A 97243-nucleotide genomic window follows, 5' to 3' on the forward strand; every position below is an offset into this window, starting at 1 on the left:
GGGGCTGAACCAATATGCCAGCACCTGCTCGTCATCGAGGTCACGAGGCATGGCGTAGGTTTCGCCGGCCCGGAGGACCGGCGCAACGATGGCGAGGACCGCCGAACGGTCACCCTCAACGGCCGGGCGAATCTGCATTGGTTATTTCTCGTCCAGAGGCGGGGTGCGCAGCTGGCCGGGCGGCGCCATTTCGGGAACAACGGGGTGGTTAGCCACGCTCGGGCGATGGCTGAGTTCGAAACGCCACGCGGCAACGCCAAAGAGCACCAAGGCTACGAGCACGGCGATGCCGCTGGCGACGAACGGAGCGCCGGGGAAGTAGTGTCCGGATTCCGGTGCGCTCGTGTAGTAGGAAAATATCTGTGTGGCGGCCAGAGGACCGATAATCGTGGCGAGGGAGCTGGCGGCATTGACCGCACCTTGTAGTTCACCCTGGGAGTTATCTGGCACCTGCCGCGACAGCACGCCGTTAATGGCAGGTGGGGCCAGCCCGCTGATCGTTCCGACGGCGATGAACAGATAGAGCTGATAGACATCGGCTGAAAAGGCGATGCCGGCAAAGGCCGTTGCTGCTGCCAATAGCCCGATAATACCGACCGCAGGTTCACCGATGCGTTTCGACAGAGGCGCTGCCAGGACAGCCTGGCTGATAGCGAAACCGACCCCGAATGCGCCCAGCGTGCGGCCGATAGAGGACGATGTGAAGTTGAACATATCCACAGCGTAATAGGGGAACACATTTGGCAGCGCCTGAGTGGTCAGCTGCAAGAAGAAGAGCACGGCGAGTAGCCAGAGTACGGCCGGGTATTTACGAAGGGCGGCAACCGCGCCGAAGGGGTTGGCGCGGCGGATGTCGAACTTGCGGCGCGAAGCCTTGGGCAGGCTTTCGGGGAGGACCAGCAGGCCGAACAGGAAATTGGCAAAGGCCAAGCCCGCTGCAGCGTAGAAAGGAACGCGGGGCCCGATTTCACCCAATTCGCCGCCAATCACCGGGCCGATAATAAAGCCGAGGCCGAATGCCGCACCGATCAAGCCGAAGCGCTGGGTGCGTTTATGGGGCGGAGTGATGTCGGCCATATAGGCGGTTGCCGTGGCAAGCGCCGCTCCAGCGATGCCGGCAATGATCCGGCCGATAAACAAATACCAGACGAAGGGCGCGATGCTCATCATCAGGTAATCGAAGGTGAGGCCGAGCAGGGAACACAGCAAGACTGGTCGGCGCCCGTAGCGGTCGGACAGATTGCCGAGCACGGGCGAAAACACGAACTGCATAAACGCATAAGCGAACACAAGATAGCCGCCGATGACCGCCGCCTGCGCGACACCGCCGCCTGTCAGTTCCTCAAGCAGCTCGGGCAGCACGGGCACGATGATGCCGACGCCGATCATATCTAGAAGGATAGTTACGAGGATGCAGGTAAGGGTCAGGCGGGAGCGGATCGCGGTTTGCATGAGCGGGCGCTCCCATTGAAATTACTGTCGAAACGGCTTGCAGTTGACACAGGCAGGCTCCCCAACGCAAGGGCATGAGGGCAGATCAGAAGCGAACATCCCGCCTCTTGATCCGCAATAGAGCGTTATCTGGGGCGAGGCTGTGGCGCATCGGTGTCGAAACCATAAAGCCAGGCCAAGCGCCTGAGGTGGCCGCGGCGACCCTGCAGGGTGATGCCGAGGTTGCGGGCGCTGGAGAATGGCCAGGGCAGGTGAAAGATGCGGCCGTTTTTGCGTGACAGCTTGGCTACCCTTTTTACCCGGGGCTGGCGGAGTGCCGCGTAACGCATGAAAGCTTCGGCCGGATCATTGGTCTCCATGAGCAGAGGCGCCAGCGAGGCAGCGTCTTCAATCGCCATGGCTGCGCCCTGCGCCTGGAACGGCACCATGGCGTGCGCGGCATCACCCAACAGCGCGATTGGCCCCCGGTGCCAAGTGTCGGTCGAGACGGTGTAAAGGGGCCACGCAGTCCATTGATCACCCGCCAAATCCAAGATCGCTCGCAGCCGCGGGCTACGAGATGGCTTGAAGGCCAATGTTGGATGCTGCGCAGTTTTGTCGTCCCTGTGTTCGGTGAAGAGCGCCAGGTTGACGAGGTTTCGATGAGGCAGGGGATAGCACACCAGGTGCAGGTGAGGGCCGAACATTACGGACACCCGATCAAGCGCTATCTGCCCGTGCAGCGCATCGAGCGGGAGCAGCGTGCGCCAAGCAATCCGACCCGAATATGTCGCGGCGGGACCGCCCAGCAATTGGGTGCGGGTGCGGGAGTGTACGCCGTCCGCGCCAATCAGCGCGGCGCCGCGCAAGGTGCGGTTTTGGCCGCCCGCTTCCTCGATCGTGAGGGAGACGCCGGCCTCGGTGGTCTGGGCGTTCCAATTGCCCACGCCAAACATCACGTCGATATTGGCGAAGCGCCGCGAGGCCTCATAGAGCGTTTCGGCGAGATCGGCGCGGTGCATCACCGTATAGGCCGCACCAAACCGCTCGAGCATCAAGGGGCCGAGTTCCATCGTAACGAGCGGGTCAGGACGGCCGAACGGATAAACGTCAATACCGGCCGGCTCGAAGCCGCGAGCGTTGATCAGCTCGCCGACACCGAGCCGGTCGAGCACACGTCGGGCATTGGGGCTGATTTGGAGCCCAGCGCCGAACTCAGACAGCCGAGGGCTCCGCTCCAGTATAACGACGTGAGCGCCGAACTTAGCGAGCGCGAGAGCCAGGGTCAGGCCGCCGATGCCGGCGCCGGCAATAAAGAATGTGCGGCCAGAAGCTGGCATGATCCGTAACGTGCCGATGCCTCAGATCACATCGGCCCGGTAAACGGCAGTGGGAGGGATGGCAGTGCCGGCGGGCAGAGTCGGGCTGAACACATAATGGGTAGAGCAATAGGGGCAGACAACGTCATCGTCCTTGCCCATATCCAGGTAGATGTGGGGGTGGTCAAAGGGAGGCAACGCGCCGATGCACTGGAACTCCTTGGCACCTATCTCAATCTGGGCAAGGCCATCAGTGTTGTGGAAATGAGGCGTGGTGCCGTGTGCCATGGTCAGACCCGGAGTGATTGGAGTGGCCGGACCATAGTGCAAGGCAAGCAACAAGAAAAGGGCGGTGGCAGCGCCGGTAAGGGCTTGCTTTGTTCTGCCGTTGCCGCAAAACCGGGCGGTGACCAGCTCAAGGGGACGCGAACTTGCCGCACTTTGAATCGGATGGCCTGAGCCTTGCCTATGCCAGCTATGGGGAGGGGCCGCCCATATTGTGCATCCATGGCTTTGCCTCAAGCGGCAAGGTGAACTGGGTGGATACGGGCTGGGTCGAGACGCTGACGGCGGCTGGGTACCGGGCCATTACGCTCGATAACCGCGGCCATGGCCAGTCTGATCGGCCCCACGATCCAGAGTTCTATTATCCCACCGCGATGGTGCGCGACGCCGTGGCGCTGCTTGACCATCTCGCGATCGGACAAGCGGCCGTTCTGGGCTATTCAATGGGCGCACGCGTGGCGGCGTTCATGGCGTTCGAACATGAGGAGCGGGTTGCCGCTTTGGTGCTCGGGGGCATGGGGATGAACCTGATCAACGGGCTGACCGATAGCAGTGACATCATCGCGGGCCTGACAGCGCCGAGCCTTACCGGGCTGACGCATCCGACTGCGCGCCAGTTCCGCATCTTTGCCGACCACACCAAGTCGGATCGCGAGGCATTGGCCGCCTGCATGGAAACCTCGCGGCAACCGATGGCGCGTGCCGATGTGCGACGCATCACTGTTCCCGTGCTGGTTGCGGTTGGTGAGGCGGACGAAATGGCCGGCTCCCCCGAGGATCTGGCGGGGCTGCTGCCGCAAGGGGAAGCTTTCGTGATTCCCCGACGCGACCATATGCGAGCGACGGGTGACACCAAGTTCAAGGCCGCCGCGCTAGAATTTCTGGGGAGGACTTTCCCGGCTCAGCGAGGTTCGTGAACCAAAAGCGCGGCTGGGGCTTTGTCTTGTAGAATGAAATGGCCTATATCGGCACTTCCCGATGAACGGAGCTGCGGCCGTGACCAGCAACGCCAAGAAGTCTGCTGACCTGCAAATCGTCGATCCCGTTTGGGAAGCGGTGCGCGCCGGTGCCCGGCAGATTGCAGCCAATGAACCCTCGCTGGCAAACCTGGCGCTCTCCGCTGTGCTCAACCACGATAGCTTCGAGCAGGCGCTGGCGCATCGGCTGGCGGCGCGGCTCGACCATGATGATGTTTCGGCCGACCTGATCCGGCAGGCCTTTGGCGAAGTTCTGGCTGACCATCCTGAAATAGGACAAGCGGCGCGCGTGGACCTTGCCGCCACGCTCGAGCGCGATCCAGCCTGCCATCGGGCGGTGGAGCCCCTATTGTTCTTCAAGGGCTACCAAGCGATTCAGACCCATCGCTTTGCCCATGCGATGTTCGAATCCGGGCGGCGCGATTTCGCGCTTTATCTGCAGAGCCGGGCGAGCCAGGTGTTCCAGGTGGACATCAACCCAGCCGTGGTGATTGGGCAGGGGATTATGCTGGACCACGGTACGGGCCTCGTGATCGGGGAGACCGCGGTCATCGGCGACAATGTCTCAATGCTGCAGAACGTGACGCTGGGCGGCACGGGCAAGTCGGACCAAGACCGACACCCCAAGATTGGCAATGGTGTGCTGATTGGCGCCGGCGCCAAGGTGTTGGGCAATATCAAGATCGGCGATTGTTCGCGAATCGGCGCCGGATCTGTGGTGCTCAAGGAAGTGCCGCCGCGCGTCACCGTGGCCGGAGTGCCGGCAAAGATCATTGGAGAAGCGGGGTGCGCTCAGCCGGCGCTGGTGATGGATCAGGTGGTGCTGGTCCACGACCTCAACGCCTGAGTGGCGATTGTTACCGCTAAAATGCCACCAGGCGGGGTTGTGCGCGTTTGTCTCCTGACTAGATTGCGGCCAACACCAATCAGCAGGACACCACGCCCGTGAACCATCCCGAGATCATCAAGCTGCAGAAGTTCCTGCAAACCAAGTTCGGCAACAAGAATATCGACGTGCGCCCGCGTCCCAAGCTCAACGACTCCGTTGAGGTGTTTATCGGCGATGAGTCGATCGGGCTGATCCATGCCGACGACGAAGACGGCGACAAATCCTATATCTTCAACATGTCGATCCTCGATATCGACCTGGATGAAGTGAACTAGGTTTTTTAGCCGTTCTGCCAGGCGCCGATCGGCTCGAGCCAGCGCCGCATTTCCGCATCGAACAGGCGCCACGATCCAAGGATCGTGGCGTCAAATGCATAGACGGCAGCGATGCCGGACCCGAGATAAACCGTGCGCAGGCAGCGGGGCGGTGTACCCGCTTCCACCGGCTCGGCGCATTTGGCGACGAATGGGTTGGGCGAGAGCGCGTCATACCAGACGCTTTCCCCCATATAGCCCTGACCCATCCCCAGGGGCTTGCCGACAAGACCCGGAACCCCCGCTAGTGTGTCATCCCCGAACTGGTGCAGATAGACTGCGTCCAGCAAGGTGCTGCTGGTGCGAGCGCGACTGCGGGGCACCAGAGAAATATCGACGGGCAAGGCTTTGCCCGCGCCTAGGGGCGCAAACATCACCCGCAGATCGATCTGGTCGGTAAAGCTACCGTGAACCGGCTCCCCGTAACGGAACCATGACGCCGGTATGGTGAGTTCACGTCCTGAAATGGTCTGACGAATCGTATTCCCGTCAGCAAGGTTCGGCTGGGCAGGTGCAGAAGCCCTGGTGAAGCCGTCGAGCAGATAGGCCGCCCCTACCGCCAGCAACAAGACCAGAACCGCGATCCCGGCAAGATTATAGGCCACCGAGGGGGCCTGGGACATGGCGGTCGAGGCTGAGCGTGTTTGCATGTGGACAGCATTAACCAGGCGTTAAGGATCGGGGTGACAGCGCATTGGACGCGCAATATGCTTAATGGAAGGTTAATGGCCGGGGCTTGGCCCGGTCCGGGCGGGACACGAAACATGTCGAGTGAATTGCTGCTGGCAGGGTTCATAATTGGGGTGGGGCTGTGCGTGGCCGGCGCCGGTACCCACCTTTATCAATGGCTGGCGCGGGAGCAGGCGCTGCTTCGCGTCGATGGCCCAACATTGCCGGTGTCGCTGGGACATCTGGTGATGAGCTTTGTGTGCGGCCCCTATATCATGTTGCAGATGGGCCTTGAGCGCGACAGCGGCCATATCTCTGTCGGCTCGGCGCTGGTAGGGGCGATGGTTGCCTTTGGTTGGGCGTTCGTGACGGGGTTGTTGTTCATGAGCATCTACGTCGCCGTCCGGTTCTGACGGGACAAGTAGATTGAATCACGATGGCCCGCTTCACGGCTGAAGCGGGCCATTTTTGTTGCCTGTTGTCAGGGCTAGTTGACGGCGGCGATGATCATTTCGCGGCTGTCGATCATGTCCACCCACTGACCCGGATTGTCCTGCGCCTGACGCTTGATGAACTGATAGGGCGTTTCGCTCCACAGCCGCACATCGCCGTCCTGATTGTCCAGCACAAGGTCACCGCGATCGGTGCGGACGGTGAGAACGGCATGGCCGTTGCCATTGGCTTCCCGAACCACAGTGATCAGCAGCGTGCTGGCGGGCCAGCCGGCCTTGATCAGGTCGCGGCGCTTGGCGAGGGCGAAGTCTTCGCAGTCACCATAGCCATTGGGGTAGGTCCAGAATTCGCTGACTTGGTAAAGGATCTCGTCGGTGACCGGAACAATCGTGGTGTTGATGTTGGTGTTCACATCGAGCAGCTGCTGCCAGCGGGCCGGGGTCAACGGCATTGCAGCGACCACTTCGGTGTTGGGCCTGCACTCCGCCGGGCGTGAGGCGCAAAACTCGGCATGGCCGACCGGAATGCTCGTTGGAGCGGTGGCGGTTTGCACATAAGCAACATTGGTGAGATCGAGCGCCTGGGCGGGCACCGCTCCCAGGCCGAAGGCCAGGGTGAGCAAGGCTGAAACTAGAGCCATTTTGGTGCGGTGCATTGCGTGATCTCCTCAATGGAGACCAAACTAGAAGGCGCCGCTTGCACCGGTCCGAAAACTGCCGAGTAGTTTTTATGCGAGTTTTATCGATTGAAGGAGGGGCTGGTTAACCATGAGGGCCTGGTGCTTCGGCCAGGCGGGCCAGCACGGTGGCATAAGCATTGTCGTCCTGCCCGGCCCCGTCGCGGCACTGCTTGGAGCCGATCTGGATGCTGGTGGCCGTCGGCAGACGCGGGCTGCCATAGGTGAAATCGGCTGCACGGCTTTGTCCACCGTGTATCAGCCAGTTCTGGTGATGCACAGCCAGGTTGTGGCCTTCGGCGTCGACCACCACGGCGGTGACGCAGACATAGTCGGTGTCGCGCCGGTCATTGTCGCTCAGCTGCTGGCGCAGATGCAGGGTTTGGCGGTCCCGATCAAGCGTGATGGTGATATCGACCCATTGGTCGCGTTTCCAGTCCCACTTTTCGTGAAAGGGCGGGCAGGCGAGGGTGCCGGTGGGCTGCGGAACGCAGTCGGCCACCTTGATGCTCTGCCAAGCATAGCCGTGCCAATCACCCCGGCCATCGGCAAGGGCGCCGGAGATCAGGATCGTGCTGCCGGTAACAAGCAGGAGGGCAATGGCGGGGGCGAAGCGGGTCATGAGGTCAACATAGCCGCTTTTGGTGGGCAAACCAGCAGCGAGCATTGCTGCGGCAGCGGTGCTTGTTGCTCTGGCGCACGGCAGCGGCTAATCCAAGGCCCGGCGCCAGTGCGCAAAAAGGGGCATGTCCATGAAGTTGGCCTTTGTTATTCCGGCCTATAACGAAGAAGCGCTGATCGGAAAGTGCCTGGAATCGGTCGTGGCGGAGATTGCCCGCTCCGGTGCCGATGCCGAAATCATCGTGGTCAATAATGCCTCGACCGACCGCACGGGCGAGATCGCGCGCAGCTTCCCCACAGTGCGCGTGGTGGACGAGCCCAAGAAGGGTCTTGTCAATGCGCGCGATGCTGGCTTTAACGCCACGAACGCCGAACTGATTGCCAATATCGACAGCGATACGATGGTGCCCGAGGGTTGGATCGATACGGTGCTGCGGGAATTCGGCAAAGACCCCAAGCTCGTCTGTCTCAGCGGGCCCTATATCTATTACGACATGAGCTGGTTCAACCGCGCACTCGTGAATGCCTTTTATGGGCTGACCTACCTCATTTACATCGTTAATCGCTTCATCCTGCGCGTCGGATCGGTGGTGCAGGGCGGCAATTTCGTGTTCAAGCGGGCCGCCTGGGCCCAGGTCGGCGGTTATGACCGCTCGATCCAGTTCTTTGGCGAGGATACCGACGTGGCGGTGCGCTTGTCCAAGGTCGGTGGCGTGAAATGGACTTTCGCCCTCAAGATGAAGACATCGGGCCGGCGGCTGGAAAAGGAAGGCGTGTTCCGCACCGCGGGCACCTATACGCTGAACTTTTTCTGGGTGACCTTCAGGGGCAAGCCGGTGACCAAGGATTACAACGACATTCGCCGCAATTAACTGCCACCGAAGCAGAAATCGGCCTGCGGCTGACAAGGCACTGGCGTTTTGATTTTGGGCGGGACAGTATGGGTTCGGACCCAAGCGAAAGGCGAATGCCATAACCCAGGATCGGACCATCGAAATAGCTGCAGATCCCGCGCCCGACGCGCCGGAACCATTATCTGCAATCCTGCTTGGCATCGCCCAGAATGCGGAACGTGAGCGGATCTCCATCGGGGATCTGCTGCAAGCTCTGCAGCATCGGGCGAGCGGGGCACTGATGTTCCTGTTCGCGGTTCCCAATGCCATCCCGGTGCCTCCCGGTGTCTCCGCGGTGCTCGGGGCTCCGCTGATTTTCCTGGCGTTCCAGCTCATGCTCGGCCAGCGGCCATGGCTGCCGAAGGTGATCACCAACCGCTCCTTGTCCCGCACCGAGTTCGAGAAGGTGGCCAATCTGGCGGCGCCGTGGCTCGGTAAGGCGGAACGCCTGATGCGACCGCGGCTGCAGATGCTGGCCCGGCCGCCGGCGGAATATGTGGTTGGTGCTGTGTGCCTATTGTTGTCCATCATCCTCTTCTTGCCCATCCCACTGGGGAATATGCTGCCGGCTTTCACCATTTGTGTGTTGTCGCTGGGCGTGTTGCAACGGGATGGGGTGTGGATCCTCATCGGCATGCTCTGCGCCGTCGCGGCGGTGGTGATTGTTTGGGGCGTTACGCTGGCACTGCTGTGGAGCGCCTTGTTCGTGCTCGGCCATGTGTTCGGTTTCAGCTTCGGCGCCTGAGGCATCGCTTTGTCGCATGGTTGCAACGCTTGCCCGGCGTGACCATTTCCTCCCTGTTGATCCAGAAAGGGAGAGTCAGCATGAACTCCGAAGACCGCTACGCGATTGACGGCTTGTTCGAGCGCATCGAGCAGGTGGCGCGCAACAGCCCGCCACGGGACCGGGAAGCCGAGATGCTGATCCGGCAGCGGCTGACCGAAGCGCCGGCTTCGCCCTACTACATGGCGCAAACCATCATCGTGCAGGAGCGCGCCCTGGAAGGCGCCCAGGAGCGCATCGAGCAACTGGAAGCTGAATTGGCACAGGCGCAGCGCGGTTCGGGCGGCGGCTTTCTCGGCGGCGTGTTTGGCGACGCAAACCGACCTAGTGGGCAGCAAAACAATCGGCAGGGGCCTTGGGGCCGACGCGACAGTGGCGATTACCAAGAGCGGCGCAGCCCAGGGATGGGCGGGGGCGGCGGCTTTCTGGCCGGCGCCGCGCAAACGGCGCTGGGCATAACCGGTGGCGTTTTGCTGGGCAGTGCGATTGCCGGGATGTTTTCGGGCGATGCTCACGCCGGAGAGCTTAACGCCGATGAGCCGGGCGGGGATAACGGCAGCGAGCAAGATGCTGAGCAGGATTTTGGAGGCGGCGACGACTCCGACTTCGATATTGGCGGCGAATTCTAGGAGTCAGTACTTCTCGTAGAACTCGTTGCCGCCCGCTTCGAGCACATAGTGCATGTTGTTGTAGGGGAAGCGCAGACCGGCGGTGTGGAAGTGCTTGGCGCCCCGCACGCCGGGGTGGCGGGCTCCGCGCATGACCTGGTCGGCCGTTTGGGCGGCCAGGATCGCCCCAGAGTCCGTCATCTTCCGGCTGAGCACCCCGTGGGCGAATTGCTTGGGTTGGCCGACGACGCCACAGACCGATTTGGGATAGCGGGGGTCATTGACCCGGTTCATTACCACGGTACCAACCGCAAGCATGCCTTCAGAGCTCGAGCGGTTGGACTCGAAATACATCGCGCGCATCAGGCATTCTTTTTCGCTGAGCCGGGCAGTGCCGAAGCTCATGCCCAAAAAACTGCAGCCGCCCAGAGTTGAGGCGGCAACGGTTACGGCGACAAGGCGCAGAATGGTTCTGGTGGCAGTGCGCATCGGCGGACTCCGGTGTGGCACAAAAGCATGCCAGACCGAAAATGCCGGAACATATTTAAGGAAAGTCTGCCAGAAACGGTTAATCAGCCGCTAACCAAGCCGAACTCAGCGGCGGCGACGTGCGAAGAGCGATGACAGCAGCACGAAAGTGCCAAGGGCTACGACGAGGGGAATCGGGTCCTTGCTGATGGCCTTGCCGGCATGGCGCGCCTGTCGTCCCAGCAGGTGTGCGGCGGCCGAGCCATGCTCCTGCAAATCCCTGGCCAGCTCGACGGCCTGGTGTTGTGCATCGTGCAGCGCATGGCTGCCGGCCTTGCGGCTGGGGGCGACCCGCTCGGCAAGCTCCTTGCGCAGATGAGCTAGCTGGCGAGCCAGATCTTCGATACGGGAAAGTGCATGCTCGGTAACATTGGCCATGGGGTGACGCTCCGCCCTGGTTTTAACTGATTGCACAACACCGGGGAAAGAATGGGGTTCCGCCAGCGCTTTTTGCAGACCCTGAGGAGGGAACCGCAAGGGCTGCCCTTGGATTGCGTGAGCGGCGTCACGATATGGCGTTTACATCAGAGGAACGCCCCAATGTCCGGCAAGAGCAAGGCTCGCCTGTTTCGCCAGTTCGACAAGTTGGAGCGGCGCGTGCCCAATTTTGCCGCAAGGGCTCTGGAATGGCTTCGACGGCCCGGAGCGCGACTGGTGCGGATCCCCCTTGGGGTGTTGTTGATCCTTGGCGGCGTCTTCAGCTTTCTGCCGGTGCTGGGGGCCTGGATGCTGCCGCTGGGCTTGCTGCTGCTGGCAATCGATTTGCCGTTTTTGCGCGGGCCGGTGAACGCCGTGATTGTGACTGGCACGCGTAAATGGACGACTTGGCGGCGCAAGCGGCGCGACCGCAAGGCGGCGCAGAACCACGAGACCCCGCCCCAATAGTTACCGCCCAGCGTTTGCAGATTTGTAACCTTCGCATCGCAATCTGCGGGACGGGCAGCACTGGAACGCTGCCAGACTGAAGGTCGTGATGCGCAATTCGGAAGCAGTGTTCGAAGCAGCCTGGACAAGACCTGCCAAGGCCCGGCGGCCGGTGGCAAGCGATGCGGTGTTTGCCGAGGATGTCGAGGCGGAAGCCGAGCGCCGCTTGCGCCTGTTGCGGATAGATGAATGGCGCCGGCGGGCATTTGTGACCGGACGGCAGATGCCACCCGAGATCCGGCAGATGGAAGACCAGATCAACCTGGCCACGGCAGCGATCTGCCGGCTGGCGCCGATCCCGGCCGACTATCGGGATGACGTGTATTGGCCCCAGCACTGGCGCTGAAGCCTTCGAGTCCCTTGTTAGGCTGGATCGAGTTCGAGCAGGCTTGACTGCTCGCTGTCGAGTTGTGCCTGGAGGGCTTGGACGAGACCGAAGCGCTCGGCCACATCGGGCGCGTAGCGGATCAAGTCCGGGCGGAGGCGGATCAGCGCCAGGTCCTTGACCTTGGCTTCCAGCATTACGTCAAAGTCGAGTCCGGCCGCCGTGCGCATAAAGGTGGCGAACTCAAAGGGGTTGACGAAATCGGCGTGACCCGTCCAGACCGGCGCGGCATTGACCATGGTGGTTTTCCCCGTTTTCTTGTCCTTGCGCGGCAATTGTCGCATCTCTGTGCGGGTGGAGGAGAAGTGCACCTTTGGGCGCACGCCATCTGGCCAAGTGCGCAGAATGGCAGTAAGCGTTTCGCGCAGGCCGGCATGTTCGGGATTGAGGCACCAGAAATGCTGGTGGTCAAAGATCAGCCGCACGCCGGTATGCTGGTGGATCCATAAGACGTCGGCCGCCGAGAAACGCAGGTCGTCGTGTTCGAGCACGAGGCGGCGCTGCACCGGCTCGGGCAGGCTCTTCCAGGTTTCCACCCAACGGGTGCGGGCGGCCTCCTTGTCGTCGTAAACGCCGCCGACATGGATCACCAGCACGGCCTCGGGGCCAAGCTCCATCGCGTCGAGCATTTCGGCCTGGGAGGTCAGGTCCCAGACGCTTTTGCGCACGAGCTCCGGATCGGGGCTGTTGAGGACCACGAACTGACTGGGATGGAAGGACAGGCGCAGCCCCAGCTGGCGGGCCTTGGCGCCGGTGGCGGCAAGCTCGGCGCGGCTGTCCGCCACCATGGAATGAAAGAGCGGCATGTCGGGGTGGGTGGCATAGGGGGCCAGGTCCGAACTCATGCGGTACATGTGGATGCCGTGACCCACCAGATAATCGAAGATGGCGTCGAGGTACCCCAGCGAGACTTTGAGATGCGGGGCGTTCTGGGCGCGCCGGGCATCGTTGCTCTTAAGATCGGGCTTGCCCATGATCTTGACGGGTACGCCCAAGCGCATCGGGAAATTGTCCATCCGGTACCTCCGCAGAAGGGAATGCCGCGCCCGGCGGCGCGTTCCCTTGACGCATGACAACCATTCACCGGCTGCCTCGTTAAGCTGGCAGGCGAGGGACCAGGCACGATGCCGCAGCAATGGGCGCAGTGGGGAAACGCAGGCGAGCGCTGGGTGCGCGATTTCCTTGGGCTCTACTGGAACGAGTGGACGCTGCTGCAGGCGGTGCTCATCGCCCTGGCTTGGGTGATCGCGAGGTTTGCCGGCGAGGCGCTGGAGCGGCGGCTGGAGCGCTGGGGCCGGAGCATAAAGGGGAACCCCGACTTGCTGCGCCTGGTGATTGCCACGATCCGGCGCTCGCGGTGGGTGGTGTTTGTGGTCGCCCTGTTCGTGATGCGGCTCACCATGATCGCGGCTGATGTTCCAGATGCGCTGCTGGCGAGCGTGCTGCTGCTGTCGGCGGCCTGGCTGGTGCTTTCGGTGCTCACGCGGCTGATCCGCAATCGGAGTTTGGCCCAGGTGGTGGCGGCGATCGGCTGGATCTATGTGGCCGTGCTGGTGCTAGGGATCGGCACGCCCGTGGCTCAAGCGCTCGACCATCTGGCGTTCAGCATCGGCGAGGTGCGCATTTCGGCGCTGCTGGTGATCCGCGCGGCACTGGTGGTCACGGGGGTCGTGTGGCTGGCGCTGTTTATCAGCCATGTGATCGAGGGCCGAATTGCGCGCGCCGATGATATGTCGGCTTCGGGCAAGGTGCTGTTGTCCAAGCTGATCCGCATTGTGCTGGTGATCGGGGCGGGCGCCTTTGCGCTCACAGCGACCGGGGTGGACCTGACGGCCCTGACGGTGATTTCGGGCGCTGTCGGTGTTGGCATCGGCTTTGGCCTGCAGAAGGTCGTGTCCAACTTCATCTCGGGCATCCTGATCCTCCTTGATCGCTCGGTGAAGCCGGGCGACACGATCGAGGTGGGCGAGACCTTTGGCTGGATCACCGAATTGCGGGCGCGCTTTGTGTCGGTGGTGACGCGGGATGGGCGCAAATACCTGATCCCGAACGAGGATTTCATTACCCAGCAGGTGATCAACTGGAGCTATTCGGACCAGAATGTGCGCATCGATGTGGAGTTCGGCGTCAGTTACCAATCCGATCCCCATCATGTCACGGCCGTGGCCATTGCCGCTGCCCGGGGGGTCGAGCGGGTGAGCGCCTTCAAGGAGCCGGTGTGCTGGATGACCGCGTTCGGAGCATCGTCGCTGGACTTCAAATTGCGGTTCTGGATCAACGACCCACAAAACGGGCTGACCAATGTGCGCGGGCAAGTGCTGCTGGCGCTGTGGGACGCGTTCAAGGTTGAAGGGATCGAGATCCCGTTCCCGCAGCATGATGTGCGGTTCAAGACCCCGTTGCGCCTCGAAAAGGAAGTGTAACTCGTGCTCGTATTTCTCGACTTCGAGGCATCATCGCTGGAAAAACAGAGCTATCCAATCGAAGTGGGCTGGGTGCGGGAAGACGGCAGCGGCGAAAGCCTCCTGATCAAACCGGCACCGGGATGGACCGATTGGGATCCGGGTGCCGAGGCTATCCATCATATCACGCGGGAAGAGCTGGTGGATAAGGGTGTTGAGGCGACGGAAGCCTGCGAGCGGGTGCTGCAACTTTGGGATGGCAACCGCGTGTTTGCCAGCGCCCCATCCTGGGATGGGCATTGGCTGAGCATGTTGCTGCGAGCGGCAGGGCATCCACGGCATCTGGTGCGGCTGGAAGCAACGGACCTGGCCTTTGCTGAGGCCGCGGCAAGTCGAGGACTGGGGCCCGATGAGGCACAGGCGGTGATCGAAGCGGCGCGGGCGGAAGCGGACAGTCAGCCAGTGGCCCACCGGGCGCAGGAGGATGCCCGGCGCGAATGGCAGATATGGCGCAAGGTGCTGGGCATGGCCTGAGCGGTTGCGCGAGGGAGTTGGCTGATCAACACTGGCAGCAGACGGCCCGGCAGGATCGGGCAATGCCAAAAATCGGAGGGCCGCCATGCGCATCTATCTTGTTCTCGGACACCCCGACGTGGAGAGTTTCAATGGTGCGCTGGCAGATGCCTACCAGGCGGCGGCAGAGGCCAAGGGGCATGAGGTACGCCGGCACAATCTGGGGGAGCTCAAGTTCGATCCCATTTTGTGGCACGGCTATGAGGTGATCCAGGAGCTCGAGCCTGACCTAAAGGCCGCGCAGGAGAATATCGAATGGTGCGAACGGATCGTGCTGTTTTATCCGGTGTGGTGGGGATCGGTGCCAGCGCTGCTCAAGGGGTTTTTCGACCGAGCGATCCTGCCGGGGCAGGCCTTCAGCTACCACGAGAATGACCCTTTCTGGGACAAGCTGCTGAAGGGGCGCGACGCGCAGCTCTTCACCACTTCGGATGGTCCGACGATCTATCTGCTGCTGGCCTATCGCAACAGCGATGTGGCGACGGTCAAGAACGCGGTGCTGCAGTTTTGTGGGATTCGGCCGGTCAAGGTCACCCGGTTCGGGGGGATCAAGACTTCGAGCGCGGCGCAGCGGGAGAAATATCTCGAGCAGGTGCGCCGCGCCGTTTAGCTCCCTCAGGCCGGCATCGGCTCGAGGTTCCCGGAGGGTTGGCTCGGTCGCGGGAAGGCGAGGGCGACGGCTGCCGCTGCAAGCCCGATCAGGGCGGAGGCGATATAGAGCCAGTGGTAATCGCCGAAGGTATCGAAGATCCAGCCGCCGCCAATGGGCCCGAAGGCCATGCCGATGCTGGAGGTCATGGTGATGCCGCCCAGAACCGTGCCCATGACATGGGCGGGGAAGTAGTCGCGGGCCAGCACGGCATAGAGAGGCATGACGCCGCCATAGGCGAGGCCGAGCACGGCGGCGAGCATGTAGAAATCGGTGATCTGCGTCACATAAATATAGGTGTAGATGCCGGCCGCCTGAAGCAGGAGCCCGCCGATGATGATGCGCTTGACCCCGAGCCGATCGGCGAGGAGGCCAAAGATCAGGCGCCCGAAGAGGCCGGCGAGGCCCTCGACGCTATAGATGCTGGCGGCGGCGAGCGAGGAGGCGCCGCAGAGCATGGCGTAGGAGACGGTGTGGAAGATGGGGCCGGAATGGGCGGCGCAGCAGAGGAAGAAGGTGCCGGCGAGGACGACGAATTGCGGGGTGCGCAGGACGGTGCCGATCGAGCCCTTGGGCGCTGTGCTGGTAGCGTTTTGAGTTGGCTCGGAAGCGGGGGCTTCGGCCGGAGCGCGGCGGATCAGTAGGGCTGTGGGCAGGAGAATGGCCCAGGCAACAATGGCGGTGAGCAGCATGGCCGAGCGCCAGCCATAGGCGGTGATGAGAACGCTGGCGAGCGGGGTGACCACCATGGGCGCCACGCCGCCGCCGATCGACACCAGCGCCACGGCAAGGCCGCGGTTCTGATTGAACCAGCCGATCGTCGTGGCCATGATGGGCGCGAAGAAGGCGCCGATCGAGGCGCCCATGACCCCGCCATAGGCCAGCTGGAAGACCAGAAGATTGGGGGCGCGGCTGGCGACGAGGAGCCCGAAGCCCAAGATGAGCGAAGCCAGGAGTACGACGGGGCGGGCGCCAATGCGATCGGTGATCGTGCCCCAGGCAAAGCCCGCCACGCCCATGACGAGAAAGCCCATGGTCATGGCCAGCGATATGCCGGCGCGGCTCCAGCCGGTGTCGTCGGCCATGGGCTGCAGGTAAACGGGCAGGGCAAACATCGAGCCCGCCGCCACACAGGTGATCACGGCGCCGGCGGCGACGATCACCCAACCATAACCACGCTCCATCGCCTGCTCCTCCAAGCTTGTGCCTGATCATAGACGATTGGGGCCGCGGGGGCGCGACAATGGCGATCAATTTATTTGCGGGGCGGGAATGCGGACGTGCCAAATCTCCGCTCGGCCAAGGGCCAGCGGCTGCGACATGGGGCAAGGATCGCCTCGGTGCCGGTCGTCCGGCAAAAGGGTATAGGTGAAGCAAGCCTTGCCCCATGCTATCCCGGAGACTCTATGGAAAGGACCGTCCTCGGCTTAAGCCCGTGCCGAAAGCAAACCCGGGGGCTCAAATCGGGTCACAGATCATCCTTTAAACCACAGGACATGGAGCGACCCCCATGCCATCCGGCCTCCCCATGCCGACCGTTCGTCGCGACCGCGCAGTTGCGCATGAAGATGGGGCAACAATAACCGAGCTTTTGGCACCGGGGATAAGTTGGTCGGCCGCCTCGCTTGCCGGGAGCCGCCGGGCCTGGCCCCGATCGAGCGAAATGGTCAGCTTGCTTGGAGCAGGCGCTGGGGATCGGCGTGATCGCGGCGGGCCGGGCGCAGGCGCAGTTCACCCTGGAGGGCGTGGCCGAGCTGGCGGGCATGGTAACGCACCACGGCTGGATTGACCTCGAGCAGTTCGGCCAGATCGGCGGTGGTCATGCCCTGCTTGAGGCCCTCGGCGACAATGGCGCGGCCGGCATTGGTGAGGTGACCACCTTCCGTCTTGAACAGGCGCCGGACCTGCTTGAGCCTGGCTGACAGGGCCAGGGTTTCCTCGGCATGGCGCCGAAACGTGGCTTCGTTGAACATCCTTTTAGCTCCGGTTTTCAGCCATTTATATGGTGATGGAGGGCCCGGTTTTGAAGGGTTACAGCCCTTGAGGGGCAGCACGGCCGCGCAGAAAAGTTGAACCCGTTAAGGCGGCGTGGTTTGCTCATGGCTATGTGCAACGACTATGAACAACATGTCAGCCAGGCGGACTATGCGCGGGCGATTGCGGCGCTGGAGGTGGGCGTAGCGGGGGAGCCCGAAGCGGCGCTGATCCGGGCCGATGATATCCGCATCGGCGATGAGGGGCCGGTGCTGCGCGCCGCAGGCAACGGGGTGGAACTGGTGCTGATGCGCTTCGGCTTTCCGCCGCCGCGGCCCAAGGCGGGGCCCGTGTTCAACTTCAAATCCGATGGCCGGCATTTTGCCGATTCCCGGCGCTGCGTCGTGGTGCTGTCCGGGTTCTTTGAATTCACCGGCAGCAAATATCCCAAGACCAAGTACCGCTTTACGCTGCACGACTCGCCTGTGATGGGAATTGCCGGGTTGTGGAGCGAGGCGGAAGACGGGGCGCTGAGCTTTACCATGCTCACCACAGAGCCTGGCCCCGACATAGCACCGATCCATGACCGGCAAATTTGCGTGTTGCGGCCCAAGGACTGGGCAGCCTGGCTGTTCCTGACACGGCCGGAATCGGAACTGCTGGCGCCGTTGCCCGCAGGCTCGCTCCAGGTAGAGGTGGTGCGAAAAGGGGCGGAGTAGCGCCCCGTTCAGACGGGATCGCGGACTATGGCGATATTGAAATAAACATGGCCAAGGGTCTCGTAGAGCCGGATCCACATGGGCGCGAGGCTTTCCATGGCCCGGCAGGCGGTCAAGTCGCCCAGAGCCAGGATGTCGCGCCAGCCGAAATCCTGCAGCAGTTCGGTGACTGCGGCGCGGGCTCCTGCGTCATTGGCCGCAATAAACATAGTGTGGGGCGCCGACAGGCGTTCGGGGGCCCCCATCAGTTGGGCGCTGACGAAGTTGAGCGTCTTGACCACACGGGTGTCGGGCAGCGCCTCCTGCAAGCTTTCGCCCAGCGTATGGGTGAGGGGGCCCGTGATGACGGATTGGAAGTTGCCGATATCGATCAGGAGCTTGCCGGCAAGGGGCAGGGGCGGCAGGATCGCCATGGCGTCTTCGCCGTGAAGGGCATTGACCACCCATTCGCCGTGTGCGGCCGCCTCCGAATGGCTGAGGACGGGGATGCCATCCTGAGCGGCGCGAGGATGGCGCGAACCGAACACGACGTCATGGCCGAGGGATTTGAGCTTGCCAGCAACGGCCGAACCGACCTCACCAGTTCCAAATACGGCGATACGCATGGGCAACCTCCAGGGGGCATGAGCCGGATAGCACCGACAATGGGATCGGCGTGAGCGGTCGGCAAGGGCGATAAACGCGGAGCCGGCGCGATGGGTTCATCGCGGCGCCGGCTCGGGATTAACCGGGCAATCACTATGATTGGCTTGGCGGGCGAGCGAGGATGAGCGTAGTGGTGAGCATCCCTCCTCGAGCGATCGCGCGCCAAAGCGGACCGAGCAGCATGCATTACGATTTCTGTGTGATCGGGGGCGGCATTGTCGGCCTAGCGACGGCCAAGGCGCTGCTGGCTAAGCGGCCAGGCGCTACGCTGGTGTTGCTGGAAAAGGAAGCCAGCCTTGGGCAGCACCAGACAGGTCGCAATTCGGGGGTGATTCATTCGGGCATTTATTATGCGCCGGGGAGCCTCAAGGCCCGGCTGTGCAAGGAGGGTATGGCGCGGACCAAGCAATATTGCCGCGAGCAGGGCATTGCCTTTGAGGAACGCGGAAAGCTGATCGTGGCGACCAATGCGCTTGAGGAGGAGCGGCTGACCAAGCTGCACCAGCGGGCGCAAGAAAACGGGATTGTGGTGGAGCTGCTCGACCGCGCTGGTATTGAGGCGATGGAGCCCAATATCACCGGCTTGGGCGCCTTGCTGGTCAGGAGTTCGGCAATCGTCGACTACAAGCAGATCCTTGCGGCGCTGGCGGCCGAGTTGGCTGAAGGGGGGGCCGAGATCCGGTTATCCACCACGGCGGACTATATTCAGGCGCGTGGCCGCTGGGTGGAGTTGTCAGCGGAAGGCGTGCCGTTCACGGCCGGGCAGTTGGTCGCCTGCGCCGGGCTGCAATCGGACCGAGTGGCGCGGCTCGCCGGCCTGGAGGTAGACTTTGCTATCGTGCCGTTTCGCGGGGAATACTACCGGCTCGCCAGCCAGCGCGACCAGGTGGTCAGGGCCATGATCTATCCAGTGCCCGACCCCGATTTGCCGTTTCTGGGCATTCACCTGACGCCGATGATCGGCGGAGGGGTGAGCGTAGGGCCCAATGCGGTGCTGGGCCTGGCGCGCGAGGGCTACAACAAGGGCGCGGTCTCCCTGCCCGACATCGCGGCAGCGGTGGGGTTTCCGGGGTTCTGGCGCACGATGGGCCGCCATTTTCGGGCGGGCGCCGAGGAAATGGCCAATAGCCTGTTCCGGCGGCGCTATCTGGAGGCGTGCCGCAAGTACTGCCCGTCGCTGACCCTTCAAGACCTGACCCCGATGCCGGCGGGCATCAGGGCGCAGGCGGTGCGGCGCGACGGGACCATGGTGCAGGATTTCCTGCTGCTGCGGGGGGAGCGCATGCTGCATGTGTGCAATGCACCGTCTCCCGCGGCAACATCGGCCTTGCCGATCGGCGAGCACATCGCGCGCGAAGTGCTCGAAGCGGCGAACTAGGCGGTAGGGCTTCTGCTGATCAGTTCGCGGTAAAGCCGTACAGTTTCGTCATCGGGCCCTACACCAAGCTCCTCCCGCAGCCGCTTGCTGCAGTCATTGAAGAGTTGCTTGACGAACGAGAACTGGCCCTTGGCAGCCGCGTCATACATCAAGGCGCGGTGGGCGCCCTCATGATATGGGTCGATCTGCAGCAAGCGGGTGGCACAGGCATGGCGCTCCTGAGCCGTTAGATCGGTGTCGAGCTCGATGGCCTGGGAGACCGCACTGATGAATTCGTAACGCAGGGCAGTTCGCTGAAAGGCCAGCCACTCCTCGAACCCTTCGCCCGCCGAGCGCAGGGATTCCAGCAGTTCCCCCCGATAGATCTCGCACATCCGCACGCAGCCCTTGGAGGTGGGATTGGCGGCGATATCCAAGAATTCGGCCAAGTCGATATAGATGTTCTGGTCCAGATTAAGCCAGGCCATCTGTTGATCGGCAGAAAACAACTCGAAGTTGTTGTCGTCCTGGAACTTGCGGATACGCGCCACCGTTTGGCGGATATCGGCATTGGCCTGTTCGGAGCCATTGTCCGACCAGATCAGATCGCCGATACGCCGTCGCACAACCGGTTTTCCGTGTCCTTCAAGCAGGATGTAGACCAAAATTCGCAGCAAGTTGAACGGTGGATTGATCAACCTGCCCGAAGATTGCACATGGCAATTTCCGAAGGTAAAAATCGACACCTGTGCCGTTCGGCCGTCTATCACATACATGATATCCCCCCCGGGTTCCGGCTTACGATCTGTAGTTTAGCAATTATGACACGCCTAACTCGTCGGCCCTCCTTACGACGGTGATCGTAGCGGATGGGTCGCGGCAACAGTCAGTCTATTATTGTAGTGGTTTGCGCGGATTGACTGGTGTTGCTGTCCGTGGCCGCCTGGACTTCAATTTACTCACGCTAGGGGTTTTTAACGCCCCTTCATAGCGTCCGTACGATAGCGGGCATGGTGCCGGCTGGTGGGGTGTCATAGCCCGGTCGTCGATCAAACGAGCGAAACACAGCCGCTGCCTGGGTGCGGTTATGCACCTTTAGCTTACGGATGATGTTGTGCACGTGCACTTTCACCGTGTGCTCGGACAGCTCCATCTTGGCCGCGATGATCTTGTTCTGATAGCCGTCGGACATCAGCTCAAGCACTTCGGCTTCCCGGTTGGACAGTACCCCAACGGTGTCGCTGCCCGTGGCTCCTTCCGGGCCACTCGAGGGACTGCGGCGGGTCAGAAAGCCCCGCGCGGCTGAGCGAGGGGAGGCGACGCTCGGAAAATACTCGCCACCATTAAGCAGGAGCCAGATTGCAGCTAGCCAGACATTGATCTGGAGGTTGAAGGGCACAAGGCCCTGGATCGCGCGTTCGGCCACAACAGCACGCAGCGCCGGATCCTCGCTCCAGCCATTCTCGACCAAAAGCGCGATGGGCGAGTCCGGGTAGCGCTCGCGGCATTGCGAGATCATGCCCGGTATATTGCGAAAGGCGAGAGCGTCCAGCAGGATCAGCCGCGGCTTGTATGGAACCGTGGCGTCCTCAGGCAGCTGACTCGATAGGGTTACCCCGACGCGCAAGAAGCACTGCTGAGCGGCCTTGAGCAGACTCTGGAATGTCACGCCAGTGTTCGCCAGGATGAGAATTCCGTCTCGGCCCTCTGCATCGCGCGACGGGGTCGTGTGCCAGAAGGCATAGATGCCTTCTTCCTTGTGGTTGATGACTTCCAACATGATTGCCCCAACTGATGATTTTTTAGTCCTATTTAACTTAGGACGCTCCCAAGGAACATACCCGTCGTGACACAGCCGTGACAAAGCTCGCAGCTCAAGCCAGACGAGCGAAAGTATCTCGGCAGTTGATTATTTTGGGTGCGGTAAGGCTAGTAGGCCCAAATAGTAGCCGAAAAACGCTCCGGGGAGTTGCTCTGGGTTCCGGCGGGAGTTCTTCGAAGCGAGTCAAACTGGGTGAGATTTTCTTGTGCACGGGGCGGGGCCGAACTGGCGTTCTTGAACAATCCCTTGCATTTTCAGATAATTAGGCTGGTTCCGTGAAGCGGAGTAGTTTGCTCGGGCAGCCGAGTTCCGGCAACTCCCCAGTGGGCCGTTATCTTGGTAGGCGAGGAGCCATAGGGTTAAAGGCTTGTTACAACCTCCTACTGGGCGGCCGCTTTTCGGCCCGTCTCCCCGTCGCGGTCGGCGAGATTGCGCGCAAGATGCGGCTGAATTGCCACAGGAAAAATATTGGCGACAAGAATCATCATATCTCTGCTTTTCTTGTAAATTGCTTGCTTCCGCTGGATTTGGGCGATCAATGAGCAAGTAAATGATGGATTGAACTCTCTAGAAAGGTCAGGATGACTGACGGACCGCTGCTTCGCATGTGGCGGGGAGTGTCTCAGTTTGGGACGGCATGTGGCGGCCGGCTGCGCGGCTACTGACAGTTGATGCGACGCAGTGTTCGCTCGCGGGTGGTATGGAAGCAGGCCCACTAGTCCACATGTTTTAGCAGACCGGCGCACGGCCGATCCTCTGGGCTAGCGATTGCCGCGACACCACAAGTTCGGGCGATTGCCCATTGGCCTTGGCGGCGGCAATCCTGATGGGACAAGGCAGCATATTTCAGGAACCGTGGTGAGCGATACAAGTGAGGATGATCGGGCGCAAACCCGATATGGAGCGATTCTGAAATCAACCTCCCTCATTGGAGGGTCATCGGTCATCAATATCCTCATGTCCGTAGTGCGTCTCAAAGTGCTTGCTGTGCTTCTGGGCCCTGCAGGCGTGGGGCTGTTCGGGCTGTTCAACGTGATCATTGACCTCGGCTCGAGCATTGCCGGGTTGGGCATCCAGGCCAGCGGGGTGCGGCAGGTGGCACTCGCCAGCGGGACCGGGGACGCACTCAAGGTTGCACGCGTGGCCAAAGTGCTGGCCCGCGCTTCGTTGCTGCTGGGTATACTCGGGATGGTTTTGCTGATCGGTTTTGCGGTTCCGATCGCCACCTTGTCCTTTGGAACGGCGGCGCATGCGGGCGCGGTGATGCTGGTGAGTGTAGCGGTGCTGCTGCGGATCCTCGCGGGCGCACCGATGGCGATCATCCAAGGCAGTCGCCGCATCGGGGATCTAGCGAGGATGACGGTGGTGGGTGCGGTGCTCAACACGGTGGTGGCGGTTCCGCTGGTATATTGGCTCGGGGAGGCCGGCATTGTGCCGTCGCTGATTGCGGTGGCGGCGACCACCTGGATTGCGGCGCTTTGGTATTGCCGCAAAATCACTCTGCCTGAGGTCAGCCTTTCGCTGCCTGAGTTTAGTGCCGAGGCCCAGGGGCTGTTGATGCTGGGCTTTGCCTTCATGGCTAGCGGGTTGCTGATGGCCGGATCGGCCTTTCTTATCCGGATCCTTGTGGTGCAGGAACTGGGCGTGGATGCCGCCGGCAACTACCAGGCGGCCTGGGTGCTGGGTGGCATTTATGTCGGCTTCATCCTTCAGGCGATGGGCACCGACTTTTACCCGCGCCTGTCGGCGGTTGCCGATGACCAGCTCGCCAGCACACGCATGGTCAACGAGCAGGCGCGGGTTAGTCTCCTCCTCGCGGGACCTGGACTGCTGGCAACGCTGGCGCTGGCTCCGCTGGTGATGGCGGTGTTTTACTCGGCAGAATTTGCAGGCGCGGTGCCGTTGCTACGCTGGTTTTGTCTCGGGATGCTGTTGCGCGTGGTAGCCTGGCCGATGGGGTTCATTATCCTCGCCAAGGGCAAGCAGCAGATCTTCTTCTGGACGGAGCTCGCGGCGGCAACGGTGCAGGTCGGGTTGACCTGGCTGTTGCTGGATCTGGTTGGCTTGGCGGGTGCCGGCATCGCCTTTGTTGGGCTTTATCTCTGGCACGGCCTGCTGATCTATGGGTTGGTGCAGGGACTCTACGGCTTTCGCTGGTCGCGCGAGAACCTGGTGCTGGGGGCGGTTTTTGTCGGGCTCACAGGGCTGGTGCTGGCGGCCGTAGAGCTGCTGCCGTTCTGGGCCGGCTTTGCCGTGGCGGTGGTCGCAACGGCTGGGGCCAGTTGGTATGCGCTCAGCCAGTTAATCGCGCTGGTGCCGCAACGCTGGGTTCCCGACTGGCTGCCCCAAGTGGTGCGGCTGGCTCTGGGGATGAAGCCGACGCGGGTCGCGTCGGCTGTTGATGGAGTTTAGGACGCGAGTTCGGGAACCTGCTCGAGAACCTGGGCGAGTTCCGCAACAACGAAGCGAACATCGTCTTCACTCATCTGCGCAAAGAGCGGCAGCATGATCCCGGTGCGCTGGGCCTGCTCGGAGTGCTCGAGCGAGCCGGCCTGCCGATGGAGGTTCTTGCCGGCATAGGCGGGCTCGAGATGGGAGTTCATCACGGCGCGCCGGGCAGAGATGCCGCGATCGAGCAGGGCCTGCATAACAGCCAACTGATCGGCATGGGTGGGCAGGGTGACGCAATAGCTCTGCCAGTTACTGCGCGTCCAGGCTGGTTCAACCGGTGGTTGCAGACCGGGGATGGGCGAGAGCAAGCTTGTGTAGAGAGCCGCAAGACGCCGGCGATCAGCGATGATGCCTGGGAGACGCTCGAGCTGGACGCGGCCAATTGCGGCCTGCAGGTCCGTCATGCGGTAGTTGTATCCGACCTCGGTATAGCTCTCGAAGATCACCTGGCGGGCGCCGTGGCGGACGGTGTCGGGCACCGACATGGCATGTTGGCGCAAATGGCGGAAGGCCCGGTCATAGTCGGGGTTGGCTGTGGTCAACATACCGCCGTCGCCGGTGGTCACCACCTTGCGGGGATGGAAGGAAAAGCAGGCGACGTCGCCATGCGGGCGGCCGATCCGCTCCCAAGATCCGTTCCAGAGGATTTCGCTACCGGTGGCGCAGGCGGCGTCTTCGACCACCTTGAGATTATGCTCACGGGCAATGGCGAGGATCGCAGCGAGATCGCAAGGCATGCCGAGCTGGTGCACGACGAGGATGGCGCGGGTGCGCGGCGTGATGGCGGCGGCGATGCGATCGGGATCGATGTTGAAGGTGCCGGGCGCGATGTCGACAAAGACCGGGGTCGCGCCGCAATAGCGGACGGCGTTGGCGGTGGCGATGAATGAATGGCTGACGGTGATCACCTCGTCGCCGGCGGCGACGCCAACGGCCATGAGCGCCAGGTGCAGCGCCGTGGTGCAGTTGGAGAGGGCACAGGCATGGGGGGCGCCAACATAGGCGGCGAACTCCTGTTCGAACTGGGCGACTTCGGGGCCCTGGGTCACCCAGCCGGACAGGATCACGCGGCGGGCGGCTTCGACCTCGCGTTCATCGAGCACGGGCTTGGCGACGGGAAGCTGGGGGCGAATGGCGGTCATGCTACATCGCTCCTGACAAGGCCGCGGCTCGCCTGCCACCAGGCGACGAGATCGCGCAGGCCTTCCTTCATCGAGATTTCGGCGGTGAAGCCCAGCTCGCGGGCCGCTTTCTCGGTTGAAGCGAGGCGGCGGGCCACGGGATTGACCTTGCGGGCGGGTTCATGGATTGGCGCCAAGGACGAGCCCATGACATCGAGGAGGGTGCGGGCCAGCTCGGCGAGGCTCGTTTCAGTGCCGCTCGCTACGTTGTAGACGGTATCGCTGGCGGGCGCTGCGGCGGCCAGAACATTGGCGCGGGCGATGTCGCGCACATGTACGAAATCCATGGTCTGGGTGCCATCGCCCATGATGATGGGCGGCAGGCCATTGGCGATGCGCTCCATCCAGCGGATCAGCACCTCGGTATAGGCGCCATAGACATCCATGCGCGGGCCGTAGACGTTGAAATAGCGCAGCGCGACATAGGGCAGGCCATACATCTCGTTGAAGCTGCGCAGCAGCGCTTCGTTGTAGGTTTTGGCGGCGCCATAGATGGTGCGGTTGTTGTAGGGGTGGTGCAGCTCGGTGGTGGGGAACTGATCGGCTGCGCCGAGCACCGAGGCGGAGGAGGCGGCGACGACCTTGCTCACCTTGGCGGCGACGGCGGCTTCGAGGACGTTGAAGGTACCGGTCGCCAGCACATCATGGGCGAGCCGCGGGTCTTCGGCGCATTGGGTGATGCGGATGGCGGACTGGTGAAAGAGCGTGTCGATCCCCGCCATGCTGGCATGGACCAGGGCGATGTCGCGGATGTCGCCCTCGATGATCCGGATGGGCGCCTTGGCTTGCGCTGCAGCAAGGTTTTCCATACGGCCGCGCACGAAATTGTCGAGGATGACGATTTCGGCGGGAGATTGGTCGGCGACCAGATCGGCAATATGGGAGCCGATAAGGCCGGCTCCGCCCGTGATCAGTACCCGTTTGCCTTGCATTAGGACGCTCCTTGATTGGGGTTTTGGACGATGTCGTCGTCCTTACGCCAGCGCAGCACGCGGGCGGGGACACCCGCGGCGACCGCATAAGCGGGAATATCGGTGGTCACCACGGCGCCGGCGCCGATGATGGCGCCTTCCCCGATGGTGACGCCGGGCAGGATGGTGGCATTGGTGCCGATATCGGCGCCGGCGCCGATACGCACGGGGCGGATGTCGAGATCGGTGGCGATGATGGGCTCGGAAACGGGCAGGCCGGTGTGCTGGGAGCCCAGCAGCTTGGCGCCGGGGCCCCAGCCGACATAATCGCCGATGACGAGATTGCGAGCGTCGAAATAGGCCTGGGGGCCGATCCAGACCTTGTCGCCAATGATGCAGGTGCCATCGAACCGGCCCTGGATGTAGGCGCCAGCGCCGATGAAGACATTGGCGCCAATCTCGAAGGTCTCGATATGCTTGAAGCCGGCCTGACTGCCGACCTGCAGCCCCGGCCCGCAGCGCCTGGCAGCGCTGCGCCAGACAAATTGGCGCATCAAGGCGTCGAGGTCGCCATCGCCAACGGCGAAGCGGCCATAAAGGTCGCGTACGGCTGAGGCCGGGTAGTGCTGGCGCAGCCAGCCGACCATGCCGTCTTCAAAGGTGGGACCGGGCTCAATCTCGCGGCGGCCATGCACCGAGCGGGCGATGCGCGGGGTATCCACCATTTCAATGGACATAGGCATCCTGACGCACCAGATCGGAGATGATCTCGACTTCCTGGGTGCTGAGTTCGGGGTAGATGGGCAAGGACAGGACGGTGGCGGCGGCCGCCTCGGCCTGGGGGAAGTCGCCGGGCGCGTGGCCCAGATCGACATAGCTGGGCTGCAGATGCACCGGGACGGGGTAGTGGAGCCCGGTCTCGACGCCATCGCGGGCGAGCATTTCGCGCAGGCCATCGCGGTCGCGGGTGCGGATGGCGAAGATGTGCCAGACATGGCGGCGGCCCGGCGCTTCGTAGGGGAGCTCCACTGGGCCGCCGGCCAGCAGCTGCTTGTATTCGCCGGCGCAGGCCCGGCGCGCTTCGGTCCAGTTCTCGAGCTCGCGCAGTTTTACGCGCAGCACCGCGCCCTGAATGGCATCCATGCGGAAGTTGTAGCCTTCGAGCACGTGGTGATAGCGCCGGTCCTGGCCCCAGTCGCGCAGCATCCGGATGAGACGGGCCTGCTGGTCATTGCTGGTGACAACGATGCCGCCTTCGCCGCAGGCGCCCAGGTTCTTGCCGGGATAAAAGCTGAAGCAGCCGGAAAGGCCAAAGCTGCCGGCGCGTTGTCCCTCGGTGGTGGCGCCGTGGGCCTGACAAGCGTCCTCGATGACCGCAAGGCCATGCTTGGCGGCGACCATGCCAATGGCGTCCATATCGGCCATCTGGCCGTAGAGATGGACCGGCATGATCGCGCGGGTGCGGGGCGTAATTGCCCGCTCGATGAGATTGGGATCGATGCAGAAGGTGCGTGGATCGATATCCACAAAGACAGGGCGGGCGCCGATATAGCGGATGGCGGCGGCGGTGGCCACGAAGGTGAACGGCGTGGTGATCACTTCGTCGCCGGCCTTGATGCCGGCGGCCAGCAGCGCCAACTGCAGAGCGCTGGTGCCGGTATTGACCGCGATGGCGTGGCGGGTGCCGCAATAGGCGGCGAACTCTTCCTCGAACGCCTCCACCTCGGCGCCCAGCACATATTGGGTGGAGCGCAGGACGCCAAGAGCGGCGGCTTCGATCTGGGGCTGAATGGCGGCGTATTGCGCGCGCAGGTTGAGAAAGGGGATCATGCCAGCACTCGTTGGGGGGCAAGTTCGATCACAGACCCGCCTTGCGCCATGGAGCGGGTTGCAGCTTCAAGAATGCGGACGACGCGCAGGCCCGCGACGCCATCAGCAGTAGGGCTGGTGCCGCGCTGTACGCAGGCGATGAATTCGGCGAGTTCGGAGCCCAGCGCCTCGGTGATGTCGAGCTTGGGGGCGAACATGTCGCCCGCGCGGTAGCCGATGCGCATCTGCTGCTTTTGCTCGCCGGCGCGAGGGGCCATGGGGTCGAGCGTGATGCCGCTGTCATAGACCTTGATCTTCTCGCTGGGCTCGAGATCGTCGTAGACCACCATCTTGTTGCTGCCGCCCACCAGGGTTCGGCGCACCTTGACCGGGGCCAGCCAGTTGACGTGGATATGGGCCATCAGCGTCGTGTCGAAATGCAGGTTGAGATAGGCCATGTTTTCGGGTGAGCCGGCGATATGGGCGATGCCGGTGGCCGAAACGGCACGGGGATGTACGCCCAGTACGTAATCCATGATCGAGAGATCGTGGACCGCGAGGTCCCAGACCACACTGACGTCGTGCTGAAAGAGGCCCAGGTTCACGCGGACGGAGTCGTAGTAGTAGACCTGGCCCAGATCCTTCTGGATGACTTCGCGGAGCTTCTTGACGGCGCCGGTGTGGATGAAGGTGTGATCGACCGCGACGACGAGGCCGCGCCGGTCGGCTTCCTCGATAAGGCGCTCCGCCTGTTCGGCGGTGGCGGTGATCGGCTTTTCGACAAAGACGCTCTTGCCGGCGCGCAGGGCACGCATGGCCAGATCGAAATGGGTGGAAACGGGGGTGGCGATAGCTACGGCATCCACCTTGGGATCGGAGAGCACATCGTTGAGATCTTCCGTGATGCTGACCGCCGGATAGCGCAGGCGCAGGCGGGCCAGCCTCTCGGTCTGCAGGTCGCATACCCAGCGCAGATCGACACTGGGGATATCCGAGAAGTTGCGAACGAGGTTGGGACCCCAATAGCCATAGCCAATAACGCCGACGCCGATCATTGTTGCAGCCTTCCGGTATCCAGTTGGGCGGGTTGCGCGGAGGCGGCGAGGGGGCGCGCAGGCACGCCCGCCACCACCGCTCCGGCGGGAACATCGCGGGTCACCACGGCGCCGGCGCCGACCATGGCGCCTTCCCCAATGGTGATGCCGGCGAGAATGGTGGCATTGCTGCCGATGGAGGCGTTGCGCCGCACGAAAGTGGGTACGACCGTCCAGTCATCGCCTTCCTGCGGCTCGCCGGTGGCGGTGGTGGCCCGGGGGAAGAGATCATTGGTGAACATCACGCCGTGGCCGATGAACACGCCGTCATCGATGGTGACGCCTTCGCAGAGGAAGCTGTGGCTCGAGATCTTGCAGTTGCGGCCCACGACCGCGTTTTTCTGAATCTCGACAAAAGCGCCGATGCGGGTGCCGGCACCGATGCAGCAGTCGTAAAGATTGACCAGATCGGGTTGTCGGATAATCACCCCGTCTTCGAGCTGGACGCGCGTCAGCATGTGGTTACCCCTGAGATGGCGAGCGGGTGAAGGCAGTGATTGCTGCGCGCAGTGCTCGACTTCCGGCAAAGCTAGCGATCCCTGGGCGAGGGGCAATTTGCTAATCGAGCTAGCGAGTTAGCTGCCTTTCCGGGCAGCGAGCTAAAATCGCTGCCGGGGCTATTGGTCGGCGCGTGCCCCGTAAGCTTAAGGATTTATTGCCGAGGTCCGCACCCGTCCTTTGAGCGGGGCACTCCCGTCGGGATAGTTATGGGTCGCCGTGGAACTCTGCGGTGGACGTGGCAAGCCGCACCTTGTTCGAGATGTGGATGGGAAACGATGGGGAGGTCGCGTCAAACGAGCCGTGGCGGGGCGCGGGGCCGCGGTCCGGCAGGGCCGGGACTGCGCTAAAGCTGGAAGTTCACGTTCTGGTCGAAGGCGTAGCGGCACTTGTTGAGCACGACGCCGAGCATGCGGGTTTGGGCGCGCAGCTCCCGCTCGCATACATCAATGTCATCGACGGTACTGTGGTCGGCGCCAACCACCAGCAGTGCGGCTTCCACTTGGGGCAAGAGCCCCAGGCAGTCATCGCTTTCCAGCATGGAAGGCAGGTTAAAGATGAGCATGTCGGCGCCCAGTCCCTGGCGCAAGCGTTCGAGCATTTGGGCTGCACCGGGGCCGTGCAGCAGTTCGGCTGGGTAACCGGTTGAGTCGGAACTGGCGCCAATTGCCAGATTGTCGCCGACGCGGACCAGGAAGTCTTCGGGCAGGCATTCGCCGCGCAGGAATTCCTCGGTGCTGTAGCGGCTCTTATGGGCAAAGATCTGGGCGATGCCTGGCCGGCGCAGGTCGATATCCACAAGGGCGACGCGGACCTGCTCGTGCTTGGTCAGGCTGATCGCCAGGTTGGCCGCAATGGTCGCCTTGCCGCAGCCAGCATCGGGCGAGGTGATGCCCAGCGTTTTCCAGCCCTGCTCGCGGGCGGCCTTGAGCAGTTTGGTGCGCAAGATGTCAAAGGCGAGAGCAGCCTTGTGCCGGCGCTGGAAGGAAACGATCTTCTGCTTGGTGAGCCAGCGCGGGTCCACTGGCAGGTCGGTCAGTTGCGACCAGGCAAGGGAACCGGCGCCCGTGGGCTTTAGCGGGAAAGTCGTCGCGGCGGCGTGGCGTTCGGCTTCGATGGTCATGGCTGAACTCCCGGCAAGGGTGAGGCAGTCGCGGCCTGGGTCTGGCCAATGATGTTCTTGTGCGGAGAAAGATAGATGCCGGCGACCAGCAGCACCACGGGAATGGTGAGAGTCGCCGCGACGCTCATTGCGAGGCGCCGATGATCAAAAATGCGGCGTTCGATATAGGGAACAGTGATATAGGGGACGATCTGCAAGCGAGATGTGAGCTCGGCTGGACGGCGAATGCGACGGTTGAAGAACTCCGGCACGACCACGGCGACAAGACCGGCCAGCACGCCGACAATGAGGCTGGCGAACAGCAGCATGCGGGTGCCAAATCCTTGGAAGTTACGCGGCGGGACCGCGCTTTCGATCAGGGAAAGCCGTTCGCCCTTTAGCAGCAGCTCGATCTGCTTGCCCGTGGATGCTTCGGCGAGGCGCGCTACAGCCAGGTCGTATTGCGCCTGCAGGTTATGATGATCGCGCAGGAGCGAATTGAGCCGGGTTTCATTGCTCGGGGTGCGGGCGATGGACGCGCTGAGATCGGCGATCTTGCGCTGGACCTGCTCGCGCTCCTGAGCGATGGCGGCGAGCCGGTCGGTGATGTCAGCGATCTGGAACTGGCGCGCGTTGGTGGGGCGGTCGGAGCCGGGTTGAGAGCTGGCTCCGGCAAGATCGCCCTCGATGGCGGCGATACGGCCACGCAGTCCCTTGATGGTCGGGCTGTCTTCGGCAAACAGCGCCTGCTGCTGAACCAGTGATTGGCGCAGCGCCTGGAGGTTCTGCTCTACCGGGGAAGTCGGTAGTACGCCAAGTTCCAGCGGGCGGGATTCGAGGTCTGTGCGCTGCTTGCGCAGCATTGATTCTTCCTGCGCCAAAACCAAAAGGCGTCGCTGCTCAACGGTTTGCTGCTCGCGGCGGAAGTCGAGGCTGTCGGGCAGTGCGTCGATGTGCTCGTTCTTGAAGGCAAGAATCCTGCTGTCCGCTTCGCGCAGGGCTTGATCGAGCCGCGCCGCTTCGCCATCGAAAAAGGTGACGGTGTCGGTGGCGCGACCGGTGCGCAGCTGGATGTCCTTGTCGAGGATCTGGGTCACGAGTGTATTGACGAAGTTCGCGGCGCTATCAGGGTCGCCCGCCTTGAAGGCTATCCGGAATACGGTGGCAACAGCTCCGGTGCCGCTTTCAATATGGGTGGGCGCGATTTCGAGGCGCCGGATCAGATCGTCATAGGTTTCGGCGCGCGACATTGGTGGGCGGCCCTGATAGAGCGCCAGTCGGTCGGCGAGGGCGAGCAGATTGTCGCGCGAAAGCACGTGCTGCTGAATGATCTGGAACTGCTCGGCCGCGCCGGTAGGCACGGTGGACTTGGCGAGTTCTGCCGGGATCTGCGGGGATTCAACAAGAATGCGAGCGGTGGCCTGAAAGACGATGGGGCGCAACACGGTGGCGATCACGCCGGCGCTTGTCGCGATCACCAGGACGATCAGGAAAAGCGGCAAGCGCCGCATAAAGAGGGATAGATAAAATCTGAAGTCGATATTGCTCAGTGCATTCACGTCACTCACCCGACCGGTCTGCAGCGGCGCCTCAGCCAAAATTGTCTGGCGACGAACCTAGAGCGCGACTCATCAGCGGCTCCATCGCCAACACGGGTGAGACCGGGAATAAGATAGGCCGCTGGAGCTAAGCCGCTGTAGCTGGTTCTTTTGCCCCCGCCTCGCGATACGATCAGGCAATGCTGCTGGAGCGGGGCCCACCATGTTGAACTTGCACGATTTCTCGCTGGCGATACGGCGCCGTATGCGCCTGGCGGTGTTGCTGGCGGGCGTTTCGTTCGCCTCCATGGCGATGGCGGCGCCGGCGCCACTTGCCCCGCTGACCAAGCTCAGGATCAGTGTAGTGCAGTTTGTTCCGGCAACGGGCGACTACAAGCGCTGGGACGCAGTGAGCGGAGAGTTCGTGATCGGGCCCGATGGCTCGCTGGCGGTCCCTACGCTGGGGCCCATGGATGTCTCGGGCCTGAGCGCCGAGGATCTTGGCACCCGCATCGGCGAGTTGCTGCAGACCGAGCTGGGGCTGCTCGATGCGCCCAATGCGTCGGTGCAGGTGCTGGAATATCCGCCGGTTTATGTGGTGGGCAATGTCGAAGCGCCGGGCGCATACAGCTATCGCCCCGGCATGACGGTGATCCAGGCCATGGCGTTGGCCGGGGGCGAGCAGCGGATCGAAGGGGCCTCGGGCCTGTCCGAAACCATCAAGCTGCAATGGGACCTTGAGGGTTATAGCCGCGATATCCTGCGCACCACGACGCGGTTGGCGCGGCTCAAGGCCGAATTTGCCCGCGAGCCTGAGATCACGTTTGACCCCACGCTCAACTCTGCCGATCCGGTGGTGGCCGAAATCATGGAACAGGAGCGGCGCATCTTTGATGCGCACACCAACGAGTTATTGCGCCAGCAGATCGGGCTGGAGCAGTTGGCCGTACTCTACAAGGCCGAGATCGATGCGCTGGAACAGAAATCGACGGCCCTCGACGAGCAGATCGTGCGGGCACAAAAACAGGTGGACTCACTAACGGCATTGCTGGCGTCGGGGTCGTCGACCGTGGCGCGCCTGACCGATGCGGAACGGATCCTCGACGATTTGCGCTCGGACAAGCTGGACAATCTGATAGCCACCATGTCGGCGCGGGAAAATCTCAACCGATCCGAGCGGGACTTGGCCAAGCTGCAGGACGAGCAGCAATCCTATGCTGCGGCGCAATTGCAAGAACAGCAGGCGACGCTGGAAAAGCTGATGCTCAACCAAACAGCAACGATGCGCATGCTGCGCCAATCGATGGATTTCGACGCCAACGCCACGCTGGCCCAGACGGCGAAAACGGGGATCAGCTATTCCATATTGCGCCAGGAAGGGGAGCAAACAGTGTCGCTGGACGCCAGTGAAGCCAGCGTGTTGGTGCCGGGAGACCTGGTGCGGGTAGCGCTGGAGGTGCAACTACCGGGACGATCACCAGCGCAGACGCCCGGCGGCACGGCGGCCCCGGTGGACCTCGCCATCATTCCCTAGGAAAGGCGGCAGCCTAGCAACCGGTGCCGCGGAACACGACTTCAACCGTGCGCCAAAGGATGCGGAAATCAGTGCCGACTGAGGCTATTTGCCCGTAGCGCGTGTCGTAATCGGCCCGGGCGGCAAAGGAGCAGTCATTGCGCTCGCTGATCTGCCAAAGGCCGGTCAGTCCCGGCAGCATGTCGAAATAAGCGGTGCCGTGATAAAGTGGGCGTTGGGAGGGCAGCATGGGACGCGGGCCGACAAGGCTCATTTCCCCGATCAGCACATTCCAGAGCTGGGGCAGTTCATCGAGCGAATAGCGGCGGAGGAAGCCGCCAATGGGTGTCAGCCGCGGATCGCGGCGCAGTTTTTGCGTTGCGGCCCATTCGGCGCGTGCTGCTGGATCGCTCTCGAGATGCCGGGCCAGCGCGGCATCGGCATCCACCACCATGGTGCGAAGCTTAACCAGCCGAAACACGCGCCCGTAACGCCCCAGGCGCGGCTGGCGATAAAATGAAGGCCCTCCATCAAGGCGCACCAGCAGGGCAAGCATCGCGATGAGCGGCAGGAACAGTGGCCCGAACACCAGTACCAACACCAGATCGCTTAGGCGCTTGGTCGGTTGATAGAAGCGGCGGGCGAGGGCGAGCCGGCGCTTGCTGGGGGCGACACCGGCACCGGGCTTGGCCGGCTTGCCGACGAAACTGTCAAACATCATAGGCCTCGCTTGTTGCATGGCAGGCGCCAGATGCCGATGTTGGCGAGTGGCGGCAGCCGGGGCAGTTGTTGCCGCCAAAGCTCATGCGGATGCAGTTCCTGCGTGCTGGGACGTTAGGACCTCCCACACGGGGGCAAAACTCGCCGAGGGGATTAAGCTGTCGCAGAGAGGAACCCCAACAAGCTCCGAGCGCCTTAGGTGAAGTCGGCTTCGTATCAATAATTGCGAGGGTTTCCGTAGGTTTAAGTACCCTCAACGAGTTACGGGTGCGGCTCGGCCTAGGCCGTTTCCGCCTGCCGCTGGCGCCCGACCTATCTAATTGATTGCCGCGACATACGGTGGAGGGAGCAAGCGTGATTGCCGATCCGCCCACTAGGTTGATGTGATTATGCCGATCGTGGCAGCCGCGCCCTAGCGTCTTTCCGCGCCCGACCGGGGCGTGGACAAGGACAAGATCATGCCCAAGATACTGGTGGCCTATGGAACCCGACCCGAAGCGATAAAGATGGCGCCGCTGGTGGCGGCGCTGGCGGAGTCGGGGCTGGTCGAGCCGGTGGTTGCGGTAACGGGGCAGCATCGACAGATGCTCGACCAGGTCAATGCCTTGTTCGGCATCGTCCCCAAGCATGATCTCAACATCATCACGGAGCGCCAGTTGCTGACGGGAATCACCTGCCGAGCCCTGGAAGGGGTTTCTGCCATTATTGCCGAGGAGCAACCGGACGCAGTGCTGGTGCAGGGAGATACCACCACCTGCTTTGCCGCTGCGCTTGCGGCATTCTACCAGCGGGTGCCGGTGATCCATCTGGAGGCGGGCCTGCGGACGCACAACAACTATAATCCGTTCCCCGAGGAGGTGAACCGGACCATGGTGTCCCGGATCGCCGAGCTGCATCTGGCACCCACGGCGACATCGCGGCAGAACCTCGTGGCAGAGGCGATTTCGCCAAGCGCGGTCGCCGTGACGGGCAATACGGTGATCGATGCGCTGCTGGAAGTGGCGGCGCTCCAGCTGCCGCCGGCAAATCCAGACCTGCTCAAGCTACAAGGGCGCCGCACCGTGCTCATCACCGCCCATCGGCGCGAGTCCTGGGGGGAACCGATGGCGCAGGCAGCGCGCGCCATGGCCCGCCTCGCGAAGGCGTTCCCCGACATCCAGCTGTTGCTCCCGGTGCATCTGAACCCGGCTGTGCGCGAGATCCTGCTGCCGCATCTGCAGCATCTGGAGAACGTGCTCATCACCGAGCCGCTAGGCTATAGCGACTTCGTGGGCGCGATGCAGGCCTCGGACATTGTGTTGACCGATAGCGGGGGCGTGCAGGAGGAGGCGCCCAGCCTTGGCAAGCCGGTGCTGGTGATGCGGGCAACCACCGAGCGACCTGAAGCTGTGCTGGCAGGAACGGTCAAGCTGGTTGGCACCAATGAGAACCGCATCTTTGACGAGGTGAGCCGGTTGCTCACCGACCGGGCCGCCTATGATGCGATGGCAAAGGCCGTCAACCCTTACGGCGACGGCCATGCCTCAGATCGTTGCGTGAAGGCAATTGCGCATTATTTCGGCCTCGTGGCTGAACGCCCGGTGGATTTCGCGCCCGGCCTCGATGCCGCTCAGGCCCAGGCACCGCGGGTGTCGTAAACCACCTTGCCGTTGTGCCGGTTGTGACGTAGCGCCTTGAAGGCATCGTGCTCGACGAGCAGCACGATGATATCGGCCTCGTCCACCGCCTGCCCGGCGGGCACCAGCCGCAGATTGGCATTGCTGTGCAGTTTGGGTGGGAGATCGCTGACATAGGGATCGGCCACCATGATCTCGACCTCCGGCAGGGCATTGGCGATCAAGCCCACCACATCGATGGCCGGGCTTTCCCTGACGTCATCCACGTTGGCCTTGAAGGTGAGCCCAAGGCAGGCAATGGAGGGCGTGCGGAAGCGCTGCGCCTTGGCGATGACCTGATTGGCGACATGGTGGGGCTTGTGGTCGTTCACTTCGCGCGCCGTGCGGATAAGTCTGGCGGTATCCGGTGCAGCCGCGACGATGAACCAGGGATCAACCGGGATGCAGTGGCCGCCAACACCGGGTCCAGGTGACAGGACATTGACCCGGGGATGCTGGTTGGCGAGGCGAATGACCTCCCACACATCGAGCCGCAGGTGCTCGGTGATCAGGGAGAGCTCATTGGCAAAGGCGATGTTGACGTCGCGGTAGGCGTTTTCCACCAGCTTGGCCATTTCAGCACTGGCGGCGTCGGTGAGGAGGATCTCACCTTGGGAAAAGACCCGGTAGATGCTGGCCGCCTTGATGGCACAAGTGGTGGTTAGTCCGCCAACAACGCGATTATTGGTGATCATCTCGATCATGATGCGGCCCGGCAGCACCCGCTCGGGGCAGTGGGCGACGTAAACATCGGCGCTGCCCCCAACAATATGGGGCATCTTGAGATCGGGCCGGACCGCACCGATCCAACGGCTGACCTGTTCGGTGGTGCCGGGCGGGCTGGTGGATTCGAGCACCACAATATTGCCGGGGCGCAGCTTGAGCGCGACCTGCTCGGCCGCCGCCTGGACATAGGAAAGATCGGCGGTGTGATCGGGGTTGAATGGGGTGGGCACGGCGATGATGAAGGCATCCGCCTCAGGGATCTCGCGCGACATGGACAGGCGACCCATCGCGACCGCGCCGCTTACCGCGACGGCCAGGTCAGGCTCGATAAAGGGGGTTTCACCGCGCGAAATCGCTTCAACGATGCGCGGATTGACGTCCACGCCGACGACCTGGATGCCCCGGGTGGCGAGAACGGTAGCGGTGGGCAGGCCGATATAGCCCATCCCGATTACGGCCAGCGTGCCGCTGAAGACTTCGTTCAACATGAGTTCGATCCTGTGAGCCGCAGACATCAAGCCGGGGTGCGCGGCGGCGGCGCAGCTGGCGGGGTGGGGGAAAGGGCGCCGGCCGGGCGCAAAGCTTCGCGCAGGGTCAGGGCGACAAAGGCGGTGTTGGTGACGAGATAGCGCTTCCACATGCGGCCGGGCTCCTGGAGCAGGCGGTAGGCCCATTCGAGGCCGAGCCGCTGCCAGCTGCGCGGAGCGCGCTTGGTGAGGCCGGCCATTACGTCGAAAGAACCGCCGACCCCGTGCAGGATCGGCACGCCCAGCTCGTGCCGGAAGCGCTTGAGGAAGATTTCCTTGCGCGGCGAGGCCATGCCCAAAAACAGCATATCGGCTCCCGAGGCGCTGATCTGGGCTGCTACATCCTCGACCTGCGCCTCGGCGTAATAGCCATGCTGGCTTCCAGCGATCCGCAACCCTGGCCACCGCGTGGCGATCTGGCGAACGAGGGGGGCGAGTACCTCCGGCTTGGCGCCTAGCAGGTAAACGCTGCGGCTTTCACGGTGGGCCATATCGAGCAACTGTTCGAAGAGATCGATGCCGGCGACGCGCTCGGGCAGGGGCCGGCGCAGCAGCTTGCTGGCCCAGACGACGGACTGGCCATCGGCCAGCACCATGTCGCAATCGAGCACGGCTTCCTGGAGCTGCGGGTCGCGCCGCATGTTGACGATCTTGGCGGCATTGACGACGCCGATCAGCAGGGGCTTGCGGGTGAGCATCGCTTCGCGGCAACGATCCACCGCCTGCTCCATGCACACGGCATCAAGCTGCACGCCAAACAGCAGGCGGCGATCCGGGATGGCTCGCCCCTGTGAGGGGTCATCTGGCCGCCCCTGGGGTGAATGAACTCCCTGTTGCATGGAGGCTCCTCCGGCAGATTTCTTCTGCTGCAGGGAGCCTAGGTGCGTCGCTGACGGGGTCGCAATAAACCCAATTTGCGGGAGTTTAAGCTAGTGGGCTTAGGCGGGGAGCGACCGGACTGAGGGCGGAGGTAGCCGAGCTTGTCGATAGTTCGTTCTCGCTAGCTTTTGGGGGCTCGGGCAGACCGCGCAGTGCAGCGATAACCATAGTTGCTAAGCCTGAGGGCCGACGCGGTTGACGCCGGCCCTCACGGGTTGATGCGGGACTAGAACAGGAAGTCGTTTGCGGTCAGCTGGACGGTGCCGCTGAGTTCGATTTCGAAATCATGCCGTCCATCTCCGTTTACATCGCCCTGGACAACGGTGCGGTTCTGCCCGGGCTCGGTGTGCCAGGCGATTTCCCCGCGTGTGCCGGTGAAGCTGGCGCCATTCCGGGCCAGAAAGGAGAAGCTCTGGATGCCATCGACATTGGGGTCAGCGTCCAGGCTGGACAGGTCGATCGTGTCCCGACCGGCCTCGAAGTCGGTGATGACGTCACGCGAGCCGACATAGGAGCCCGTCTCCGCCGCGGTGCGGAAGACGAAGGTGTCATCTCCTCCGCCCCCAGTCATGGTATCCCAGCCCCAGCCGCCGATAATGGTGTCGGCACCACCCCGAGCATCTATCGTGTCATTGCCGCCGCGCCCGTCGATAGAATTGGCGCCGTCGTCGCCAACCAGATTATCGCTGCGGGAGGTGCCGGAAATAACAGTGGCGGGTGGCACTTCAGGAGCGGGGGAAGGGGTAGTCCCGCTGGCCAGCCCGGCAATATCGCTGGCGCTAAGCTTGACGATGCCGCTGAGCTGGATTTCGAAGTCATGAATACGGTCGCCATTGGTGTCGCCCTGGATCACCGTTCGGTTCGCGCCCGCCTCTGTGTGCCAGGCCAATTCACCGGCACGACCGGTGAAGCTGGCATTGTCCTGGGCGAGCCAGGTGAAGCCCTGCTTGCCCGCCAATTGATTATTGGCGTCAAGGGCTGACAGATCGATCTTGTCCTGCCCCGGAGTGAAGTCGGTGATGACGTCGCGGCTAAAGGCACTGCGGCCCATCTCGGCGACGTTCTTGAAGACGAAGAGATCATTGCCAGCGCCGCCGGTCAGGGTGTCACGGCCCAGACCACCGATGATGGTGTCGTTGCCACCGGCGCCATTGATGACGTCATTGCCGGCCCTGCCATCCAGCACATTGGCAGCGCCATCCCCCGTGAGGGTGTCGGCGGCATCAGTGCCGGTCCCACCGGGCTGCTGGGGCTGAGGATCAGGATCAGGCTGCGGTTGTGGCTGTGGCTGAGGAGCCGGCTCGTTGGGAGCGCCGCCAGAGTCGGGTAGGGGCCAAAGGTCCCCGATCTCGGTATTGCCGGACACTTGGGGGCGGTTCTCAAAGAAGGCGTAGTAGCCCCATTGACCTTCGCCGAGAACGTTGTTGGTGATCTGCACGCCGCTGATCTGTTCGTCGGTGAACCGGCCATCGGAGTAGATGGTGTAGCCACCGCCGGTCAGGTAGTTGTTGTCGATAAGGATATTGCCGACACCGCCAAAGTAGTTGTCGATCATGATCGCGGAGGTTTGGCCGTGATCATTGATGATCGTGTTGTGGCGGATGATGGTCTGCTCGGCTGAACCGCCGCCACCATTGATCTCGATCCCATCGTAGTGAGCGTCGGGACCGCCCTCCAGATCGTGGATGTAGTTGTGCTCGATCACGCTGGGCGAATAAACGTTGATGCCGTTGTCAACTTGGGAAATGTCGTTGTAGCGGAAGGTCCCCGACCCGGAGATCCCGTTGGTGCCGCCCACAATGTCACAGTGCTCGACGGTTACGTCGTTTCGCTGCGAGATGATGCCGTTGTAGCTGTTGCCGACAATGCGGCAGTCTACGATGGTGACGTTCTTTGCTTCGATGGTCAGAGTGCCGCGAATATCGAGCCCACTGATCACCGCGTTGTCCTCGGTGACGGTGAACCCGCCGACCTGTTTAAGATTCACGCCTGACCGAACGCCGGTGCTGTCCGCGTCAGGGAAGCCTTGCAGCGTCCTTGTGAGATCCAAGGGCATGTACGTCTCCTGAATTACCGCACCCCCGTTTGGATGCGCGGTATTAGGTGACGGCGGAATGGGACCAGTTGGTGTTCCCATCGGGATGATCCGCCATAGTGCTGCCACATGCCAAACGCGCCGGCGTCACGTTTTTCCAGGCAATCCGTTGATCGACATTCCGTTTTCTTGAACTGGCGGTGGTCGAAGAGCTGCCCCATTTGGAGCAATACTCCGCCAGGTTCTTGGCGGGAAAGTATATGGATTCAACCCAGATGATGCAGGTATGCAACATCTTCCGTGAGATTTGATGGTGGAAGGGGCTTGTTGATCCTGATTCGTTCTGTTTCTTGCCGAGTACTATCTAAGTACAGGCAAGGATTATGAAAGCTCCAACTCACGTGGTTCGGGAGCTGCCGGGGCAGCATGGGGCTTTCTGACGGCCAAGTCGCCGATCAGGCCACGTGCCAGAGCCGCATTATGGATGGCGATGATGTGGCGAGCTGGCCAGGGACGATGATCGAGAACGGCAGCAGCATCGAACTGGGTGACCTCATAGAGGGCCGCTTCGCGCGGATGGAAGTAGAAGAAGCGGTAACCCCAGCCCGCAAGTTTGGCATATTCTGGCAGCGATGCGAGACCGAGGAGCAGCACCAGAATGTCGGCGCCGCCGCGCCTGAGCAGCGGTTCGGCGCCGGCTAGAACAGCGGTTTCAAAGCCAGCCACGTTGATCTTAAGTAGGGAGAGATGGTCAACGCCGAGGTGCTCGAGCTCTCCCGCGAGGGTGCGCACCTGCACCGTCTCGGTTTGCTCTACGGCCCCCGAATGGCCGGAGCTTTGGGCCAGACGGCTGACCCAGGTGTGGTCAGTGGTTTCGAATACCGCCTCATATTCGGCTTCACCGAGCGCCAGCTGATGGATATGGACGCGGTCAGCGAGCCGATTGCGCTCGATGTTGCGCTGCAGGGTGCGGATATTGGCCCCGCTCGGCTCAAAGGCATGGACGCAAGCAACTGGCAGACAGCCGGCAAATAACGCGAACTGCCCGATAGCGGCGCCGATATCGGCGACGATCCAGTCTGGCCGGGCAATGCGGCGCAGGAATGCGAATTCGGGATCGATCAGGTCACCGAACATGACGAGCGCCGTGGGAACCTGGCTGGGATAATCGAACTCAATGACAGGGCCGGAGGCGAGCTTGATCTGGGCGTGTTGCGGGCGCTGCAGATGGAGAAGGGCGGAACGCACAGCACCCCGAAGCGTGGCCGTGATCCCTACCGAGCGCATGCCCCAGCCAAGCTTGTGGGCGTGCGACCGGGAGCTAGCCAGCATGGATGCAAGGCGGTTGTTTACGTTCACTTTGTTCCTCCGCTTGCTCGAGTTTGTTCAGCGCCGGCAGATGCTAGGCGTCCCAGGTGCGAGCATTCAGGAGGACAAGGCGGCCCGCATTAGCCAATCAAGGCTGTCACGGGAGGAGGGACTGATCCGAAGGATGTAGTTGAGAGCCTCACGCGGTTCTCTAGTCTGCAGCAAGACGGGGGCTGACCGGGACTTGCTGGTAGGGTTGATGGAACAAGTCGCAATTGCCGGGGCCGGGCGAACCGCAAGTGGGCTTCGGTCCACTGCAACCCGAAATCAGGGCGCGCGCATGAGCGCGAGGGAAGCACCCCCGTTGGCAGATCGCGTCAAGGGTCTGAACCCACTGGTTCCGGTGCTGCTATTCTCCTTGTTCGTGCCCTGGCTGTTCCATGTGGGGGCGCTGGTTATCAGCCCTTACCGGCTCCTGCTGCTGCTGACGGCCATTCCTTGTTTGTGGCTGTGGGCGAGCGGCAGGGCGGGGCCGGTACGTCTCCCCGATTTTGCCGTGCTTGGATATGCGCTTTGGGGCGCGATCAGCCTTGGGGTCAATCATGGTGGCGATGTGGGATTCCAGTCCGGAGGCGTGCAAGGCATGGAAACGGTGGGCAGCTATTTCCTTGCCCGAACCCTGATCCGGACTGCCGAGGATTTTCGCCGACTGTGCGCGGTGCTGGTTACGGCCATTCTCCTCCTGCTGCCATTTGCTTTGATTGAAACGGTGACAGGCCAGAACATCCTGTTGCGGACCTTTTCTTCCGTGATGTCGTCGATCAACGAGTTCAGGATGCCGGGGCGGCTGGGGCTGGAGCGGGTGCAGTCGGTTCTGGATCACCCGATCCTTTTTGGTGTCTGCACCGGAAGCGCGCTGGCCCTCAGCTTTACAGTCTTGGGTTACGAGCGGCCGGTTTGGCGCCGCTGGAGCACCGCCTTCCTTGTGGCGCTCACCTCCTTCACCTCGCTCTCAGCCGGGCCGATGAGTGGGCTCGTTGCGCAAATCTTGTTGCTGTTGTGGGGGTGGGTGTTGCGGCCCTTCAAGGCACGCTGGACGATTTTGCTTGTAATGATCGGCCTTGCGCTCCTCGCCATCGAACTTTTCGCCAAGCGGCCGCTGCCCAATGTGCTGCTATCCACCATCGCGCTCGATGGGGAGTCCGCCTATTATCGCGTCCTTATCTGGAATTTCGGCTCGGAATCGGCCCTGAACCATCCCTGGTTCGGCGTCGGCTATGGGATGTGGGACCACCCGTCCTGGATGACGCAGAGCATCGACATGTTCTGGCTCTATCCCGCCATCGTGTTCGGAATCCCCGCCAGCTTGATGATGTTCACGGCTTTCCTGGGCAGCACGATCGGCGTTGGGCGCAAGCGCAATTTGCCGCCAAGGGAGTATTCCTATCGGATGGGCTACCTCATCTGCATGGCCGGGTTCTTTGTGGTCGGGTGGACCGTTCACTACTGGAACGCGACCTATGTCCTGTTCATGTTTTTGATGGGCAGCGGGCTGTGGCTGATGGATGTGCTTGAGGGAAGACGCGTCGAGGCGGTGGCGCCGGCTCGCGAGGGCGGGGCACCGCGTGATCCTCGGCCGGCTCGCCCGTCGATGGTACGAGGCAGCCAACGGGAGCCGCCTCCCCAGCGAGGGGTTGGGAGAGCGTGATGGGTCGTCGCAAATTGTTGCTGGTTGCGCCAACTTGCGATGGCGCGGATGTCGGTGAAGCCTGGGTAGCGTTCCAGTGGGCGTCACGGCTAGCGGAGCGGGCGGAGGTGACGCTTCTGACCTATCACAAGCGCAATGCTCGCCCGGCGGCCGAGCAGTTGCGGGGGCTGCGGGTGATCGAGTGGCCCGAAATGGCCTTGTTCACCCGTGCCGAGCGGCTCAACAGCATGCTCAAGCCGAGTTATGTACCGTTCTATTTTCGCGCGCGCCGCTGGATCAAAACGGCACTAGCACGGGGGGAGCAGTTCGATGTCGCCCATCAGCCAACGCCGGTGGCCATGCGCTATCCGTCGCCGGCGGCGGGGCTGGGCATTCCGCTGGTGATCGGCCCCGTTGGGGGTGCGCTGGCGTCGCCGCCCGGCTTTGCGGAGGAAGAAGGCAGCAATCCCTGGTTCATGCGACTGCGGGGAATGGACCGGTATCGCCTTCAGTTCGATCCGCTGCTGCGCGCCTCTTATGAAAGTGCCGATTGCGTGCTGGGCATTGCACCCTATGTGGGCGAGACGCTGGCGGAGTTGTCGCTGAAGCGGCTCGAGTTCATGAGCGAAACGGCCCTTGAGCAGGTGCCCGAACCAATTGTCCGGACGGACAGGGGGCCCGTCAAACTGCTGTTTGTGGGGCGGCTGGTGCGCACCAAAGGCGTGCGCGACATTGTCCGCGCCATGCAGTTGCTGAGTGACGTTGCGGTGACGCTAGACGTGGTGGGCACCGGCCCCGAGCAGTCGATTTGCGAGGCACTGGCGGGGGAGATGGGTGTGTCCAGCCGCATTACCTTTCATGGCTGGAAGGCCAGGGCCGAGCTCGACGCCTTCTACCGCAATGCTGATCTGTTCGTATTTCCAAGCTATCGCGAACCTGGTGGCAATGTGGCGTGGGAAGCCATGTCCTATTCGCTGCCCTTGATCGTGGTGGACAGAGGAGGACCGGGGAACGCGGTCTCGCCCCAATGTGCGATCCGGCTGCAGGCGAGCACGCCCGAGAGCCTGGCCCGGGAAGTTGCCGCGGCTATTCGGCAGCTGACCGGCGATCCCGAGCAGCGCGCGCGGATGGGGCAGGCGGCCTACCACCAAGTCAAAGCGACCGGCCTGTGGTCCGCCCGTATCGCGCGGATCGAGGCGATCTATGACGAGATCGAGGCCGGGCAGTTAAGCGTGCGGCTGGCCGGTTCCAGCTAGCCGGCCAGGGCGGCACGCAGGGCGGCACGGTGGCCGCGGCCAAGGGGCGTGCGCATGGTGGAGCCCACAATCAGCGCCATCCGGAAGGCCCAAGTGGCCAGCGGACCATGATGGCGGCGGAAGTAGCGGATGCGGTTCGTGGTCATCAGCGCCGAGAGATAGGTGCTCTCATGATAGGCGCCGCCCTTATGGGTGACATGGGCTTGCGCGACATAGGCCGGGGTAAAACCTGCGACCCGGACGCGGCGGAGATAATCGACCTCTTCGCTGTAAAGAAAGAAGGACTCGTCCCATTCACCGACGGCGCGGCGCGCCTCCGCTGAGACCAGCAAGGCGGCGCCGCTGGCCCATTCGATCTCCCCACCGTTTTCGTAAAGGTCCTTGCTGGCGACGATTTCACCCAAGCCCATGCGGGCGGCGACGGCGGTGCCGACCAAAGCGTCGGACCAGGCGGTGATCACCGACGGCTCGCGCCGCAGCGAAGCGGCGAGGGTGCCGTCGTCGTGGAGCAGCTTGGGCACGGCAACCCCAATCCGCGGATCGGCGATACGCTCGAGCAAGAGGCTCAGGGTGCCCGTTTGGAGCCTCGTGTCCGGGTTGAGGATCAGCAGGTGCGCCTCAGGTCCGGCCAGGGCCGCACCGATATTGATGCCGGCCGCATAGCCGCCATTGCGGCGGCTTGGCACGACAATGGCGCCCACAGAATGGGCTTGGGAAATAGCGACGGAGTCATCGTGGGAGTCGTTGTCGATCACAAAGACGTCCAGCCGTGCGACTTCGGTGCGGTGCTGCTGGATCGAGTGGAGCAAGCCGGGCAGGGCATCGGCACTGTTGTAGGCCACTATGATGATGGCCAGCCGCTCGGCCGGTTCAGCGATCGCGTTCAATTCAGTGTCTCCGTAAAGGCATGCCCGGTTTCCCGCGCCATGGACAGCAAGGGTCGGAACTGGTTGTTATCCTTGTTGATCTCCAGCGGTTTTTCACCTCAGCAATCAGGGTGAAGCGGCAACATCGATCCGTGCTTCGATGTAGGCGACGCCGTGGGCTACGCCCAATGGTTTGGGTCAGCTGTCCTTTGGGTAGCCTCCCTTGCGGGGGTGAACTTCTTACTGTCGCCAGCACAGAGCCGTGCGGCCGAGTTGGGTCGTGCCGAAAATCAAGCAGAGCGCATTCATGCCAATCATCTCGGTTATCCTGCCAACCTTCAACCGAGCCCATAGTTTGCCCAGCGCGATGGGTTCAGTTCTGACCCAGTCGTTCCAGGATCTCGAACTCATCGTCGTAGACGACGCCTCTACCCAGGATATCGCGGCGTTGGTGCAGCAGATCGATGACCCACGGGTGCGGCTGGTTCGCCGGCCGGTCAATGGCGGCGCGGCAGCGGCGCGCAATAGCGGGATTGACGAGGCGCGTGGCGCATTCATCGCCTTTCAGGATAGCGATGATCTGTGGCTGCCCGGCAAACTCGAAGCGCAGCTTGTGCTGTTAGCAGGGCTGGGAGGCGAGTTCGGTGCGGTGACCGGGCCCAAGATCTATTATGGACGGGACGACCGGCTCCGATACGGGCCGGGCTATGTTTCGGTGACGCCCTCGCCCAAGGGGCGATTGCCCGCAGTTGGTGACCAGGTGGGCCGCTTGCTCGATGAGAACCGGCTAAGCGTTCAGTGCGCGCTGTTCCGAGCCGACTGCATGCCGCCAGGCCCTTGGTTCGATGAGCGGGCCCGGGCCAATGAGGATTGGGAATTTGCGGTTCGGCTGGCGCAGCACACCAAGATTTTCGAGCATACCGACGCGGCAGTGCTAGGGTTTGTGTCGGGTGACAGCATCTCGATGAACTCGCGCCGCCAGATGCTGGGCGAGTTGCTGATTGCCAAGAACAATAAGCAACTGCTGCAGCGTTATCCGCGGCAAAAGGCTGCCATCATGCGTAACGCTGCCCGCGTCCTGTTCAAGACCGGCAAACCCAGAATGGCGCGGCGCCTGTTGCTGGCCAGCATTGCTCATTATCCGCCCAGCACGATGACGGTTCTTGAAAGCTTGAGCCGGAAACTCCGCGGCGGGGTTACGCTGGCGGGCCAGCGCCTTGGCTTGGTGCAGTCGGGTTAGTCGGCAAGTCGAGGGTCGCCGAAGCCTGCCCCCGGAACTGGACGGAGGTTAGCAGTTGCTGGCGGTGCCTGGACTTGGCCCAGCTGAGCCGGGCGCGCCATTGATAGGGAAGAAGCCGATGCGCGACGAACAGCGCGGTTGTGCGCGTCATGTCGGCCGCAAATTGCCCAAAGCTCGGCTGTGCGACGACGCAATCGGCCATGAGTTGGTGCAGATCGCGCGCGACCTGGGCCAGGCTGAAATTGCGGGTGACAAAGGCTCGGCCGAACGCGCCCAGTTCGGCAAGACGTTCGGGGGCGGCCGCAAGCTCGGCGATATGCCGGGTTAGTTGCGCGCGGCCGGACTGGCCGTCGCCAAGGCCATAGATGCCCATCTGGAGGAAACTCGGTGCCGTTTCGGGCGTGAAAGCGCCGGAGAACCCCTGTTCGCCCACTACGATAACCGGCTTGGCGAAAGCCATGCCACGCAAAGCGGATCCGCCCATGCCGATGACGATGTCAGCCGCAGCATAGGCGGGACGGGGATCGAGCATCGGGCCGATCACATGCGCGGCGGTGCGGCCGAGTTCGCGGTTGACCTCTTCGGATAGCGCTTCGATCTCGGGGCGGGCGGTGCCGTCACCAACGATCACGAAGTGCAGGGGCAGATCGTGACCTAGGCTGCGGACGGCCTCGATCGTATCCCGCAGACTTTCGGCTTTCATCCAGTGCACAAGACGGCTGACGGTGACGAGAACAATGTCGCTCTCCGAGAAGGAGTGGCGTTCGCGAAAGTCCTGGCCTTGCGCGGGGTCGGGCTGGTTGAAGTCGGTATCCACCGGCGGCAAGAGCGGGCTTGCCCGGCGGCCGGACCGCACCGCCTGGGCCACGAGGTCGGGCGTCCCGAAAGTAGTCCGGATGTGCCGGGGGAACTCGTTGTTCACCACCATGGCCATGGAGGTGACCACCATGGGCACCCGCGTCCAAAGGTGGACGGCAAACATCGCTTCCAGGTATTGCGGTGCATCCCAGACATGGATGAGGTCGGGGCGCTCGGCTTGGGCTAGCCGATATAACGCTCGCATCCGCCTAGGGGAATAGCCGGCGCCGGTCGGGGCGGGGATATAGCGAAGCCCCTTGTCCTCGGCGAGCGCGACCATAGGACCGGGCACGGCGAAAAGCACGACATCGTGGCCATGCGCATCGCGCAACTGGGCGGCTAACTCGGTGGCGTTAACCTGGGTGCCGCCGACCTCGAGCTTGTGCGCAAAGACCAGAATCTTCAAGGCGGTGCTCCTGCTAACGGCCCCTCAAGCGGAGCTCGGTCGAACAGCCGATGCTAGGAATAGTGCGGCCGGCGATGCAATCACCGGAACGGGCTAGGAGTAGTGGCGCCGCTCCGAGCGGACCTGCGGGGTGCAACCTGCGTATCTTTCCGGATCAGGCTGCAATGTGAGCTAGGCGCGAGCAATCCTTTGGTTGATTTCGGCTTACGGCTACGCATGCAATTTTCATGGTCTTCAAGCATTTGGCGGGCTGACATGAAATCCTATCGCAGCAACGGCGGCAGCCAGTCGACGGGCCGCTACCAGGGTGCGTCGGGCGGCACCGCGATGTTCAGCAGCCCCGCTCCCCAGTTCAAGGCAGGCGAACGCGCAAGCACCAGCTACCGGGCGGGCAATGCCGCGAGCTCCGTCGGAACTGCCGGGTCCGGCGCGATGCAGTATCGACCGAACAGACTTCAAAACCCCGGCGCAAATACCGACAAGGGAACGTATTTTTCCCAAGCGGGAAAGCCCATTCTGCTGCCAAGTGCCGAGGTGTCCCCGTCCAACTTAGCTCTGTCCGCCCGGGACAGTTCCGCGAGTAAGCCAACACCTATGTTGCCGCCGGCAGCAGTGGCTATGGCTGTAGCCGGCTCGGTGGAACTGCCGACGAGCAGCGCGCCCGATCTTGCCCAGGCAACTGCAGCCAGTGCTAGCTTGGGCCGGGAAGACAAGTCGAGCGCAGCGACACCTGCAGCCCTCAAGGTCAGCGCCGAAACGGCGACTGTTGCAGCGACTCCCACATTGACGCCGGCAGGAGCGGCCAGCCCCGACTGGCGCGGCAGCTGGCTGAACGCTGCTGCGACGACCCCCTGCGGATCCTGTACCGGACGGGCCTGCACCATGTGTTCGGTGCGCACCGGTGGGCCGACGGCCAGCAGTGGGCTGCCGACCGGTTATTCGCCCAATACGCTGATCCTGCTTGAGCCATCCGATGAGATTGCCGCCCCTACGTCGCCGCGGGGATCGCCCGGAACTGGGCTGGATCCGTCGGCGGCTCCTTCCGATCTCCCTGGCGCGCCCCCGCCCAACGCCATTGTGCTGGAAAACCTGGAAGAGGGTACGCCCGAGAGCGAGTGGATGATTGGCAAGGCCGATGCCTCAATCGAGGGTTTTGCGGCGCAGTTCACCAGCAATCATGGTGAAACCGTCGACTTCAAGATCAACACCGATTCGACTGACTATCGCATCGATATCTACCGGCTGGGCTATTATGGCGGGGCGGGTGCCCGGCTGATGGACAGCATCGACCGGGACTTGGCCGCCCCGGTGATGCAGCCGATCCCCTACAAGGATGAGGAAACCAAGCTGGTTGATGCGGGCAACTGGTCAGTATCAGCCTCGTGGGAAATCCCGGACGACGCCGTTTCAGGCGTGTATTTCGCGAAGCTGACGCGGTTTGACGGCTCAGGCGGGGAAAACATGATCCCCTTCATCGTGCGCGATGATGATGCTCCGAGCGACATAACCTTCCAGACTTCAGACACGACCTGGCAGGCCTACAACTGGTGGGGCGGTTACAACCTTTATGGCGGCATTGAAGCGGGCGGCCGGGCGGGTCGGGCGAGTGCGGTCAGCTATAACCGGCCGATTATTTCACGCGATGGTGGTTTCTCGTCCGGCCCGCAGAACTATGTGTTTGGCGCGGAATATGCCGCGATCCGCTTTCTCGAGCAGAACGGCTATGACGTCGATTACATTTCTGGGATCGACACCGCCTCGGACGCAGCCCAACTGCTTAATGGCGAGATCTTCCTCACCGTCGGCCACGACGAATATTGGTCGAGCGAGCAGCGGGCCAATGTCGAGGCGGCACGCGATGCGGGGGTCAATCTGTCGTTCTGGAGCGGCAATGACGTTTATTGGGAGACCCGCTGGGAAAACAGCATCGATGGCACCAATACGCCATACAAGACGCTGGTCTCCTATAAAGAGCGCTGGGACAACGCTAATACGGACGCAGAGGGAACCACGTCCACCTGGCGCGACCCGGTGCTTGGCTCCGGCAAGCCCGAGAACGCGCTAACGGGCACGATCTTCACCGTCGATTCCTATCGGCTGGACGCCATCGACATACCCTATGACATGTCCAACCTGCGCTTTTGGAGCAATACGGAGGTTGCCGATCTGGAGCCGGGCGAGGTTTATACGCTCACCAAGAACCTGCTCGGTTATGAGTGGAATTCCGATCTCGACAACGGTTTCCGGCCGGCGGGCTTGGTGCCGCTGTCATCTACTACTGTGGACGTCGAAAGCCTGCTGCTGGACTATGGCAGTGCTGTTGGCTCGGGAACGGCGTCCCACAGCCTGACCATGTATCGGGCGCCCAGCGGCGCCTTGGTGTTTAGTGCCGGCACGGTTTACTGGTCCTGGGGCCTGGACAGCCACCACGACAACGAAGCGACCCCGACCGATCCCAATGTGCAACAGGCCATGGTCAACCTGTTCGCCGAGATGGGGGTGCAACCGGCCACCCTGATGGAAAGCCTGGTTGCGGCTTCCGAGAGCGAAGATGAACTGGCGCCCACGACAACGTTCACGTCGCCAACGGCAACCGGCCAGCTGACTGCTGCCCAAACAGTGACGATCACCGGCACGGCAACTGATGCCGGCGGGGGGAGTGTGGCCGTGGTCGAGGTTTCGACCAATGGCGGCACCTCGTGGCACCGGGCCAGCGGCACCACAAACTGGACCTATAGCTGGACGCCCATTTCGGGCGGCAACTATACCATCCGCACGCGCGCGGTGGATGACAGCATCAATCTGGAAACGCCGACCGCCGGGGTAACCGTCAATGTCGACCAGGGTGGCACGGGTCACCTGTTCGGGCCCAATGATCTTCCGGCCAACCCGCTCAACCGCGATCCTAACCCGGTCAATGTCGGCGTGCGGTTCAGCGCTGCCACTTCGGGCAGCATAGTGGGGATCCGCTATTACAAGGGCATGGGCAATGCCGGCGAACATATCGGCACTTTGTGGGGTCCCGGCGACGTTCGGTTGGCTAAGGCTACTTTCACGGCGGAGACAGCGAGCGGCTGGCAAACGGTGATCTTCGACTCGCCCGTTTCCATCACGGCGGGGACCACCTATGTGGCGAGCTTGTCCACCCGCGGGGGCTATGCGGCAACCACCAACTATTTTGCCACGCCCAAAACGCGTGGAGGGCTGACATCAACCAGCGGGGTCTTCAGCTACGGCAACTCAGACGTAGCTCCAGTTACGCAGTCCAACACCAATTACTGGGTAGATGTCGTTTATAGCGGTGTTCCCACGCCCAATGATCCGCCCGCGCCACAGAACGACGACGGCTTCCCGGTGCTCCGGGATCGGCCGATTACGTTTCTCGCCTCGACACTGCTGGCGAACGATGCCGACCCCAACAATGATCCACTCACCATTATCGGGGCTGGGGCGGCCTCAGGCGGTTCGGTGGTCTTCGACGCTAACGCGCAGACCCTGACTTTCACCCCCACGCCAGGCTTTGTCGGTGAAGCCTCGTTTGGCTATTCGGTGTCGGATGGGCGCGGTGGCACCGGTTCGGCGCAGGTCAACATGGTGGTGGTGCCGACACTTTCCACCACCTCGCTGTTTGCGCCAGGGGCGGCCCCGGCCGTTGTGAGCGGAACGGACCAGTCAGAGGTCAATCTGGGCATCAAGTTCGTGGCTTCCGCGGCCGGGGCAATCACCGGGATCAAGTACTACAAGAGCGCTACCGATACCGGCACGCATACCGGCACGCTCTGGAGCAGCACCGGCAAGCAACTGGCCACGGCAACCTTTGTGAACGAAACGGCCAGTGGCTGGCAGACGGTGCTCTTCAGCAATCCGGTTCAGATCACCGCCGGCACGACCTATGTCGCCAGCTTTCAAAGCAATGGCGGCTACGCCACGACGTCAAATTACTTCACCGCGCCCCAGAGCAACGGGCCGCTTACGGCGCCAGCAGCAGGCAACGGCGTTTTCACTTACGGGGCCGACAACCTCATGCCGACCAGTAGCTTCAAGGGAACGAACTACTGGGTGGACGTGCTGTTCGAGTCAGCCGTTCAGCTCAACAGGGACCCTGTCCCGGGCGACGATAGCGGCTTCAACACGGTCATCAATACGGCGCTAACGATCAATGCCTCGACCCTCCTCGGCAATGACACCGATCCCGACGGTGACCCGCTGACCGTTACGGGCATCAGCGGGTCCAACAATGGCACGGCCGTGTTCAACGTCCAGACCAACACGATTGTCTTCACCCCCACCAGCGGCTTTTCCGGCGCGGCCTCCTTTAGCTACACGGTAGCGGATGGGGAGGGCGGGACGGCCAGCGCAAGTGTGGCCGTGACCGTCACGCCACCCGTCAATCGTGCTCCCGTGGCCGCCAATGACACGGGGATGGTCACGGGGCAGGGGCAGGTGCTCCAGATCGCCGCCCCGACCCTCCTTGCCAATGACAATGACCCGGACGGAGACCCGCTGACCATCACGGGCGTCAGTGGCGCGGTGAACGGTGCCGTGGGCTTTAATGCCCAGACCAATGTCGTGACCTTCACACCCAATGCTGGGTATGCCGGGCAGGCGAGTTTCAATTATGCAGTCTCGGACGGCCGGGGCGGAACCGCGTCAGCTTCCGTGGGCGTGGCCGTCACCGAGCCAGTGGTGGGCAGCAACGTCTTTGCCGATAACGTCACGCCGGCAACGGTCAGCGTAAATGAGGCGCGATCAGTGGAATTGGGGATGCGGTTCACCGCTGCATCCAGCGGCTTTATTTCGGGGATGCGCTTCTACAAGGGCCCACAGAATACGGGGACCCATACCGGCACTTTATGGTCCAGCACTGGTGCCGTGATGGGCACTGTCGTCTTTGAAAACGAGACGGCATCTGGGTGGCAATCGGCCAGTTTCAGCACGCCCATCGCGATCTCCGCCGGCACCAGCTACATCGTTTCCTATCGCGCACCGAACGGCCATTACTCGGCCAGCCCCGGTTACTTCAACACTGCTACAACAAATGGGCTGCTCACTGCGCCGCAGAGCAGTCCGGGGAGTCTCAACGGGCTGTTCTCCTATGAGAACACAAATACCCCGCCCGACCGTAGCCTGAACGCGACCAATTACTGGGTGGACGTGTTTTATCAGCAGGGCGCCAACACTGCGCCGGTTGCAGTCAACGATGCCGGCCTCACCACGCAGCTCAATGCTGCGATGCAGGTCACGGCCGCGTCCTTGTTGGCCAATGACAGCGATAGCGATGGCGATACGCTCACGATCACCGGCGTGAGCGGCGCCAGCAATGGCACGGTGGTATTTGATCCACAGACCAAGCTGGTCACCTTTACACCAGCAGCGGATTACGCCGGTCCGGCAGGCTTCTCCTATACGGTGGCTGACGGGCGTGGCGGGACGGCTTTGGCCCAGGTGGCGGTGACGGTAGCTCCGGCCGCGACGGGGATCTCGCTGTTCCCCGAAACGGCGACGCCCGTAACGGTGACCGTCAATGATCCTAGTCCGGTTCAACTGGGAATGAAGTTCACCAGTTCGGCGGCTGGCGTGGTGAGCGGGATCAAGTTCTACAAGGGGCCCCAAAATACCGGGCTGCACACGGGCGCGCTTTGGACTGCCGACGGCCAGTCGAAGGGCAGCGTGACCTTCCAGAACGAGACCGCCAGCGGCTGGCAGACAGCCTCCTTTGCCACCCCGATCGCCATTGAGGCGAACACGACCTATGTCGTTTCCTACCACACCAATGGCAACTACTCGGCCACGCCATTTGGCCTCGCCTCCCCGGTAACCTCCGGGCCGCTGACTGCACCGTCAAGCGCCTCCAGCGGCGGCAATGGTCTGTTCGCCTACGGCGGGACCAGCGCCTTCCCCAACGGCAGCTATAACGCCACAAACTACCATGTCGATGTGATCTTCAACGCACTGGCCTCATGAGCCAGAACCAAAGTCAGGGAAGCAGTCATGCAAGGCGAACTCTATGCAGATGCCATCGGGGAGATCACCGTCACGGGGACGGTGGTGCGGATCGATTTGGTCAGCCTTTCCGCAACCATGCGCGATACGGGCGGCCAGCCGATACCAGAACACCGGCAGCGCATCGTCATGTCGCTAGAGGGGTTTGCCAACAGTTTCGAGGTGCTGCAAAACGCCATGAACGGACTGATCGAGGCCGGCGCCATTCGACGCAATGAACCGAGCAATGTCATTCCGGTGAATCCGCCCAGGGCAAACGGCAACAGCCAGCAAAGCGCCTCACCCAATTTCGACTCCTAGCCGGTTCCCGTTGCCATGCAGGCGTTTGTTCAAACTGGCCCGGAATGCCTTGCCGCGGCTTTGCGCCACCATGGCCTCGATGGCAACGGTGGGCGGCTGGTGGCCGAGCATGCGATCGGCGCCGAAGGCATAGGCTTTGACCTGATGCTGCGCATGGCGCGGGAGGCAGGGCTGCGGGCGCGGCGCATCAAGGCCAAGCCCGCCACCATCCTGCGCTTGGGGCAGGCTTATCCGGCGCTGGCTCGGCTCGGGAACGGCAATTGGGTGTCGATCCTGGGGGCCCAGCAGGATGAAACCGGCGCCGTGGTGCTGCGCATATTCGATCCCCTAGCGAATACTCCGGGCGGGATGATCGAGGTTAAGCTCGAGCAGTTCGCCACGCGGTGGAATGGCGAGTTGCTGCTGGTCAAGCGCAGCTATGCCATTGCCGATCCTGAGCAACCCTTTGGCTTTGCGTGGTTCGTGCCTGAAATTTTGCATCAGAAACGGTTGTTCATCGATGTCGCGATCGCCGCCTTGTTTCTTTATGCGCTGGGACTGGCCACGCCGGTCTTTTTCCAGCTCGTGATCGACAAGGTGCTGGTGCACCAGAGCTATTCAACGCTGATCGTGCTCGCCATCGGGATTGGTGTGGCGCTGGTGTTTGAGGCGGTGTTCGTGTTCCTGCGCCGCTACCTGCTGATCTACGCCACCAACCGGATCGATATTCGGGTGGCAACCCGCACCTTCCGGCACCTGCTCGATCTGCCAATCAACTTCTTCGAACGCTCCTCGGCAGGCGTTCTGGTCAAGCACATGCAGCAATCCAGCCGCATTCGGGAATTTCTCACCGGTAGGCTGTTTCTGACCATGCTCGACACGCTGTCGCTGTTCGTCTTCATCCCCGTTCTGCTGATGTATAGCATGCAACTTTCCCTGATCGTGCTCGGATTCAGTGCCCTGATCGCGCTGGTGGTGGCGCTGCTGGTGGCGCCCTTTCGCAAGCGGCTGGCAGCGCTTTACGCCGCGGAGGGTGAACGCCAGGGCCTCTTGGTGGAGACCATGCACGGCATGCGAACTCTCAAGTCCCTCGCCATGGAGCCGCTGCAGCGGCGGGTTTGGGATGACCGGTCAGCCCAGACCATCAACACCCGCTTTAAGGTCGAGACCATCTCGATCTCGGCGCAGGCCGTCACCGGGCTGCTGGAAAAGCTGATGGCGGTCGCGATCATCAGTGTTGGCGCGCTTCTGGTGTTTGATGGCGCGATGAGCGTGGGCGCGCTGATCGCCTTCAACATGCTGGCTGGCCGCGTTTCAGGACCATTGGTGCAGATCGTCACCATGGTGCACGAGTACCAGGAAGTGGCGCTCTCGGTGCGCATGCTGGGCGAGGTGATGAACGAGAAGGTGGAGCGCAGCGGCAGCACGGAAGGACTGCGCCCGCAAATCGAGGGCGCGGTGGAATTCCAGGACGTGTCGTTCCGCTACCGTGACGACGGGCCCTTTGCGCTTAACGAGATCAGCTTTGCCGTGCCGGGCAATACGATCATGGGGGTGGTAGGGCGCAGCGGGGGTGGCAAGAGCACCGTCACCCGACTGATCCAAGGTCTGTATCCGGCTCAGCAAGGGGTGATCCGCATCGGCGGCCATGACTTGCGCGAACTGGACCTCAACCATCTCCGCCGCAGCGTCGGTGTGGTGCTGCAGGACAATTTCCTGTTCCGTGGCACGGTGCGCGACAACATCGCGGCAGCCAAGCCGGATGCGACCTTCGAGGAGGTGGTGGATGCAGCCAGACTCGCAGGCGCCGTCGAGTTCATCGAGCAGCTCTCGCGCGGTTACGACACCTTGATCGAGGAGGGGGCCGAGAATCTATCGGGCGGCCAGCGCCAGCGGCTGTCGATCGCACGAGCCCTCGTCACCAATCCGCGGATCCTGATCCTCGACGAGGCGACCAGCGCGCTGGATCCCGAAAGCGAGGCGATCGTCAAGCAGAGCATCAAGGGCATTGCCGCGGGGCGCACCGTGATCATCGTTTCGCACCGGCTCTCCATGCTCACCGATGCCGACGCCATCCTCGTGATCGACCGCGGGCGGCTGGTGGATGTGGGACCCCATAGCCAATTGGTTTCGCGCTGCACCACCTATCGCCATTTGTGGAACCAGCAGATGAAGCTTGTCGGATGAGTGCCGTTGAAAAGGAACCAGCGCGGCTCAGGCCCACCGGCAGGCCCGAACTCAAACTCGTGGAGCCAGGAACCGCGCCGGCAATCCGCGACTTCCAAACCGACGCGATTGCGCTCGAAGAACGCCGTCCGCCGATCACGGCCCGGCTGACGCTTTACCTCGTCGCCACCGCGATCGGTGCTGGTGTTTTCTGGGCCAGCGTGTCGCGGATCGACCAGATTGTTGTCGCGCCGGGCAAGCTGACCACCAGCCAACCGACCCTGGTAGTGCAGCCCTTTGAAACCTCCATTGTCCAGTCGATTGCGGTCAAGCCCGGCGATGTGGTGCGCAAAGGTCAACTGCTCGCTACCCTTGATCCGACCTTTGCCGATGCCGATGCCAGTCAATTGCAAGCCAAGCTGGCGGGCTTCGTGGCCCAAATCGCCCGCATGGAGGCTGAGCTGTCAGGAGCGGTTTATGCGCCACCGCTCCACGCTTCTCCCGAGGCGCAGATGCAGGCGGAATTGGCCCGGCAGCGGCGGGCCGCCTTCGAAGCCAGGTTGGCCGATTTTGACGCGCAGATTGCCCATGGCGAGGCGCTGATGCAGGCGGCAAAGGCGCAGGAAGCAACGCTGCGCAGGCGCCTGGGCGGTTTGCGCGAAATCCAAGATATGCATTCTACGCTGGCGGATAGCGGGAATGGCTCGCGGCTGGCATTTCTGCAGAGCCGTGATCTCGGGCTGGAGCTCGAAGTAACGCTCACTCAGGTGCAAGGGCAATATGCCGAAGCTCTGCACGGGCTTCAGCAGGTGCAGGCCGAGCGGCAGAACTTCGTCGAGGATTACCGGCGCCAGACCTTGGAAGCGCTGGTTGAGCTCGAGGAGAAGCAGGCGGGAATCAACGAGGAAGTGCGCAAAGTGACCTTACGCGCTGCCATGTCCCATCTGCTGGCGCCAGCGGATGCCGCGGTGCTGGAGGTGGCGCAACGCTCCCAGGCTTCAGTGGTGCAAGCCGCCGAGCCGCTGGTTACCCTGGTGCCGCTCAATGTTGCGCTTGAGGTTGAAGTGGCTGTGCCCAGCAATGACATCGGGCATCTGGCCCTTGGCGATGCGGCACGGATCAAGTTCGATGCCTTCCCCTTCCAGGAACATGGGACAGTTGCGGGCACAGTGACCTCGATCAGCGAAAACTCTTTTGCCAAGCAGCCCGGCGAGGATCCGGCGGGAGGCACGGCGTTTTATCGGGTGCGCATCGGTCTGAGCCAAGAAAAGCTGCGGCAGACGCCGGCCGATTTCCGCTTGCTCCCGGGCATGACGGTTTCAGCCGAGATCCACGCGGGGGAGCGGAGCGTGATCTCCTATTTCCTTTATCCCCTGATGCGCGGCATCGATGAAAGCCTGCATGAACCCTAAGGGTTGGGCGCGTCAGTTCAGGGGTGCAAGTCCTGCACCACCGCCCGCGACCTCCAGGCGTAAAGCAACCAGCCAAATTCATATGGCCGGCATTCGTAATCGATCTTGCCAGGCCGCAGCACTGCGTCGAGGCCAGGTAGGTGCCAACCCTTTTTGAGCGCCGTGGTGCCGGCGGCGATCCGACGGGCCAGTTTAGGGGGCTCGGTCCTGGCGACCTTGCGCCAGATCACGCTGTGCTGTTCCGAGATCATCGGCTGGTCCGTTTCGGGATGATCATCCAGCCAGCCCATGCCCTTGACGATGGCGGCGCGGTGATCCTGTCCGCCGGCATCCAGCAGATCGAGCAGGGCCATTGGGGCCATGGCATGCTGGTGCACACTATACACCGGATAGCCTTCAACCACGCTGCCATCGCGCGTATCGTAGTGCCACCACCATTGGCCAGCGCTCCCTTGCAGCTCGACAATCCTGGCGGCGCAGGCATCAGCGGCCTGTAGAGCGGCTATGTTGTCGTCGGCATAGCCGAGGCGGGCCATGGCCTGGATGGGATAAACCTGATCGGCGAAAGAGCCCACATGGCCACGCACCCAGCCACCGGCCGAGACTGGGGTAACATGGGGAAAAACTCCGCTGGCCGACTGGGCGTCACGCAACATGATCCAGGCCAGATCCTTGACGCGCCTCGTATCTCCCAAGTGCTGGCCAGCAATTGCGGCGGTGAGCGCCCAGGCACATGGCACCAACTCGACGCTCTCGCTTTCAGCAAGGATCTCGACAAGGATATCGTAGAGGTTCCGGGCAAAGATCCCCGCAGTTTCCGCTGCAGCCCACGCAGCCAGTGCGACGGCTCCGGGCTCGCGCGATTGGGCGGCACGGTCAATGCAGGACTGCGCGAGTTCCCTCGCGCTATGCCCATGCAGCACGCCCCGCTGCACCGTTTCGGGCATCCAGGCCAGACCTTGGGCAACATTGATCGTGTAGCGCAGATTGTCGCCCTCGGGGCGGGGTGCGGCAGCTTTCCTGGCGTCGATGCTGCGCATCGTGTGGGGAAACCGCATGTTTGGCAGCGCCATGTGCCGCAGGCCGTCAACCGCCAGGCTGCACAGCCTCGGCAAGCGTTCGCGCGCCTGGGGATATTCTTCTTCGAGCTGTAGAATGCGATCGAACTCAGGTCCTCGCACTCGCTTGGGACTAGGGTTGGAGCCGAAATCCTGCAACATGTTCATACCCTTGATTTCCATGCGCGCGCTTTGCATGGGGTCCGCCAGAATCTGAATCTTGCATGGGGGGTGGTGGTGCGCACTTCGCTCTTATGGTGCAGTTTGAAGAGGGCAGGATCACCCGGGCGGACTAGCGCCCCGCGGTGCTGAGGGAGCTTCGCCCTAGCGATTCCACATGTTCACCATGCTTGCGGCGTTGTCGTTCCAGATCAGGCGCAGCATCCGGCCGGCGCGATAAAGCCGGACCTGGGTCACGCATCTGAGCGCCAGGACACGTTCGCGCAAACTGCCGGCACGATCGGAGCGCCAGATTCGTACCACCTCCAAGGCAGGCGAGGCGGCAATCATGGCACTCTTGGCCAGCCATTTGATCCGACCCTGGGTTCCGCTGGCCGCTTTGAATTCATGGGCCACATGGCGGTCCCAGCGGCGAGCCAGCTCGCTGAAGCACTTGCAGGAGGGGGTATAGACGCGAGCATCCCCGACAAAGGCGATGCCGTGGCCCATGGCGGTGGCGCGCTGACCCCACTCAGTGTCTTCCATGGTGCCGATGCCCCCAAAGAGCCCCACCTTGGGGAATATCTTGGCGCGCACGGCCATATTGCCGGTGGCCGCGAAGCCATGCCGTTCGACATATTCGCGAGCGCGGTAGCTGAAGATATTCTCGTAGGCTTCGATCGCCGTGAGCTGGTCGGGATCGGTCGGCCTGATCCGGATGTCACCCCCCACAATGTCAGTTTCGGGGTGGTGCTGAAACCAGGCTACGATTGCCGCCAGCCAGTTTGGCGCGGCGACGCAGTCCGCATCGATGAAGGCCAGGATCTCACCGGCGGCTTCCGCCACACCCAGATTGCGGGCCGGGCCTGGTCCCGGGATAGGTTGGACCACAAGACGGGCTTGCGGAACGGCAGAGACCGCAGCGCGCGGCAGGTCGCGCGAGCCATTATCGACCACGATGATCTCGAACGAAATGCCCCGGCCTGCCTGCCGGGCCAAGGAATGCAGGCATGCCGGCAGATCGGGTTCGTTGAGATGTGGAATGATGATGCTGACGAGCGGTGGATTAGCCATCTTGATGCCCCCTCACCAAGCGGGGGAAGCGTTGTTGCTTCGCCTCGATTGCCCCTAGGCACTCACTGTGGTCCGACCAGATTTGTGCAGCAATAATCCCATCGCGGGCCTGGCTAACTAAGAAGGCTGGCCTGACGCCCCGATGTGTTCAGATCACAGAAGCGCGAGCCACCGATAGGATTTGGGTCAAATGCGATACTGGGCGGGAGGATCAAGGTCATGCCAATTCGGGACCTCGCAAGGGAGCTCAGTGGCCAAAGCCATAGCGCACCGTTTTGCGTGGTCGGAGCCGGCATTGCGGGATTGCTGCTGGCCACACGACTTGCCCGGCACAACAGGAAAGTTATTGTCGTTGAAAGCGGCACCGTCGCGTTTGATCCCGCTATCCACGAGCTCAACGACATTGATGACGCGGGTGGGGGGTATGGCCGTGCCATGACGGGCCGCTACCGCGGCCTTGGAGGCTCGTCGTCACGCTGGGGCGGGCGGATGATCCCCATTGCGGGGTTCGATCAGGGCGCTCGGGAACATGTCGACCAGCCCGAGTGGCCGGTGGCCCCGCACATCCTGAGACGCTACCAGCAAGAGCTGGAAGCGTTGTTTGGTGTCCGCCACGATTCTTTTGATGAGCTCGATACGAGAGCGCCGGGTTCGGCGGGCCTGCTTATCGATACTGGTGAGGATTTCATGACCCGTTGGGCGAAATGCCCCACGTTCAAGCGCTGCAACATCATCTCGATCCTGGGACGGGAGATCCGATCCAATCCCAACATTACGGTCTGGCTTAACGCGACGGTGTGTGGTTTCGATCTGGATACCGAGGCTGGGAAGCTGCGCGCCATCACCGCCAAGAGCCTTTACGGGCACGAGCTTACCGTGCGCGCCGAGGAATTCGCCATCGCAGCCGGCACTATCGAGTCCACACGACTGCTGCTGCTGCTTGACGCGGCCAGCGGCAATCGCGCCTTCGCGCGGACTGACGCCTTGGGGCGCTACTTCCAGGATCATTTGAAAGCGGAAGTTGCGTTGGTGGATCGCACGCGGGCTGACCTTACCAATCATCTGCTGAGTTGCCGCTTCGTTCGAGGTATCCGCCGCGACTTGCATCTTGAGCTATCCGGCAGCGCCCAGCGCGAAGACCAGGTTTCAAGCGGGTTCATCTATGTCGCCATGGATATGGGCAATAGTGGTATGGCGGCGATCAAGAGCATCGCCAAGGGCGTGCAACGACAGGAAGTGGAACCACGCCAGATCGGCACGGCAGTTCGGGATGTCGGCCTGATCGCCAAAAGCGGGTTCTGGCGCTTCTGGCACAAGCAGCTTTATGTGCCGCCCGCGGTGGATTTGCGCCTCATGGCGCTGGTCGAGCAACTGCCCGACCCCCGGAACCGCATCTCCCTATCGGAGAAAACCGACCAGTTGGGGGTGCGCAAAGCTTTGCTGCACTGGAAGGTGCTACCTAGAGACGAGCGGACCTTCCGCTCGGCCGCGCGCAGGCTCAGGACCTATTGGTCCCGAGCGGGTCTGGATAATCTCTGCCCATTGATCTGGGCTCCTGGCGTCAACAGCCCGGATGGCCAGATCATCGAAACGGTCGAAGCCTGCGCCCACCCGTCTGGCTCGACGCGCATGGGAACCAACCCAGCGACCTCGGTGGTTGGCCCCGATCTTCGCTGCCACCACGTGCCCAATGTTGCGGTCGCCAGCGCCTCGGTGTTTCCAACCGCAGGCAGCGCCAATCCGACCTTCACGATCATGCAGTTGGCGCTATGGCTTGCCGATTCCTACCTGTTGATCGGCGCTTAGATGTGGACGAGAGACGAGGCAGGCCCGGGTGGTTCGGCTTGTCTAACGGATCAGCAGTACCGCGTGAGAGCTTGCTGCGGAGGCTACCCGATCCTCACACAACTGGATCCTTTGTTGGCACGGCGCTGAGGTGCTGGAGCAGGTGGGCGTGGGTTGCAGCGTTCGCAACGATAAGCGCGCCGGTGCGCTCGAATATGTCGGGGCCGCGACCCCACCAGTCGGTGACGACACCACCGGCTTCCTCCACAAGGAGAATACCCGCCGCTGTATCGACAAAGCCGGTTTCCTCGAAATAACCGGTGAGGCGCCCGCACGCCACATAGGCGCAGGAATTGGCCGCGCTGCCGACAACGCGTACGGCGCCGATCTCGGCGCGGATGGCATCGAGCCGCTCGTAGGCCCCAGGGTAAAGCTGCAGCCCTGGGGTGGGCAGGCCGGTGCCGACGCACATAAGGCCTATGTCAGTGGAGCGGCTGACATGGAGGCGTTCGCCATTGAGCCAGGCGCCGCCCCCCGTCGTGGCCGTGAACATCTCGTCCGAAACCGGATTATAGACGAGGCCACAGACGGTCTCGTTGCCCCGCCGCAAGGCGATGGTGATGGTGTAGTGCTGGCCGAAAATGAAGTTGGTGGTGCCATCGATGGGGTCAACCAGCCAGCGGTGCTCGCGGTCCGCGCCTTCGACCGGGGCAAACTCTTCTCCCGTCAGGCTCCAATCAGGATTGATGGCAAAAAGGCGCTTGCGGATCAGTTGCTCGGACTCTCGATCCGCGTCGGAAACGAAGTCACCCGGACCCTTGATGCCGACCTCAAGGTCGCGAAAATTCTTGAAGTGCTCCAGGGTCAAGGCTCCCGCTTCGCGGGCTGTGGCAACCATTTCGTCGAGTATCTTGCTGTAATCCGTGATCATCGTGCGAGAGCCGCGAGCAGCCCCTCCGGGTCGTCGGTTGTGATCTGGTCAGCCTTGAGCTCAAGGAGCTTGTCAACCTGGGCGAGGGTTTCGGGGGTGATCTGGCGAATGGTCCAGGCATCAATCCGGCGCCCCGCGGCGTGGATGGGCGCGATGATGTCAAAGCCCGCGGCTCGCGCGGACAAGACGATTTCATAGGCCAGGTAGATCATCTCGGCTTTCGGAGCGGCCGCGAACGCGTCGGCAATGAAGCTGCAGTAGTCGCCGGTAGCGCGCAGTCGTGCCAGCGACTCCCCGTAGCAGGGGTCGTAGCCGGTGCGGAGACCCGGCGTCGCTTGGGCGAGGACTTCGATCGCCGCCGCGTCGCCCCCCGAAAGGATCAATGAACCAGCTACCGGCGCAACGCCTGCAGCAAAGTTTGCGACTGTCCGCGGATCCAGTGCCCCAAGATCTTCCTTGAAGTCCAGCTGCAGCAAAGCGTCGGGATGGGGAGGATTGCGCTGCAACAGCTGGCAGAGGTCCTCCAGCAGCATCACCCGGTCAGGTAATGGTGTGCCCTGATTGTCCCGCAAGTGCAGACTGCGCAGCATCGCGGTACCGCTTTCGCGCACCCGTCCGGCGCCAGTTGTTTCCGCTTCGAGAGTTGGGTTGTGGAGGATGGCAAAGCCGTGGTCGGCGTGAACGACCAAGTCAACCTCCACGCTGGCGCCCAGCCGCATGGCTTCGAGAATGCGGCGGCGGGTAAACACCGGGTCGGAAACCCGGCGGCGTGCCCTATGCCATTTCAGCCAAGTGCGGTGGCCGTCCCGCTCGATATAGAGTGGATCAGTCATTTCAGCTCCGAAAGACCTGCCGATCGTCGCGATAGGCCATTATGGCCCGCGGCCGGAGATGAGCGCCTTGCCCGGTCTTGAACAGGTCGGGGTGGGACACCATCGCTTTGAGGCGAGTGCCGTCGGGCAGCGCCAGGTCCACCAGGCCGTGGGTGCCAAAATCGGTGACGCGGTGCACCTTGGCTGGAGCATCCTCCGAAGCTTCCAAGTCGAGTGCTTCAGGCCGTACGGCGAGGATTGCCGCACCGTCAGAGATAGGCAGCGGCACTGTCAGACCGGCATGGCTGAAACTGCCGTTGCGCACCTCGCCTTCCACCAGATTCATGGTGCCGATGAAACCAGCGACGAAGGGCGTCTGCGGATCACGATAAACCACATCCGGCCGGTCGATCTGTTCGGTGCGACCATCGCGCATTACGACGATGCGGTCGGCCATGGAGAGCGCCTCGTCCTGGCCGTGGGTGACGAACAGCGTCGTAATTTTGAGGCGCTGCTGGATGTCGCGCACCTCCTCGCGAAGGCGTTCGCGCAAGTGCTGGTCGAGGCTGGCAAAAGGCTCGTCCAGCAGCAGGATCTTGGGTTCAAGTACCAGCGAGCGGGCGAGCGCAACGCGTTGCTGCTGCCCGCCCGAAAGCTTGGCGACATGGCGGCTGCCGTAGCCGGAGAGGCCCACGAGATCGAGCACGGCCTCGACGCGCTGCTTGATCTCATCCGGAGCCACTTTGCGCAGTTTTAGCCCGAAGGCGAGGTTCTTGAACACGTTCATATGGGTCCAAAGCGCGTGGCTCTGGAACACCATGCCGGTAGGGCGCTTTTCGGCGGGCACATGGGTGATGTCTTCGCCATCAATGGTCATGTGGCCGCTGGTGGGGCGCTCGAACCCGCCCACCATGCGCAGCAGGGTGGATTTGCCAGAGCCGGAGGGGCCGAGCAGGCACACAAGTTCGCCATCGGCCACATCAAGCGAGAAGCTGTCCACGGCGCTGACGGCGCCGCCAAAAATTTTGGATACGTCTTTGATCTCGAGAACGGACATCAGTTTTTCCTAGCCGCCGAAGCCGCGGGCGAACGAACCGGAATTGACAACCCGGCGGGCAAACAGCAGGGCAATGAAACTTGGCACCCAAAGCAGCACGGACAGCACCGCGCCGAACTGAATCACGGGCTGGTTGTTGATGAAGGAAATCATCAGCACCGGCAGCGTGCGCACCTGCGGGGCGCCGATCAGCCAGGCGCCTTCGGTTTCATAGAAAGTGCCGACAAAGCTGAGGAGGATTGCCGCTGCGATGGTGGGGCCAGCCTGGGGCAGGGTGATGGACCAGAACACCCGGAATGGCCCGGCACCGACATCGCGCGCCGCTTCTTCCATGCGCCGGTCCACGGATTGGAATGCCGCCACCGGAATCCAGATCATGAACAACAAGGTGCCCACGAGCTGGATCAGCACCACACCCCAAAAGGTGCCGATAAGATTGAGCTGCAGGAAAATGCCGGCAATGGCGACGAGGAGGCCAAATTTGGGGAAGGCGTGGCCCGCGAGGAACGAGAAGAACAGGAGGTCCCGGCCGGGAAACTCCAACCGGGCGAAGGCAAAGGCGGCCGGCAGGCAGATGGCAGCCGAGATCAGCGTGACCGTGGTCGCCAGGGTCAGGCTCATCGTGATGGAGGTCCAGACATCGGCGCGGCCCAAGGTCTGCCCCCAGAAGCGGAGACCGAACTCCTGCGGGATCACCGAAGGATAGCGCCACACATTGGTGAAGGCCCAGGTGCCCACCACGAGCAGCGGGAACACGATAGCTAGCGTTAAAACAACGGCCAGGATGATGCCGGTCCAGTCGACGCGGCGATGCACAAGAGTGGCCATGCTAGGGCGTCCTGTTCTTGGCGACCGAGCGCACATAGAAAAGACCGAACACGATGCAGAACCCGAAGGTCACGACGGCCTGGGTGATGGCACTGGTTGGATCATAAAGGTCGCGGAAGGTGCGCTGCATGAAGGGGCCCATCATTTCGGGCGCCGCTGGGCCCAGGATGTAGGGCAGGGTGAAGGCCGAGAAGATGCCCAGCACGGCAAAGGAGATGGCGACCAGGATGGAATTGGTGATACGCGGCAGAATGATATGCCAGAGAAGCGTGAAGCGGCCGGCGCCGACGTCTCTTGCGGCCTCGATCGATTGGTTGGACACATTACCGAGACCTGAAAGCAGGATCAGAACGGTCAGCGGGATATTGTCCCAGACGAGGCCGATCACGGGTCCCCATGGCGTTAGATAGGGGGAGCGGATCTTGGGCAGGCTAATTGCATTGAGCAGCAAGTCTACGGTGCCATTGGGGCCAAGAACGCGGATCAGGGCGAAGCTCAGGATGATCGAGGGCACGAACATGGGAAAGATGGCGAGGCCCTGCACATAGGCCGCTACCTTGCTGTCGGAAAAACGCAGGTAGAGCGCGATCGGCAGGCAGATGACGAGCAGCAAAATGGCGCAGACGCCAGTGGTCCACAGTGTGACCGAGAGGTTTGATAGGCTGTAGCCGTCTGAAAAAAAGAAGCGGTAGGTCTCAAGCGAGAACTGGGTCCCCTCGGGTGTCCTCAACCATATGGTGGTGATCACGGCCGAGATGATGGGCCAGATCACGAGCCAGAGAACCAGCAGCACCGGCACGGCGACGAGCAGGAGGCCGACCGGCCTCCTGCGTTCTGGCGCAGCGGGCATAACCGGTCGGCCCGCGTCGATTGCGGTCACGAGGCGGGGTCCACGTTTGGCGCCACCGTGCGATACCAGCCATCATTGATAGCAACTTCCCAGGGGCCGCTAGGGAAAACCGGGATGGAGCTGGGAATGATGTCGGCGAAGCGCTCGCGCAGATCAGACGCCACATAGTCCCAAGATACGCCGGGAAAGCCGCCGAGTTCGGTCAGAACTGCCGACTGGATTTCTTCGCTAAGAACGAAATCAGCCAGCTTGATCGCCGCATCCTTGTTGACGCCATTGGAGAGAATGGTGATGCGCGAGAAGCCGCCGGGCAGTCCAAGATCCTGCAACTGCACCAGGCCCGTGGTTTCTGGGAGGACCCCTTGTTCGATGGCCTTGAGCACCTGATCGGACCACGCCGGGATCATGGTTACGGCAGCCTGCCCGAGCAACTGCAGCGATTGGGTATTGCCGGATGTATACGCACCCTGGTCGAACAGCGAGGGGGAAATATCCTTGAGGATTTCCCATGCCCCGGGCAGCATGGCCGCGGTGTTTTCGGGCGTGGCATTATCGACCGTAAACTTGCTGAGATCCTGGCCATTGGCCTCGAGCACAGCCCGTCGCACGAAATTGAGACCCGAACCGCCCTTGTTGGGGCGATTATAGATGAACTGGCCTGGATTGGCTTTGATCCAAGCCATCAGGTCCGGCCAGGTCTTGGGCGCATTGGCGGGATCAAGCTTGGTGGTGTCGTATGCCAGCAGCACCTGCGAGCCGCGGTAGGGCAAATTGGTGGGGATGTCGATGCCGAGCGGATTAAGCTTGGAGTAGTTGGACAGCCCCGCCTGCTCGAAGTCGACCCACAGACCTTGTTCCAGGGCGCCGACCGGTTGCCGCGAGTCGAAGCCTTCGAAGAAATCTGCCTGGGGATCGGCGTTCGAGCTCATGGCAGCGAGGCCGCGCTCGGCGATGGACTGGAGGCCCGCATTGTCCCCGCCGTCCACCAGGTTGAGCGTGGTGCCCGGATTGGCCGCTTCGAAAGCGGGCTTCACTACATTGGTCCAGAAGTCGAGAATGTTCTGATCCGAGCTCGTGTACCAGTCGATGGTGCCTTCGGCGGCGAAGGACATGCGGGGCAGGACGGCCATTCCGGCTGCGGCGCCGGCAGCTGAGATCATGAAGGTGCGGCGTTTCATTGTGCTTCTCCCATGAGGCGATCCGGGGCGGATCGCCGCGCTTTCCGTACCGATCGCGGAGGCGGATGGCGGCTCTTGGCCAAACAACGAACCGGATCGGCGCCGACTCGTTCGCCCCATGGGCTCCTCCCGCGCATGCGCATCGACGAGGCCGACCCAATCTGGTGCTGGGTTTTGCCGGCCGGCGAGACATATGCTGGGCCAAGACAACACCGAAATACGACTGCACACAAGTGCAGCAGCGAACATTTTTCGTCGGTGTGTCTAGCGCGGTTGCATAACGCTTTAATGACAAACATGCGCGTTGCGCACGTGTGCAAGGATGCGGCTATGGCGCGCCCGGACGAACTGAGCGGCGCCAGATCGGCATCGGCTCGATCACCCTTCGCGTCGAGTCCGCATTGTCGGGCTGCTGCAGCAGTGCCACGACTTCATCGGCGATCACCTCGAGCGGCTGGGAGAAGGTGGTCAGGTTGTAGGATGCCCAACCGGCCTGCTCGATATCGTCGAAACCGATGACACACAGGTCTTGCGGAATGCGCAAGGCAAATTCCTGGCGCGCGGCGTCCATGAACCCCAGCGCAAAGAGGTCGGTTACGCAAAAAACGCCGTCCGGAGCCTGGGAGCGGCCAAACAGCCGCCGGGCTGCCAGCTGTCCTTCGGCGTAGCTGGAAGGGCCGACCTCGGTGGCGGTTACGGCCATGCCGGCAGCTGTCGCGGCCGCAACAAATGCACGCTGCCGTTCCACCAGACTCGCCGTGCGGGTGTTGGAGGTGACAACCGCAAGGCGCAGGCAGCCCGCGCGCTGCAGCAGGTACTGCGCCTCGGCGCCCGCCATGGCGTTGTCGACGCCCAGATTGGAGCTACCAACCAGCCGCTCGTCGCGGTTGATCAGAATCACCTGCTGGCCGTTGGCAAGGCAAGTCTCGATCAGGCTCGCGGGGGGCGTGCCGGATAGCACCACCGTAGCATCGGCGCGGTAGTTGAGCGTTTGGCGCAAGGCTTGCGCCGCGCTTTCCTGATCGGTTTCGGTGTTGATGATCATGATGATCTTGCCCACCGCCTGCAGCCTGCGGGTCAGCACATCGACGAGGCGGGCGCGGATAGGGGTGGTGAGATTGGCGACGACCAAGCAGACGATATTGCTGTTTTCGCGCAGGCCGCGGGCAAGGTGGTTGACGTGGTAGCCAAGGGCGCTCGCTGCATCGAGCACTTTGCGGCGGGTGGCTTCCGATACGCTGGCGCCGTCGGTGAAGGTGCGCGACACCGCCGAACGGGAGACGCCGGCGCGCTCCGCCACCATCTGGGCTGTGACGAAGGTTCTGGGTCTGTCGCTCATGGTGTGCGCCATCCTGCTCGGGCGGCGCGATTAGCCGGGAGAACACAATCGACGTCAAGATGGCAGGGTGTTCCGCAGTGCTGGGATCGGCGGGCAAGCCGCTCAGAGAGTCAGCACGAAGCGGAAGAGCGCATCGCCTTCCCACCACATGGGGAAATTGGTGCCCCATTTGTTGTTATAGAGATTGACCCGCAGTCCGGTAGAAAAATCTGGCACATCAGGCTGGAACGGCAGGAAGGGCGAGCCGGCCGGGGCGACGAGGGCGGCGTCGAGCAGGTCAAGCGTAAGCTCGCCAATTGCACCCTTGGCCCGAACCGCCTCCACCGCTTGAAGCTGACCGCCGCCCTTGCGGACGACGGCCTTCGAGTCGTGCCAGAGTCCCAGCTTGCGCAGGTACCAGTTGCTGAGGCCTGCAGGGCTGAACTGGAGGAAGCCAGCTTCGGGCATGCGGTTGGCCGGCTTGTTGCGCAAGATGAGGCGGATCTCAACCTGCCGCTCGCCGAGACCATGTAGCCCAATTTCGCACTGACCCGGCGCGCCGAGTTCGGCATGAGCTTGGGGGGGCAGGGTGGCCATGGCCGTGCTGACGCCCGCTACCCCAACCAGGCTTGGGACGAAGCTGGCGGTGCGCGCAGTCCTGGCGGTTTGCAGGCCGGGCTTGTCGTGGTCCAGAATGGCCCAGATTTCGCGATGCTGAAGATAGCTGTCGAGGTGCTCCTGCAACGCCGCCCAGTCATAGCTTTCGTGGCTATAGCCGAGCAGGAGCCCGTTTTGCCCCTCAATGCGTGAGCCAGCGGGCGATAGCAGCGCTCGAATCCCGCCGGTGACTGGATCTAGATCCGCGACCCAGCCGGCATCGCTGATGCGGTCGCCTGTTGCATCTGGCACCGGCGCAGTGACCGGCAATGTTTCTGCTAGTGCCGCTTCGGCGATCTCCCGATCGATGGGCTGGAGCTCTGCCAGTGCGGCATCGAGATAAGCGCGCTGCTCGGCCCAGGATTGCTCGGTATAGCTAAAGCGATAGTCAGTTGAGCGTGCGCGCTCGAAGTCGACCCGATCCCAGGCCGTTTCGTCGCGCAGATAGGTCTTGATGTCGACGCCCCAGGTATGTTCCGCTACCATGGCGATGCCGCGGCCAAAGGCGCGGCGCTCGGTCGTCGGTTCGCCAATCCAGCTGTCATGGAGCCGCTGCAGAGCGCGAAAACGCGCCAGCTTGCGCGGGTCGCTCGCCGTGCCATGGATCCAGCTATCGCCGATCTCCTCGGTGACTACGGGAAAGCTGTCTCGCCGGTCCCACATCAACTCGCCAAAGGCATCCAGGGTCGAGGCGGCAATGGTTGCGCCTGGATTGGCGTGCTGGATGTGGCGGAGCGCTTCTACCGTCTGCGGCACGCTTTGGGGCCCGATATTGTCGGCGGTGTGGGCAAAGCTGAGCCCGACCTCTTCTCCGGCGGGAAAGTCGGTGGCCCCATAGGAGCCTTGATACATCACGACGATTTCCGCGCCGCCAGGGGCGCGCCAGCGGAAAATCGGCGGCACGTCCGGAACCGGGCTCGCGGTATTAACCCCCAGATGCAGGAAGTGCACCCCGGCGGCGGCGAGTAGCGGGACCATACCCAGCGTATGTCCCGGTACATCGGTCATCTTGGCCGCCGTGGTGGTGCGGCCGAAGCGGCGGTCGAGTTCCTCGGAATAGGATAGCCCGGCTTGGAACAAGGCTGGCGACATGAGTTCGGTATGGGTGGTGAAGGGCAGGGCGTGCCAGGTGATCAACCCGCGCCCGATGGCTCGCTCCAAGCGCCTGACACGCTCGGCGTCCTGAGAATGGAGGTGATCCCAGATAAGCCAGGCGCCCGTGGTCCAAATAAATGTGGGATGGACGGGATTTTCGGCAAAAAAGTGCTCGCCCGTCCGGATCGCCTGCGGAATGAACTGCTCATGATATTGCTCGCGAACCCGCGCGGCGTGGTCGGTAAAGCCGATATCGAGATGGGTCTTGAAGATCAGGTGGATATGTTTGGCCATGGAGTTCAACCAACCGTGCCGCGCACGATGAGCCTGGTGTTGAGGGTTTCGTGAAACCCCGCAGCTTCGGGCTCGTTGAGGCGGCGCAGAATCAGACGCACCAGGGCACTGACCCGCTCGTCTAGGTCGAACTTGACCGTGGTCAGGTTGTAGCTTTTCCAATGGGACTGGGCGATGTCGTCAAAGCCTACGACCTTGACGTCCTGAGGCACGCGCAGGCCGAGTTCATGGCGCAGGGCATCGATAACCCCGAAGGCGCCGACATCGTTGGCGGCAAAAATCGCATCCACGCCGTCGCGAACGCGAAAGAAGTTCACCGTGGCCCGGTAGGCGGTGTCATAGCTGTAGTCGCCCTTGATCACGGCTGGTGGAGGCAGGCCGCGTCTCGCCATCACCTGTTCGAGGGTGTGCTGCCGCGACGCGTTGGCACGAGATCCGCGCGCTCCCGACAGATAAGCGATCCGCCGCGCACCATAACCCTGCAGCAGGGCAACCGCCTGATCGATCCCATCCCAGTGCAACACGTTGAGCCGGTCATGCATAGGGCCGCTGCTGGGCTGGTCGGCAGCACCGGGCGCGGGATAGTGCACATAGATGGGCACCGCGCGGCCCATGAACCGGGCCAAGGTGCTCGGCTTGACGTTCTCGACGAAGGCAATCACGGAATCTGGGTTGTGGCCCCGCATCGTGGCCAGTAGCTGCTCGTCCATGGAGTAGTCGGTGCGCGTCTTGAACAGGAGGGTGGCAAAACCCTCGTGCTGCAGCGCGGTGGTCAGCGCGTCAATCTCCTGGCTTTCCCAATAGGCGTAGACGTCGGGCACGATGATGCCGACTAGGTGGGAGCGCCCGCTGACCAGCGCACGGGCAGCTCGGTCGGGAGTGTAGTCCAACTCCTTGGCGATGCGCAGGATCAGTTCGCGCTTGGCGGGCTTGAGCGACGCATGGGGATTAAAGGCGCGGGACACGGCAACCCGCGAAACATTGGCGCGCGCTGCGACCATTTCCGCAGTCGCCCGGCCGCGAAGGGCCCCACCTAATTCGTTCAAACGCGCCTCCCGTCATCTGCCAAAAAGATGAAAGCGTGTACAAACCTCTGGGCGCAGCGGGTCGATCTGTCAAGAATAGCCCATTGAGCACGAGCTGGCTTTTCGTCGATAATCGTCACTGGAACGTCACCAATACATGCCATCTGGGCTGCCGGGCCTCAATGGGGCCGCGAACGGGCTGCGAATCTCCGCATTGACGTTCTGTGATAACGTGTTCATTCTCGCTGGGCTGGTAGAGCACAGGCACTGTCCGACGCCCCGGCCAATATAGGGCTACCGGAGAATTCGGAGCCACCACATGGGAGGTTTTGCAATGAGCAATCGTTGGCGTGCAGTTGCGCTTGGTGTGGCCGGGGCAGCAGCCACGGCTATTCCGGCTTTTGCCGTTGATCTCGATGTCACCTGCCGTTGCGTGATTGGTGGCGTTAACAGCGGCACGGCCGAGTGGATCGAAAACAGCGTCATCCCGGCTTTTGAAGCGGCGCATCCCGACGTCGATGTCCGGCTCAATCAGTTCGGCGGCGAGGACGCGCAGCTCACCCAGCAGCTGGCGCTGGATTTCTCGACCGGCGCAGGTCCCGATGTCTCTGCCTTCGATGGCTTCCTGATCCCCTCCTTTGTGGAAGGCGGCTTGCTCAAGCCATTGAACGCGGTCGCCGGTGAAGCGGTCGATAGTTGGACGGGCTGGGCGGCGCTTTCGGAGGGATCGCGTGCGCTGATGGCATATCAGGGCGATTATTACGGCATCCCGCTGGGGACCGATGTGCGTATGCTTTATACGCGAAAGGATATCCTGAGCGAAGCGGGGATCGATGCAGAGAACTGGCAGCCCGCCTCCTGGGACGACATTCTGGCGGCAGCACGAGCTATCAAGCAGGTCAAGCCGGATAGCTTCCCCATTCAACTCAACGCCGGCGTTGCCATGGGCGAGGCCACCACGATGCAGGGCTATTGGCTGGCGCTGCTCGGCACCGGCGAGGGTGTTACCGACGAGAGCGGCAAGTTCATTGTTGCCAGCCAGGGCATTCTCGATACGCTCAACCTTTACAAGACCATCTATGTCGATGAGCAATTGGGTGATCAGCGCGCCCAACTCCTGGCCGATGGGCGGAACCGCTCCTTTGCCAATTTCCGCGACGGCGTAACGGCGCTGTTGTTTGAGGGCGACTATTTCTATCGCTCCGTGACCCCCGAGGGCTCCGAGTTCGCAGTGCCTGATCGTGATGCCGTCCTCGGGTGGGCCAAGATCCCGGCCAAGGCGCCCGGCGCTGGCATTCGCGGGCAGGATTTTGTCACCATCTCAGGCGGTACCGGGTTTGTCATCAACCCGGCAACTGATGCACCCGCCGAGGCATGGGCGTTCCTGTCGTTCATGAACGAGCCCGAGCAGCTAGCCGCCTTCCAGGCGATACAGCCGCGGATCACCGCGCGTACCGATGTTGAGATTCCCAATAATCCATTCCTGACGGAAACCAGCCAGGCGCTCCTGCCGCTGACCACCGCACGCCCAAACGATCCCAACTACAATGCGGTGTCGGCTGAGATCCAGCGCATGACCGAAGCGGTGGTTTCGGGCGAACTCTCGCCCGAGGATGCAATGGCTCAATACGGGTCGGCGGTCATTGCGATCGTCGGCGAGGAAAACACCGTCAGTCTGCTCTAGCCCTCCCAGGCGCTGGGCGCGCGGGAGCAATCCGGCGCGCCTGCTCTCACACCGTGAGGTGCTTTGCCCGGGCAAAGCCTCGAACCAGCCGGTCAGCGCAACAGGGTTTGTGCCAGCCTCTCATCCTCAGGCCAGAGCGGCCGAGCTCTAGTTTGACTTCTGACTACGCGGGGCCAGCATGACCACCGAGACCACCGCAGCTCCCCGCAAGCGCAAGCCCCGCAATTTCGCCCTTTTGTCGAACTGGGCGGGAGCGGCGTTCCTTACGCCGGCAGGGATCCTGGTGTCGGTGTTCGTGATCGTGCCCTTCTTCTGGGTGATCTTTGTTTCATTCACCAACCGAACGCTCCTGGGGCGCACGGCGCTCAACCCGGAGTTTGTTGGTCTCGGCAACTATCTCACCCTGTTTGATCCGGCGACCTTCTTTCAGCGCGGGCAGTTCGGTTTCTCGCTGATCCTGACGACGCAGTTCGTGCTCGCCTCGGCGCTGCTCGGCCAGGCTTTGCTTGGCCTGCTGCTGGCCTGGCTGATCCAGACCGTGCCGCCCTGGGTCAAGCGCATCACCGAAACCTTCGTCATTGCCGCCTGGATATTGCCCGAGGTTGTCATCGGCTTTGCCTGGTTCGCGTTTCTCGATCGCGACCAGGGCACGCTGAACATGATCCTTGAAGGCGTTGGCCTGCCGCCGGGCGACTTCCTCCTTCAGCAGCCGTTCTGGGTGATCGTTGCCTTCAATACCTGGCGCGGCGCGGCCTTCTCGATGATGCTGTTCAGCTCGGCCTTTTCATCGATCCCGCCCAGCTACTTCCAGGCGGCCGATGTGGCGGGTGCTTCGAGCTGGCAAAAGTTCCGCGATATCGGGCTGCCGCTGATCCGCGGTCATATTGTCACCGATCTCATCCTCATCACCATGTGGACGTTCAATACCTTCACGCCATTTCTGCTCACCAATGGCGGGCCGAGTTATCGGACGGAGCTGGTGTCCATCTACAATTACCGGGTCGCCTTCCAGGACTTCCAGTTCGGCAAGGGTGCGGCCGTCGGCGTGATCATGATGCTGATCAACCTGGCTTTTGCGCTGATCTATCTCAGCATCGGCCGCAAGAAAAAGGTGCGCTGAGCATGGGCCTCACCATTCCCGCCTTTGTCGGTCGCATCGCGTTTTCGGCGTTGGCCGCGCTGATCGGCGTCATCTTCGCGCTGCCGCTACTCTGGTTCCTGTTTGCGCCCTTCAATGCCCGGGCCGAGCTGGGGCTGGCCGTGCCGGCCCCCTGGACACTGTCGAACTTCTTCACGGTGTTCGGCAATTCCTATGCGGTGCAGGCGCTCTGGAACAGTTTCATCCAGGCAGTCGGTGGCGTGATCCTGGTGGGTGCCGCGGCAACGCTTGCCGCTTATGCCCTGAGCCGCTCATCCATCCCGGGCAAGGGCGCTGTCACCTATATTTTGCTCCTGTTCTCCTCGGTGGTGTCGGGATCGGCAGCGATGGTGCCCATCTTCCTCATCATCTCGGCCGCCGGGCTCATGGACACGCATCTGGCTGTCATCCTGACTTTTGCCGGTGGCTTGCTGCCGACCGCGATGTTCATCCTGCGCGACTTCATCGACTCCATCCCCAAGTCCTATGAGGAAAGCGCGATGGTGGCGGGCGCATCCCCCGTGCAGGCCTTTTTCGATGTGGCGCTGCCGGTGATCCGGCCGGGGATTGTGGTCATTGTGGTGTGGAGCTTCGTCAATATCTGGGGCTCGTTTCTGATCCCCTTCATCCTCTTGCGCAGTGACAGCAACATGCCCGCATCGGTCGCGATCTATTCGTTCTATTCGGAGGCCGGCACGCCCATCGTGACGCTGTTGGCGGCCTATTCGCTGATCTACTCGCTGCCGGTGATCGCGCTTTATCTCTTTGTCAGCTGGAGGTTCGGCTTCCGGTTCTTTGGCGGCATCAAGGCTTAGGTTACATGGCATCAGTCCAGTTCAAGAACATCACCAAGCGCTTCGGCGAGTTCAATGCCGTGAGCGATGTCAGCTTCGATATCGGGGATGGCGAGTTCGTCTGCCTGCTCGGGCCGTCCGGCTGCGGTAAAACAACTTCGCTGCGCATGATTGCGGGACTTGAAACCCCGAGCTCCGGCCAGATCCTGATCGGTGGCGAGGAGGTAACGGGCCTCCACCCCAAGGACCGCAACATCGCCATGGTGTTCCAGGACTACGCGCTTTATCCGCATATGAACTTGGCCGACAACATCGCCTATCCACTCAAGGTGCGCGGCGAGTCCGTTGCCAACCGGCACGGGCGCGCCAAGGAAGTGGCCGATGTGCTCAAGATCGGCCAGCTGCTCGACCGGCTGCCGAGCCAGATTTCCGGCGGACAGCAGCAGCGCACTTCGCTCGCGCGGGCGCTGGTGTATCCGGCCAAGGTTTATCTGTTCGACGAGCCGCTTTCCAACCTCGACGCCAAGCTGCGCCTCGAAGCCCGTGGCTTTCTCAATCACCTGCAGCGCGACATGGGCATCACCGCCGTTTACGTGACCCACGACCAGGCCGAGGCCATGGCGCTGGCGACCCGTATCGCGGTGATGGACGCCGGGCGCGTCGTGCAATATGCCCCGCCGATCGAGATCTACCGGCGGCCTGCCACCACTTTCGTGGCCAACTTCGTCGGCAATCCGCCGATGAACCTGATCGAGGTCGAGAGCATGCACGGCGACGGCATGCTGCGCCTCTCGGCCGATGGTCTGACCATCGCGGCCTTGCCGATGAGCGGCGCCATTGGCAAGGCGCTAGCACAGGGGCCCAGGCTCACCCTGGGCATACGCCCCGAACATCTCGGCATTGCAGCTCCCGGCAGCGCCAACACCATCACGGCGCCCTTGTTCGCCAACGAGAATATGGGTCCGGAAAGCCTCGTCACCGTTGATCGCGGGCAAGGGGTGCGTGCCACGGCCCGCATCTTCACCGATGAGCACCTGGACCTCGGTGAGATGGTCACCCTCGGCTTCTCGCTCGAGCATGTGCATTTGTTTGACGGCGCGCAGAACCGTATTCCCGGCTCCGGGGAGGAGCGGGCGTGAGCCAGACCATCACCGCCCGCGTCACCCCGGCCGAGCAGGCTCGGAACCCTTATTTCTACCTGCCCTTCGAAGTCCCAGAGGGAATAACCCGCATCGACGTGACCCTCGCTTACCCCAAGGCCGAGGATTGCGTGATCGATCTCGGCGCCTTTGATCCGCGTGACACCGGCTACCCCACCCAAGAGGGCTTTCGCGGCTGGAGCGGCGGGGCGCGTGAGAGCTTCTTCATCGCCACCGATGATGCGACGCCCGGTTATATCCACGGCGAGATCCAGCCCGGCACCTGGAACATCGTCCTTGGGCTCTACAAGGTTCCGCCCGAAGGTGCGCAGGTCAGCGTCACAATCAGTCTCGATGCTACGCCCCGTAAGCTCGCGCCGCAGCCCGCCCGAACCTTGCCCGTGCGGGAAGGGGCCGGATGGTACAAGGGGGATCTGCATTGCCACACCTTCCATTCCGACGCTCGCGGCGGGCCGGAATTACTCCATGCAGCCGCGCGGCAGGCAGGACTCGATTTCCTGGCGGTCGCCGACCACAACACGATCAGCCAGCGCCGCTATTTTCACCCGCAATCCTCGTCGGACCTCATCTTTGTGCACGCCATGGAGGTGACCACCGCTGTGGGGCACGCCAATGTTTTTGGCGTGGATGAATGGATCGATTTCCGCATGACCGCGCCAGCTGACGCGCATGTGCTGGCTGACCTCGTGCACCGGCGTGGCGGGCTGTTGTCGATCAACCACGACAAGCCCACCATTCCCTGGGACTACGAATTTCCCGCCGCCGATTGCCAGGAAGTGTGGCAATCGACCTGGCTGGCCTGGAACTGGATCGCACTGGAGCGCTACCAGCAGCGGCTCGCCTCCGGCCTCAAGCTGTCGGCTATAGGCGGGTCCGACTTCCACCAGCCGGACCGCCTGCTGCCGGAGGGGCCCCTAGTGCTTGCGCGTCCGACCACGGTGCTTTGGCTGCCCCAACTCAGCGAAGACGCAGTTCTGGCCGCGATGAGGTCGGGCCACGGCTATGTCACTGAAAGCCCGAGCGGCCCGCATCTTGAGATCAGCGCCGGACCGGCCGTGATGGGCGCCACCGCGGCCAGCCTTGCTGCCATCGACGTCCGCGTCAGTGGCGCCGCAGGCGATGAACTGGTGCTGATCGACGCCGCCGGCCCTGTCGCCCGCACCGAGATCACCAGCGACGATTGGCGCACCACTGTCGCACTGTCTGCGCCAAAAAAATTCGTTCGGGCGGAAATCATCGCCGGGGCGAGCCGTGCGGCCCTTGTTGACCAGTTCACCGCCGCGCTCGAGGGCCGCGAACTGCCCTGGCAGCTCAAGGGGGCGGATCTGCTCGATCAACCCATTCGTCGCGCCCTCAGCAATCCAATCTATCTCAGGTCTTGAACACCATGCTTATCGGCAACGCCCCTTGTTCCTGGGGCATCAACTATCCCACGGGCAACCGCTACACGTGGCAGCAATATCTCGATGAAGTGGCAGAGGCTGGCTATGCCGGGACCGAGCTGGGGCCGTTTGGCTTTTTGCCCAAGGACGCCGCCCTGCTCAACGATGAGTTGGCCAAACGCCAGCTGACGCTGATCGGCGCCACCCATGTGCACACTTTTGGCGATGCCACGACTGCTGCGCAGTTCATGTCGACCCTGCGCGAATTGTCGGGCCTGCTTGCCAAGCTTGGCGCGCGGCACCTCGTGATCATGGATGAAAGCAATTGGTATCCTGAAGGGCAGGAGGGTGTGCTTGATGCGCCGGCTTGGCACGGGCTGATTGGCATGGTCCGGGATGCCCAACAGCTGGTCGAGGGTGAGTTCGGCCTCAAGCTCAGCTTTCATCCACATGTCGGCACCGCAGTGGAGCGGGAGGATCAAATCGACCGGCTGCTGCACGACACCGAGATTGACCTTTGCTTCGACACCGGCCATCACGCCTTTTGGGCGCAGGACCCGCTCGCCTATATGGAAAAGGTCTTCCCCCGCATCGCCTATATGCATCTCAAGAACGTCGACCCCGTCGTGCGGGGCTGGATGCTTGCTGGAGAGCTTTCGATCGCGGATTCCTACGGCGCCGGCATCATGTGTCCGCTGCCCGATGGCGTTGTCGATATCGCCGGCGTGATGGCTTTCCTCCAAGCGGGCAATTTCGCCGGACCCGTTGTGGTGGAACAGGATGTTGCCGCTAACGCCGCCGAAACGCCAGTGCAGCTAGCCGCGCGCAATCTTGCGTTTGTGAAAGGAATTGGGGAATGACCACTCCACTCAAGGTCGGGCTGATCGGGTTGGGGGAAGTCGCCCAGCTTATGCACCTGCCGCTCCTCGCCGATGACCAGCGCTTCGCCATCACTGCAATCAGCGATGTTTCGCTGAGCCTGCTCGACTATATTGCCACCCGCTACGGTGTCCCCTCGCGACACAGCACGGCTGACGCGCTGATTGCCGATCCGTCTGTCGATGCCGTATTTATCCTCACGCCCGATCATCTCCATGCCGAGCTGCTGGAAAAATCCATCCGGTCGGGCAAGCATGTCTTTGTGGAAAAGCCGGCCTGCCTGACGCTGGAACAGTTGGAGCCGATCCTGTCGGTGCCGCGCCGCGACGGGCAGATCGTCTTTGTCGGTTACATGCGCCGGTTCTCGCGTCCGTTTCTCGAGCTCAAACGGCGCCGTCCGCCCCTGGCGGCCATCCGGCATGTGCGGGTGCGCGATATCATCCGCGAGGCACCGTTCTTTGTGGGCCAGACCCGCAATGTGTTCCGGCCCAGTGACGTTCCGGCCGAGGTGATCGCGCAAGGTCGGGCCAGCACGCAAGCCATGCTCCGATCGGTTATGGGCGAAGAGTGCCCGCCCGAAACTCTGCGCGCCTATCAGGTGCTGACTGGCCTTTCTTCACACAGCTTTTCCGCCATGCGAGATCTGTTGGGCCCGCCCAAGGGCGTGCGTTATGCCACCCAGCACAACGGCGAGACGGTGATCGCCCTGTTTGACTACGGCCACTTCACCGCGCTTTATGAGGCCGTGATCGATGATGTCTCGCGCTTTGATGCCGGCATTGAAGTGCTGACACGGACCCAGCACTTCAAGCTCAACTACGATACCCCCTATATCCGCAATCTGCCCACCCGGCTGGAGATCACGACCTCCTCGGACACCGAAACAGGCACCGAAATCATCGGCCCCGTTTATGAGGATCCGTTCCGGATCGAGCTCAATGCGTTTCTTGATAGCGTCCGCACCGGCCAGCCGCCGCGGACGGGACTGGAGGATTCGCTCGAAGACCTCAGGCTGTTCCGGGAGGTCGGGCAGCACTTCCGGCGCTAGACGGCGCGGCGGCTTGCCGCCAGCGGCAGCCGCGAGTCGCTGGGTATTTTGGAATGTATGTTCCGCGTTGACAAAGCAGCAGAACCGGGATTTCCTCAACTCAGCCGGATGAATGGGCCACGAAGAGCCCCGGTTGAGGGGGAGTTCCGTTGTGGCGTCCCAGTTCGCAATCAACCACATATTTGTGCCGCAGCCGCGGCTTGGAGACCTTTGGGCCAGTGCCCTGGAGGCGCGGCTCGATGCCTGCCGTTCCCCAGGCGCCTCGCAGTTTCCCATGATGGAGGGGCGGGGCAGTCGAGGGCGTGAACGTCGGAGATTTCAGTTCCCGCCAAGGGACATCCGGAACAAAGGGGCGAGACCGGACGCCTGCTCTGTGGAGGAGACGAGGACATGAACAAGATCGCGCTGGCCGCACTGGCCACGACCATGCTGTCGACCGGCTTTGCCGGTGCTGCCCATGCTGAAACCGTGGGTGTCAGCATGGCGGCCTTTGACGACAATTTCCTGACCGTGCTGCGCAATGGCATGGCTGATTATGCAACGACGCTGGAGGGGGTCGAACTGCAGGTGGAGGACGCCCAGAGCGACGTTTCCAAGCAGATGAGCCAGATCCAGAATTTCATCGCTTCAGGCGTGGACGCCATCATCGTCAATGCGGTGGATACTGATGCGACGGCTCCCATGTCCCAGCTCGCAGTCGATGCCGGCATTCCGCTGGTTTATGTGAACCGGCAGCCGGTAAACCTCGATGCACTGCCCGAGAACCAGGCTTTCGTTGCCTCCAACGAGGTGGATTCGGGGACCCTCGAGACCAAGGAAGTTTGCCGGTTGCTCAAGGAGGCCGGCAAGACGGAGGCCAATGTGGTGGTGATGATGGGCGAGTTGTCCAACCAGGCGGCCCGCCAGCGCACGCAGGATGTGCATGATGTGATTGCCACAGACGAATGCTCGTTCATGACGGTTGTGGAAGAGCAGACTGCCAACTGGTCACGCCAGCAGGGGGCCGATCTCATGACCAACTGGCTTTCGGCCGGCATCCAGTTTGACGCGGTCATCGCAAATAATGACGAGATGGCAATTGGCGCAATCCAGGCCCTCAAGGCCGCGGGTACCGACATGGACGCCATGATCGTGGGCGGGGTGGACGCGACCCAGGATGGTCTGGCCGCCATGGAGGCCGGGGATCTCGATGTCACCGTGTTCCAAAACGCCGCCGGACAGGGCCAGGGGGCGCTCGATGCGGCCCTCGCCTTGGCCCGGGGCGAAGAGGTGGAGCGGGAAGTCTGGATTCCGTTTGAACTCGTGACGCCTGACAATCTGGCCGAGTACCAGAACAAGAACTGATCCTCCTTGGCGCACCGCTTCGGTGCGCCATTAACATCCTTGGTTCGGGATATCATGATGAAACTGAATTCTGTACTTCTGGCGCTGAGCGCGCTGCCTTTGTCTTTGGTGCTACCCGCCCATGCCGAAAATATTGGCGTGTCCATGGCGAGGTTTGATAGCACCTTCTTGACCCTCCTTCGCAACGGCATGGAAGCGCGGGCCGCCGAACTGGGTGACGTCACGCTCCAGGTGGAAGATGCCGTCAATGATCCCAGCACCCAGCTTAACCAGGTTAGCAATTTCATTGCATCGGGGGTTGATGCCATCATCATCGCGGCGGTGGACGCTGAGAGTACGCCGGGCATGAGTGCCCTGGCGGACGCCGCCGGCATCCCCATTGTCTATGCCAACCACCCACCAGCCGACATCGATGCCCTGCCGGAGAAGGGCGCCTTCGTAGGCTCAAATGAGGTGGACTCGGGCACCCTGCAGACCCGCGAAGTGTGCCGGCTCTTGGGGGGCAGCGGCAATGTGCTGATCCTTGTGGGGCCGCTTAATAACCACTCCGCCCTCCAGCGCACTAAGGACCTGCACGACGTCATCGCAACGGACGACTGCAAGGGGATGAGCGTGCTCGAGGAGCAAACCGCCAATTGGGATCGCCTGGAAGCGGCCAATCTGATGACCAACTGGCTATCCTCCTCCATGGAGTTCGATGCGGTTATTGCCAACAATGACGAGATGGCGATCGGCGCGATTCAGGCGCTGAAGTCAGTAGGTCGTGACATGGATGGTGTTGTAGTTGCGGGCGTGGACGCGACGCCAGATGGATTGGCCGCGATGGCGGCGGGTGATCTTGATGTGACCGTGTTCCAGAACGCCCAGGCGCAAGGGGCCGCCTCCGTGGACGCGGCCATTGCCTTGGCACGCGGTGAGGCGACTGAACAGAAAATTTGGGTGCCGTTTGAACTCGTCACGCCCGAAAACATGGCCGAGTACCAGAATAAAAACTAGGCTTAGCTTCCCGTTGGAGGGGAAGCGACCCTGAGCAAGTGAGGCGGGGCGATGGTTAGTCCGCAGACGATGCGCGCCGTTCGCGAGAGCGGGGCGGTGCCCAATTCGCCGTTCCTTCTGGAGATTGCCCATGCCCGCAAGGAGTTCCCGGGCGTGGTGGCGCTGGACGATGTGTCGATGCAACTGCGGCGCGGCACGGTGCATGCGCTGATGGGGGAGAATGGGGCAGGCAAATCAACGCTGATGAAAATCATTGCCGGGATCTACACGCCCGATAGTGGCTCGGTGCGGCTGCGGGGGCAAGAGATCCGGCTCAAGTCCCCGCTCGATGCGCTAGAAAACGGCATTGCCATGATCCATCAGGAACTCAACCTGATGCCCTATATGACGGTGGCCGAAAATATCTGGATCCGGCGCGAGCCGCTCAACCGCTTCGGGCTGGTTGACCATCGCGTACTCAACCGGCGGACGCAGGAGCTGTTTGATCGGCTCCATATCGACATCGACCCAGAAGTGCAGGTTTCGAGTCTCACGGTGGCCAGCCGCCAGATGGTCGAGATCGCCAAGGCAGTCTCCTATGAGAGCGATGTGCTGATCATGGACGAGCCCACTTCGGCCCTGACCGAAACGGAAGTGGCGCATCTGTTTGCGATCATCCGCGACCTGCGCAGCGACGGGAAGGGCATTGTCTACATCACCCACAAGATGAGCGAGCTTTTCGAGATCGCCGATGAGGTCTCGGTGTTCCGGGACGGACGCTATATCGGCACCCATCCTGCGGCAGAGGTCACGCGCGACGAGATCATCCGCATGATGGTGGGCCGCGAGATCACCCAGCTCTTCCCCAAGGAGGAGGTGCCGATCGGGGAGGTGGTGATTTCGGTCAAGGACCTCGCGCTCGAGGGGGTGTTCGCCGACATTTCGTTCGACGTGCATGCCGGGGAAATCCTGGGCATTGCGGGCCTTGTGGGTTCGGGGCGCTCCAATGTCGCCGAAACGATCTTTGGCATCACGCCGGCCACTGCGGGCACGATCGAGGTGCGGGGAGAGCAACTGGACGTCACCTCGCCCACGGTCGCGATCCATCATGGCATGGCGCTGATCACCGAGGATCGCAAGGAGACGGGCTGCCTGCTGATGCTCGACATTCAGGAGAACATGCAGCTGGCAGTGATCCAAGACAGGTTCACCCGCGCAGGCTTTGTGCAGCAGGGGCCGCTCAGCCGCGCCTGCGAGGAGATGAGTGCCAAGTTGCGGATCAAGGCGCCGAGCCTTGAGGAGCGGGTGGAGAATCTGTCGGGCGGCAACCAGCAGAAAGTGCTGATCGGGCGGTGGCTGCTGACCGGACCCAAGATCCTGATCCTCGATGAGCCGACCCGCGGCATCGATGTGGGGGCCAAAGCCGAGATCCATCGGCTCGTGACGCAACTGGCGCGGCAGGGCGTGGCGGTGATCATGATTTCCTCCGAGCTGCCCGAAGTTCTCGGCATGAGCGACCGCATCATGGTGATGCATCAGGGGCGCGTTACGGGGATCCTCGATCGCGCCGAGGCCGATCAGGTCAAGATCATGGACCTCGCTGCACGATGAGTGATTACTGCAACACGGCCGCAGGGAGGGCCTGAGCCATGACCATCACATCCGATACCATGGCCCCGCCGCGCGTCCGCCGGCGCCGCTTGCCAACGGAACTCTCGATCCTGCTGGTTCTTCTGGGCATTGCCCTCACCTTTGAAGCGCTGGGCTGGATATTTATCGGCCAATCCTTCCTGCTCAACCAGCAGCGCCTCACCATCATGATCCTGCAGGTTTCGGTGGTGGGGATCATCGCGGTGGGCGTCACCCAGGTGATTATCACCGGCGGCATCGATCTCAGTTCCGGCTCGGTGGTGGGCATGACGGCGATGATTGCCGCGAGCTTTGCCCAAAGCGCGGATTGGGCGCGGCCGGTTTATCCGGGGCTGGTCAGCCTTCCCGTCGTGGTGCCGATCCTGATCGGGCTGGCGATCGGCACGCTGGCCGGGGTGATCAATGGCTCGCTGATCGCCTTTACCAAGATCCCGCCCTTTATTGCCACGCTTGGTATGATGGTTTCGGCGCGGGGCGTCGCCAAATGGTACACCAAGGGGCAGCCGGTTTCGGGGCTTACGCCAGAGTTCACCTCGATCGGCTTCGGGATCTGGCCGGTGCTGATTTTTTTGGGCGTGGCGCTGATCTTCCACATCGCGCTGCGCTATACGCGCTACGGCAAGTTCACCTATGCCATTGGCGCCAACCCGCAGGCGGCGCGCGTATCCGGCATCAATATCGAGCGCCACCTCATCAAGGTCTATGCCATTGCCGGCATGCTGGCGGGGCTCGCTGGCCTTGTCACCGCGGCCCGGGCGCAAACGGCGCAGTCTGGCATGGGGGTGATGTATGAACTCGATGCCATCGCTGCCGCCGTGATCGGCGGCACGTCGCTGGCGGGCGGGCAGGGGCGGATCACCGGCACGGTGATCGGTACGATTATCCTTGGGACGATGACGTCCGGATTCACCTTTTTGCGCATCGACGCCTACTACCAGGAGATCATCAAGGGCATGATCATCGTTGCGGCCGTGGTGGCCGACCAGTATCGCCAGCGCAAGCGCAAGAAAGTCTAGGATTGGCGCAGCGCGCCAGCTCCACGTCCATCACGATGCCGGCTGGTTTCATCCGGTAGCATCCTGAAATCTCGGCATCGACCGCGGCGCATGGCCGGGTTATGCGCCGAGTAGAGTTGAACCAGCCGCGTCAGGAGCCTGGCGCATATTTTGGAGACTACACATGACGGTTCGTTTCGGCCTTCTGGGTGCTGGCCGCATTGGCAAGGTGCATGCCAAGGCGATCACTGCCAATTCCCAGGCGCAACTGGTGGCGGTGGCCGACGCCTTCCCGCAGGCTGCCGGCGATCTGGCGGGGATTTATGGCGCCGAGATCCGCAGCACTGAGCAGATCCGCGACGCCGCCGATATCGATGCGGTGGTGATCTGCACGCCCACCGACACCCATGCCGATCTGATCGAGCAGTTTGCGCGTGCGGGCAAGGCGATCTTTTGCGAGAAGCCCATCGATCTCGATGTGGCTCGGGTGCGGGCATGCCTTTCCGTGGTGGATGCGGAAGGCGCGACCCTGATGGTGGGCTTCAACCGCAGGTTCGACCCGCACTTCACCGCGGTCAAGGAGGTGATCGACCGGCACGAGATCGGGCAGGTGGAGATGGTCACTATCGTGTCGCGCGATCCCGGGGCGCCGCCGGTCGATTACATCAAGCGCTCTGGCGGCATTTTCCGCGACATGACGATCCATGATTTCGACATGGCGCGGTTCCTGCTGGGCGAAGAGATCGAGAGTGTGACGGCGCAGGCCTCCGTGCTGGTCGATCCGGCTATCGGAGAGGCCGGTGATTTCGACAGCGTTTCGGTGATGCTGCAGACCGCTACGGGCAAGCACGCCACGATCTCCAACTCCCGGCGCGCCACCTATGGCTATGACCAGCGCATCGAGGTGCATGGCTCCAAGGGGTCGGTGGCCGCCGAGAACCAGCGTCCGGTGTCGATCGAGGTCGCCAATGCCTCTGGCTATACCCGCCCGCCGCTGCACGACTTCTTCATGACGCGCTATACTGAAGCCTATGCGCGCGAAATCGAGGCCTTTGTCGATGCGGTGCAAGCCAAGGCGCCCGCATCGCCAAGCGGACTCGATGGGCTGATCGCGCTGGCGCTGGCCGATGCGGCGCTCCGATCCGTGCGGGAGGGCCGCACGGTCAAGCTCACTGAAATTCTGCCCAACAGCTAAGCGCTATTTCAGCAGCCACTCATGGTCGGGCGCATTGTGGAATTTCCAGATGCGCTTGGGCCCGGCCATGACGTTGAGATAATAAAGGTCGTAGCCGGCGGTGGTCGCCACAGGATGGTAGCCGCGCGGCACGAGCGTGACGTCGCCATCCTCGATCACCAGCGCTTCATCAAGGCTGCGATCATCGGTGTAAACCCGCTGCATGGCAAAGCCCTGGGGCGGGTTGAGCCGGTGGAAATAGGTCTCCTCCAGCTGGCTTTCATGAGGGAGATTGTCCGTGTCATGCTTGTGGGGCGGGTAGGACGAGGTGTTGCCCTGAGGGGTGATCACTTCGACCACCAGCAGCGCGTTAGCCGCGCCGTCATCCTCGGGCATGATGTTGTAGACATGCCGGACATTGGCGCCCTTGCCGCGGGTGATGCGGGGATGCCGGCCCGGCTCGATCACCTGGGCGGTGTAGGCGCCGCCGCCGGGGGCCGAGCAGACCGCCAGTTCGAGCGGGGTGGTGGCATCCACCACCCATTCGCTGCCCATCGGCAGGTAAACGGCCCAAGGCGGGCCATCAAAGGGCGACATGCGCTCGCCCAACTCGCCCAGATCGACCCCATCCACCGAAACGCGGGCCTTGCCGCTGACGAAGACGAGGCAGAGTTCGTTGATGCCCGCCTCGCCGCCCGCCACCTGGCCGGACTTGAGCTTGTGGAGGGCGAAACCGACATGGCTCCAGCCCGCCGAAGCGGGGGTTACATCATGCACCAGGCCCGTCTTGGCCATCGGGCGGACGCGTAGACTGCTCTGGCTCATTGCCGGGCTCCTGCTTTGGGAAGGCGTAGAAGTAATTGTAGAGGAAGTAGGCCAAGGCAGCACCGACCAGCACACCCCAGAACGGCTCCTGGTTCCAAAACCATTCCCAGGCGCACCAGATCACCAGAAAGACCGCGACGGCCACGCGGCGCCAGAGGGGCTGGAACCAGGAAATGTCGTTGGATTTAAGCGCCACGCGCGAGCCTCCTGCGGGGGAACTCCCCCCTTTTTCTTACGGGAAAGCCTGCCCGTTGGGAAAGCCTTGTGTTTCCACAGTGTAACCCGCGGCGGTCATGACGCGCATAAGTTCGGCATGACCAATTTGCGCCATCCGCAGTGGCGGGTTTTGGCGCGGGTCCTGCTCGGCTTCGACCACGAACCAGCCTTCATAACCGTAATCAGCCAAGCGCTGCACGATGGCGCCGAAATCGAGCGAGCCATCGCCCGGCACGGTGAAGGCGCCAAGGGCTACGGCATCGAGGAAGGACTGGCGCGAGCGATCAAGCGCCTTGATGACCTCGAGCCGGACATCCTTGACGTGGACATGATTGATGCGGGCGTGGTGGTTGTCGATGGCGCGCAGCACATCGCCGCCGGCAAAGGCCAGATGGCCGGCGTCGAGCAGCAGCGGAATGCCGGGGCCGGAATGGCGCATGAAGGCGTCGAGTTCGGCCTCGGTTTCCACCACCGCGGCCATGTGGTGATGGTAGCTCAGGGGCATGCCCTGATCGGCGCACCACTCGCCAAAGCGGGTGACCCGGGCGGCATAGGCCTTCATCTCATCGTCGGACAGGCGCGGTTTGGTGGCGAGCGGCTTGGAGCGGTCGCCCTGGATGGAGCGCCCGACTTCGCCATAAACAATGCAGGGTGCGCCCACCGCCTTGAAGAGCTCGATCATGGGGGCGATGCGGTCCTGGTTGGCGGCCAGTTCCTCATCCACGAGGGTGCCGGAAAACCATCCGCCGCAGAGCGTGACATCGGCGGCCCGCAGGATGGGCAGCATGGTGGCGGGGTCCTCGGGGAAGCGGCGGCCCTTTTCCATGCCGGTAAAGCCCGCCGAACGCGACTGGCGCAGGCATTCCTCCAGCGACACGTCATCGCTGAGTTCGGCGAGGTCGTCGTTCCACCAGGCGATGGGGGACATGCCAAGCTTGGCTTTCATTTTTCTGCCTTCTTTGCTGCCACGCCTCGTGGTTCGAGGGTCGCTGCGCTCCCGCCTCACCATGAGGGCTACTGGGGCGCTGAGTTGGTACGAGCTTCCGATGGTCCTCGTTGTGGGGGGCGAACTCTTCGCGAGCCTCAAACCACGAGGACGTGGCACCTAGCCGACCTGCTGGGCCTTGAGCGCTGCCACATAGGCTTCGCGAGCGGCGTTGACCTGGGGCCGGCCGCTGACCTCGGGCACGGCGACGTCCCACCAGTGCCCGCCCGCTTCGGTGGCGATCAGCGGATCGGTGTCGATGACGATTACCGTGGTCTGGGTGGAGGTTTCGGTTTCCTGCAGCGCCGCTTCCAACTCGCTGATGGAAGCCACCTTGCGCGAAACGGCCCCCATGGCGGCGGCATGGGCGGCAAAGTCGATACTGGGCAGGGTGGTGTGCTGGGTGTCCTTGAGAAGGTTGTTGAAGTTGGCTCCGCCGGTGGCCATCTGCAGCCGGTTGATACAGCCAAAGCCGGCATTGTCGAGCAGCACGATCGTAAGCTTGGCGCCCAGCATGATGGCACTGACGATCTCGGAATTGAGCATCATATAGCTGCCATCGCCCAGCATGACGACGACGTCATCCTCCGGGCGGGCGAGCTTGACGCCGAGGCCGCCGGCGATTTCGTAGCCCATGGTCGAAAAGCCGTATTCCATGTGGTAGCTGCCGGGGCCTTCGGCTTTCCAAAGCTTGTGCAATTCGCCGGGCAGGCCGCCCGAGGCACAGACCAGGGTGGCGTCGGGGCGGGCCCGCTGGACGGCGCCGATCACCTGGGCGTCGGAGGGCAGTTCGGCATTGGTGGCGGCGGTGACGACGTCGGCTGCGATGAGCCATTCGTCTTTTTCGGCATGGGCCTTGTCGGTCCATTCCGGGTCTGCCTGCCAGCCGGTCAGGGCGGCGTTGAGGGCTTCGAGGCCCGCGCGGGCATCGGCGACGAGGGGCATGGCGGCGTGCTTTTGCGCATCAAAGGGCTGCACATTGAGCCCGATGATCTTGAGATCGGGGTTCTTGAACAGGGCCCAGGAGCCGGTGGTGAAATCCTGCAGCCGCGTGCCGACCGCCAGCACCACATCGGCCTCCTCGGCGAGCTTGTTGGAAGCGGAACTGCCCGTGACGCCGACCGAGCCCATGTTGAGGGGGTGATCGTGGGGGAGGCTCGATTTGCCGGACTGGGTTTCCATTACCGGCACGCCATAGCGTTCGGCAAAGTTGCGCAGAGTGTCGGTGGCCAAGGAATAAAGCGTGCCGCCGCCCGAGATGATCACCGGCTTTTTTGCGTGGAGCAGCGCCGTGGCGGCTTGGGCGAACTCGTCGCCATCGGGCATGATGCGGCGGATGGTCCAGATCTTTTCGGCAAAAAAGCTCTCTGGGTAATCGTAGGCCTCGGCCTGCACATCCTGGCAGAGGCTGAGAGTCACCGGGCCGCATTCGGCCGGATCGGTCAGCACCTGCATGGCGCGGCGCAGGGCGGGAATGATCTGCTCGGGCCGGGTGATGCGGTCGAAATACCGGCTCACCGGGCGGAAGCAATCATTGGCCGAAGTCGTGCCGTCGCCCCAGTTTTCGACCTGCTGCAGCACGGGATCGGGGAGGCGATTGGCAAAGACGTCGCCCGGCAGGAGCAGCAGCGGCAGGCGATTGACATGGGCAAGGGCGGCGGCTGTGACCATGTTGAGCGCGCCTGGTCCGATGGAGCTGGTGACAGCCATGAAGCGGCGGCGAAAGCTCGCCTTGGCAAAGCCAATGGCGGCATGGGCCATGCCCTGCTCGTTCTGGCCGCGATGGGTGGGCAGGTTGTCGCGGACGCCATAGAGCGCCTCGCCGATCCCCGCGACATTGCCGTGCCCGAAAATGGCGAACACACCGCCGAAAATGGGCACGGTTTCCCCGTCGACCACCGTCATCTGCTTGGTCAGGAACCGGGCCACGGCCTGGGCCATGGTTAGTCGAACAGTTTGCTGGCTCATGATCTTTGTCTCGGTTCCTGCGTCTGCAATGTGGTGCCCTTCCGGGTCAACTCGGCAGCCTGATGCTTTCAGCCGGCCACCTCAAGCCGCCGGCTTTCGCCCAGCCGCTCCCATACTTCCACCAGCGCGCCGAAGCGCTGGGCCATGTCGGCGACTGCCTCCTCGTCGCTCATGGTGCCGGCGAGCCATTGTCTGGCGGCGTCGGCGAAGATGGTGCGGCCCACCGCAAAGCCTTTCACCCAGCGCGAATTGCGAGCCGTCGAGAAGCCAGCTTCCAGCACATCGTGCGGCGCTTCAAGGCCCAGCAGCACCACGCCTCGGCAATAAGGGTCGTTGCTTTCGATCACGGTGTCGATGGCAGACCAGGCCGCGGTGCTCTTCTGGGTTTCGAGCTTCCACCAATCAGGCTTGATGCCGGCGGCATAGATCTCGGTCATGGCGCGGCTGATCGTGTCGTCGGCGATGGGGCCTTGCTTGCCGGCAATGATCTCAACCAGAATGTCGCGTCCGACCTTGCGGGCGGCCTCGTAGGCGGTGCGCAGCTTGTCGATCTGGTCACGCTTGAGATCGGCGGCGTCGTCGGGGTGGAAAAAGCAGAGCACCTTGAGGCAGTGGTCGACTGGCCAATCCACGAGGCGCGAGCCAAGGTCCTGGCTGAACTCGAAGCGCAGGGGCCGGGAGCCGGGCAGCTCGACGGGGCGGCCAATCCAGAAGTCGGGCAGGGCGGTTGCGGCGAACAGGGCATCGCGGCCATATTTGTCGTCGAGCAGCATGCCAAAGCCCGGGCGGCCCCCAGCGATTGCGGCAGCGGCCTTGACGGCCAGCGCCTTGAAGGCGGGGATGCGGGCCAGCTTTTGCGGGTCGCCGCCGGCAAGATCCTCGAGCTGGCTGCGGTGATCGATGGCCAGCGCCATGAGGCTGGGGATCTGGCGGCGCCGGGTGGTGGCCCAGTGGATGTGGTTGAGCTCGGCATCCTTGCGCAGGGCGCGTTCGCTACTGCCCTTGGCGAGGAAGTGGTTGAGCTCGGTCCAGCTCGGATATTCGGGCGAGCAGAGGAGGCGCGATACGGCGAAGGCGCCACAGGCATTGGCCCAGGTGGCGCTGGTGGTATGATCCTCGCCGCGCAGCCAGCCGCGGAGCCAGCCGCTCATGAAGGCATCGCCGGCGCCGAGCACATTATAGACTTCGATGGGAAAGCCCTTGCCGACAATGCCGTCTTCGAGGTTATCGGGAATGGGGCCGTCATAAACGATGCAGCCCATGGGGCCGCGCTTGAGCACGATGGTGGCGGAGGAGAGAGCCCGGATGGTGCGCAGGGCTGAGGGTAGATCAGCTTCGCCCGAGGCGATCAGCACTTCTTCCTCGGTGCCCACGATCAGGTCGCAATCGGGCAAGACGCTCTTGTATTTTTCGCTGACAACATCCGAGGCGACATAGCGCGAGAAGCCCGCTTCATGCCCGGCGAGGCCCCAGAGATTGGGGCGATAGTCGATGTCGAAGCCGACCCGGGCGCCATGGGCCTTGGCGAGGCGGATGGCCTTTTTCTGCGCCGCCTCGCTGTGAGGACGGGAGAAATGGGTGCCCGTGACGATCACGGCGCCAGCCGAAGCGATGAAGCTTTCGTCAATATCGTCCTCGGACAGCGCCATGTCGGCGCAATCGGTACGATAAAAGATCATGGGGGAGACGCCCTCGGCTTCCACCGACAGCAGCACCAGGGCGGTAAGGCGCTCGGGATCGGTATGAACGCTGGCGGTCTGCACGCCTTCGCGTTCGAGCTGTTCGCGGATGAAGCGCCCCATCTGCTCGTTGCCGACGCGGGTGATCAGCGCCGATTTAAGCCCCAGCCGCGCGGTGCCGACGGCGATATTGGCGGGGCAGCCGCCGACGGATTTAGCGAAGCTGCCAATGTCTTCGAGGCGGGTGCCGATCTGCTGGCCATAGAGGTCAACCGAGGCGCGTCCGATGGTGATGACGTCGAGGGGTTTATCCCCGGTGCTGGGGTTTGAACTCCTCACAGCGATCCTCCCATTCGGCTTTGCCGATTTGCAGTCATGCAGCGTGCTGCCTGACCTTTTGAAACATGGGTTCTGCGCTGCGTCAACATGGAACTGCCGTTCCAATTGAGAGGGCTGGAGCCTCCATGCGGATGCCCAAAATCGCGGTCGTCAGGCGCGGCGGCGCTGTTCGGCGATGCTGACGGTCAGGGCCATGGCGAAGGCCATGCTCGCGGAAAGGGAGCGGAACCCCGCATGGTCGGCTTCCACCACCTCAAACCATTCGCGCGAGCATTCTGCGAGGGGCGAAAAGGCAGAGTCGGTGAGGGAAACGACGGGGATATCTCGCGCCGCGAGGGTGCGGGCCTGGGCGGCGCTTTCGGGCGCGTAGGGCGAAAAACTCACCGCAAAAGCGGCGTCGCGGGGGGTGGCCATGGCGAGCAGGTCATCATCCATGCCATTGGCGGTGCCCACGAGTTGGCAGCGCACGCGCAGTTTGCCGAAGGCATAGGCCATGTAGCTGCTGATTGGGTAGGAGCGGCGCTTGGCGATGAGGTAGATGGTGTCGGCCCTGGCCAGCAGCGTTACGGCGCGCTCAAAGCTGTCCGGATCGACAGCGGCGCCGATGGCATCAATGGAGCGGTGTGCCGCCGCCAAAAAGCCGTTGAAGATATTGGTGCTCTCCGCCCGCGCCGTCCCGTCCTGCTCGAGGGTGCGCAGGCGCTCCTCATAGGATGAGGTGCGTTCGCGCAGGCGGGCGCGAAAGAGCTGTTGCAGGCCGGAAAAGCCGTCAAAGCCGAAATGCTGGGCGAAGCGCACCAAGGTCGAGGGTTGGACATCGGCCGAGAGGGCGATGCTGGCGGCGGTACCGAAGGCGATCTCGTCGGGATTGTCGAGGGCATAGGCGGCCACCTGGGTCAGCCGCTTGGGCAGCTCGTTCTTGCGCTCGAGAATGGTGGCGCGCAGGGCATCGTAGTCGGCAGGGGTGAGGGGCTTGGCAGCGGCGTCAGTCATCGGCGAAATCCCGGTTCCCCTCCCATAATCCTCAAAGCCCCGGACGGCGCAAGGCGCGAGCCCTATTCCCGATCACCCCAAGCTCGATTATTCATTTTAGCACGAGGGAGGACGTGATGGATAATTCGATGGGTGTGGGCCTGATCGGCACCGGCTATATGGGCAAATGCCATGCGCTGGCATGGACCGGCGTCAAGGCGGTGTTCGGCGACGGGCCGCGGCCGCGCCTGGTGCATCTGGCAGAGGTGGATGCGGGATTGGCGGCGCGCCGGGCCGAGGAGTTCGGGTTCGAGCGCTCAACCGGGGATTGGCGCGTACTCGTGACCGACCCCGATGTCGAGGTGGTGTCGATCACCACGCCCAATGCGTTTCACGCGGAGATGGCGGTGGCGGCGCTCGAAGCGGGCAAGCATGTGTGGTGCGAGAAGCCGATGGCGGTGACGCTGGCGGATGCCGAGCGGATGACCTCGGCGGCGCGAGCCTCGGGCAAAACAGCGGTGCTGGGCTACAACTATATCCAAAATCCGATGATCCGGCAGATCGGCGCCATCCTCGCCGAGGGCACGATTGGCACGGTCAATCATGTCAGGCTGGAGATGGACGAGGATTTCATGGCTGATCCCGAGGCACCGTTCTACTGGAAGAACGAGCTGGCGGCGGGCTATGGCGCGATCGACGACTTCGGGGTGCATCCGCTCAGCCTCTTGCAGGTGCTGTTCGGCCTGCCCAGCCGGGTGTTTGCCAATCTCAGCAAGCCCTATCCTGATCGGCCCAGCCGCGAGGGCGGGCGGCGCAGTGTCGAGAACTGGGATGTCAGCAGTATCCTGTTTGAACTCGGGCCCGAGATCAGCGGCCTCATGGCGCTGAGCCGCACGGCGTGGGGGCGCAAGGGGCGGATCGCGCTGCAGATCTTTGGCAGCAAGGGCAGCATTGCCTATGACCAGGAGCGGCTCAACGAGTTGCAGCTTTATGTGACGAGCGACAAGCCAAGCGAGCAGGGGTTCCGCACCATCCTGTCAGGTCCGCGGCATCCGCCTTATGACCGCTTCGTGCCGGCGGCGGGGCATACATTGGGGTTCAACGATCTCAAGATCATCGAATGCCACGAATTGCTGCGGGCGATTGCCGGCGAGCCGGCGCGGGTGATCGATTTCGAGAGTGGGCTGCAGATCGAACGGGCGGTGCATGCGATGGGTCAGTCGCATCGCGAGCAGCGCTGGGTGGAGGTCGATTAGAGACGGGGCCGGTCAGAGGGCGGAGCACTCGCGTTCCACGATTTCGGCGAGGACGCTGCGGTGGCCGCCAACGCGGCGGAGGAGCCGCAAGGATGGCGCTGGATTCCAGCGGCCGACGATGGGCTGAGGGGGAAGAGGGTCAGCGCTCTGGCCGAAAATCGGTCGGAGCGCAAGGTCGGGATAGTTGAACGCAGTTAGGGCCCAGGGCTTGGTCGCCCCGGGTCGAAGCGTTAGTCAGTCGCCACTTAGTCGTCGGTGTTGAGCGACAGCGATGCGGGAGCGAAAGTCGAAGAGGTGCGGGCCGCTGGTGCGCTGGCGCCTACATCGAGATTGGTGCCAACAGCGTTGGTGCTGCCGAGTGGGCTAAGCGTATAGCGATCAACGAGCACGACATAGTGGCTGCCATCAGGGTTGACGGCCTGCACGCGGATGGCGTCGCCCCACTGCTCGACGCTGGTGGCGTCGATGTCGCGGTGCGCCAGAACCGAGGTGATCTCGTTGATGGTGCGGCCGTTGATTTCGCGGGTCTCAACCAGGCTTTCAGCGGCCATTGTGACGGGTGCTGTAGCGAGGAGAGCGAGGGCGACGAGGCTGATTTTCAGTGACATGGAAGAATCCTTTCGTTTGAATTTCCGTGTGACTGATAGCTAGGTCGACCATGGTCCCCGAATAAGACGTGGAATGTAGAAGCTTTGTTTCTCTACAGAGACAATCAGCTGGTGGGAGCCAGGAGCTCCAGTCACGCTGCCGCGTTCGCCTGATCGGCCAATCGCTCGCAGGTGGCGAGCCGCTCGGGTACTGCGCCGGCGAGGTAATCCAGCAAGACCCTTACAGCCGGAACAAGACCTTTGCGTGACGAAAAAACGGCATGAACGATGCCATCCGGCGTGTACCAGCCGGGAAGCAAATGCACCAATTCGCCGCGGGCAAAGGCGGGGGCCGCGGCATATTCAGGCAAGACAGTGACGCCTAGGCCGGCAATGGCGCTGGTGCGCAGAACAACAAAGCTGCTGCACATCAAGCGCGGTCGACTGCGGATCTGGCGGGTTTCGCCATCGGGCCCGGTTAAAAGCCAGTCTACCTCCTCGTGGACGTTGAGAGAGGATAAGGTGGGCAGCTGCGACAGGGTATCGATAGTGATGGGGTGACGCACCGCTTCTACCAAGGCGGGGCTGGCGACAAGGACGCCCCGGGCCTGCCCAAGACGGCGCACGATCAAGTTCGGGTCAGAATCCAGGCTCGAACGGGCCCGAATGGCGACATCGACGCCGTCCTCGACCAGATCGGCAGCCCGGTCGATGACCTTGACCTGCACGCGAACCCGCGAATAGCGGGCGAGGAATTCGGGGAGGAGATCGTTGATCAGTTCATCGAGCAGGGCCTGGGGACAGCTGAGACGGACGATGCCGTTGGGCTCGGTCTGAGCTTGCGCGGCGACGGCCTGGGCGCCTTCGGCACCGGCCAACATGGTTTCCGCCTGCTCAAAGACGGCGCGGCCGACTTCGGTGAGCCGTAAGTGGCGCGTGGTGCGCTCCAGCAGGCGTACGCCGAGCTGGGCTTCGAGCTGGGCTACGCGCTTGCTCAACGTTGCCTTGGGCGTGCCCGTAGCTCGGCCGGCAGCGGTGAAGCCGCCATGGGTGGCAACGGAGTGGAAGAAGTAGAGATCGTTCAGATCGAGCATTGTATGCATGTGTCCATCTCGCCGAGACGCTCCGAACCGCCTTGCCGAGGGCCCGGCAACCGGGCAGCTCGCGCAGCCAGGTGGAGGCAGGTTTGGCCGCGAGGGCGCAGTGTGTCACGGTTTGGGTGCCACGTGGATTTCTTCTGCGCAACAATTGTTGCCAATATGCTGTTAGCCGCGGTGACAGCGGCCGGACCCCGGCGGGTTGATTGCCAAGCGCCGGCGATTGGCGTTATGGCCTTAGGGATGCAGCGAGCCAACGCCGCAGGGAGGAATGCGAGTGAGCGTAGCCTTTACCAAGGAAGACAGTGCGCAAACGGCGGCGGAAACCATGCTGCCGGATCGCCCGATCCCGGCGGCACCCAATCTGGTGACCGAAGCGGGATTGACGGCGCTGCAGGCGCAACTGGAGGCGGCGCGCGCCGCCTATGAAGCTGCCATGGCGATCGAGGACACCGATGAAAAGCGGCGCGAAGGGGCGGGCCCCTTGCGCGACCTGCGCTATTTCACCGAACGGGTGCGCACTGCGCAGGTGATGCCCGAGCCGGCGGGCACCGACAGGGTGCTATTTGGCAGCACAGTGACCTTTCGGCGCGATGACGGGCGGGTGCAGACTTATCGCATCGTGGGGGAAGACGAGGCCGACCCGAGGGCCGGCTCCATCTCCTACGCTTCGCCGATCGCCGCGGCGCTGATGGGCAAGGCCGTAGGCGATGCGGCTAACCTGGGCGCGCAAGAACTCGAGATCGTGGACATCGCATAAGCCGGCAAGCTGCAGCTGAAGCCGCACCGGCCTTGGGCCGTGCGGGTATGGAGCAGGCGGCGCCGCAGCGGTGCTGCGACATGGGGCGAAGTTCGCCTCGGTGCCGGTCGTCCGGCAAAAGGGTAGAAGGTGAAGCAAGCTTCGCCCCATGCTCTATCGGAGACTCTTCGGTGAGGACCGTCCGTGGCTAGACCCGTG

The 97243-nt window shown here is 62.7% G+C and carries 87 protein-coding genes and 1 pseudogene (1 of these 88 only partly in view); 39 read left to right on the plus strand and 49 right to left on the minus strand.

Annotated elements, in window-relative coordinates; genetic code table 11:
• From AC3YMN_RS04810 to AC3YMN_RS04825, 4 genes are all read right to left on the minus strand, one after another.
• Positions 1–138, minus strand: the 5' portion of a protein-coding gene (locus tag AC3YMN_RS04810; protein ID WP_489889113.1) for a GNAT family N-acetyltransferase. Its footprint begins 345 nt before the window's first position; 138 of the gene's 483 nt are visible here — the first part of the coding sequence; it begins with the start codon at positions 136–138; the stop codon falls past the left edge of the window.
• A gap of 3 nt (positions 139–141) precedes the next feature.
• Positions 142–1452 carry a TCR/Tet family MFS transporter gene (locus AC3YMN_RS04815; RefSeq protein WP_127753401.1) on the minus strand — a complete coding sequence of 437 codons (1311 nt, stop codon included), beginning with the start codon at positions 1450–1452 and terminating at the stop codon, positions 142–144.
• Positions 1453–1577: 125 nt separating this feature from the next.
• A complete protein-coding gene (locus tag AC3YMN_RS04820) occupies positions 1578–2771 on the minus strand; it encodes an FAD-dependent monooxygenase (RefSeq protein ID WP_489889114.1) in 1194 nt (397 codons plus the stop codon).
• Between the two features lie 21 nt (positions 2772–2792).
• Positions 2793–3038 carry a zinc-finger domain-containing protein gene (locus AC3YMN_RS04825; protein WP_172123536.1) on the minus strand — a complete coding sequence of 82 codons (246 nt, stop codon included), beginning with the start codon at positions 3036–3038 and terminating at the stop codon, positions 2793–2795.
• Between the two features lie 143 nt (positions 3039–3181).
• Here AC3YMN_RS04825 and AC3YMN_RS04830 point away from each other — a divergent pair, with 143 nt between their 5' ends.
• From AC3YMN_RS04830 to AC3YMN_RS04840, 3 genes are all read left to right on the plus strand, one after another.
• The gene (locus AC3YMN_RS04830; RefSeq protein ID WP_489889115.1) at positions 3182–3952 is read left to right on the plus strand and encodes an alpha/beta fold hydrolase; all 771 of its coding nucleotides are present in this window, start codon (positions 3182–3184) and stop codon (positions 3950–3952) included.
• Positions 3953–4031: 79 nt separating this feature from the next.
• Entirely contained in the window at positions 4032–4859 is an 828-nt protein-coding gene (gene cysE, locus AC3YMN_RS04835) for a serine O-acetyltransferase (protein ID WP_248305088.1), read from the plus strand.
• Between the two features lie 98 nt (positions 4860–4957).
• The gene (locus AC3YMN_RS04840) at positions 4958–5176 is read left to right on the plus strand and encodes a DUF3126 family protein (RefSeq protein WP_127753396.1); all 219 of its coding nucleotides are present in this window, start codon (positions 4958–4960) and stop codon (positions 5174–5176) included.
• Between the two features lie 5 nt (positions 5177–5181).
• On the opposite strand, the gene AC3YMN_RS04845 is transcribed toward AC3YMN_RS04840, so the two are convergent.
• Entirely contained in the window at positions 5182–5865 is a 684-nt protein-coding gene (locus AC3YMN_RS04845) for a hypothetical protein (RefSeq protein ID WP_489889116.1), read from the minus strand.
• A 114-nt stretch (positions 5866–5979) separates the two neighbouring features.
• Between AC3YMN_RS04845 and AC3YMN_RS04850 the strand changes: the two genes are divergently transcribed.
• Positions 5980–6297, plus strand: coding sequence for a DUF6949 family protein (locus AC3YMN_RS04850; protein ID WP_127753394.1), 318 nt, complete (start codon positions 5980–5982; stop codon positions 6295–6297).
• Positions 6298–6371: 74 nt separating this feature from the next.
• On the opposite strand, the gene AC3YMN_RS04855 is transcribed toward AC3YMN_RS04850, so the two are convergent.
• A complete protein-coding gene (locus tag AC3YMN_RS04855) occupies positions 6372–6992 on the minus strand; it encodes a transglutaminase-like cysteine peptidase (RefSeq protein ID WP_248305087.1) in 621 nt (206 codons plus the stop codon).
• Between the two features lie 106 nt (positions 6993–7098).
• Complete coding sequence (locus AC3YMN_RS04860; RefSeq protein ID WP_489889117.1) at positions 7099–7635, minus strand: hypothetical protein; 537 nt, start codon at positions 7633–7635, stop codon at positions 7099–7101.
• 130 nt (positions 7636–7765) lie between these two features.
• Between AC3YMN_RS04860 and AC3YMN_RS04865 the strand changes: the two genes are divergently transcribed.
• The 3 genes from AC3YMN_RS04865 to AC3YMN_RS04875 all read left to right on the plus strand — a co-directional run bounded on the left by AC3YMN_RS04865 (position 7766) and on the right by AC3YMN_RS04875 (position 9940).
• Complete coding sequence (locus tag AC3YMN_RS04865) at positions 7766–8506, plus strand: glycosyltransferase family 2 protein (protein WP_127753392.1); 741 nt, start codon at positions 7766–7768, stop codon at positions 8504–8506.
• 172 nt (positions 8507–8678) lie between these two features.
• Positions 8679–9272 (plus strand): exopolysaccharide biosynthesis protein, encoded by a 594-nt coding sequence (locus AC3YMN_RS04870; protein ID WP_489889202.1) that lies wholly within the window; start codon positions 8679–8681, stop codon positions 9270–9272.
• Positions 9273–9352: 80 nt separating this feature from the next.
• Positions 9353–9940 carry a DUF2076 domain-containing protein gene (locus AC3YMN_RS04875; protein WP_173087985.1) on the plus strand — a complete coding sequence of 196 codons (588 nt, stop codon included), beginning with the start codon at positions 9353–9355 and terminating at the stop codon, positions 9938–9940.
• Between the two features lie 9 nt (positions 9941–9949).
• Here AC3YMN_RS04875 and AC3YMN_RS04880 read toward each other — a convergent pair.
• Positions 9950–10303 (minus strand): annotated as a pseudogene (locus AC3YMN_RS04880) (cell wall hydrolase); the annotation flags it as partial.
• A 210-nt stretch (positions 10304–10513) separates the two neighbouring features.
• Positions 10514–10825 (minus strand): hypothetical protein, encoded by a 312-nt coding sequence (locus tag AC3YMN_RS04885; protein ID WP_489889118.1) that lies wholly within the window; start codon positions 10823–10825, stop codon positions 10514–10516.
• A 162-nt stretch (positions 10826–10987) separates the two neighbouring features.
• On the opposite strand from AC3YMN_RS04885, the gene AC3YMN_RS04890 reads away from it, so the two are divergent.
• Together AC3YMN_RS04890 and AC3YMN_RS04895 are read left to right on the plus strand one after the other, a co-directional pair.
• A complete protein-coding gene (locus tag AC3YMN_RS04890; protein ID WP_127753387.1) occupies positions 10988–11332 on the plus strand; it encodes a hypothetical protein in 345 nt (114 codons plus the stop codon).
• Positions 11333–11420: 88 nt separating this feature from the next.
• Positions 11421–11717 carry a hypothetical protein gene (locus AC3YMN_RS04895; RefSeq protein WP_172123532.1) on the plus strand — a complete coding sequence of 99 codons (297 nt, stop codon included), beginning with the start codon at positions 11421–11423 and terminating at the stop codon, positions 11715–11717.
• Positions 11718–11734: 17 nt separating this feature from the next.
• On the opposite strand, the gene uvsE is transcribed toward AC3YMN_RS04895, so the two are convergent.
• The gene (uvsE, locus tag AC3YMN_RS04900) at positions 11735–12772 is read right to left on the minus strand and encodes a UV DNA damage repair endonuclease UvsE (protein ID WP_489889119.1); all 1038 of its coding nucleotides are present in this window, start codon (positions 12770–12772) and stop codon (positions 11735–11737) included.
• A 108-nt stretch (positions 12773–12880) separates the two neighbouring features.
• Between uvsE and AC3YMN_RS04905 the strand changes: the two genes are divergently transcribed.
• From AC3YMN_RS04905 to AC3YMN_RS04915, 3 genes are all read left to right on the plus strand, one after another.
• Complete coding sequence (locus tag AC3YMN_RS04905) at positions 12881–14179, plus strand: mechanosensitive ion channel family protein (RefSeq protein ID WP_489889120.1); 1299 nt, start codon at positions 12881–12883, stop codon at positions 14177–14179.
• A 3-nt stretch (positions 14180–14182) separates the two neighbouring features.
• Positions 14183–14692, plus strand: coding sequence for a 3'-5' exonuclease (locus AC3YMN_RS04910; protein WP_489889121.1), 510 nt, complete (start codon positions 14183–14185; stop codon positions 14690–14692).
• Between the two features lie 85 nt (positions 14693–14777).
• Positions 14778–15341, plus strand: coding sequence for an NAD(P)H-dependent oxidoreductase (locus AC3YMN_RS04915; RefSeq protein ID WP_489889122.1), 564 nt, complete (start codon positions 14778–14780; stop codon positions 15339–15341).
• A 5-nt stretch (positions 15342–15346) separates the two neighbouring features.
• Here the strand turns inward: AC3YMN_RS04915 and AC3YMN_RS04920 are convergent, their stop codons facing one another.
• Positions 15347–16564 carry an MFS transporter gene (locus AC3YMN_RS04920; protein WP_489889123.1) on the minus strand — a complete coding sequence of 406 codons (1218 nt, stop codon included), beginning with the start codon at positions 16562–16564 and terminating at the stop codon, positions 15347–15349.
• Positions 16565–17047: 483 nt separating this feature from the next.
• Positions 17048–17353, minus strand: coding sequence for a hypothetical protein (locus AC3YMN_RS04925; RefSeq protein ID WP_489889124.1), 306 nt, complete (start codon positions 17351–17353; stop codon positions 17048–17050).
• 126 nt (positions 17354–17479) lie between these two features.
• Between AC3YMN_RS04925 and AC3YMN_RS04930 the strand changes: the two genes are divergently transcribed.
• Complete coding sequence (locus AC3YMN_RS04930) at positions 17480–18073, plus strand: SOS response-associated peptidase (RefSeq protein ID WP_489889125.1); 594 nt, start codon at positions 17480–17482, stop codon at positions 18071–18073.
• Positions 18074–18081: 8 nt separating this feature from the next.
• Here AC3YMN_RS04930 and AC3YMN_RS04935 read toward each other — a convergent pair whose 3' ends face one another.
• Entirely contained in the window at positions 18082–18678 is a 597-nt protein-coding gene (locus AC3YMN_RS04935; RefSeq protein ID WP_489889126.1) for an NADPH-dependent F420 reductase, read from the minus strand.
• A 221-nt stretch (positions 18679–18899) separates the two neighbouring features.
• On the opposite strand from AC3YMN_RS04935, the gene lhgO reads away from it, so the two are divergent.
• Positions 18900–20096 (plus strand): L-2-hydroxyglutarate oxidase, encoded by a 1197-nt coding sequence (gene lhgO / locus AC3YMN_RS04940; protein ID WP_489889127.1) that lies wholly within the window; start codon positions 18900–18902, stop codon positions 20094–20096.
• On the opposite strand, the gene AC3YMN_RS04945 is transcribed toward lhgO, so the two are convergent.
• Both AC3YMN_RS04945 and AC3YMN_RS04950 read right to left on the minus strand, forming a co-directional pair.
• Positions 20093–20701, minus strand: coding sequence for an AfsR/SARP family transcriptional regulator (locus AC3YMN_RS04945; protein ID WP_164854832.1), 609 nt, complete (start codon positions 20699–20701; stop codon positions 20093–20095). The two genes, lhgO and AC3YMN_RS04945, sit on opposite strands and share 4 nt — an antisense overlap.
• A gap of 359 nt (positions 20702–21060) precedes the next feature.
• Positions 21061–21855 carry a response regulator transcription factor gene (locus AC3YMN_RS04950; protein WP_127753376.1) on the minus strand — a complete coding sequence of 265 codons (795 nt, stop codon included), beginning with the start codon at positions 21853–21855 and terminating at the stop codon, positions 21061–21063.
• Between the two features lie 897 nt (positions 21856–22752).
• Between AC3YMN_RS04950 and AC3YMN_RS04955 the strand changes: the two genes are divergently transcribed.
• On the plus strand, positions 22753–24309 hold the full coding sequence (locus AC3YMN_RS04955) for an O-antigen translocase (protein WP_489889203.1): 1557 nt from the start codon (positions 22753–22755) through the stop codon (positions 24307–24309).
• Here AC3YMN_RS04955 and AC3YMN_RS04960 read toward each other — a convergent pair.
• The 8 genes from AC3YMN_RS04960 to AC3YMN_RS04995 all read right to left on the minus strand — a co-directional run bounded on the left by AC3YMN_RS04960 (position 24306) and on the right by AC3YMN_RS04995 (position 32511).
• On the minus strand, positions 24306–25490 hold the full coding sequence (locus AC3YMN_RS04960) for a DegT/DnrJ/EryC1/StrS family aminotransferase (protein ID WP_489889128.1): 1185 nt from the start codon (positions 25488–25490) through the stop codon (positions 24306–24308). The genes AC3YMN_RS04955 and AC3YMN_RS04960 overlap by 4 nt on opposite strands.
• Positions 25487–26461 (minus strand): NAD-dependent epimerase/dehydratase family protein, encoded by a 975-nt coding sequence (locus AC3YMN_RS04965; RefSeq protein WP_127753373.1) that lies wholly within the window; start codon positions 26459–26461, stop codon positions 25487–25489. The genes AC3YMN_RS04960 and AC3YMN_RS04965 overlap by 4 nt, the downstream gene beginning before the upstream one ends.
• Positions 26461–27177: an acyltransferase gene (locus tag AC3YMN_RS04970; protein WP_489889204.1), complete on the minus strand. Its 717-nt coding sequence runs from the start codon at positions 27175–27177 to the stop codon at positions 26461–26463. The genes AC3YMN_RS04965 and AC3YMN_RS04970 overlap by 1 nt, the downstream gene beginning before the upstream one ends.
• A complete protein-coding gene (locus AC3YMN_RS04975; RefSeq protein ID WP_172123518.1) occupies positions 27167–28270 on the minus strand; it encodes a DegT/DnrJ/EryC1/StrS family aminotransferase in 1104 nt (367 codons plus the stop codon). Before AC3YMN_RS04975 ends, AC3YMN_RS04970 begins: the two co-directional genes overlap by 11 nt.
• A complete protein-coding gene (locus tag AC3YMN_RS04980) occupies positions 28267–29304 on the minus strand; it encodes a Gfo/Idh/MocA family protein (protein WP_489889129.1) in 1038 nt (345 codons plus the stop codon). The genes AC3YMN_RS04975 and AC3YMN_RS04980 overlap by 4 nt, the downstream gene beginning before the upstream one ends.
• On the minus strand, positions 29301–29801 hold the full coding sequence (locus tag AC3YMN_RS04985) for an acyltransferase (RefSeq protein ID WP_489889130.1): 501 nt from the start codon (positions 29799–29801) through the stop codon (positions 29301–29303). The genes AC3YMN_RS04980 and AC3YMN_RS04985 overlap by 4 nt, the downstream gene beginning before the upstream one ends.
• A gap of 386 nt (positions 29802–30187) precedes the next feature.
• The gene (locus AC3YMN_RS04990; RefSeq protein WP_172123516.1) at positions 30188–30964 is read right to left on the minus strand and encodes a CpsD/CapB family tyrosine-protein kinase; all 777 of its coding nucleotides are present in this window, start codon (positions 30962–30964) and stop codon (positions 30188–30190) included.
• Positions 30961–32511, minus strand: coding sequence for a GumC family protein (locus tag AC3YMN_RS04995; protein WP_489889133.1), 1551 nt, complete (start codon positions 32509–32511; stop codon positions 30961–30963). Before AC3YMN_RS04995 ends, AC3YMN_RS04990 begins: the two co-directional genes overlap by 4 nt.
• Positions 32512–32704: 193 nt before the next feature.
• Here AC3YMN_RS04995 and AC3YMN_RS05000 point away from each other — a divergent pair, with 193 nt between their 5' ends.
• Positions 32705–34015, plus strand: coding sequence for a polysaccharide biosynthesis/export family protein (locus tag AC3YMN_RS05000; RefSeq protein ID WP_489889134.1), 1311 nt, complete (start codon positions 32705–32707; stop codon positions 34013–34015).
• 13 nt (positions 34016–34028) lie between these two features.
• On the opposite strand, the gene AC3YMN_RS05005 is transcribed toward AC3YMN_RS05000, so the two are convergent.
• A complete protein-coding gene (locus tag AC3YMN_RS05005) occupies positions 34029–34712 on the minus strand; it encodes a sugar transferase (protein WP_489889135.1) in 684 nt (227 codons plus the stop codon).
• 460 nt (positions 34713–35172) lie between these two features.
• On the opposite strand from AC3YMN_RS05005, the gene wecB reads away from it, so the two are divergent.
• A complete protein-coding gene (gene wecB / locus AC3YMN_RS05010; protein ID WP_489889136.1) occupies positions 35173–36351 on the plus strand; it encodes a non-hydrolyzing UDP-N-acetylglucosamine 2-epimerase in 1179 nt (392 codons plus the stop codon).
• Here the strand turns inward: wecB and wecC are convergent.
• The 4 genes from wecC to AC3YMN_RS05030 all read right to left on the minus strand — a co-directional run bounded on the left by wecC (position 36324) and on the right by AC3YMN_RS05030 (position 41895).
• Positions 36324–37583, minus strand: a complete 1260-nt coding sequence (gene wecC / locus AC3YMN_RS05015; RefSeq protein ID WP_489889137.1) for a UDP-N-acetyl-D-mannosamine dehydrogenase — start codon at positions 37581–37583, stop codon at positions 36324–36326. The genes wecB and wecC overlap by 28 nt on opposite strands.
• A gap of 26 nt (positions 37584–37609) precedes the next feature.
• Positions 37610–38461, minus strand: coding sequence for a WecB/TagA/CpsF family glycosyltransferase (locus AC3YMN_RS05020; protein WP_489889138.1), 852 nt, complete (start codon positions 38459–38461; stop codon positions 37610–37612).
• Between the two features lie 266 nt (positions 38462–38727).
• On the minus strand, positions 38728–40557 hold the full coding sequence (locus AC3YMN_RS05025; RefSeq protein WP_172123509.1) for a M10 family metallopeptidase C-terminal domain-containing protein: 1830 nt from the start codon (positions 40555–40557) through the stop codon (positions 38728–38730).
• A gap of 360 nt (positions 40558–40917) precedes the next feature.
• Positions 40918–41895: an FkbM family methyltransferase gene (locus AC3YMN_RS05030; protein ID WP_489889139.1), complete on the minus strand. Its 978-nt coding sequence runs from the start codon at positions 41893–41895 to the stop codon at positions 40918–40920.
• A 289-nt stretch (positions 41896–42184) separates the two neighbouring features.
• Here AC3YMN_RS05030 and AC3YMN_RS05035 point away from each other — a divergent pair, with 289 nt between their 5' ends.
• Together AC3YMN_RS05035 and AC3YMN_RS05040 are read left to right on the plus strand one after the other, a co-directional pair.
• Positions 42185–43552, plus strand: coding sequence for an O-antigen ligase family protein (locus AC3YMN_RS05035; protein ID WP_489889140.1), 1368 nt, complete (start codon positions 42185–42187; stop codon positions 43550–43552).
• Positions 43552–44787, plus strand: a complete 1236-nt coding sequence (locus AC3YMN_RS05040; protein WP_489889141.1) for a glycosyltransferase family 4 protein — start codon at positions 43552–43554, stop codon at positions 44785–44787. The genes AC3YMN_RS05035 and AC3YMN_RS05040 overlap by 1 nt, the downstream gene beginning before the upstream one ends.
• Here AC3YMN_RS05040 and AC3YMN_RS05045 read toward each other — a convergent pair.
• Positions 44784–45674 (minus strand): glycosyltransferase family 2 protein, encoded by an 891-nt coding sequence (locus AC3YMN_RS05045; RefSeq protein WP_489889142.1) that lies wholly within the window; start codon positions 45672–45674, stop codon positions 44784–44786. The genes AC3YMN_RS05040 and AC3YMN_RS05045 overlap by 4 nt on opposite strands.
• 286 nt (positions 45675–45960) lie before the next feature.
• On the opposite strand from AC3YMN_RS05045, the gene AC3YMN_RS05050 reads away from it, so the two are divergent.
• Positions 45961–46893, plus strand: coding sequence for a glycosyltransferase family 2 protein (locus AC3YMN_RS05050; RefSeq protein WP_489889143.1), 933 nt, complete (start codon positions 45961–45963; stop codon positions 46891–46893).
• On the opposite strand, the gene AC3YMN_RS05055 is transcribed toward AC3YMN_RS05050, so the two are convergent.
• Positions 46850–48157, minus strand: coding sequence for a glycosyltransferase family 4 protein (locus AC3YMN_RS05055; protein WP_489889144.1), 1308 nt, complete (start codon positions 48155–48157; stop codon positions 46850–46852). The genes AC3YMN_RS05050 and AC3YMN_RS05055 overlap by 44 nt on opposite strands.
• A 618-nt stretch (positions 48158–48775) precedes the next feature.
• Between AC3YMN_RS05055 and AC3YMN_RS05060 the strand changes: the two genes are divergently transcribed.
• Genes AC3YMN_RS05060 through AC3YMN_RS05075 form a run of 4 tightly spaced genes read left to right on the plus strand, consistent with a single transcriptional unit; the run spans position 48776 to position 58017 of the window.
• Entirely contained in the window at positions 48776–54121 is a 5346-nt protein-coding gene (locus tag AC3YMN_RS05060) for a DUF4082 domain-containing protein (protein WP_489889145.1), read from the plus strand.
• Between the two features lie 27 nt (positions 54122–54148).
• Complete coding sequence (locus AC3YMN_RS05065) at positions 54149–54460, plus strand: hypothetical protein (RefSeq protein ID WP_206524720.1); 312 nt, start codon at positions 54149–54151, stop codon at positions 54458–54460.
• A 15-nt stretch (positions 54461–54475) separates the two neighbouring features.
• On the plus strand, positions 54476–56626 hold the full coding sequence (locus AC3YMN_RS05070; protein WP_489889146.1) for a peptidase domain-containing ABC transporter: 2151 nt from the start codon (positions 54476–54478) through the stop codon (positions 56624–56626).
• A complete protein-coding gene (locus AC3YMN_RS05075) occupies positions 56623–58017 on the plus strand; it encodes an HlyD family type I secretion periplasmic adaptor subunit (protein WP_489889147.1) in 1395 nt (464 codons plus the stop codon). Before AC3YMN_RS05070 ends, AC3YMN_RS05075 begins: the two co-directional genes overlap by 4 nt.
• A 17-nt stretch (positions 58018–58034) precedes the next feature.
• Here AC3YMN_RS05075 and AC3YMN_RS05080 read toward each other — a convergent pair whose 3' ends face one another.
• Positions 58035–59243, minus strand: coding sequence for a hypothetical protein (locus AC3YMN_RS05080; protein WP_489889148.1), 1209 nt, complete (start codon positions 59241–59243; stop codon positions 58035–58037).
• A gap of 156 nt (positions 59244–59399) precedes the next feature.
• Positions 59400–60308, minus strand: a complete 909-nt coding sequence (locus AC3YMN_RS05085; protein WP_489889149.1) for a glycosyltransferase family 2 protein — start codon at positions 60306–60308, stop codon at positions 59400–59402.
• Positions 60309–60527: 219 nt separating this feature from the next.
• Between AC3YMN_RS05085 and AC3YMN_RS05090 the strand changes: the two genes are divergently transcribed.
• Positions 60528–62114 carry a GMC oxidoreductase gene (locus tag AC3YMN_RS05090; RefSeq protein ID WP_489889150.1) on the plus strand — a complete coding sequence of 529 codons (1587 nt, stop codon included), beginning with the start codon at positions 60528–60530 and terminating at the stop codon, positions 62112–62114.
• A 94-nt stretch (positions 62115–62208) separates the two neighbouring features.
• On the opposite strand, the gene AC3YMN_RS05095 is transcribed toward AC3YMN_RS05090, so the two are convergent.
• The 9 genes from AC3YMN_RS05095 to AC3YMN_RS05135 form a co-directional block, all read right to left on the minus strand.
• Complete coding sequence (locus AC3YMN_RS05095) at positions 62209–63024, minus strand: inositol monophosphatase family protein (RefSeq protein ID WP_489889151.1); 816 nt, start codon at positions 63022–63024, stop codon at positions 62209–62211.
• A complete protein-coding gene (locus AC3YMN_RS05100) occupies positions 63021–63857 on the minus strand; it encodes a glycerophosphodiester phosphodiesterase (RefSeq protein ID WP_489889152.1) in 837 nt (278 codons plus the stop codon). Before AC3YMN_RS05100 ends, AC3YMN_RS05095 begins: the two co-directional genes overlap by 4 nt.
• Before the next feature lies 1 nt (position 63858).
• Positions 63859–64893 carry an ABC transporter ATP-binding protein gene (locus AC3YMN_RS05105; RefSeq protein WP_489889153.1) on the minus strand — a complete coding sequence of 345 codons (1035 nt, stop codon included), beginning with the start codon at positions 64891–64893 and terminating at the stop codon, positions 63859–63861.
• Between the two features lie 9 nt (positions 64894–64902).
• Positions 64903–65721 (minus strand): ABC transporter permease, encoded by an 819-nt coding sequence (locus tag AC3YMN_RS05110; protein WP_127753347.1) that lies wholly within the window; start codon positions 65719–65721, stop codon positions 64903–64905.
• Position 65722: 1 nt separating this feature from the next.
• The gene (locus AC3YMN_RS05115) at positions 65723–66571 is read right to left on the minus strand and encodes an ABC transporter permease (protein ID WP_489889205.1); all 849 of its coding nucleotides are present in this window, start codon (positions 66569–66571) and stop codon (positions 65723–65725) included.
• A 26-nt stretch (positions 66572–66597) separates the two neighbouring features.
• A complete protein-coding gene (locus AC3YMN_RS05120; protein WP_489889154.1) occupies positions 66598–67749 on the minus strand; it encodes an extracellular solute-binding protein in 1152 nt (383 codons plus the stop codon).
• 328 nt (positions 67750–68077) lie between these two features.
• A complete protein-coding gene (locus tag AC3YMN_RS05125) occupies positions 68078–69088 on the minus strand; it encodes a LacI family DNA-binding transcriptional regulator (RefSeq protein ID WP_489889155.1) in 1011 nt (336 codons plus the stop codon).
• Between the two features lie 102 nt (positions 69089–69190).
• A complete protein-coding gene (locus AC3YMN_RS05130) occupies positions 69191–71113 on the minus strand; it encodes a DUF5054 domain-containing protein (protein WP_489889156.1) in 1923 nt (640 codons plus the stop codon).
• Positions 71114–71118: 5 nt separating this feature from the next.
• Positions 71119–72159: a LacI family DNA-binding transcriptional regulator gene (locus tag AC3YMN_RS05135; protein ID WP_489889157.1), complete on the minus strand. Its 1041-nt coding sequence runs from the start codon at positions 72157–72159 to the stop codon at positions 71119–71121.
• A gap of 313 nt (positions 72160–72472) precedes the next feature.
• Between AC3YMN_RS05135 and AC3YMN_RS05140 the strand changes: the two genes are divergently transcribed.
• From AC3YMN_RS05140 to iolG, 12 genes are all read left to right on the plus strand, one after another.
• Positions 72473–73822, plus strand: coding sequence for an extracellular solute-binding protein (locus AC3YMN_RS05140; RefSeq protein ID WP_489889158.1), 1350 nt, complete (start codon positions 72473–72475; stop codon positions 73820–73822).
• Between the two features lie 178 nt (positions 73823–74000).
• Positions 74001–74942 carry a carbohydrate ABC transporter permease gene (locus AC3YMN_RS05145; protein ID WP_489889159.1) on the plus strand — a complete coding sequence of 314 codons (942 nt, stop codon included), beginning with the start codon at positions 74001–74003 and terminating at the stop codon, positions 74940–74942.
• A 2-nt stretch (positions 74943–74944) separates the two neighbouring features.
• The gene (locus AC3YMN_RS05150) at positions 74945–75775 is read left to right on the plus strand and encodes a carbohydrate ABC transporter permease (RefSeq protein WP_127753341.1); all 831 of its coding nucleotides are present in this window, start codon (positions 74945–74947) and stop codon (positions 75773–75775) included.
• 5 nt (positions 75776–75780) lie between these two features.
• Complete coding sequence (locus AC3YMN_RS05155) at positions 75781–76893, plus strand: ABC transporter ATP-binding protein (RefSeq protein WP_489889160.1); 1113 nt, start codon at positions 75781–75783, stop codon at positions 76891–76893.
• Entirely contained in the window at positions 76890–78296 is a 1407-nt protein-coding gene (locus AC3YMN_RS05160) for a CehA/McbA family metallohydrolase (protein WP_489889161.1), read from the plus strand. Before AC3YMN_RS05155 ends, AC3YMN_RS05160 begins: the two co-directional genes overlap by 4 nt.
• Before the next feature lie 5 nt (positions 78297–78301).
• Complete coding sequence (locus AC3YMN_RS05165; RefSeq protein WP_489889162.1) at positions 78302–79156, plus strand: sugar phosphate isomerase/epimerase family protein; 855 nt, start codon at positions 78302–78304, stop codon at positions 79154–79156.
• Positions 79153–80223 (plus strand): Gfo/Idh/MocA family protein, encoded by a 1071-nt coding sequence (locus tag AC3YMN_RS05170; RefSeq protein ID WP_489889163.1) that lies wholly within the window; start codon positions 79153–79155, stop codon positions 80221–80223. Before AC3YMN_RS05165 ends, AC3YMN_RS05170 begins: the two co-directional genes overlap by 4 nt.
• Before the next feature lie 426 nt (positions 80224–80649).
• Positions 80650–81567, plus strand: a complete 918-nt coding sequence (locus AC3YMN_RS05175) for a sugar ABC transporter substrate-binding protein (RefSeq protein ID WP_489889206.1) — start codon at positions 80650–80652, stop codon at positions 81565–81567.
• A 57-nt stretch (positions 81568–81624) separates the two neighbouring features.
• Complete coding sequence (locus AC3YMN_RS05180) at positions 81625–82563, plus strand: sugar ABC transporter substrate-binding protein (protein WP_489889207.1); 939 nt, start codon at positions 81625–81627, stop codon at positions 82561–82563.
• A gap of 51 nt (positions 82564–82614) precedes the next feature.
• Positions 82615–84153, plus strand: a complete 1539-nt coding sequence (locus AC3YMN_RS05185; RefSeq protein WP_489889164.1) for a sugar ABC transporter ATP-binding protein — start codon at positions 82615–82617, stop codon at positions 84151–84153.
• Positions 84154–84191: 38 nt separating this feature from the next.
• Entirely contained in the window at positions 84192–85208 is a 1017-nt protein-coding gene (locus AC3YMN_RS05190) for an ABC transporter permease (RefSeq protein ID WP_172123484.1), read from the plus strand.
• A 163-nt stretch (positions 85209–85371) separates the two neighbouring features.
• Complete coding sequence (gene iolG, locus AC3YMN_RS05195) at positions 85372–86382, plus strand: inositol 2-dehydrogenase (RefSeq protein ID WP_489889165.1); 1011 nt, start codon at positions 85372–85374, stop codon at positions 86380–86382.
• Between the two features lie 3 nt (positions 86383–86385).
• Here the strand turns inward: iolG and iolB are convergent, their stop codons facing one another.
• The 6 genes from iolB to AC3YMN_RS05225 form a co-directional block, all read right to left on the minus strand.
• Complete coding sequence (gene iolB / locus AC3YMN_RS05200; protein ID WP_489889166.1) at positions 86386–87186, minus strand: 5-deoxy-glucuronate isomerase; 801 nt, start codon at positions 87184–87186, stop codon at positions 86386–86388.
• Entirely contained in the window at positions 87131–87382 is a 252-nt protein-coding gene (locus AC3YMN_RS05205; RefSeq protein WP_172123481.1) for a hypothetical protein, read from the minus strand. The genes iolB and AC3YMN_RS05205 overlap by 56 nt, the downstream gene beginning before the upstream one ends.
• A gap of 36 nt (positions 87383–87418) precedes the next feature.
• A complete protein-coding gene (iolE, locus tag AC3YMN_RS05210) occupies positions 87419–88348 on the minus strand; it encodes a myo-inosose-2 dehydratase (RefSeq protein WP_489889167.1) in 930 nt (309 codons plus the stop codon).
• A 159-nt stretch (positions 88349–88507) separates the two neighbouring features.
• A complete protein-coding gene (gene iolD / locus AC3YMN_RS05215; protein WP_489889168.1) occupies positions 88508–90355 on the minus strand; it encodes a 3D-(3,5/4)-trihydroxycyclohexane-1,2-dione acylhydrolase (decyclizing) in 1848 nt (615 codons plus the stop codon).
• Between the two features lie 68 nt (positions 90356–90423).
• Positions 90424–92373, minus strand: a complete 1950-nt coding sequence (locus tag AC3YMN_RS05220) for a bifunctional 5-dehydro-2-deoxygluconokinase/5-dehydro-2-deoxyphosphogluconate aldolase (protein WP_489889169.1) — start codon at positions 92371–92373, stop codon at positions 90424–90426.
• 150 nt (positions 92374–92523) lie between these two features.
• Positions 92524–93366: a MurR/RpiR family transcriptional regulator gene (locus AC3YMN_RS05225; protein ID WP_489889170.1), complete on the minus strand. Its 843-nt coding sequence runs from the start codon at positions 93364–93366 to the stop codon at positions 92524–92526.
• 116 nt (positions 93367–93482) lie between these two features.
• On the opposite strand from AC3YMN_RS05225, the gene AC3YMN_RS05230 reads away from it, so the two are divergent.
• Positions 93483–94601 carry a Gfo/Idh/MocA family protein gene (locus tag AC3YMN_RS05230; protein WP_489889171.1) on the plus strand — a complete coding sequence of 373 codons (1119 nt, stop codon included), beginning with the start codon at positions 93483–93485 and terminating at the stop codon, positions 94599–94601.
• Positions 94602–94846: 245 nt separating this feature from the next.
• Here the strand turns inward: AC3YMN_RS05230 and AC3YMN_RS05235 are convergent, their stop codons facing one another.
• Complete coding sequence (locus AC3YMN_RS05235; protein WP_127753327.1) at positions 94847–95209, minus strand: hypothetical protein; 363 nt, start codon at positions 95207–95209, stop codon at positions 94847–94849.
• A 131-nt stretch (positions 95210–95340) separates the two neighbouring features.
• Positions 95341–96282: a LysR family transcriptional regulator gene (locus AC3YMN_RS05240; protein ID WP_489889172.1), complete on the minus strand. Its 942-nt coding sequence runs from the start codon at positions 96280–96282 to the stop codon at positions 95341–95343.
• A gap of 280 nt (positions 96283–96562) precedes the next feature.
• Between AC3YMN_RS05240 and greA the strand changes: the two genes are divergently transcribed.
• The gene (greA, locus tag AC3YMN_RS05245; RefSeq protein WP_489889173.1) at positions 96563–97045 is read left to right on the plus strand and encodes a transcription elongation factor GreA; all 483 of its coding nucleotides are present in this window, start codon (positions 96563–96565) and stop codon (positions 97043–97045) included.
• Positions 97046–97243: the final 198 nt, after the last annotated feature.

This window comes from Devosia sp. Z11_6, from assembly GCF_058133665.1.

Coding starts and splice junctions, on each gene's coding strand:
- AC3YMN_RS05020 (WP_489889138.1), bottom strand. CDS start 38,461: ATGCAACAGGGAGTTCATTCACCCCAGGGGCGGCCAGATGACCCCTCA.
- AC3YMN_RS05230 (WP_489889171.1), top strand. CDS start 93,483: ATGGATAATTCGATGGGTGTGGGCCTGATCGGCACCGGCTATATGGGC.
- AC3YMN_RS05100 (WP_489889152.1), bottom strand. CDS start 63,857: ATGACTGATCCACTCTATATCGAGCGGGACGGCCACCGCACTTGGCTG.
- AC3YMN_RS04815 (WP_127753401.1), bottom strand. CDS start 1,452: ATGCAAACCGCGATCCGCTCCCGCCTGACCCTTACCTGCATCCTCGTA.
- AC3YMN_RS05165 (WP_489889162.1), top strand. CDS start 78,302: ATGCTTATCGGCAACGCCCCTTGTTCCTGGGGCATCAACTATCCCACG.
- AC3YMN_RS05180 (WP_489889207.1), top strand. CDS start 81,625: ATGAAACTGAATTCTGTACTTCTGGCGCTGAGCGCGCTGCCTTTGTCT.
- iolG (WP_489889165.1), top strand. CDS start 85,372: ATGACGGTTCGTTTCGGCCTTCTGGGTGCTGGCCGCATTGGCAAGGTG.
- AC3YMN_RS05175 (WP_489889206.1), top strand. CDS start 80,650: ATGCTGTCGACCGGCTTTGCCGGTGCTGCCCATGCTGAAACCGTGGGT.
- AC3YMN_RS04980 (WP_489889129.1), bottom strand. CDS start 29,304: ATGATCGGCGTCGGCGTTATTGGCTATGGCTATTGGGGTCCCAACCTC.
- AC3YMN_RS04855 (WP_248305087.1), bottom strand. CDS start 6,992: ATGCACCGCACCAAAATGGCTCTAGTTTCAGCCTTGCTCACCCTGGCC.
- AC3YMN_RS05050 (WP_489889143.1), top strand. CDS start 45,961: ATGCCAATCATCTCGGTTATCCTGCCAACCTTCAACCGAGCCCATAGT.
- AC3YMN_RS04885 (WP_489889118.1), bottom strand. CDS start 10,825: ATGGCCAATGTTACCGAGCATGCACTTTCCCGTATCGAAGATCTGGCT.
- AC3YMN_RS04930 (WP_489889125.1), top strand. CDS start 17,480: ATGGCTATGTGCAACGACTATGAACAACATGTCAGCCAGGCGGACTAT.
- AC3YMN_RS05035 (WP_489889140.1), top strand. CDS start 42,185: ATGAGCGCGAGGGAAGCACCCCCGTTGGCAGATCGCGTCAAGGGTCTG.
- AC3YMN_RS04865 (WP_127753392.1), top strand. CDS start 7,766: ATGAAGTTGGCCTTTGTTATTCCGGCCTATAACGAAGAAGCGCTGATC.
- AC3YMN_RS05095 (WP_489889151.1), bottom strand. CDS start 63,024: ATGATCACGGATTACAGCAAGATACTCGACGAAATGGTTGCCACAGCC.
- AC3YMN_RS04905 (WP_489889120.1), top strand. CDS start 12,881: ATGCCGCAGCAATGGGCGCAGTGGGGAAACGCAGGCGAGCGCTGGGTG.
- AC3YMN_RS05075 (WP_489889147.1), top strand. CDS start 56,623: ATGAGTGCCGTTGAAAAGGAACCAGCGCGGCTCAGGCCCACCGGCAGG.
- AC3YMN_RS05130 (WP_489889156.1), bottom strand. CDS start 71,113: ATGGCCAAACATATCCACCTGATCTTCAAGACCCATCTCGATATCGGC.
- AC3YMN_RS05025 (WP_172123509.1), bottom strand. CDS start 40,557: ATGCCCTTGGATCTCACAAGGACGCTGCAAGGCTTCCCTGACGCGGAC.
- AC3YMN_RS05080 (WP_489889148.1), bottom strand. CDS start 59,243: ATGAACATGTTGCAGGATTTCGGCTCCAACCCTAGTCCCAAGCGAGTG.
- AC3YMN_RS04975 (WP_172123518.1), bottom strand. CDS start 28,270: ATGATCCCCTTTCTCAACCTGCGCGCGCAATACGCCGCCATTCAGCCC.
- AC3YMN_RS04860 (WP_489889117.1), bottom strand. CDS start 7,635: ATGACCCGCTTCGCCCCCGCCATTGCCCTCCTGCTTGTTACCGGCAGC.
- AC3YMN_RS04845 (WP_489889116.1), bottom strand. CDS start 5,865: ATGCAAACACGCTCAGCCTCGACCGCCATGTCCCAGGCCCCCTCGGTG.
- iolB (WP_489889166.1), bottom strand. CDS start 87,186: ATGAGCCAGAGCAGTCTACGCGTCCGCCCGATGGCCAAGACGGGCCTG.
- AC3YMN_RS04935 (WP_489889126.1), bottom strand. CDS start 18,678: ATGCGTATCGCCGTATTTGGAACTGGTGAGGTCGGTTCGGCCGTTGCT.
- AC3YMN_RS05190 (WP_172123484.1), top strand. CDS start 84,192: ATGACCATCACATCCGATACCATGGCCCCGCCGCGCGTCCGCCGGCGC.
- AC3YMN_RS04915 (WP_489889122.1), top strand. CDS start 14,778: ATGCGCATCTATCTTGTTCTCGGACACCCCGACGTGGAGAGTTTCAAT.
- AC3YMN_RS04960 (WP_489889128.1), bottom strand. CDS start 25,490: ATGACCGCCATTCGCCCCCAGCTTCCCGTCGCCAAGCCCGTGCTCGAT.
- wecB (WP_489889136.1), top strand. CDS start 35,173: ATGCCCAAGATACTGGTGGCCTATGGAACCCGACCCGAAGCGATAAAG.
- AC3YMN_RS04985 (WP_489889130.1), bottom strand. CDS start 29,801: ATGCTGACGCGCGTCCAGCTCGAAGACGGGGTGATTATCCGACAACCC.
- AC3YMN_RS05105 (WP_489889153.1), bottom strand. CDS start 64,893: ATGTCCGTTCTCGAGATCAAAGACGTATCCAAAATTTTTGGCGGCGCC.
- AC3YMN_RS04970 (WP_489889204.1), bottom strand. CDS start 27,177: ATGTCCATTGAAATGGTGGATACCCCGCGCATCGCCCGCTCGGTGCAT.
- AC3YMN_RS04990 (WP_172123516.1), bottom strand. CDS start 30,964: ATGACCATCGAAGCCGAACGCCACGCCGCCGCGACGACTTTCCCGCTA.
- AC3YMN_RS05150 (WP_127753341.1), top strand. CDS start 74,945: ATGGGCCTCACCATTCCCGCCTTTGTCGGTCGCATCGCGTTTTCGGCG.
- AC3YMN_RS04925 (WP_489889124.1), bottom strand. CDS start 17,353: ATGTTCAACGAAGCCACGTTTCGGCGCCATGCCGAGGAAACCCTGGCC.
- AC3YMN_RS05235 (WP_127753327.1), bottom strand. CDS start 95,209: ATGTCACTGAAAATCAGCCTCGTCGCCCTCGCTCTCCTCGCTACAGCA.
- AC3YMN_RS04890 (WP_127753387.1), top strand. CDS start 10,988: ATGTCCGGCAAGAGCAAGGCTCGCCTGTTTCGCCAGTTCGACAAGTTG.
- AC3YMN_RS05110 (WP_127753347.1), bottom strand. CDS start 65,721: ATGGCCACTCTTGTGCATCGCCGCGTCGACTGGACCGGCATCATCCTG.
- AC3YMN_RS04895 (WP_172123532.1), top strand. CDS start 11,421: ATGCGCAATTCGGAAGCAGTGTTCGAAGCAGCCTGGACAAGACCTGCC.
- AC3YMN_RS05115 (WP_489889205.1), bottom strand. CDS start 66,571: ATGCCCGCTGCGCCAGAACGCAGGAGGCCGGTCGGCCTCCTGCTCGTC.
- AC3YMN_RS05120 (WP_489889154.1), bottom strand. CDS start 67,749: ATGAAACGCCGCACCTTCATGATCTCAGCTGCCGGCGCCGCAGCCGGA.
- AC3YMN_RS05225 (WP_489889170.1), bottom strand. CDS start 93,366: ATGACTGACGCCGCTGCCAAGCCCCTCACCCCTGCCGACTACGATGCC.
- AC3YMN_RS05000 (WP_489889134.1), top strand. CDS start 32,705: ATGTTGAACTTGCACGATTTCTCGCTGGCGATACGGCGCCGTATGCGC.
- AC3YMN_RS05240 (WP_489889172.1), bottom strand. CDS start 96,282: ATGCTCGATCTGAACGATCTCTACTTCTTCCACTCCGTTGCCACCCAT.
- AC3YMN_RS05155 (WP_489889160.1), top strand. CDS start 75,781: ATGGCATCAGTCCAGTTCAAGAACATCACCAAGCGCTTCGGCGAGTTC.
- AC3YMN_RS05090 (WP_489889150.1), top strand. CDS start 60,528: ATGCCAATTCGGGACCTCGCAAGGGAGCTCAGTGGCCAAAGCCATAGC.
- lhgO (WP_489889127.1), top strand. CDS start 18,900: ATGCATTACGATTTCTGTGTGATCGGGGGCGGCATTGTCGGCCTAGCG.
- AC3YMN_RS05145 (WP_489889159.1), top strand. CDS start 74,001: ATGACCACCGAGACCACCGCAGCTCCCCGCAAGCGCAAGCCCCGCAAT.
- AC3YMN_RS05065 (WP_206524720.1), top strand. CDS start 54,149: ATGCAAGGCGAACTCTATGCAGATGCCATCGGGGAGATCACCGTCACG.
- AC3YMN_RS04920 (WP_489889123.1), bottom strand. CDS start 16,564: ATGGAGCGTGGTTATGGTTGGGTGATCGTCGCCGCCGGCGCCGTGATC.
- AC3YMN_RS04875 (WP_173087985.1), top strand. CDS start 9,353: ATGAACTCCGAAGACCGCTACGCGATTGACGGCTTGTTCGAGCGCATC.
- wecC (WP_489889137.1), bottom strand. CDS start 37,583: ATGTTGAACGAAGTCTTCAGCGGCACGCTGGCCGTAATCGGGATGGGC.
- iolD (WP_489889168.1), bottom strand. CDS start 90,355: ATGAGCCAGCAAACTGTTCGACTAACCATGGCCCAGGCCGTGGCCCGG.
- AC3YMN_RS05085 (WP_489889149.1), bottom strand. CDS start 60,308: ATGGCTAATCCACCGCTCGTCAGCATCATCATTCCACATCTCAACGAA.
- AC3YMN_RS05140 (WP_489889158.1), top strand. CDS start 72,473: ATGAGCAATCGTTGGCGTGCAGTTGCGCTTGGTGTGGCCGGGGCAGCA.
- AC3YMN_RS04950 (WP_127753376.1), bottom strand. CDS start 21,855: ATGTTGGAAGTCATCAACCACAAGGAAGAAGGCATCTATGCCTTCTGG.
- AC3YMN_RS05060 (WP_489889145.1), top strand. CDS start 48,776: ATGGCTGTAGCCGGCTCGGTGGAACTGCCGACGAGCAGCGCGCCCGAT.
- AC3YMN_RS04850 (WP_127753394.1), top strand. CDS start 5,980: ATGTCGAGTGAATTGCTGCTGGCAGGGTTCATAATTGGGGTGGGGCTG.
- AC3YMN_RS05005 (WP_489889135.1), bottom strand. CDS start 34,712: ATGTTTGACAGTTTCGTCGGCAAGCCGGCCAAGCCCGGTGCCGGTGTC.
- AC3YMN_RS05170 (WP_489889163.1), top strand. CDS start 79,153: ATGACCACTCCACTCAAGGTCGGGCTGATCGGGTTGGGGGAAGTCGCC.
- AC3YMN_RS05125 (WP_489889155.1), bottom strand. CDS start 69,088: ATGAGCGACAGACCCAGAACCTTCGTCACAGCCCAGATGGTGGCGGAG.
- uvsE (WP_489889119.1), bottom strand. CDS start 12,772: ATGGACAATTTCCCGATGCGCTTGGGCGTACCCGTCAAGATCATGGGC.
- AC3YMN_RS04820 (WP_489889114.1), bottom strand. CDS start 2,771: ATGCCAGCTTCTGGCCGCACATTCTTTATTGCCGGCGCCGGCATCGGC.
- iolE (WP_489889167.1), bottom strand. CDS start 88,348: ATGAAAGCCAAGCTTGGCATGTCCCCCATCGCCTGGTGGAACGACGAC.
- AC3YMN_RS04965 (WP_127753373.1), bottom strand. CDS start 26,461: ATGCAAGGCAAACGGGTACTGATCACGGGCGGAGCCGGCCTTATCGGC.
- AC3YMN_RS05185 (WP_489889164.1), top strand. CDS start 82,615: ATGGTTAGTCCGCAGACGATGCGCGCCGTTCGCGAGAGCGGGGCGGTG.
- AC3YMN_RS05070 (WP_489889146.1), top strand. CDS start 54,476: ATGCAGGCGTTTGTTCAAACTGGCCCGGAATGCCTTGCCGCGGCTTTG.
- AC3YMN_RS04825 (WP_172123536.1), bottom strand. CDS start 3,038: ATGGCACACGGCACCACGCCTCATTTCCACAACACTGATGGCCTTGCC.
- AC3YMN_RS05040 (WP_489889141.1), top strand. CDS start 43,552: ATGGGTCGTCGCAAATTGTTGCTGGTTGCGCCAACTTGCGATGGCGCG.